General features: G+C 71.9%; 94 protein-coding genes and 2 pseudogenes (1 of these 96 running past the window's edge). 38 read left to right on the top strand and 58 right to left on the bottom strand.

What is annotated here, in order from left to right; all coding sequences use genetic code 11:
* Positions 1 to 79: 79 nt before the first annotated feature.
* The 15 genes from ACRAKF_RS33575 to ACRAKF_RS33505 form a co-directional block, all read right to left on the bottom strand.
* Positions 80 to 868, bottom strand: coding sequence for an ABC transporter ATP-binding protein (locus ACRAKF_RS33575; protein ID WP_447042297.1), 789 nt, complete (start codon positions 866 to 868; stop codon positions 80 to 82).
* Positions 869 to 969: 101 nt separating this feature from the next.
* The gene (locus tag ACRAKF_RS33570; protein WP_447041667.1) at positions 970 to 2,010 is read right to left on the bottom strand and encodes an ABC transporter substrate-binding protein; all 1,041 of its coding nucleotides are present in this window, start codon (positions 2,008 to 2,010) and stop codon (positions 970 to 972) included.
* 53 nt (positions 2,011 to 2,063) lie between these two features.
* Positions 2,064 to 2,924, bottom strand: a complete 861-nt coding sequence (locus ACRAKF_RS33565; protein ID WP_447042296.1) for an ABC transporter permease — start codon at positions 2,922 to 2,924, stop codon at positions 2,064 to 2,066.
* 185 nt (positions 2,925 to 3,109) lie between these two features.
* Entirely contained in the window at positions 3,110 to 4,009 is a 900-nt protein-coding gene (locus tag ACRAKF_RS33560; protein WP_447041666.1) for a LysR family transcriptional regulator, read from the bottom strand.
* Between the two features lie 82 nt (positions 4,010 to 4,091).
* The gene (locus tag ACRAKF_RS33555) at positions 4,092 to 5,288 is read right to left on the bottom strand and encodes a glycine C-acetyltransferase (protein ID WP_447041664.1); all 1,197 of its coding nucleotides are present in this window, start codon (positions 5,286 to 5,288) and stop codon (positions 4,092 to 4,094) included.
* 92 nt (positions 5,289 to 5,380) lie between these two features.
* Entirely contained in the window at positions 5,381 to 6,409 is a 1,029-nt protein-coding gene (tdh, locus tag ACRAKF_RS33550) for an L-threonine 3-dehydrogenase (protein WP_447042295.1), read from the bottom strand.
* A gap of 123 nt (positions 6,410 to 6,532) precedes the next feature.
* Complete coding sequence (locus ACRAKF_RS33545) at positions 6,533 to 7,717, bottom strand: Gfo/Idh/MocA family protein (RefSeq protein WP_447041662.1); 1,185 nt, start codon at positions 7,715 to 7,717, stop codon at positions 6,533 to 6,535.
* 161 nt (positions 7,718 to 7,878) lie between these two features.
* On the bottom strand, positions 7,879 to 8,418 hold the full coding sequence (locus tag ACRAKF_RS33540) for a GAF domain-containing protein (protein ID WP_447041661.1): 540 nt from the start codon (positions 8,416 to 8,418) through the stop codon (positions 7,879 to 7,881).
* Positions 8,415 to 9,008, bottom strand: a complete 594-nt coding sequence (locus ACRAKF_RS33535) for a GTP-binding protein (protein ID WP_447041659.1) — start codon at positions 9,006 to 9,008, stop codon at positions 8,415 to 8,417. Before ACRAKF_RS33535 ends, ACRAKF_RS33540 begins: the two co-directional genes overlap by 4 nt.
* Positions 8,986 to 9,357, bottom strand: a complete 372-nt coding sequence (locus ACRAKF_RS33530) for a DUF742 domain-containing protein (protein WP_447041658.1) — start codon at positions 9,355 to 9,357, stop codon at positions 8,986 to 8,988. The genes ACRAKF_RS33535 and ACRAKF_RS33530 overlap by 23 nt, the downstream gene beginning before the upstream one ends.
* A 2-nt stretch (positions 9,358 to 9,359) precedes the next feature.
* Complete coding sequence (locus tag ACRAKF_RS33525) at positions 9,360 to 9,797, bottom strand: roadblock/LC7 domain-containing protein (protein WP_447041656.1); 438 nt, start codon at positions 9,795 to 9,797, stop codon at positions 9,360 to 9,362.
* A gap of 101 nt (positions 9,798 to 9,898) precedes the next feature.
* Positions 9,899 to 11,701, bottom strand: a complete 1,803-nt coding sequence (locus ACRAKF_RS33520; protein WP_447041655.1) for an ATP-binding protein — start codon at positions 11,699 to 11,701, stop codon at positions 9,899 to 9,901.
* 355 nt (positions 11,702 to 12,056) lie between these two features.
* Complete coding sequence (locus tag ACRAKF_RS33515; protein ID WP_447041654.1) at positions 12,057 to 13,286, bottom strand: MBL fold metallo-hydrolase; 1,230 nt, start codon at positions 13,284 to 13,286, stop codon at positions 12,057 to 12,059.
* Between the two features lie 134 nt (positions 13,287 to 13,420).
* Positions 13,421 to 14,227, bottom strand: coding sequence for an SGNH/GDSL hydrolase family protein (locus ACRAKF_RS33510; RefSeq protein ID WP_447041652.1), 807 nt, complete (start codon positions 14,225 to 14,227; stop codon positions 13,421 to 13,423).
* Positions 14,228 to 14,354: 127 nt separating this feature from the next.
* The gene (locus ACRAKF_RS33505) at positions 14,355 to 16,439 is read right to left on the bottom strand and encodes an alpha-galactosidase (protein ID WP_447041650.1); all 2,085 of its coding nucleotides are present in this window, start codon (positions 16,437 to 16,439) and stop codon (positions 14,355 to 14,357) included.
* A 180-nt stretch (positions 16,440 to 16,619) separates the two neighbouring features.
* Between ACRAKF_RS33505 and ACRAKF_RS33500 the strand changes: the two genes are divergently transcribed.
* Entirely contained in the window at positions 16,620 to 17,417 is a 798-nt protein-coding gene (locus ACRAKF_RS33500; protein ID WP_447041649.1) for a tyrosine-protein phosphatase, read from the top strand.
* Between the two features lie 70 nt (positions 17,418 to 17,487).
* Here the strand turns inward: ACRAKF_RS33500 and ACRAKF_RS33495 are convergent, their stop codons facing one another.
* The 19 genes from ACRAKF_RS33495 to ACRAKF_RS33405 all read right to left on the bottom strand — a co-directional run bounded on the left by ACRAKF_RS33495 (position 17,488) and on the right by ACRAKF_RS33405 (position 38,741).
* Positions 17,488 to 17,604, bottom strand: coding sequence for a DUF6126 family protein (locus ACRAKF_RS33495; protein WP_447042294.1), 117 nt, complete (start codon positions 17,602 to 17,604; stop codon positions 17,488 to 17,490).
* A 50-nt stretch (positions 17,605 to 17,654) separates the two neighbouring features.
* Entirely contained in the window at positions 17,655 to 18,281 is a 627-nt protein-coding gene (locus ACRAKF_RS33490) for a helix-turn-helix domain-containing protein (protein WP_447041647.1), read from the bottom strand.
* Between the two features lie 119 nt (positions 18,282 to 18,400).
* Positions 18,401 to 19,786, bottom strand: a complete 1,386-nt coding sequence (locus ACRAKF_RS33485) for an aspartate aminotransferase family protein (protein ID WP_447041645.1) — start codon at positions 19,784 to 19,786, stop codon at positions 18,401 to 18,403.
* Positions 19,783 to 21,714, bottom strand: a complete 1,932-nt coding sequence (gene dxs, locus ACRAKF_RS33480) for a 1-deoxy-D-xylulose-5-phosphate synthase (RefSeq protein WP_447041643.1) — start codon at positions 21,712 to 21,714, stop codon at positions 19,783 to 19,785. Before dxs ends, ACRAKF_RS33485 begins: the two co-directional genes overlap by 4 nt.
* Positions 21,715 to 21,858: 144 nt before the next feature.
* Positions 21,859 to 23,025: a flavodoxin-dependent (E)-4-hydroxy-3-methylbut-2-enyl-diphosphate synthase gene (gene ispG, locus ACRAKF_RS33475; RefSeq protein ID WP_447041642.1), complete on the bottom strand. Its 1,167-nt coding sequence runs from the start codon at positions 23,023 to 23,025 to the stop codon at positions 21,859 to 21,861.
* 4 nt (positions 23,026 to 23,029) lie between these two features.
* Positions 23,030 to 24,052: an adenosyl-hopene transferase HpnH gene (gene hpnH / locus ACRAKF_RS33470; protein WP_447041641.1), complete on the bottom strand. Its 1,023-nt coding sequence runs from the start codon at positions 24,050 to 24,052 to the stop codon at positions 23,030 to 23,032.
* A 20-nt stretch (positions 24,053 to 24,072) separates the two neighbouring features.
* On the bottom strand, positions 24,073 to 24,711 hold the full coding sequence (locus ACRAKF_RS33465) for a phosphorylase family protein (RefSeq protein ID WP_447041640.1): 639 nt from the start codon (positions 24,709 to 24,711) through the stop codon (positions 24,073 to 24,075).
* Positions 24,711 to 26,723: a squalene--hopene cyclase gene (gene shc, locus ACRAKF_RS33460; RefSeq protein WP_447041638.1), complete on the bottom strand. Its 2,013-nt coding sequence runs from the start codon at positions 26,721 to 26,723 to the stop codon at positions 24,711 to 24,713. Before shc ends, ACRAKF_RS33465 begins: the two co-directional genes overlap by 1 nt.
* Positions 26,724 to 26,826: 103 nt before the next feature.
* The gene (locus ACRAKF_RS33455) at positions 26,827 to 27,957 is read right to left on the bottom strand and encodes a polyprenyl synthetase family protein (protein ID WP_447041636.1); all 1,131 of its coding nucleotides are present in this window, start codon (positions 27,955 to 27,957) and stop codon (positions 26,827 to 26,829) included.
* Positions 27,954 to 29,360, bottom strand: a complete 1,407-nt coding sequence (gene hpnE / locus ACRAKF_RS33450; protein WP_447042293.1) for a hydroxysqualene dehydroxylase HpnE — start codon at positions 29,358 to 29,360, stop codon at positions 27,954 to 27,956. Before hpnE ends, ACRAKF_RS33455 begins: the two co-directional genes overlap by 4 nt.
* A 124-nt stretch (positions 29,361 to 29,484) precedes the next feature.
* Positions 29,485 to 30,405: a presqualene diphosphate synthase HpnD gene (hpnD, locus tag ACRAKF_RS33445; RefSeq protein ID WP_447041635.1), complete on the bottom strand. Its 921-nt coding sequence runs from the start codon at positions 30,403 to 30,405 to the stop codon at positions 29,485 to 29,487.
* A gap of 26 nt (positions 30,406 to 30,431) precedes the next feature.
* Complete coding sequence (gene hpnC, locus ACRAKF_RS33440; protein ID WP_447041633.1) at positions 30,432 to 31,331, bottom strand: squalene synthase HpnC; 900 nt, start codon at positions 31,329 to 31,331, stop codon at positions 30,432 to 30,434.
* 344 nt (positions 31,332 to 31,675) lie between these two features.
* A complete protein-coding gene (locus tag ACRAKF_RS33435) occupies positions 31,676 to 32,464 on the bottom strand; it encodes an ABC transporter ATP-binding protein (RefSeq protein ID WP_447041632.1) in 789 nt (262 codons plus the stop codon).
* Positions 32,457 to 33,395: an ABC transporter permease gene (locus ACRAKF_RS33430; protein ID WP_447041630.1), complete on the bottom strand. Its 939-nt coding sequence runs from the start codon at positions 33,393 to 33,395 to the stop codon at positions 32,457 to 32,459. The genes ACRAKF_RS33435 and ACRAKF_RS33430 overlap by 8 nt, the downstream gene beginning before the upstream one ends.
* Before the next feature lie 95 nt (positions 33,396 to 33,490).
* Entirely contained in the window at positions 33,491 to 34,363 is an 873-nt protein-coding gene (locus ACRAKF_RS33425; protein ID WP_447042292.1) for a glycosyltransferase family 2 protein, read from the bottom strand.
* 35 nt (positions 34,364 to 34,398) lie between these two features.
* A complete protein-coding gene (locus tag ACRAKF_RS33420; protein WP_447041628.1) occupies positions 34,399 to 35,178 on the bottom strand; it encodes a CDP-alcohol phosphatidyltransferase family protein in 780 nt (259 codons plus the stop codon).
* A complete protein-coding gene (locus ACRAKF_RS33415) occupies positions 35,156 to 36,220 on the bottom strand; it encodes an iron-containing alcohol dehydrogenase family protein (RefSeq protein WP_447041627.1) in 1,065 nt (354 codons plus the stop codon). Before ACRAKF_RS33415 ends, ACRAKF_RS33420 begins: the two co-directional genes overlap by 23 nt.
* On the bottom strand, positions 36,208 to 36,945 hold the full coding sequence (locus ACRAKF_RS33410) for a phosphocholine cytidylyltransferase family protein (protein ID WP_447041625.1): 738 nt from the start codon (positions 36,943 to 36,945) through the stop codon (positions 36,208 to 36,210). The genes ACRAKF_RS33415 and ACRAKF_RS33410 overlap by 13 nt, the downstream gene beginning before the upstream one ends.
* Entirely contained in the window at positions 36,942 to 38,741 is a 1,800-nt protein-coding gene (locus tag ACRAKF_RS33405) for a DUF5941 domain-containing protein (protein ID WP_447042291.1), read from the bottom strand. The genes ACRAKF_RS33410 and ACRAKF_RS33405 overlap by 4 nt, the downstream gene beginning before the upstream one ends.
* A gap of 285 nt (positions 38,742 to 39,026) precedes the next feature.
* Between ACRAKF_RS33405 and galE the strand changes: the two genes are divergently transcribed.
* From galE to idi, 4 genes are all read left to right on the top strand, one after another.
* Positions 39,027 to 40,016: a UDP-glucose 4-epimerase GalE gene (gene galE, locus ACRAKF_RS33400; RefSeq protein WP_447041623.1), complete on the top strand. Its 990-nt coding sequence runs from the start codon at positions 39,027 to 39,029 to the stop codon at positions 40,014 to 40,016.
* A gap of 191 nt (positions 40,017 to 40,207) precedes the next feature.
* Positions 40,208 to 41,146, top strand: a complete 939-nt coding sequence (locus ACRAKF_RS33395; RefSeq protein ID WP_447041621.1) for a cation diffusion facilitator family transporter — start codon at positions 40,208 to 40,210, stop codon at positions 41,144 to 41,146.
* A 215-nt stretch (positions 41,147 to 41,361) separates the two neighbouring features.
* Positions 41,362 to 42,648: a GNAT family N-acetyltransferase gene (locus ACRAKF_RS33390; RefSeq protein ID WP_447041619.1), complete on the top strand. Its 1,287-nt coding sequence runs from the start codon at positions 41,362 to 41,364 to the stop codon at positions 42,646 to 42,648.
* Positions 42,649 to 42,792: 144 nt separating this feature from the next.
* On the top strand, positions 42,793 to 43,386 hold the full coding sequence (gene idi, locus ACRAKF_RS33385; protein WP_447041618.1) for an isopentenyl-diphosphate Delta-isomerase: 594 nt from the start codon (positions 42,793 to 42,795) through the stop codon (positions 43,384 to 43,386).
* Positions 43,387 to 43,389: 3 nt separating this feature from the next.
* On the opposite strand, the gene ACRAKF_RS33380 is transcribed toward idi, so the two are convergent.
* Complete coding sequence (locus ACRAKF_RS33380) at positions 43,390 to 43,962, bottom strand: ATP-binding protein (RefSeq protein ID WP_447042289.1); 573 nt, start codon at positions 43,960 to 43,962, stop codon at positions 43,390 to 43,392.
* A gap of 244 nt (positions 43,963 to 44,206) precedes the next feature.
* On the opposite strand from ACRAKF_RS33380, the gene ACRAKF_RS33375 reads away from it, so the two are divergent.
* Positions 44,207 to 44,965, top strand: a complete 759-nt coding sequence (locus tag ACRAKF_RS33375) for an enoyl-CoA hydratase/isomerase family protein (RefSeq protein WP_447041617.1) — start codon at positions 44,207 to 44,209, stop codon at positions 44,963 to 44,965.
* Between the two features lie 58 nt (positions 44,966 to 45,023).
* Here the strand turns inward: ACRAKF_RS33375 and ACRAKF_RS33370 are convergent, their stop codons facing one another.
* Entirely contained in the window at positions 45,024 to 45,656 is a 633-nt protein-coding gene (locus tag ACRAKF_RS33370) for a DJ-1/PfpI family protein (RefSeq protein ID WP_447041615.1), read from the bottom strand.
* Between the two features lie 7 nt (positions 45,657 to 45,663).
* Entirely contained in the window at positions 45,664 to 46,707 is a 1,044-nt protein-coding gene (locus ACRAKF_RS33365; RefSeq protein ID WP_447041614.1) for a GlxA family transcriptional regulator, read from the bottom strand.
* A 172-nt stretch (positions 46,708 to 46,879) separates the two neighbouring features.
* On the opposite strand from ACRAKF_RS33365, the gene ACRAKF_RS33360 reads away from it, so the two are divergent.
* The 3 genes and pseudogenes from ACRAKF_RS33360 (at position 46,880) to ACRAKF_RS33350 (ending at position 50,556) form a co-directional block, all read left to right on the top strand.
* Positions 46,880 to 47,782: an SCO6745 family protein gene (locus ACRAKF_RS33360; protein WP_447041612.1), complete on the top strand. Its 903-nt coding sequence runs from the start codon at positions 46,880 to 46,882 to the stop codon at positions 47,780 to 47,782.
* Positions 47,783 to 47,871: 89 nt separating this feature from the next.
* A pseudogene (locus ACRAKF_RS33355) lies at positions 47,872 to 47,985 on the top strand (LPFR motif small protein); the annotation flags it as partial.
* 132 nt (positions 47,986 to 48,117) lie between these two features.
* Positions 48,118 to 50,556 carry a Tex family protein gene (locus ACRAKF_RS33350; RefSeq protein ID WP_447041611.1) on the top strand — a complete coding sequence of 813 codons (2,439 nt, stop codon included), beginning with the start codon at positions 48,118 to 48,120 and terminating at the stop codon, positions 50,554 to 50,556.
* 31 nt (positions 50,557 to 50,587) lie between these two features.
* Here the strand turns inward: ACRAKF_RS33350 and ACRAKF_RS33345 are convergent, their stop codons facing one another.
* Positions 50,588 to 52,231: an ABC-F family ATP-binding cassette domain-containing protein gene (locus ACRAKF_RS33345; protein WP_447041610.1), complete on the bottom strand. Its 1,644-nt coding sequence runs from the start codon at positions 52,229 to 52,231 to the stop codon at positions 50,588 to 50,590.
* A 151-nt stretch (positions 52,232 to 52,382) separates the two neighbouring features.
* Between ACRAKF_RS33345 and ACRAKF_RS33340 the strand changes: the two genes are divergently transcribed.
* Positions 52,383 to 53,792, top strand: coding sequence for an MFS transporter (locus ACRAKF_RS33340; RefSeq protein WP_447041609.1), 1,410 nt, complete (start codon positions 52,383 to 52,385; stop codon positions 53,790 to 53,792).
* A gap of 19 nt (positions 53,793 to 53,811) precedes the next feature.
* Here ACRAKF_RS33340 and ACRAKF_RS33335 read toward each other — a convergent pair whose 3' ends face one another.
* From ACRAKF_RS33335 to ACRAKF_RS33320, 4 genes are all read right to left on the bottom strand, one after another.
* A complete protein-coding gene (locus ACRAKF_RS33335) occupies positions 53,812 to 54,855 on the bottom strand; it encodes an oxidoreductase (protein WP_447041607.1) in 1,044 nt (347 codons plus the stop codon).
* A 270-nt stretch (positions 54,856 to 55,125) separates the two neighbouring features.
* The gene (locus tag ACRAKF_RS33330; RefSeq protein WP_447042288.1) at positions 55,126 to 56,829 is read right to left on the bottom strand and encodes a BCCT family transporter; all 1,704 of its coding nucleotides are present in this window, start codon (positions 56,827 to 56,829) and stop codon (positions 55,126 to 55,128) included.
* A 133-nt stretch (positions 56,830 to 56,962) separates the two neighbouring features.
* Entirely contained in the window at positions 56,963 to 58,243 is a 1,281-nt protein-coding gene (locus ACRAKF_RS33325) for a M14 family metallopeptidase (RefSeq protein ID WP_447041605.1), read from the bottom strand.
* Entirely contained in the window at positions 58,240 to 60,210 is a 1,971-nt protein-coding gene (locus ACRAKF_RS33320; protein ID WP_447041604.1) for a Xaa-Pro dipeptidyl-peptidase, read from the bottom strand. The genes ACRAKF_RS33325 and ACRAKF_RS33320 overlap by 4 nt, the downstream gene beginning before the upstream one ends.
* A 236-nt stretch (positions 60,211 to 60,446) precedes the next feature.
* Between ACRAKF_RS33320 and ACRAKF_RS33315 the strand changes: the two genes are divergently transcribed.
* Complete coding sequence (locus ACRAKF_RS33315; RefSeq protein WP_447042287.1) at positions 60,447 to 61,976, top strand: M1 family metallopeptidase; 1,530 nt, start codon at positions 60,447 to 60,449, stop codon at positions 61,974 to 61,976.
* A 79-nt stretch (positions 61,977 to 62,055) separates the two neighbouring features.
* Here ACRAKF_RS33315 and ACRAKF_RS33310 read toward each other — a convergent pair whose 3' ends face one another.
* Together ACRAKF_RS33310 and ACRAKF_RS33305 are read right to left on the bottom strand one after the other, a co-directional pair.
* Positions 62,056 to 63,513 (bottom strand): amino acid permease, encoded by a 1,458-nt coding sequence (locus tag ACRAKF_RS33310; protein ID WP_447041602.1) that lies wholly within the window; start codon positions 63,511 to 63,513, stop codon positions 62,056 to 62,058.
* Between the two features lie 162 nt (positions 63,514 to 63,675).
* Entirely contained in the window at positions 63,676 to 65,481 is a 1,806-nt protein-coding gene (locus ACRAKF_RS33305; protein WP_447041601.1) for an AMP-dependent synthetase/ligase, read from the bottom strand.
* 157 nt (positions 65,482 to 65,638) lie between these two features.
* Here ACRAKF_RS33305 and ACRAKF_RS33300 point away from each other — a divergent pair, with 157 nt between their 5' ends.
* Positions 65,639 to 66,400: a MerR family transcriptional regulator gene (locus ACRAKF_RS33300; RefSeq protein ID WP_447041599.1), complete on the top strand. Its 762-nt coding sequence runs from the start codon at positions 65,639 to 65,641 to the stop codon at positions 66,398 to 66,400.
* Positions 66,401 to 66,427: 27 nt separating this feature from the next.
* Here the strand turns inward: ACRAKF_RS33300 and ACRAKF_RS33295 are convergent, their stop codons facing one another.
* The 4 genes from ACRAKF_RS33295 to ACRAKF_RS33280 form a co-directional block, all read right to left on the bottom strand.
* Positions 66,428 to 68,611: a 3-hydroxyacyl-CoA dehydrogenase NAD-binding domain-containing protein gene (locus tag ACRAKF_RS33295; protein ID WP_447041597.1), complete on the bottom strand. Its 2,184-nt coding sequence runs from the start codon at positions 68,609 to 68,611 to the stop codon at positions 66,428 to 66,430.
* Positions 68,612 to 68,840: 229 nt separating this feature from the next.
* On the bottom strand, positions 68,841 to 70,055 hold the full coding sequence (locus tag ACRAKF_RS33290) for an acetyl-CoA C-acetyltransferase (RefSeq protein ID WP_447041595.1): 1,215 nt from the start codon (positions 70,053 to 70,055) through the stop codon (positions 68,841 to 68,843).
* 40 nt (positions 70,056 to 70,095) lie between these two features.
* The gene (locus tag ACRAKF_RS33285) at positions 70,096 to 71,238 is read right to left on the bottom strand and encodes an acyl-CoA dehydrogenase family protein (protein ID WP_447041593.1); all 1,143 of its coding nucleotides are present in this window, start codon (positions 71,236 to 71,238) and stop codon (positions 70,096 to 70,098) included.
* Positions 71,235 to 72,395, bottom strand: a complete 1,161-nt coding sequence (locus tag ACRAKF_RS33280; protein WP_447041591.1) for a CaiB/BaiF CoA transferase family protein — start codon at positions 72,393 to 72,395, stop codon at positions 71,235 to 71,237. The genes ACRAKF_RS33285 and ACRAKF_RS33280 overlap by 4 nt, the downstream gene beginning before the upstream one ends.
* A 121-nt stretch (positions 72,396 to 72,516) precedes the next feature.
* Here ACRAKF_RS33280 and ACRAKF_RS33275 point away from each other — a divergent pair, with 121 nt between their 5' ends.
* The 3 genes from ACRAKF_RS33275 to ACRAKF_RS33265 all read left to right on the top strand — a co-directional run bounded on the left by ACRAKF_RS33275 (position 72,517) and on the right by ACRAKF_RS33265 (position 75,164).
* Positions 72,517 to 72,966: a DUF523 domain-containing protein gene (locus ACRAKF_RS33275; RefSeq protein WP_447041590.1), complete on the top strand. Its 450-nt coding sequence runs from the start codon at positions 72,517 to 72,519 to the stop codon at positions 72,964 to 72,966.
* An 84-nt stretch (positions 72,967 to 73,050) separates the two neighbouring features.
* Positions 73,051 to 74,250, top strand: a complete 1,200-nt coding sequence (locus tag ACRAKF_RS33270; RefSeq protein ID WP_447041588.1) for a saccharopine dehydrogenase family protein — start codon at positions 73,051 to 73,053, stop codon at positions 74,248 to 74,250.
* Positions 74,251 to 74,291: 41 nt separating this feature from the next.
* The gene (locus ACRAKF_RS33265) at positions 74,292 to 75,164 is read left to right on the top strand and encodes a GNAT family N-acetyltransferase (protein WP_447041587.1); all 873 of its coding nucleotides are present in this window, start codon (positions 74,292 to 74,294) and stop codon (positions 75,162 to 75,164) included.
* A 122-nt stretch (positions 75,165 to 75,286) separates the two neighbouring features.
* Here the strand turns inward: ACRAKF_RS33265 and ACRAKF_RS33260 are convergent, their stop codons facing one another.
* Complete coding sequence (locus ACRAKF_RS33260; RefSeq protein WP_447041585.1) at positions 75,287 to 76,732, bottom strand: glyceraldehyde-3-phosphate dehydrogenase; 1,446 nt, start codon at positions 76,730 to 76,732, stop codon at positions 75,287 to 75,289.
* A 58-nt stretch (positions 76,733 to 76,790) separates the two neighbouring features.
* A complete protein-coding gene (locus ACRAKF_RS33255) occupies positions 76,791 to 77,480 on the bottom strand; it encodes an endonuclease V (RefSeq protein ID WP_447041583.1) in 690 nt (229 codons plus the stop codon).
* Between the two features lie 148 nt (positions 77,481 to 77,628).
* Between ACRAKF_RS33255 and ACRAKF_RS33250 the strand changes: the two genes are divergently transcribed.
* Both ACRAKF_RS33250 and ACRAKF_RS33245 read left to right on the top strand, forming a co-directional pair.
* On the top strand, positions 77,629 to 78,144 hold the full coding sequence (locus ACRAKF_RS33250; RefSeq protein ID WP_447041582.1) for a hypothetical protein: 516 nt from the start codon (positions 77,629 to 77,631) through the stop codon (positions 78,142 to 78,144).
* A gap of 77 nt (positions 78,145 to 78,221) precedes the next feature.
* Complete coding sequence (locus ACRAKF_RS33245; RefSeq protein ID WP_447041581.1) at positions 78,222 to 79,658, top strand: flotillin family protein; 1,437 nt, start codon at positions 78,222 to 78,224, stop codon at positions 79,656 to 79,658.
* Between the two features lie 63 nt (positions 79,659 to 79,721).
* Here the strand turns inward: ACRAKF_RS33245 and ACRAKF_RS33240 are convergent, their stop codons facing one another.
* Positions 79,722 to 80,849 carry a WD40/YVTN/BNR-like repeat-containing protein gene (locus ACRAKF_RS33240; protein WP_447041578.1) on the bottom strand — a complete coding sequence of 376 codons (1,128 nt, stop codon included), beginning with the start codon at positions 80,847 to 80,849 and terminating at the stop codon, positions 79,722 to 79,724.
* Between the two features lie 214 nt (positions 80,850 to 81,063).
* On the opposite strand from ACRAKF_RS33240, the gene ACRAKF_RS33235 reads away from it, so the two are divergent.
* The 6 genes and pseudogenes from ACRAKF_RS33235 (at position 81,064) to ACRAKF_RS33210 (ending at position 89,680) form a co-directional block, all read left to right on the top strand.
* Entirely contained in the window at positions 81,064 to 81,480 is a 417-nt protein-coding gene (locus ACRAKF_RS33235; RefSeq protein ID WP_447041576.1) for an SsgA family sporulation/cell division regulator, read from the top strand.
* A gap of 295 nt (positions 81,481 to 81,775) precedes the next feature.
* Positions 81,776 to 83,419 (top strand): ABC-F family ATP-binding cassette domain-containing protein, encoded by a 1,644-nt coding sequence (locus ACRAKF_RS33230; RefSeq protein WP_447041575.1) that lies wholly within the window; start codon positions 81,776 to 81,778, stop codon positions 83,417 to 83,419.
* Positions 83,420 to 83,429: 10 nt separating this feature from the next.
* The gene (locus ACRAKF_RS33225; protein WP_447041573.1) at positions 83,430 to 85,766 is read left to right on the top strand and encodes an ATP-binding cassette domain-containing protein; all 2,337 of its coding nucleotides are present in this window, start codon (positions 83,430 to 83,432) and stop codon (positions 85,764 to 85,766) included.
* Between the two features lie 16 nt (positions 85,767 to 85,782).
* Positions 85,783 to 85,941 (top strand): annotated as a pseudogene (locus tag ACRAKF_RS33220) (N(G),N(G)-dimethylarginine dimethylaminohydrolase); the annotation flags it as partial.
* A gap of 157 nt (positions 85,942 to 86,098) precedes the next feature.
* Positions 86,099 to 87,070, top strand: a complete 972-nt coding sequence (locus ACRAKF_RS33215) for an acyl-ACP desaturase (RefSeq protein ID WP_447041571.1) — start codon at positions 86,099 to 86,101, stop codon at positions 87,068 to 87,070.
* 138 nt (positions 87,071 to 87,208) lie between these two features.
* Positions 87,209 to 89,680: a hypothetical protein gene (locus ACRAKF_RS33210; protein ID WP_447041570.1), complete on the top strand. Its 2,472-nt coding sequence runs from the start codon at positions 87,209 to 87,211 to the stop codon at positions 89,678 to 89,680.
* A gap of 36 nt (positions 89,681 to 89,716) precedes the next feature.
* Here ACRAKF_RS33210 and ACRAKF_RS33205 read toward each other — a convergent pair whose 3' ends face one another.
* The 3 genes from ACRAKF_RS33205 to ACRAKF_RS33195 all read right to left on the bottom strand — a co-directional run bounded on the left by ACRAKF_RS33205 (position 89,717) and on the right by ACRAKF_RS33195 (position 92,801).
* Positions 89,717 to 90,985 carry a hypothetical protein gene (locus ACRAKF_RS33205; protein ID WP_447041569.1) on the bottom strand — a complete coding sequence of 423 codons (1,269 nt, stop codon included), beginning with the start codon at positions 90,983 to 90,985 and terminating at the stop codon, positions 89,717 to 89,719.
* Positions 90,986 to 91,377: 392 nt separating this feature from the next.
* Positions 91,378 to 91,629: a WhiB family transcriptional regulator gene (locus tag ACRAKF_RS33200; RefSeq protein WP_062783517.1), complete on the bottom strand. Its 252-nt coding sequence runs from the start codon at positions 91,627 to 91,629 to the stop codon at positions 91,378 to 91,380.
* 386 nt (positions 91,630 to 92,015) lie between these two features.
* Positions 92,016 to 92,801 (bottom strand): VOC family protein, encoded by a 786-nt coding sequence (locus tag ACRAKF_RS33195; RefSeq protein ID WP_447041567.1) that lies wholly within the window; start codon positions 92,799 to 92,801, stop codon positions 92,016 to 92,018.
* A gap of 238 nt (positions 92,802 to 93,039) precedes the next feature.
* Here ACRAKF_RS33195 and ACRAKF_RS33190 point away from each other — a divergent pair, with 238 nt between their 5' ends.
* Complete coding sequence (locus ACRAKF_RS33190) at positions 93,040 to 94,275, top strand: glycoside hydrolase family 64 protein (RefSeq protein WP_447041566.1); 1,236 nt, start codon at positions 93,040 to 93,042, stop codon at positions 94,273 to 94,275.
* A gap of 31 nt (positions 94,276 to 94,306) precedes the next feature.
* Here the strand turns inward: ACRAKF_RS33190 and ACRAKF_RS33185 are convergent, their stop codons facing one another.
* Positions 94,307 to 95,347, bottom strand: coding sequence for a LacI family DNA-binding transcriptional regulator (locus tag ACRAKF_RS33185; RefSeq protein ID WP_447041565.1), 1,041 nt, complete (start codon positions 95,345 to 95,347; stop codon positions 94,307 to 94,309).
* Between the two features lie 141 nt (positions 95,348 to 95,488).
* Entirely contained in the window at positions 95,489 to 97,000 is a 1,512-nt protein-coding gene (locus tag ACRAKF_RS33180; RefSeq protein WP_447041564.1) for an FAD-binding oxidoreductase, read from the bottom strand.
* Positions 97,001 to 97,224: 224 nt separating this feature from the next.
* Here ACRAKF_RS33180 and ACRAKF_RS33175 point away from each other — a divergent pair, with 224 nt between their 5' ends.
* The 6 genes from ACRAKF_RS33175 to ACRAKF_RS33150 are packed head-to-tail and all read left to right on the top strand — an operon-like array spanning position 97,225 to position 104,844.
* A complete protein-coding gene (locus ACRAKF_RS33175; protein ID WP_447041563.1) occupies positions 97,225 to 98,166 on the top strand; it encodes a hypothetical protein in 942 nt (313 codons plus the stop codon).
* Positions 98,163 to 99,731, top strand: a complete 1,569-nt coding sequence (locus ACRAKF_RS33170) for a SagB/ThcOx family dehydrogenase (RefSeq protein WP_447041562.1) — start codon at positions 98,163 to 98,165, stop codon at positions 99,729 to 99,731. The genes ACRAKF_RS33175 and ACRAKF_RS33170 overlap by 4 nt, the downstream gene beginning before the upstream one ends.
* Complete coding sequence (locus ACRAKF_RS33165; RefSeq protein ID WP_447041560.1) at positions 99,728 to 101,896, top strand: TOMM precursor leader peptide-binding protein; 2,169 nt, start codon at positions 99,728 to 99,730, stop codon at positions 101,894 to 101,896. Before ACRAKF_RS33170 ends, ACRAKF_RS33165 begins: the two co-directional genes overlap by 4 nt.
* Positions 101,897 to 101,906: 10 nt before the next feature.
* On the top strand, positions 101,907 to 102,668 hold the full coding sequence (locus ACRAKF_RS33160; RefSeq protein WP_447041558.1) for a DUF5944 family protein: 762 nt from the start codon (positions 101,907 to 101,909) through the stop codon (positions 102,666 to 102,668).
* Positions 102,665 to 103,741, top strand: a complete 1,077-nt coding sequence (locus tag ACRAKF_RS33155) for a M16 family metallopeptidase (RefSeq protein WP_447041557.1) — start codon at positions 102,665 to 102,667, stop codon at positions 103,739 to 103,741. Before ACRAKF_RS33160 ends, ACRAKF_RS33155 begins: the two co-directional genes overlap by 4 nt.
* Positions 103,738 to 104,844 carry a M16 family metallopeptidase gene (locus ACRAKF_RS33150; RefSeq protein ID WP_447041555.1) on the top strand — a complete coding sequence of 369 codons (1,107 nt, stop codon included), beginning with the start codon at positions 103,738 to 103,740 and terminating at the stop codon, positions 104,842 to 104,844. Before ACRAKF_RS33155 ends, ACRAKF_RS33150 begins: the two co-directional genes overlap by 4 nt.
* Before the next feature lie 44 nt (positions 104,845 to 104,888).
* Here the strand turns inward: ACRAKF_RS33150 and ACRAKF_RS33145 are convergent, their stop codons facing one another.
* Positions 104,889 to 105,455, bottom strand: a complete 567-nt coding sequence (locus tag ACRAKF_RS33145; RefSeq protein WP_447041554.1) for a response regulator transcription factor — start codon at positions 105,453 to 105,455, stop codon at positions 104,889 to 104,891.
* A 294-nt stretch (positions 105,456 to 105,749) separates the two neighbouring features.
* Positions 105,750 to 106,202 (bottom strand): helix-turn-helix domain-containing protein, encoded by a 453-nt coding sequence (locus ACRAKF_RS33140; RefSeq protein WP_447041552.1) that lies wholly within the window; start codon positions 106,200 to 106,202, stop codon positions 105,750 to 105,752.
* A 25-nt stretch (positions 106,203 to 106,227) separates the two neighbouring features.
* Here ACRAKF_RS33140 and ACRAKF_RS33135 point away from each other — a divergent pair, with 25 nt between their 5' ends.
* The 8 genes from ACRAKF_RS33135 to ACRAKF_RS33100 form a co-directional block, all read left to right on the top strand.
* The gene (locus ACRAKF_RS33135; protein ID WP_447041551.1) at positions 106,228 to 107,448 is read left to right on the top strand and encodes an MFS transporter; all 1,221 of its coding nucleotides are present in this window, start codon (positions 106,228 to 106,230) and stop codon (positions 107,446 to 107,448) included.
* Between the two features lie 86 nt (positions 107,449 to 107,534).
* Positions 107,535 to 107,663 (top strand): hypothetical protein, encoded by a 129-nt coding sequence (locus ACRAKF_RS33130; RefSeq protein ID WP_447041549.1) that lies wholly within the window; start codon positions 107,535 to 107,537, stop codon positions 107,661 to 107,663.
* 100 nt (positions 107,664 to 107,763) lie between these two features.
* Positions 107,764 to 109,524, top strand: a complete 1,761-nt coding sequence (locus ACRAKF_RS33125; protein ID WP_447041548.1) for an N-acyl-D-amino-acid deacylase family protein — start codon at positions 107,764 to 107,766, stop codon at positions 109,522 to 109,524.
* On the top strand, positions 109,521 to 110,534 hold the full coding sequence (locus ACRAKF_RS33120) for an NAD-dependent epimerase/dehydratase family protein (RefSeq protein ID WP_447041546.1): 1,014 nt from the start codon (positions 109,521 to 109,523) through the stop codon (positions 110,532 to 110,534). Before ACRAKF_RS33125 ends, ACRAKF_RS33120 begins: the two co-directional genes overlap by 4 nt.
* Complete coding sequence (locus tag ACRAKF_RS33115) at positions 110,531 to 113,152, top strand: aminotransferase class III-fold pyridoxal phosphate-dependent enzyme (protein WP_447041545.1); 2,622 nt, start codon at positions 110,531 to 110,533, stop codon at positions 113,150 to 113,152. The genes ACRAKF_RS33120 and ACRAKF_RS33115 overlap by 4 nt, the downstream gene beginning before the upstream one ends.
* Positions 113,149 to 114,207, top strand: coding sequence for a 3-oxoacyl-ACP synthase III family protein (locus ACRAKF_RS33110; protein ID WP_447041544.1), 1,059 nt, complete (start codon positions 113,149 to 113,151; stop codon positions 114,205 to 114,207). Before ACRAKF_RS33115 ends, ACRAKF_RS33110 begins: the two co-directional genes overlap by 4 nt.
* A gap of 11 nt (positions 114,208 to 114,218) precedes the next feature.
* Positions 114,219 to 114,473, top strand: a complete 255-nt coding sequence (locus ACRAKF_RS33105) for an acyl carrier protein (protein ID WP_447041543.1) — start codon at positions 114,219 to 114,221, stop codon at positions 114,471 to 114,473.
* Positions 114,470 to 115,343: the 5' portion of an AMP-binding protein gene (locus tag ACRAKF_RS33100; RefSeq protein WP_447041542.1), read on the top strand. The gene runs 848 nt beyond the window's last position; only the first 874 of its 1,722 coding nucleotides appear in the window; it begins with the start codon at positions 114,470 to 114,472; its stop codon lies off the right edge, out of view. Before ACRAKF_RS33105 ends, ACRAKF_RS33100 begins: the two co-directional genes overlap by 4 nt.

Below are 115,343 nucleotides of genomic sequence, written 5' to 3'. Positions count from 1 at the left end.
GCTATCCCGTATCTGGGATGTCGACAAGGGTGATCCACCTCTCGGCGGACCTCCGGCCCCTCCGTCGCGCGGACCGCGTTCAGTCGTGTGCCGAGACCGCTCCAAGCAGCTCCCTGATCCGTCCCGTCGCCGCGCGGAACTCGGGCGACGCGAGGGTGGCCGCGTAGTCGCGCTCGGCGGGCAGGCCGACGTCGACGGTCTCGGTGATGGTGCCGGGGCGCGGGCTCATCACCACGACGCGGTCCGCGAGGTAGGCGGCCTCGGCGATCGAGTGCGTCACCAGGATCACCGTGGTGCCGGTCTCCCGCCAGATGCGGTTCAGCTCGACGTTCATCTGCTCGCGCGTGAGCGCGTCGAGGGCGCCGAACGGCTCGTCCATGAGCAGGACGGGCGGCTCGTGCAGCAACGCCCGGCAGAGCGCCACGCGCTGCTGCATGCCGCCGGACAGCTCGTGCGGATAGGCGTCCTCGAAGCCGTCGAGTCCGGTCATGCGGATCAGCTCGTCGGCACGCGCGCGTGCCCGCTCCCCCGGGATCTTCCGCATCTCCGCCTGGAGGAGGATGTTGCGCCGTGCCGAGCGCCAGTCGAGCAGGGCGGCACGCTGGAAGACGTATCCGATGTCGCGCCGGGGGCCGCGCACCCGTTCGCCGCCGAGGAGCACCTCGCCCGACGACGGCGCGAGCAGCCCCGCGACCAGCTTGAGGAGCGTGGACTTGCCGCAGCCCGAGGGGCCGACGATCGCCACGAACTCGCCCGCGGGGATGTCGAGCGAGACCTCGCTCAACGCGGTGACGTCCTGCTTCTTCGTGCGGAAGCGGACACCGGCCTCGTCCACCCGTACGGCGGGCACGGCCGCCGAGGTGAACATGGCCCCCTTCCGCAGCACCGCCCCCTCCCGCAGCACCGCCCCGCCCTTGAGCGCCCCGCCCTTGAGCGCCCTGCCCTTGAGCGCCGCGTCCTCAGGCATGCTCACCCCTTGCTCCCTTCACTCCCCGCGGCCTTGGCCGAATCCCAATACTCGGCCACGGGCCTGGGGTTCTTGACCATGCCCGCCTTCGAGAAGACCTCGATGGTCTGCTTCCAGTCCGCCTCCGTGTTGACGCCGGGCGCCTTTCCCTCGGTGGCTTCGGTGTGCAGCAGGGTGAGCGTCGTCCTGAACTGCTCGGCCAGCACGGCCTTGGGCGGCAGTTGCTCGGAGGCGCCCTCCATGGCGGCCACCGCGGGCCCCGGGTTCTTCTCCGCCGCCGCCCACGCCTCGCTCACCGCGGCGGCCATCCGTTTCGCCAGGTCGCCCCTGCCCTGGAGGATCTTGCCGCCCGCGATGAGGCCGTTGGAGTAGAAGTTCAGGCCGTGCTCGGAGAAGCGCAGGTACGACACGTCCTTCTTGGCCTTGTTCCGCATGGTCGGCCCCTGGTCGCTCGCGTAGCCGAGCAGGGCGTCCGTCCTGCCGGAGATCACCGCGGCGATCTTGCCCGCCGGGTCGGTGTTCTGGATCTCGACGTCGGAGGCGTCCATGCCGTTCTTCTGGAGGAAGATCGGGAAGGTCTTGGTGAGCGCGTCACCGGCCGTGCCCGCGATCGTCCTGCCCTTCAGGTCGTCCGGCGATTCGACGCCCTCGGACGTGAAGGACTGCACGGACGCCGGGGTGGTCTGGAGGAACACCCCGAGGCTCTTGACCTTCACCCCCTGCTCGACGCCGGCGAGCACGGCCGGGGTGTCGGCCCACCCGAAGTCGGTCTGCCCGGCGGCGGTGGCCTGCACGGTCTTCTGCGAGCCCTGGCCCGCCCTGATCTCCAGGTCGATGCCGTGCTTCTCGAAGACCTTCCGCTTCTCGCCGTAGTAGAACGGCGCGTGCTCGCCGTAGGGGTACCAGTTGAGCGTCAGCGTCACCTTGTCCAGCTTCTCGCCGGAGTCGCTGACGCTCGTCTTCTCGTCGCCGCCACAGGCCGTGGCGGCCGTCGCGACGAGCGCCAGGGGGACGAGGCCGGTGAGGAGTCTGCGCGCGTGCATGGGACGGCCCTTCTCGCGTACGGCGGGACATGGCTGGGCGGTGGTGGCGGGGTTCAGTACGTGGCGGCCGGGTCCCTGCGCCCCGCGTGCCAGGGAAGCAGCAGCTTCTCGGCGATCTCGACGAGCACGAAGAGCACCACGCCGATCAGGGACATCACGAGCAGCCCCGCGAAGAGCATGGGGGTGTCGAGGTTGCCGTTGGCCTGGAGGATGACGTAGCCGAGGCCTTCGTCGGCACCGACGAACTCCCCGACGACCGCGCCGGTGACGGCGAGCGTGACGGCCACCTTGAGGCCGGAGAAGAGATGCGGCAGCGACGCCGGGAAGCGGATCTTGAGGAAGGTCTGCCAGGGCCTCGCACCCATGGTCGCGGAGAGCTGGAGCATCTCGGGGTCCACGGCCTTGAGCCCGGTCACCATGGAGATCACGACGGGGAAGAAGGCGATCAGGACGGCGATGAGGATCTTCGGCGTCACCCCGAAGCCGAGCCAGACCACGAACAGCGGGGCGATGGCGATCTTCGGCACGACCTGGGCGAAGAGGAGGACGGGGTAGAGGGTCTTCTCGACCGTCGCCGAGGCGACCATGAGGACGGCGGCGACGATGCCGACGGCGACCGCGACGACGAACCCGATGAGAGTCTCGTACGTGGTGACCCAGCTGTGCTGCCAGAGGTAGCCGGGCTTGTCGAGGATGACGTCCAGGGTCGCGCCGGGCGAGGGCACGAGATAGGCCTCGACCATCTCGGTGGCGGCGATCAGCCACCAGACGCCGAAGCAGACGAGCAGGAGCGCCAGCGGGCGCCAGCTCTTCTCGGCGAGGTCGGCCGTGCGCTTCCCGAGGCTCGGGCGTTGCCGCAGAGCGACCCCGGCCGTCTGCACGGGAGTTGGCGTGGACAGTGCGCTCTTCACGATGAACTCCCCTGATGTTCCGTGCCATTCGAAGAGAGCGGTGCGGAGTGCCGGGAAATCGCCACGGTCAGAAAGCGCTTTCTGACAGCTTGTCGGTCACGCTAATGACTGGCCGAGCACAGGGTCAAGGGGCCGGACCTGAGTTTCGTGGGGCGCCAGAGGTCCAGGGCGGGTCCGGCGACAGGCTCTCAGTCCGCCGCCTCGCCCAGCGCCGCGAGGACCGGGCGGATCAGCGGATGCCCCTCCGCCCCGCACCGCACGGCCGCGAACACCCGGCGCGTCGGGGCGGCGCCGTCGACGGGGCGCACCACGGCCCCGGAGACGTCCATGCCGCGCAGCGCCGAACGCGGTACGAGGGCGACGCCCGCGCCGGCCGAGGCGAGGGCCACCACCGCACGGAAGTCGTCGGACCAGTGTTCGAGCAGGGGCTGGAAGCCCGCCTGCTCACAGGCGAGGACCACGACGTCGTGGCAGGGGTTCCCGGCGAACGGGCCGATCCAGGCGTCCTTGGCCAGCTCCGCGAGCGGCACGCGCTCCGCGTCGGCGAGCCGGTGGCCGAGCGGCAGCACCGCGTCGAAGGGCTCGGCGTAGAGGGGCACGCGGGTCAGCCGGGGGTCGTCGGCACCGGGCGCACCCCGGTACTCCACGGCCACCGCCACGTCGACCTGCCGGTCGAGGACCATCGGCAGGCTCGCGTCCCCCTCGGCGTCCTGCACCCGCAGTCTGATCCCGGGCGCGGACGTGGCGAGGCGGGCCAGGGCCGGGCCGACGACCAGGGCTATGCCGGTGGCGAAGGAGGCGACGGTCACCGTCCCCGCCTCGCCGGAGCTGTACGCGGCGAGTTCGGCCTCGGCGCGTTCGAGCTGGGCCAGGACCGCGTTGGTGTGCGTCAGCAGGATCTCGCCGGCGGACGTCAGGCGCACACCTCGGGCGGAGCGTTCGACCAGGCGGTGCCCCGTCTCCTGCTCCAGCGCCGTGAGCTGCTGGGACACCGCTGACGGCGTGAGGTACAGCGCGGCGGCAGCGGCCGTGACCGTGCGGTGGTCGGCCACCGCCCGGAGAATGTGCAGCCGCCGCGCTTCAATCATGCGAACAATTGTCCCTCACCCCGGGCGGTGCCCACCCCGGGCCGCGCCCCTCAGAGATGCAGGGCCTCAGGGCCTCGGCGCCTCAGACCAGCTCGGCGCGCGCCGCGACGAACGCGTCGACGGCCCGGTTCACGTCCTCCGTGGAGTGCGCGGCCGAGAGCTGCACGCGGATGCGGGCCGCGCCCTGCGGCACCACGGGGTACGAGAAGCCGATCACGTAGACGCCGCGCTCCAGGAGAAGCTCGGCCATGCGGCCCGCGACGGACGCGTCGCCGATCATGACGGGGGCGATGGCGTGGTCGCCGGGGAGGATGTCGAAGCCCTCCTCGGTCATCCGCGAGCGGAACAGCGCGGTGTTCGCGGCGAGCCGCTCACGCAGGTCGCCCGCCGACTCCAGGAGGTCCAGGACCTTCAGCGAGGCCGCGGCGATCACCGGGGCGAGCGTGTTGGAGAAGAGGTACGGGCGCGAGCGCTGGCGCAGCAGGGCGACGATCTCGGCGCGGGCCGCGACGTAGCCGCCGGAGGCGCCGCCGAGCGCCTTGCCCAACGTACCGGTGATGATGTCGACGCGGTCCATGACGCCGTGCAGCTCGGGGGTGCCGCGGCCGCCGGGGCCGACGAAGCCGACGGCGTGCGAGTCGTCGACCATGACCATGGCGTCGTAACGGTCGGCGAGGTCGCAGATCTCGCCCAGCGGGGCGACGTAGCCGTCCATGGAGAAGACGCCGTCGGTGACGATCAGCTTCCGGCGGGCGCCGCCGTCGGAGGCCTCCTTGAGCTGCTGCTCCAGGTCCGCGAGGTCGCGGTTGGCGTAGCGGAAGCGGCGGGCCTTGCACAGGCGGATGCCGTCGATGATCGACGCGTGGTTGAGCGCGTCGGAGATCACCGCGTCCTCCGGGCCGAGCAGCGTCTCGAAGACACCGCCGTTGGCGTCGAAGCAGGAGGAGTAGAGGATCGTGTCCTCCTGGCCGAGGAAGGCGGAGAGCCGCGCCTCCAGCTCCTTGTGCACCTCCTGCGTGCCGCAGATGAAGCGGACGGAGGCCATGCCGTAGCCCCAGCGGTCCAGGGCGTCGTGGGCGGCGGCGACGACCTCGGGGTGGTCGGCCAGGCCGAGGTAGTTGTTGGCGCAGAAGTTGAGGACCTCGCCGGGGCGGCCTCCGGAGGTGACGGCGACCGTGGCGGACTGCGGGGTGCCGATGACGCGCTCGGGCTTGTGCAGGCCCGCGGCGCGGATCTCGTCGAGGGTGGCCTGGAGGTCTTCGCGTATGGAGTCGAACATGCGTGAATCCTTAGGGATCAGGAATCGGACCGGGTCGAGCCGGGGTGAGCCAGGGTCGAGCCGGGGTGGGACCGTGGCGGGACCGTGGCGGGTCAGGAGGTCCAGTCGAGGATGACCTTGCCGCCGCGGCCGCTCGCCGCGTCGTCGAAGGCCGCCTCGAAGTCGCGGTGGCCGTAACGGCCCGTGATCACGGGGGCCAGGTCGAGGCCGCCTTCGAGCAGGACGGACATCGCGTACCAGGTCTCGAACATCTCGCGGCCGTAGATGCCCTTGATCGTGATCATCGAGGTGACGATCCTGGCCCAGTCGACGGCGAACTCCTCGGCCGGCAGACCGAGCATGGCTATCTTGCCGCCGTGGGTCATGTTGGCGACCATGTCGCGCATCGCGCGCGGGTTGCCGGACATCTCCAGGCCGACGTCGAAGCCCTCGCGCAGGCCCAGCGTGCGCTGGCCTTCGGCGATCGTCGAGTCCGCCACGTTCAGGGCGAGGCTGACGCCGACCTTGCGGGCCAGTTCGAGGCGCTCCTCGCTGACGTCGGTGACCACGACGTTGCGGGCACCGGCGTGCCGCGCCACGGCGGCCGCCATGAGGCCGATCGGGCCCGCCCCGGTGATCAGCACGTCCTCGCCGACCAGCGGGAAGGACAGCGCGGTGTGCACGGCGTTGCCGAACGGGTCGAAGATCGCGGCCACGTCGAGGTCCACTGGGCTCCGGTGCACCCACACGTTCGCCGCGGGCAGCGCGACGTACTCGGCGAAGGCGCCGTCACGCCCGACGCCGAGGCCGACCGTGGCGCGGCACAGGTGACGCCGCCCGGCCAGGCAGTTGCGGCACTTGCCGCAGACCAGGTGGCCCTCGCCGCTGACCCGGTCGCCCGCCGAGACGTCGGCGACGTCACGGCCCACCTCGACGACCTCGCCGACGAACTCGTGCCCGACCACCAGCGGCGCGCTGATCGTCTGCTGCGCCCAGCCGTCCCAGGCCCGGATGTGCAGATCGGTCCCGCAGATACCGGTGCGGAGCACCTTGATGAGGACGTCCCCGTGGCCGATGACCGGCTCCGGTACGTCCATCAGCCGGAGACCCGGTTCCGCTTTCTCCTTGACCAGCGCCTTCAACGCAACGGCTCCTGTCATACGTCGCTTCTTCCCCCGACGTCACAGGAATCTTCCCTACGGCGGCGCCCCGGTCCATCGAGACTTTCTTAAGCGCCGCCGCAGCTTTCCTTCAGACCTTGCCGGTCAGCGGACCTGCCCACCCTCGAAATAGGCGATCAGGGCGGGGTCCAGCCCCGGCACCTCGCGCGGCGTGCCGCCGTCCCGCAGCGACTGCGTCGCCCGCACACCGGCCGCGACCGCCATGCGCGCCGCGACGGGCGAGGTGTCGGTGAGCCCTCCCTCGCGGGCGAAGCGGACGAACTCGTCGATCAGCAGCGGGTCGGCGCCGCCGTGCCCGCCGTCGTCCTCGGCGTCGGGCACCGGGTACGTGGCGTCCGCCTCGCCCCGGTAGCCGGAGCGGCGGGAGTTCCACACCTTGACCTCCGCGCCGGGCCCGTCGCCGAAGTTCTCCAGGCGGCCCGCGTCGCCGATCACGGTGTAGTTGCGCCAGTAGTCGGGGGTGAAGTGGCACTGCTGGTAGGCGGCGAGGACGCCGTTGTCCAGGCGCATGTTGACCAGGGAGACGTCCTCGACGTCGATGACCGGGTTGAGGCCGCGCTGGGTGTGCGGCGGCCAGTGACCGTCCTCCGTGTACCAGTCGTCGGTCTTCGGCTCGCCCGGCGCGCGGCGGTGCGTGTTGTCCCCGTAGACCATCAGGTCACCCAGGGCCTGGACGTGCCGTGCGTAGCCGTTCGCGAGCCAGTGCAGTACGTCGATGTCGTGGGCGGCCTTCTGCAGCAGCAGACCGGTGGTGTACTGCCGCTCGGCGTGCCAGTCCTTGAAGTACCAGTCGCCGCCGTAGCCCACGAAGTGGCGCACCCACACCGTCTTGACCCGGCCGATCTCGCCGCGCTCGATGATGTCGCGCATCAGCCGGACCACGGGCATGTGGCGCATGTTGTGCCCGACGTACAGCCGCGTGCCCGTCTCGTACGCCGTCCGCAGGATCTCGTCGCACGCCTCGATGCCGATTTCCAGGGGCTTCTCGACGAAGACGGGCTTGCCCTCGCGCAGCGCCTCGCGGGCCAGTTCCGCGTGGGTGTGGTCGGGGGTGAGGACCACGATCGCGTCGACGTCCGGGTCCTCCACCACCTTGCGGTGGTCGCTCGATATCAGCGCGCCGGGGAAGGCGACCGCCGCCTCGGCGCGGGCGGTGGCGTCGTGCTCGGCCAGCGCGGTGACGCGCGAGCCGGCTCCCGGCCGGTGGGCGGTGCGGGCGAGCGAGCCGCGCAGTCCGTAGCCGAGAACGCCGAGACGGAGGTCGGTCATGGAACTTCCTTCGCTTGTGCCGGTGTCGCCGTGAGCTTGATCCTTGTGTATCCGGCGGTGACCGCCCATGTCGAGGTGCCGGAAGCCCTAGGGATGCACGGGCACGTGGGCGAGGCCGACCGGTCCGGTGCCGGTGTTCTGACCCGGCCGTCGGGCCGGGGTCAGATCCCGCCGTCCTCCCTCCGGTGGATCTGTCCGACCAGCTCCGCGGCCATCGTCTTGATGGTGTCGAGGCCCGCCCTGCCCCAGCGGCGCGGCTCGACGTCGACGACGCAGACGGTGCCGAGCGCCAGCCCCGTACGGTCGACGAGGGGCGCGCCGAGGTAGGAGCGGATGCCGATCTCGTCGACCACGGGGTTGCCCGCGAAGCGCGGGAAGTCGCGGACGTCCTCCAGGACGAGGGCCTTGCGGCGCACCACCACGTGCGGGCAGTAGCCGTGGTCGCGGGCCATGTAGCGGCCCAGCGAGCCGGCCGGCCGCCCGTCGGCGGTGTGCAGGCCCGCGAAGAACTGCCGCTCCTCGTCGATGAAGTTGACCATCGCGTACGGCGCCGCGGTCAGCTCGGCGAGCCGGCCCGCGAAGGCGTCGAGGGCGGGATCGGTCCGTTCCCCGATGTCCAGTTCCCGCAGTCTGCGCACGCGCGCGGGAGCCTCCTTGTCGACGGGGGTGAGCAGCAGGCGCCCGGTCGGGTCGTGCATCACGTATGGGCTCCGTAGCTCGGTGCCGGGGCGTGGGCGAGAAGGTGTTTGACGAGCGTGAGGAGCGTCTGGATGCCGGAGCTGGAGATCCGCGCGTCGCAGCGCACCACCGGCACCCGGGGGTCCAGATCGAGCGCGGAGCGCACCTCCTCGGGTTCGTAGCGGTGGGCGCCGTCGAATTCGTTGATGGCGACGATGAAGCCCATGCCGCGCTGTTCGAAGAAGTCCACGGCGGCGAAGCAGTCCTCCAGGCGGCGGGTGTCGGCGAGCACCACCGCGCCGAGCGCGCCTTCGGAGAGCTCGTCCCACATGAACCAGAACCGTTCCTGGCCCGGGGTGCCGAAGAGATACAGCACGTGTTCGGGGTCGAGCGTGATCCGTCCGAAGTCCATGGCGACGGTCGTCGTCGTCTTGTTCTCCACACCGGACAGGTCGTCGGTGCCTTCGCTGACCGTGGTGAGCAGCTCCTCGGTGCTCAGCGGGGCGATCTCGCTGACCGCGCCCACGAATGTGGTCTTGCCGACCCCGAATCCCCCTGCGACCAAGATCTTCAGCGCGGTGGGGAAGGGGTCAGAGCTGTCGTCGTAATCCATCGAGCACTGCCTCCAACAGGGAACGGTCAGTGGGGTTGTGGTAGAAGTCCGGGGCCTTCGTGGTGAGGGCCCCGCAGTCGAGGAGATCGCTGAGGATCACTTTGGTGACGACCGCGGGCAGCTTCAGCTGGGCCGCGATCTCGGCGACGGAGGTGGGTGCCTCGCACTGGCCGAGGGCCGCGGAATGCTCTGGTCCGAGGTAGCCGAGGGGGGTCGCCCCGGTGGCCATGACCTGGGAGAGCAGGTCGAGTTGGGTGGTCGGTCTTGTCCGTCCGTTGCTGACGGTGTAGGGGCGGACGAGGCGTCCCGCCGCGTCGTCGAGCCAGGGCCCGTCATGCGGGGCCGCCATGGTCAGTGCCTCATCGGCGCGGGTTCGCCGACCGGCTGCCGGGGCGCGGTGATCAGGTACGGGCGCACGCTCTTGACCAGCATCGCCATCTCGTAGCCGAGGACGGCCGCGTCGGCGTCTCTGCCCGCCAGCACGGCGAGGCAGGTGCCGGAGCCCGCGGTGGAGACGAACAGGAGCGTGGAGTCCAGTTCCACGACGACCTGCCGGACGTCGCCGCCGTCGCCGAAGCGGATGCCCGCGCTGCGCCCGAGCGAGTAGAGGCCCGAGGCGAGGGCGGCCATGTGGTCGGCGCTGTCGGTGTCGAGGCCGTGCACCGACTTCACGAGACCGTCGGAGGAGAGCAGGACGGCGCTGTGGGTGTGCGGCACACGCTGCACGAGGCCGCTCATCAGCCAGTCGAGATCGGATACATGGCCGCCGGTCGGCGCATCGCTCGCCATGGTGGATCGACTCCTTGGGGTACGGACGTACGGAGGTCTGCCGGGGGCAGAGGTGGGTGGAGGCAGAGGTGACAGGGCATCGGGCGTGAGGTGCTGGTCGGTCAGCCGCCTTGTCCGTTCCCGTCGGGCGGGAGGCCGGCCTCGTACTCCCGCCGGGTGGGGTCGCGCGCGTCCTGCGCCTGGGCGAGACCGATGCCGCGCTGGAACGCGGCCATGAGGCCCGGGTCGTGGCCGGCGACGTCGCTGTCGGGACGCGGCACCGGGGAGTCGCGCAGCTGGGGCGCGATGTGCTCCTGCGCACGCCGCTTGGGCAGTTGAGGCCTGCCGACCCGCCCGTGCACGGCGCCGTTCAGCGGTGTGGGGGGCATGCCCGCGTGCTGGGCCGCCGCCTGCCGGTCCTCGGGGCGGATGCCGGGCACGGCTTCGGCGGGCGTGGGCCGCTCCTGCCGGGCGCCGCGCACGGGCAGGGGCGCGGGCGCCTCGCCCCGCGGCTGGAACGGTACGGGCACCACGCCTTGGCGGGGCTGCCCGGCGGGGCCGGGGGCGGCAGAGTGCGCGGCCGGGGTGCCGTTCGGGGCCGGGGTGCCATGCGGGGCCGGGGTGCCATCGGGGGCTGCCCCCAGCGCCGCCGCCTCGGCGGCCTCGGTGGCCTCGGTGGCCTCGGTGGCCGGGCGTCGCTTGGCCGGGGTCGCGCCCTGTTCCTCGCCGAGGAGTTCCTGCGGCACGATCACCACGGCCTGGACGCCGCCGTAGATGTTGGTCTGGAGCCGGACGGCCACGCCGTGCCTGCGGGCCAGCGCGGAGACCACGAAGAGCCCGATGCGGCCGTCCTGCAACAGGCTCGCCACGTTCACCTGGTCTGGGTCGGCGAGCAGGCGGTTCATCTTGTTCTGCTCGGTGAGCGGCATGCCCAGCCCCCGGTCCTCGACCTCCACGGCGAGGCCCGCCGTCACGAGGCCGGCGCGCAGCAGGACCTGGGTGTGCGGGGCGGAGAACACCGTGGCGTTCTCGACGAGTTCGGCGAGCAGGTGGATGACGTCGGCGACGGCGTGCCCGCGCAGGGTGCCGTCGATGGGCGGCACCAGCTTGACGCGGGAGTACTGCTCGACCTCGGCGATGGCCGAGCGCAGCACCTCGGTCGTCGGGACGGGGTGGCTCCACTGGCGGCGCGATACGGCGCCGCCGAGCACGGCGAGGTTCTCGGCGTGCCTGCGGATGCGGGTGGCGAGGTGGTCGACGTGGAAGAGGCCCTTGAGCAGCTCGGGGTCCTCGACGTCGTGCTCCAACTCGTCGAGCAGCGAGATCTCGCGGTGCACGAGCGACTGAAGGCGCCGCGCGAGGTTCACGAAGACCTCGACCTTCTGTTCGCTGCCCGCGTGGCTCGAAAGCTGGGAGGCCTGCACCACGGCGGTGACCGCGACGTCCTGCGCGCGGCTCAGCTCGTCGGCGAGCAGGTCGAACTCGTCGCCGCCGGTACGGTTCCTCGGCGGCGTGCCGCGCGCGGGCGGCGGCTCGCCCCTGCGCAGCCTCTCGACGACTTCCCGCAGCTCGCTCTGGCTCTGCGCGGTGGCACGGCGCAGTGCGCCGACCCGGTTCCGTACGGCCTTCGCGGCACGGTCGGCGGCCACGGCGGCGACCGCGATGCCGCTGAGCCCGACGAGAGCCGCGGCGGCGAGTACGGCGACCAGGACGGGTCCGGGGGCGGTTCCCGCCGAGCGCAGCGTGAACAGCACGGCCGCGCAGGCGCTGAGGCCCACGGCCACGGCGGGCAGCACCGCGATCCGCAGGAGCTGAGGCCGTATGTGGGCCTCGGGGAGTGCGGCGGCGGTCCGGCTGCCGGGTTTGCCGTGCCGCCCACCCTCACGGCGGTCTGCGCGGGTGGCCGGTGCGCGTAGGTGCGACATCTGCGTCCTCGGTACGTTGCGACGGGGGTTCGGCGGGCGGCCCGACTCCTCTGGTGCGGCATGTTCGCGGCAGCGCCGTGCCGGCCGGCAGGTCCGCGAGGCCATCCCCGCCCCGTGATCCCTGCGTCGCCCGACGGCCACACACGGTAGTCGGCACGGCGGCCGGTGCGGTGGGCACTTGGCAAAGACAGCGGGGCAGCGTCCCGCTCTGGTATGACGCCTCGCACAGGGGTCCGAAGCCGAAGCCGGAGACAGAAACAGAGCAGAGACAGAAACAGAAAAGCGCTGCCCGCTCCCGGAGGAGCGGACAGCGCTGTACAAGCGGTCGGCGGGGCTACGGGCGCCCCGCCACGCATCAGGCGACCGGCGCGGCCTCCGCGTCCCCGGCGGCCGCGTCCCCGGCCTGCGCGTCCCCGCTGTCCACGGCTGCGGCCCGTGGCTCGCCCGCCGGGGGCACCTCGGTCCAGCCGCCGGGCGGTACGGCGGCGACGCCGCGCCACCAGGGCGCGTCCGGCACCGTCCGCGACCCGGGCTCGAAGGGCCGGCCGGGGCAGGGCAGCGCGATCTCGGCGCCCGCGCGGCGCGCCGCCGCGAGCGTTCCCTCGCCCGGCTCCGACCACGGGTGCGGCGCGAGGTTGAACGTCGCCCAGTGGATCGGGAGCAGCACGCCGTGCGGCTGCCCGCCCTGGAGGTCCAGGTGGGCCCGCAGGCCCTCCTCGGGCGTCATGTGGATGTCGGGCCAGAACTTCGAGTAGGCGCCGATCTGGATCATGGTGACGTCGAAGGGGCCGTGCTCGGCGCCGATGTCGCGGAAGCCGGAGAAGTACCCCGTGTCCCCGCTGTGGAACACGCGGTGCTCGGGCCCGGCGACCACCCAGGACGCCCAGAGGGTGTGCTGCTGGTTGCGCAGGCCGCGGCCGCAGAAGTGGCGCGCGGGCGTGGCCGTCAGGGTCAGCCCGGCCACCTCAGCGGACTCGTTCCAGTCCAGCTCGCGGAGCCGGTCCGCGGGCACGCCCCAGCGCTCCAGGTGGGCGCCGACGCCGAGCGGCACCGCGAAGACCGTGCCCGTGCCGACCAGGGCCTTGATCGTGGGCAGGTCCAGGTGGTCGTAGTGGTCGTGCGAGATGACCACCACGTCGACCGGGCCGAGCGCGTCGAGGGGTACCGGTGCGGGGTGCAGGCGCTTGGGCCCCGCGAAGGAGAACGGCGAGCACCGCTCGCCCCACACCGGGTCGAAGAGGACGCGCCTGCCGTCGATCTCGGCGAGCACGCTCGAATGCCCCATCCAGGTGATCCGCAGCCCGTCGGCGGGCGGCTCGGCGAGGTCGGCGAGCGTCGTGGAGTGCACGGGGATCGTGCCCGTGGGGCCGCGGCGGACCCGCTCCTCCTTGCGGAAGTAGATCTTCGCGAACTCCAGGGTGGAACCGGACGGCCTGGTCCGCGCCCCCATGGGGTTCTGGAAGGACCCCTCGGCCACGGAGAAGTTCGGCGACCGGCGGATCCGCGCCAGCCGCGCGCCCGCCGGATCCGCACCGAAGGCGAGGGTCCGCAGTGAGCGGAGCCCGGGAATCAGGGACCGGGACACGGGACCTCCTGAAGGGGGTGGATGGACCTTCCCATTATGTCCACGGGCCGCGCCGCCACGTCGTCCGAGCCCGTGCTCCCCGGTCTCCGTCGGCGTGACGCGAGCCCGTGGCTTCGCGCGACGCGATCCCGTGGCTACAGGGGCAGCAGGTCGGGGCGCTTGGCGGCCACGTGGTCGCCGGAGCTCTCGCCGCGGATACGCCGGCCGATCCACGGCACGAGGTACTCCCGCGCCCAGTGGACGTCGTCGCGCCGCAGATCCAGCGTGCCGCGCGGCGGCAGCGGCGGCCACACCTGGTCGGGGTCGGCGGGCACCTCCAGGCCGAGCACCTGACCGGCCCGCAGCGCCACGCGCGTGTGCCCCTCCGCCGAGAGGTGCAGCCGGTCGCCGTCCCAGGCGCGGCGGTCCTGGACGGTCTTGAGGGACCACAGGTCGAGCACGGGGCAGCCGTAGCGGTCGGCGATCGCCCGGACGTGCATGTTGTACGTGGCGATCTTGCCGCGCAGATGCTTGAGGACCGCGACGCCGCGGGTGTCGAAGCCGGTGGTCACCATGACCGTGCCGACGGCCGACGTGAGGTCGGCGACGGCCCGCTCGAAGCGCTCGGCGAGCTCGTCCGGGTCGGTGCCGGGGCGGATGATGTCGTTGCCGCCCGCGCAGAAGGTCACCAGGTCGGGTGAGAGCTCCTTGGCGCGGGGGACCTGGTCCTCGACGATCTGGTCGAGGAGCTTCCCGCGCACGGCGAGGTTGGCGTACCGGAAGGTGTGCTCGGGCACCCGGTCGTCGAGCAGGACCGCGAGGCGGTCGGCCCACCCGACGAACGTGCCGTCGGGGCCGGGGTCACCCACTCCTTCGGTGAAGCTGTCGCCGACGGCCGCGTAGGAGGTGAAGACGTTGTTGTGGACGGGCGGGTGGATGAAGGTTGTCGACTCTGCGCTCACGGAGTCACATACTTCACCTTGCTAAGTGACCTACGCCACCGTAGGGAGGGGTTGACGGGGCGTGAGATAAGCCACCGGTCAAGATTCACCCAAAGCCGGAATAAACACCCGCCGGTCACCCCGCCGGTCACAGCCGCCGCAACCGGAACACCGCCGCGTCCAGATCGCCCCTCAACCCGGTCCGCAGCCCCCGGTGCAGCAACACCGCTCCCCGGTGGGTCTCCCCCGTGTCCCAGCAGATGTACGACGCCCGCGGGTCGAGCCCGCGCAGCCGTACGGGCGCCTGTTCCTCCCCGTACGCCTGGGACGGCAGCCAGGCGAGAACCACGGAGTCGTCGCCGCGCACGTACTGCACGGCGCTGAGCCCACCCTCCGGCGGGCGCAGCCGGTAGAGGTCGCCGAGCTGCACGATGGGCCTGATCTCCTTGTAGAGATCGACCCAGTCACGGGCCTCGGCGAGTTCGCTCTCGCTCCACCGGGTGAGGTCGCCGCCGATGCCGAGCACCCCGGCCATCGCGCTCACGAACCGGAACCGCAGCGAGCTGACGCGGCCGTTGAGCTGGGTGTTGGGGCTGTCGGTGACCCAGGCGGCCATCACGCGCGCCGGGTGGAGCTGGCTGAAGCCGTGCTGGATGGCGAGCCGGTCGAGCGGGTCGGTGTTGTCGGAGGTCCACACCTGGTCGGTACGGGAGAGGATGCCGAGGTCGACACGGCCACCGCCGCCCGAGCAGGACTCGAAGGCCACGGCGGGGTGCACGGCGCGCAGTCGGTCGAGCAGGCCGTACAGGTGGTGGACATGGCCCCACGAAGGGTCGTCCGCGCCGGGCCGTCCCGCGTCGGTGAAACTGCGGTTGAAGTCCCACTTCACGTAGTCGACGGGGGCGCTTTCGAGCAGGTGGTGCAGTTGCCGGTACAGGTGTGCGCGCACGTCCTCGCGGGAGAGGTCGAGGACGAGCTGGTTGCGGAACTCCGTACGCGTACGGCCTGGTTGGTGCCGCACCCAGTCGGGGTGGGCGCGGTAGAGGTCGCTGTCGGGGTTGACCATCTCGGGCTCCACCCAGATCCCGAAGCGCATGCCGAGGCTGTGCACCTCGTCGGCGAGCGGCTTGAGCCCCGCGGGGAAGCGGTCGGGGTTCGGCGTCCAGTCGCCGAGGCCCGTCCGGTCGTCGACGCGGCCGCCGAACCACGCGTCGTCGACGACGAACAGCTCGACGCCGAGCCCCGCCGCCTTGTGCGCCAGGGTCCGCTGCTGCTCCTCGGAGATGTCGAACCCGGTGGCGGCCTCCCAGGAGTTGTAGAGGACGGGCCGCACCGTCTCCGCATTGGGGATGACGTGTTCGCGCTGGTAGGTGTGCCAGGCGCGGCTCGCGCCGCCGAAACCGCCGCCGCTCCACAGCCCGGCGAACACGGGTGTGACGATGGCGGTACCGGGTTCGAGGACAGTGACACCCGAGTCGTCGTGGCCCACTCCTCCGGTGATCTGCACGGCCCCGTCGGGCAGCCGGTGCACGGCGATGCGCCAGGAACCCGACCAGGCGAGCGCGCAGCTGAACACCTCGCCGTGTTCCTCGCCCGCCCCTTCGGCGTCGAGCGCGACCCAGGGCAGGTGCTGGTGCCCGGTGTGCCCGCGCCTGCTGCCGATGACCTGCTCGCCGTACGTGAGACCGGAGCGCGCCGGCCTCGACTCCGCGCCCCAGCGGCCGTGGAGCTGGGAGAGGTGCCAGGCGTCGCGGGTCGGCAGGGTCCAGGTCGCGGAGTCCATGCGCAGGAGGTCGAGGGCGGGCGCGTGGACGCCGCCCTCGTGCACGAGGACGACGAACCGTTCGACGACGTCGCCGCGCAGCCGGTAGGTGAGGCTGATCCCGAGCTGGTGCAGGGTGTCGCGGAAGTGCACCTGGAGTTCGTCCTCATCGACCGCGCTGGACGTGTACCGCCACTCCGTCCCGCGCACCGTGTCGTCGCGGACGGACAGCGCGGGCCGTACGAAGCGGGGGCCGCCCTCCACGGGGTACTCCTCGCGCCCGTCGAGCGTCGATTCGAAACCTCGCTCCCGGGGCGGCGGCTCGGCGGCCAGGGCCTCGGCGTCGGGGAGCGCGATACGCGGGCCCCAGTAGAGGTGGAGCAGCTCGTCGCGGTCCGTGAGCCGCAGTGCGTAGCTGCTGGTGGGCCCGGAGAGCAGCCAGGTGCGTCCGTCCTCGCCGACCTCGACCATCAGTCCCCCACCGAGCCCTGCCGCGGACCGCACAGACAGACACGCATGCCCACATCGTCGGGGGCGGGCCGCGCCTCGGGCAACCGCCGTGCGGGGGTGATCCCCCGGGGAACCCATGTCGTATCGTCGAAGACGCATTTGCCGGCGAGCGACGCCGGCCGCGGAGCCCGAGGAGAGCGTGTGACGCAGCAGGTCCCGTCGACAGAGCCCGAACTTGCCGGGGTGCGCAACTTCCGCGATGTGGGCGGGCTGCCGACCGTGGACGGCCGCCGGGTCCGCACGGGCCGGCTGTTCCGCAGCGGTCATCTGGCGCACGCCACCGAGGCCGACGCCGCCTTCCTGACCTCGCTGGGCCTGCACACGGTCTTCGACTTCCGCAACGCCGCCGACCAGCGCCTCGAAGGACCGGACGTCGCGCTGCCGGGCGTGCGGAACGTGAACCTGCCGCTGAGCGACCCGGCCGACGGCGCCGAGTTCTGGAAGATGGTCCGCGACGGCGACCTCGACCAGCTTCGGTCGATCCTGTCCGACGGCAAGGGCGCCGAGCGGATGTCGGCCTCGTACCGGACGATCATCAAGGACCGCACCGCCGAGCACAGCCAGGTGCTGCACGCGCTCGCCGAGGACAGTGTGCCCGCGCTGATGCACTGCGCGGCGGGCAAGGACCGCGCCGGCCTCTCCATAGCCGTGACGCTCCTGGCCGTCGGGGTGGACCGCGACGCCATCGAGGCGGACTACCTGGCGTCGAACGCGGCCCACCGGCGCTACCGGGTGCGGCGTTCGAGCGACTCCCCGAACGCGATGTCCCCCGAGGTCATGGAGCTGCTCAACCCCCTCTTCGACGCCCGCGCCGAGTACCTGGCCGCCGCGTTCGAGACGATCGAGCGGACCTGGGGCGGCACGGACGCCTACTTCGCCGAGGGCCTCAAGATCTCCCCCGCGACCCGCGAGCGGCTCCGCGAGCGCCTGCTCGACTAGGGCGCGGGCCCCACTGGTTCTGCTGGTTCTACCGGACTACTGGTTCCACCGGTCTACTGGTTTCACCGGTCTACTGGTTCTGCGCCCCGAGTTCGAACAGCATGTAGACGAAGGCCGCGAAGACGTGGCCGACGGCGACGTAGATGATCAGGCGGACCCAGAGGGCACGGGGGAACTTCTCCTCCATGTCCTTGACCCGCGGCTCGGGCCTCGGTGATCCCTGCGGTTCCATGTCACTCATGTCGGCTCTCCCGGAGTGGGGCCGCCGAGGCACACCGCGGTGGCGGGGCTCTGCAGCAGCGTGTGGACGAAGAGGAGATCGGCGCCGTCCTGGTCGGCGGCGGCGATGCGGTGCGGGGTCAGCGAGTCGAAGTGCGCGCCGTCCCCCGGCGCGAGGATGTGCGTGGCGTCGCCCAGGCGCAGCCGCAGCCGCCCCTTCAGGACATGCAGCCACTCCTCGCCGGGGTGGACGCGGACGATGTCGCCCTGCGCGCCGTGCGGCACGTGGACGCGCAGGGCCTGCATGGAGCGACTGCGGCCGCCCGCCTGCCAGTAGGTCCAGCCGCCGGCCCTGCTCGGTTCCATGTCCGCCGCGCGGATGACGGAGTCCTGGTCGGCGACGGTCTCGCCGAGCAGCTCGGAGACCGTCGTACCGTAGATACGTGCGAGCGCGAGCAGCATCGGCAGCGACGGCTGGCGCTGCCCGGTCTCCAGGCGGGACAGATGGGCGGGTGAGAGCCCGGCGGTGCGGGCCGCGGCCTCCAGGGTGAGCGAGGCACGGCGCCGCAGCTCACGCAGTTGCGGCGCGACGGCGGGCAGCGCCTCGGCCGCCTGCGGCGGCTCGACGGGCTCGGCAGTGCTCATGCCTTGATTGAGCCAGAGCCTTGCCTCTCGGGCAACTTTATTGCCTTAGAGGCAAAACTCAGACAGAACGCCGGCGGGGGCGGGCGGCGCGCAGACTCTCCGCCGCGCAGACGCGGTGCCTAGCGGTTCGCGACCGCCTGTTTCACGAGCGTCCTGCCGAAGTCCCACATCAGCCCGCCCCCGCTGTGCGCCTCGTCCATCACGGCGGTGAACGCCTCGACGAAGCGGTCCACCTCCTTCTCCCCCACGGTCAGCGGCGGGATCAGCTTGATGACCTCCAGATGGTCGCCGGAGACCTGCGTGAGGATGCGGTGCTTCTGGAGCAGCGGCACGACCACCATCTGCGCGAAGAGGCCCTTGCGCGCGGCCTGAAGCATCGTCCAGCGCCCGCGCAGCTTGAGCGACCGGGGGCGCCCGAACTCGATGCCGATCATGAGGCCCCGGCCCCGCACTTCGTGGAGCAGCTCATAGCGGTCGACGAGCGCGGCGAGGCGGGACCTCAGCAGCTCCCCCGTCACGCGGGCGTTCCGCACGATCCGCTCGTCCTCCATGACGGCGAGGACCGCGAGGCCGGCCGCCATGGCCTGCGCGTTGGAGCCGAAGCTCGCCGAGTGCACGAGCACCCGGTCCATGGACGAGTAGACCTTCTTGAAGATCCAGTCCTTGCCGAGCGTGGCGCCGACCGGCACATAGCCGCCCGACAGGGCCTTGGCGACACAGACCAGGTCCGGCTCGACGCCCTCCTCGTGCTGGTAGGCGTAGAACTCGCCGGTCCTGCCGAGGCCGGTCTGCACCTCGTCGGCGATGAGCAGCGCCTTGTGGCGGTGCAGCAGTTCCTGGGCGGCGCGCAGATAGCCGGGCGGTGCCTCCAGGACGCCCTTGCCCTGGACGGGCTCGACGATGAGCCCGGCCACGTCGCCCTTCTTCAGCTCGTTCGCCAGCGCGTCGAGGTCGCCCAGCGGGACGGCCGTGTCGGGCAGCAGCGGTGCGAAGCCGTCCCGGAAGCCGCTCTCGCCGTTGACGGAGAGCGAGCCGGTGGTCAGCCCGTGGAAGGCGTGGGAGCAGTAGAGCACCCTCGGTCTCCCCGTCGCGTACCGGGCGAACTTCAGGGCGGTCTCGACGGCCTCCGTGCCGCTGTTGCCGAAGAACACCCGGTCCAGGTGCGGGCTGTGGGTGAGGAGCCGCTCGGCGAGCAGTCCCGGCAGCGGCTGGCAGTCGAAGCGGGTGAGGTCGGCGAGCGAGGCGTCCAGGACGTCGTGCAGCGCCTTGCGGACGACGGGGTGGTGCCTGCCGAGGCCCATCACGCCGAAGCCGGCGAGCATGTCGAGGTAGTCGTTGCCTTCGGTGTCCCAGAAGTACGCGCCCTCGGCCCGCTCGTAGACCTTGTCGAAGCCGATGGTGTGCAGCATGCGCGGAAGCTGGTGGTTGAGGTGCTTCGCATGCAGTTCGTACCGTTCGGCGCCCCGCTCGGCGAGGAGCCTGCCGAGGTCGAACTCCTTGGTCATACGCCGCACTCCTTGCCGCTGTGCTCCTTGGCCGGGCCCTGTGCTTCGGCCCCTGCCTCGTCCTTGCGGACCAGCGTGGCGCTGATCCGGCCCGCGATCTCGACCGGCGTGAGGCCGACGTCCGCCAGGACCTCGGCCCGCTTGGCGTGCGCGAGGAACTGCTCGGGGATGCCGAACCGCCGTACCGGTACGTCGACTTCGGCATCGCCGAGCGCGAGCGCGACCGCCGCGCCGACGCCCGCGGAGCGGCTGTTGTCCTCCACGACGGCCACGACGCGGTGGCGCGCCGCGAGCCCGGGGAGTTCGGGGTCGACCGGTTTGACCCAGCGGGGGTCGACGACGGTGCAGCGAAGGCCGCGTTCCCTCAGCAGTTCGGCGGCCTGGAGGCAGACCGGCGCCATCACGCCGACGGCCACAAGCAGCACCTCGGCATCGGTGTCCTGGAGCAGTACGTCCAGGCCGCCGAGCCGGTCGACCGCGGGGATCGCGGGGCCCACTGACTCCTTGGGGAAGCGGATGAGGGTGGGCGCGTCGTCCACCGCGACGGCCTCCCTGAGCTGGGCGCGGAGCTGGTCGGCGTCGCGCGGCGCGGCGATCCGCAGGCCGGGCACGACCTGGAGGACCGACAGGTCCCACACGCCGTTGTGCGAGGCCCCGTCCACTCCGGTGACCCCGGCGCGGTCGAGCACGAACGTGACCCCGCACCGGTGCAGCGCGACGTCCATCAGCACTTGGTCGAAGGCGCGGTTGAGGAAGGTCGCGTAGACCGCGACGACCGGGTGGAGGCCGCCCGTGGCAAGACCGGCGGCGGACACCGTGGCGTGCTGCTCGGCGATGCCCACGTCCCAGACCCGGTCGGGGTAGGCCTCGGCGAACTTGGAGAGGCCGACGGGGCCCCGCATGGCGGCCGTGATGGCGACGACGTCCTCGCGCTCGGCGCCGATGCGGACGATCTCGTCACCGAACACCGAGGTCCAGGAGGGCCCGCCGGCGGGGGCGAGCGGCTCGCAGGTGAGCGGGTCCATGACGCCGACGGTGTGGAAGCGGTCGGCCTCGTCCGCGAGCGCGGGTTCATAGCCCCGGCCCTTCTCGGTGAGGCAGTGGACGATGACCGGGCCGTGGAAGCGCTTCGCGCGCCGCAGCGCCGACTCGACGGCGCCCATGTCGTGGCCGTCGATCGGCCCCACGTACTTCAGCCCCAGGTCCTCGAACATGCCCTGCGGCGCGAAGGCGTCCTTGAAGCCCTTCTTGGCTCCGTGCAGGGACTCGTAGAGCGTCTGCCCGACGAGAGGGGTGCGTTGGAGGATGTCCTTGCCCCAGGCCAGGACCTGCTCGTAGCTGTCGGTGGTGCGCAGCGTCGCGAGGTGGTCGGCGAGGCCGCCTATGGTGGGGGCGTAGGAGCGTTCGTTGTCGTTGACGACGATGATCAGCGGCCGGTTCTTCGCGGCCGCGATGTTGTTCAGCGCTTCCCAGGCCATGCCGCCGGTGAGCGCGCCGTCCCCGATGACGGCGACCACGTGGCCCCGCTCGCCCAGGACCTGGCGCGCCTTGGCGAGGCCGTCCGCCCAGCCGAGCGCGGTCGAGGCGTGGCTGTTCTCGACGATGTCGTGCTCGGACTCCTCGCGCGAGGGATAGCCCGAGAGGCCGCCCTTGCCGCGCAGCTTGGAGAAGTCCTGCCGGCCGGTCAGGAGTTTGTGCACGTAGCTCTGGTGGCCGGTGTCCCACACGATGCGGTCCACGGGTGACTCGAAGACCCGGTGCAGGGCGATCGAGAGCTCCACCACCCCGAGGTTGGGCCCGAGATGGCCGCCGGTCCTCGCGACGGCGTGCACCAGGAACTCACGGACCTCCTCCGACAGTGTGTCGAGCTCGGCCTCGGTCAGCGCCTTGAGATCGCGCGGCCCCCGGATGGTGTCGAGAATCGTCATGCTCGGGCCCCCTCTCTGCCAGTTCTCGGCTGCCAGTTCTCGGCTGCCAGTTCTCAGCTCTGTCCAGCTCTGCTGCTCAGCTCCGCCCCTCGGCGCTCTGCTCCTCAGCGACCCAGCGACCCAGCGGACACGCCGCCACGCCGCTCAGCGCACGGTGACGTCGGGCGCCCCCGACGGAATCCCGTCCTTCTCCATCTGCTCCGCGATCTTCATCGCCTCGTCGATCAGCGTCTCCACGATCTTCGACTCCGGCACGGTCTTGATGACCTCGCCCTTCACGAAGATCTGGCCCTTGCCGTTGCCCGAGGCCACACCCAGGTCCGCCTCACGGGCCTCGCCCGGGCCGTTCACCACGCAGCCCATCACCGCGACCCGCAGCGGGACCTCCATGCCCTCAAGGCCCGCCGTGACCTCCTCGGCCAGCTTGTAGACATCCACCTGGGCGCGTCCACATGAGGGGCAGGAGACGATCTCCAGGCGGCGCCGGCGCAGGTTCAGCGACTCCAGGATCTGGATGCCGACCTTGATCTCCTCCACCGGAGGAGCCGACAGCGACACGCGGATCGTGTCACCGATGCCCTCACTGAGCAGCGCGCCGAACGCCACCGCCGACTTGATCGTGCCCTGGAACGCCGGGCCCGCCTCCGTCACGCCCAGGTGCAGGGGGTAGTCGCACGCCGCCGCCAGTTGGCGGTAGGCGTTGACCATCACCACCGGGTCGTTGTGCTTGACCGAGATCTTGATGTCCCGGAAGCCGTGCTCCTCGAAGAGCGACGCCTCCCACAGCGCGGATTCCACCAGCGCCTCGGGGGTCGCCTTGCCGTACTTCTTCAGGAGGCGCGCGTCCAGGGAGCCGGCGTTGACGCCGATCCGGATCGGCGTGCCCGCGGCCGAGGCCGCCTTGGCGATCTCCTTGACCTTGTCGTCGAACTGCTTGATGTTGCCCGGGTTCACCCGCACCGCCGCACACCCGGCGTCGATCGCCGCGAACACGTACTTCGGCTGGAAGTGAATGTCCGCGATCACCGGGATCTGCGACTTCCGGGCGATCGTGGCCAGCGCGTCCGCGTCGTCCTGCGTCGGACACGCCACCCGTACGATCTGACAGCCCGAGGCGGTCAGCTCCGCGATCTGCTGCAACGTCGCACCGATGTCCGACGTCCGCGTCGTCGTCATCGACTGCACCGACACCGGGGCATCCCCGCCCACCGCCACCGGCCCCACCTCGATGCGCCGCGAGACGCGGCGCTGCGAGACGGGCCGGACCGGCAGCTCGGGAAGGCCCAGGGAAACGGGCTCTCCAGGAGTCATGACGTCACCCGCGGTTTCCGGCGATCGTCTCGCGGGCGGCGCGGAGGGACTCCTTGAGGGACCCCATCGTGGCGAGGACGGCGGTCGGTTCGTACCCGCAGTGCGCCATGCAGTTGGCGCAGCGCGGGTCCTTGCCGCGGCCGTACTTGTCCCAGTCGGTCTCCTCGATGAGTTCGCGGTACGTCGGGACGTAACCGTCGCTCATCAGATAGCAGGGGCGCTGCCAGCCGAAGAGGGAGTAGTTGGGGATCGCCCACGCGGTGCACGGGAAGTCCGCCTTGCCCTCCAGGAAGTCCAGGAAGAGCGGCGAGTGGTTCAGCCGCCAGCGCCTGCGGTTGCCGCCGGCGAAGGCCTTCTTGAACAGCTCGCGGGTCTGCTCGACGCCCAGGAAGTGCTCCTGGTCGGGGGCCTTCTCGTAGGCATAGGCGGGCGACAGCATCATCTCGTCGACCTGGAGGTCGTCGTTGAGGTAGTTGAGGACCTCGATGATGGTCTGCGGGGTGTCGGTGTTGAAGAACGTCGAGTTGGTGGTGACGCGGAACCCCCGTCGCTTGGCCTCCTTCATGGCCTCCACCGCCTCGTCGAACACCCCCTCCTTGGCGACCGACTCGTCGTGCCGCTCGCGCATGCCGTCGATGTGCACGGCGAACGCGAAGTACGGCGAGGGCGTGAACTTGTCCATCTTCTTGCGCATCAGCATGGCGTTGGTGCAGAGGAAGACGTACTTCTTCTTCGCCACCAACTGCCGCACGATCTCGTCGATCTGAGGGTGCATCAGGGGCTCGCCGCCGGCGATGGACACCATCGGCGCACCGGACTCAAGGACGGCGCCCACGGCCTGGGCCACCGGCATCCGCTGCTTGAGCACCCCGGCCGGGTGCTGGATCTTGCCGCATCCCTCACACGCGAGGTTGCACGCGAAAAGCGGCTCCAACTCGACGATCAGTGGAAACTTGTCACGCTTTCGAAGCTTCTGCTCGACAAGATACGTAGCGACCTTGATGGACTGGCGCAGCGGCATGGCCATCTGGCTCACCTCCGGGGGAGCTAAGAGATACGGTGCCATTCGAAGAAAGCGGGAAGTACGGCACGGAGAACGCGGAAAGCCGATATTCCACCGCGTACCGTGCCGATGCGGACGAGTTCGTGCTGTGGAGCATCCACGACCACCCGGACGGCGGCAACGGGCCGTCGCCCGGCACGCATCGCGCATCGCAGCGTCGCGGCGGACTCCATGTCCACCGCGATGCCCCCGGCGGCGAGCAGTTCACCGCGTTCGGGACCGCGGACGACATGGTCGGAGCCGATGAGCGGGCCGATGTGCACGGCCCGCCCGGGCAGGACTCGGCCCAGCTCCTCGACCAGCAGTTCGGTGCCCGTGCACGGCGTGCCGCCGTGCACGTCCCTGGTCTGGTCGGCGACGACGAGATCACCGGGGTGCATGCCGGGGGCGAGCCCCGCGCAGAAGCCGGTGGCCACCACCGCCGCGTCCCGCAGGGGCTCCGTGCCGAGCGCCCCGCCGACGGCGCGCTCGGCGTTGTCCGGGCCCATGCCGGTGCGCAGCACGGTCATGGTGTCCGGGGCACCGCCGCGGTCGCCGGTGCGCAGGGCGAACCGCTCGATGCCGAGCGCGCAGGCGATCAGCAGCGGTGCGGTGCCCGCCCCGCGGGCCGGGGCGTCCGCCATCAGCTCCCCTTGCCTGCGTGCGCGGAGCCGGCCGGGAAGGGTTCGCCGTTGACGTACCTGCCGAGGGCGGTCAGCGGGAACACCTGGCGGTAGAGGTGATAGTTGATGGAGAAGTCCCAGGGGAAGCCGGTGCCGGTGAAGTACGGCTCGTCCCAGGAGCCGTCCGGGCGCTGCGTCTCGGCGAGCCAGGCGATGCCGCGCTCCACGGACCTGGCCTCGCGCTCGCCCGCCGAGAGCAGCGTGAGCAGCGCCCACGCGGTCTGCGACGCGGTCGACGTGCCGTGCCCCACCCAGCCGCGCTCGCGGTAGGAGCGCAGGTCCTCGCCCCAGCCGCCGTCGTCGTTCTGCACCGACTCCACCCAGCGCACCGCGCGGCGGATCGCGGCGTGCGACGCGGGAAGCCCGGCCGTGATCAGCGCGGGCACGACCGAGCCCGTACCGTAGAGGTAGTTGACGCCCCAGCGGCCGAACCAGGCGCCGTTGTCCTCCTGTTCGGCCAGCAGCCACTCGATGCCCCGCCGGGTGCGCGGGTCGTGGGACCTGCCCTCGACGGCGAGCATCTCCACCACGTGCCCGGTGACGTCGGCGGACGGCGGGTCGATGACCTCGCCGAAGTCGCAGAACGGCAGCCGGTTGGGGAAGGCGCTGGTGTTGTCGGCGTCGAAGGCGGCCCAGGCGCCGTTCTTCGACTGCATGCCGAGGGTCCAGCGCGCCCCGCGCTGGATGGCGTTCTCCACCCGGTCCTGGTCGGGGTGGGCCACCCGGCGCAGCGCGAGCGCCACCTCGGCGGTGTCGTCGATGTCGGGGTAGTTGTCGTTGTGGAACTCGAACGCCCAGCCGCCGGGCGCCAGTCCGGGCCTGCGGACCGCCCAGTCGCCGGGGCGTACGATCTCCTCGCCCAGCATCCAGTCCGCCGCCCTGACGAGCTGCGGGTGGTCGGCGGGCAGCCCGGCGTCCGCGAGCGCGATCGTGGCGAGGCAGGTGTCCCACACGGGCGACTGGCAGGCCTCGATCATCCGGGCGCCGTCCTCGCGCCACACGGCGAACCGGTCGAGCGAGGCGAGCCCGGCCTTCAGGACCGGGTGCCCGAGGTCGTAGCCGAGCAGGTGCAGCGCGATGACCGAGTAGACGGCGGGCGGCTGGATGCCGCCCCAGCAGCCGTCGTTCTCCTGCCGCTCGATGATCCAGCGGGCGGCGCTGTTCATCGCCGCCTTGCGCAGCCGGCGCGGTGCGACCTTGCGGTAGACGTGCAGCGCCTTGTCGAGCCGTTCGAAGACGCCGTCCCAGGTCGTCGCGGGGGCCAGGGGCCTGGCGGGGCACGGGACGCTCGCGTCGACGTGCAGCTCGTCCAGGGCGAAGGGCGCGGGGCGCACCGGGCGCTTGGCGGAGACGACGGTGAGCGGCACGATGGTCTGCCGCGCCCAGCAGCCGAAGTCGTAGATGTTGAGCGGGAGCCACGGGGGGAAGTAGATGAGTTCCGGCGGGAGTTCGGGCAGGTCGTCCCAGCTCCACCAGCCGAAGAGGGCGAGCCAGATGCGGGTGAAGACCCTGCTCTGCGCGATGCCGCCCCGGTCCCTGATCCACTCGGCGGCCCTGGCCATGTGCGGATCGTCGGGCCGGTCGCCCGCCAGGCGCAGCGCGACGTACGCCTCGATGGTGGTGGAGAGCTCTCCGGGTCCGCCGTAGAAGGTGGCCCAGGTGCCGTCCTCGCGCTGCTCGCCGCGGATGAAGAGCGCGGCGGCGTGCGTCGTCCGCTCGTCCCTGATGCCGAGGAACTGCCGCAGGAGGAGGTCCTCGGCGTCCATGGTCACATTGGTCTGGAGGTCGCCCTTCCACCAGCCCTCGGTGTCCTGCCGGGAGAGCAGGAACTCCGTGGAGCGCTGTATGGCCCGGGTGGCGGCGTCCTTGGTACCCGCCGTCGGTGGCGTCGCGGCATGGGTATCGATGGGATGGCTGGCCGAGGCTGCGCGGGGCGGGGCCGCTCCGGTGCTTCCGTCGGTCGTCGCTGTCATGGCTTCCCCTTCGTGCAGTGCGGTGCTTCCTCTGCTGTGGGTCCGCCGTCGGCCGACGCGGTGCGCCGGCCGGCGACTGCGAGTCATATTCGGCCGATAGTGATCATCTCTTTCGTACGACGACGAAGTCGGCGAGTGCGACGAGCTGCTCCCGCACCCGGTCCGGCATGGATACGGTGTCCAGCGCCTCGATGGCGACGCTGTGCTGACGCCGGGCCTCCTCGGCGGTCCACCGGCGTCCGCCCGCCTCTTCGATCAGGGCGGCGCGCACGGCGAACTCCTCCTCGGAGAAGCTGTCGAAGTCGCTGCTCTTGGCGTCGGCGGCGAGCAGCTCCCCGAGCCGCTCGGAGGCGGGGCCGCCCGCGGCGAGCGCGGCCACCACCGGCAGGGACTTCTTGCGCTGGCGCAGGTCGCTCCAGGTCCGCTTGCCGGTGGCCTCCGGGTCGCCCCAGATGCCGAGCAGGTCGTCCACGGCCTGGAAGGCGAGGCCGAGGTGGTAGCCGTACTTCTCCAGGACGTCGGCGGTGCGGTCGTCCGCGCCGCCGAGCACGGCGCCGATGGAGACGGCGCAGGCGAGCAGGGCGCCCGTCTTGTTGCCCTCCATCTCCAGGCACTCCTCGACGGTGACCCGCTCGCGGTGCTCGTACGAGATGTCCTGCGCCTGGCCGTCGATGAGCGCGCGCGTGGCGGCGGTGAGGCGGCGTGTGGCGCGGCCCGCCTCGACGGTGCCGATCTCAAGGAGGATCTCGTTGGCGAGCGCGAAGAGGGCGTCGCCGACGAGGATGGCCTGCGCGGGGCCGTGCACCTTCCACACCGTGTCGCGGTGGCGGCGCTGCTCGTCGCCGTCCATCAGGTCGTCGTGCAGGAGCGAGAAGTTGTGCACGAGCTCCACGGCGACCGCGCCGGGCACGCCGACCTCGGGGGCCGCGCCCGCGGCCTCCGCGGAGAGCAGCGCGAGCGCGGGACGCACGGCCTTGCCGCCGTCGCCGTCGGACGGGTTGCCCGCGGCGTCGATCCAGCCGAAGTGGTAGGCGGCCACGGTGTTCATGGGGGGCGCGAGGCGGTCCACAGCGGCCCGCAGCACCGGGGTGGCCAGGGTCCTTCCGCGCTCGAGCAGTGAGGTCACGTCCACCGTGTCGGCAGCCGTTTCGGCCGAGGGCACAGTCGGCACAGTTTCTCCTCTGATTCCGGTGCTTGTTCCCTGGGGAGCTGACCCCAGGAGGTCGAGCTTCACGCCACCGCCCCCTCGAATGCGAAGAGATGGTCACGGGGGCGGTCGAGTGCGAAGAGGGCGGCCTCGGCCGCGCTGATGCCGCTGCGCACGGCGCCCTCCATGGTCGCGGGCCAGCCGGTGGCGGTCCACGCGCCCGCGAGGTACAGGCCGCGGGCCCTGGTGCGCGCGCCTGGCCTGAGCCGGCCGACGCCCGGGGTGGGCGCGAAGGTGGCGGTGCGCTCGCGGGTCACGAAGAAGTCCCGCACCTTCGCGCCGTGCGCGGCGGGCAGCAGCCGTTCGAGCTCGGGAAGGTAGCGCTCGCGCAGCGCGGCGACAGGCGCGTCGATCTCGTCCTGCGCGGCGGACTGCGAGAGCGCGAGGTACTGCCCCTCGGTGAGCCCGGAGGCCTCGGTGCGGTCGAAGACCCACTGGATGGGTGTGCCGAGGGCGGCGAAGAACGGCCGCTTCAGGACCTTCCTGTCGTACACGACGTGCACGTTGAGGATGGGCGCGTCGTCGATGTCGAGCAGCCGGTCGGGCTGGTCGAGCGCCCCGTCCGGGAGCAGGTCGTGGGCCTCGCGCTGCGGCACGGCGAGGACGACGGTGTCGGCGTCGATGGTCTCGCCCGGCATGTCGACGCGCCAACCGCCGTCGCCGGTACGGGAGATGGAGGTGACGCGCGCCTTCACCTCGGTGCGGACCCCCGCGGCGTCGAGCGCCCGGCGGGCCAGTGTGTCGTGCAGGTCGCCGAGCGGTACCCGCGACCAGCCGATGTCGGCGGCGCCGGGATCGGAGAGCAGCCCGGTCTTGAACACCATGGCGGCGAGCCCGAGGGAGGCGTCGCCGGCGACGGCGTTGAGCGTGGCGACGCCCACGAGGTCCCAGAGGGCTTCGATGGCGCGCGGCGACTGGCCGTGCCTGGCGAGCCAGCTCCCGAAGTCCTGCGTGTCGAGCAGCGGGTCGGCCGGGTCGAGGCCCTTGAGGGCGAGCGCGGCGCGCCCGACCTTGACGCGCTCGGCCGGCGAGAGGTGGGGATAGGTGGCGAGGCTCGCCGCCAGGTGCAGCGGGACGGGCAGTTCGGCGCGGCGCAGCCGTCCGAGCCGGTTGCGGTCGGCGTCGAGCACGGGCACGTCGAGACGTTCCTGCAGAGGCGCGAGGTGCGCGCCGCCGACGCGGTCGAGGAACCAGCGGTAGGCGGTGCAGCAGCGGAGGTAGACGTGCTGGCCGTTGTCGACGGTCAGGTCGCCGCGCCGGAAGGAGAAGGCGAGCCCACCGAGCCGCGGCCGTCCTTCGAGGAGCGTCACGCGCAGTCCGGCGTCGGCGAGGGAGAGCGCGGCGGTGACCCCCGCGAGCCCGCCGCCGATCACTACGGCCGCCCCGTCGGGGCGGCCTCCAAGGTTCTCGGGCGGCCCGTCGGGCCGCATGTCGTCGCTGTTCACGCACCCTCTCCTTCGGCCATCGCAGTCTGGGACGCCGTCGTGGAGCGGAGGGTTGCCCACCGCTTCGCGGAGGCCGCCACAGCCGCCCCCTCCACGCCCGGGACCCGTCTCACGCGCGCCTCCTGAGAGTCCGGCGTGACACGTGCCGCGCATCGAGGCCGGACAGGCCGCGTACGGCGACGTACGCCTTCTCGTGGCCCGGCAGCGAGACGCGGCCGCGCAGGACGGCCTCCGGTTCGCGCTCGATGCGGTCGAGCAGGCGGCGGTAGATGCCGGCCATGGCCGCGACGCAGGCGCCGCTGCGCCGGTCCAGCATGGGCAGCAGGCGGTACCCCTCGGCGAACAGGGCGCGTGCCCTGCGGACCTCGAAGTGCACGAGCCCGGCGAAGTCGGAGCCCGCGGGCGGCTCGGAGCCCGAGAACCCGGCGGAGCAGCCGAACTTGGCGAGGTCCTCGGCGGGCAGGTAGGTCCGCCCGTCCCCGGCGTCCTCGCGCACGTCGCGCAGGATGTTGGTGAGCTGGAGCGCGAGGCCGAGCGTGTCGGCGTACTCCGGTGCCCGCTCGGCGTGGAGCGCCCCCCGCTCCGTGCCGAACACACCGAGCGAGAGCCGCCCGATGGCACCGGCCACACAGCGGCAGTAGACCTGAAGGTCCTCCCAGGTCTCGTACGTCTCGCCGCGTACGTCCATCTGGACGCCGTCGATCAGTTCGCCGAGGCCGCTCATCGGGATGGGGAAGCGCGCGGCGGCGTGGGCGAGGGCGACCGCGACCGGGTCGGTGTCGTCCTCGTCGACCGCGCCCTCGTCGATGCGGGTCACCAGCTTGCGGGTCTCGTCGAGCCGGTCCGCCTTGACCTCCGGCGCGAGGTTGCCGTCGCCGATGTCGTCCACGCGCCGCGAGAGCGCGTAGAGCGCGGACATCGCGCGCCGCTTCGGCGCCGGGAGGAGCCTGATGCCGTAGGCGAAGTTGCGTGCCTGCTGTCCGGTGACGGTCTCGCAGTAGCTGTACGCGGCGAGCACCGGTGCGGACATCTGCGGGTCTGTTTCCACGGTCCGGCTCACCCCTCTCCTCGCAGAACCGCTCCGGCCTCGCGCAGCAGGCGGGACTTGGCGGGCTTGGGCGGTCCGGGCAGTACGTCGTACCCCGCGTCGACGATCGCCCGGACCGTCGCCCTCCCGCCGGCGACGAACCCGGCGAGCAGCAGCTTGAGCCTGCCGTGGACGCTACCCACCAGGGGGGTGCCTTCATTCAGGAGGCAGCGGGCGCGTTCCGTTTCGTACGCGACCAGTGCGCGCACCGACGCGCCTGCGGTGGCCGAGGCCAGATCCGTCTCGGTGACGTGGAAGCGCTTCATGTCCTCGATGGGCAGGTAGATGCGGTCGCGCCGGAGATCCTCGGCGACGTCCTGGATGTGCTCGACGATCTGCAGGGCGGTGCAGACCGCGTCCGAGCGGCGGATGCGCTCGGGGGTCTCTGTGCCGGTGATGGCGAGGACGAGGCGGCCGATGGGGTTGGCCGAGAGGGCGCAGTACGCCACCAGGTCGTCGTGGGTCTCGTAGCGCCCGATGTGCTGGTCCTGGCGGTTGGCCGCGATCAGGTCGAGGAAGGGGGCGAGCGTCAGGGTCCCGCGCTCGGCGGGCGCGACGAGCGAGCGCACCAGCGGGTGGCTGGGCCTGCCGCCGCCGAAGACCTCGCGCAGGTCGGCCTCGACCGCGTCGAGCATCCGCAGCGGATCCTCGGCACGGGCGGGGTCCACGCCGAGGCGTCCCGCGTGGCCGGCCCCGGGCTCCAGGTCGCCGTCGCCGATGTCGTCGATGAGCCGCACGACGCCGTAGACCGCCATGAGGTCGTCGCGCCAGGCCCGCGGCAGGAAGAACGGAGCCACCGGGAAGTTCTCGTCCGCGGCCTTGTCGAGGACGGCGGAAGCATCGCGGAGCCGGAGATCATCCGTAGCCATTGCCGTCACTCTCCCGTTCTACACTGCCGACCCAATACATCCTATTTCGGACACGCCGCCTGCCCTCACCGGAGGCGGACCGTGCTCCGAGGCCGGGGCGCCGCGCCATATCGCCCCACTTGCCGCGAATCAGCACCGGTACAGCTTACGTTGTACAACCCAACCCGCATCGTCGGGGTGTTCCGCACATCACAACAACACACCGATTGGCGTCAACCTTCCACGTATTTAAGTGAGTTGAGGGTGCGGTGGGGCTCCAGGGTCGCATGAGCACGACAGGCCCCGCCGGGCCGGGCCCGGCGGGGCCTGTCATCGGACGGGCGAATCCCGATGGCGCAAATGGGCTACTTGCCCGTGAACTTCTCGTACTCCTTGATGACCTCGTCGGTCGGGCCGTCCATGCGCAGCTCGCCGCGCTCCAGCCAGAGCACCCGGTCGCAGGTGTCGCGGATGGACTTGTTGTTGTGGCTGACGAGGAAGACCGTGCCGGCCTCCTTGCGCAGCTCGCGGATGCGGGCCTCGGAGCGCTTCTGGAACTTGCGGTCGCCGGTGGCGAGCGCCTCGTCGATCATCAGCACGTCGTGGTCCTTGGCCGCGGCGATGGAGAAGCGCAGGCGCGCCGCCATGCCGGAGGAGTACGTACGCATCGGCAGGGTGATGAAGTCACCCTTCTCGTTGATGCCGGAGAAGTCGACGATGTCCTCGTAGCGCTGCTTGACCTGCTCGCGGGACATGCCCATCGCCAGGCCGCCGAGGATGACGTTGCGCTCGCCGGTCAGGTCGTTCATCAGGGCCGCGTTCACGCCGAGCAGGGAGGGCTGGCCGTCGGTGTAGACCTTGCCCTGCTCGGCGGGGAGCAGCCCGGCGATGGCGCGCAGCAGCGTGGACTTGCCCGAGCCGTTGGAGCCGATCAGGCCGATGGCCTCGCCGCGGTAGGCGGTGAAGCTGACGCCGCGCACGGCGTGCACCTTGCGGACCCCGCGCTCCTCGCCGCGCCTGAGGATGCGGCTCAGCGCGGAGGTGGCGCTGCCCTTGCCCGTACGCGCGCCGTTGACGCGGTAGACGATGTGCAGGTCGTCGGCGATGACGGTGGGGATGTGCCCCTTGTCGGTGATCTTGTCGTCCTCAGCCACGGCCGTAACGCTCCTCAGCCTTCCAGAAGTACACGAAGCCGACCACGCCGATCACGACGGCCCAGCCGACGGCGAAGGCCCACACGTGCGGCGGCAGGTACGAGGAGTCGTACTTGTCGATCATGGCGAAGCGGATCAGGTCCATGTAGATGGAGGCCGGATTCCACTGGAGCACGTCACCGACCCAGCCGGGCACGCTCTCCTTGGTCGCGAGCATCGCGGGGATGCTGAACATGACGCCCGACGCGTACATCCAGGTCCGCATCACGAACGGCATGAGCTGGGCCAGGTCGGGCGTCTTGCTGCCCATCCGGGCGAAGATCAGTGCCAGGCCCATGTTGAAGACGAACTGAAGGATCAGCGCGGGCAGGACCAGGAGCCAGGACAGGGCGGGGAAGATCCCGAACGCGCACATGATCACGACGAGCACGATCATCGAGAAGAGCAGCTGCTGGAGCTGCTGGAGCGCGAAGGAGATCGGCAGCGAGGCCCGGGGGAAGTGCAGGGCCCTGACCAGGCCGAGGTTGCCGGAGATCGCCCGCACGCCCGCCATGACCGAGCTCTGGGTGAACGTGAAGACGAAGACGCCCGTCACCAGGAACGGCACATAGATGTCGTGCGGGATGCCCTCTCTGGCACCGAGCAGCAGGCCGAAGATGAAGAAGTAGACCGCCGCGTTCAAGAGCGGCGTGGCCACCTGCCAGAGCTGGCCGAGCTTGGCCTGACTGTACTGGGCGGTCAGCTTCGCCTGGGAGAAGGCGAGGATGAAGTGGCGCCGCCCCCAGAGCTGGCGGACGTACTCGAAAAGTCCGGGCCGTGCGCCGCTGACGGTCAGACCGTACTTGGCGGCGAGCTCGGCGCGGGAGAGCCCGTCATCGGGCGACGGGGGCGCGCTCACCGCGACTCCGCCGTCATGCGTTGTCTCACTCACGAGTGGAAACTTTCGTCTTCAGATGCGCAGCCGGTCGGGCGTAGGCGTGGGCCAGGGACCGGGGTATGGCCCAGATGGTGTCAGACCCGAGCTTGTCAGATGACGGGAGGTCGGCCCAGCCGGGTCAGCCGCCACACCGTACGCCACTTCATGGGCCTGCGAGGGCCGCAGGGCGTGGTCCAGCCCTCCTTGAAACCACCGAACCAGGCCTTCAGGGCGGGCCCCGACGGACGCCGGGCGAGGGTCAGGAGCATCCAGACGCCGAGGTAGACCGGGACGAGGAGCACCGGAAGGTTCCGGCGGGCCAGCCAGACGCGGTTGCGGGCCACCATGCGGTGGTAGACCGCGTGCCGCGAGGGGGCCGTCGTCGGGTGCAGGAGCACCATGTCGGAGCGGTAGTCGATCATCCAGCCCGCGTTCAGCGCGCGCCAGGCGAGGTCGGTCTCCTCGTGGGCGTAGAAGAACTCGCCCGGAAGCGGACCCACCTGTTCTATGACCTTGGCGCGCACGGCGTTGGCCCCGCCGAGGAACGTCGTCACGCGCGAGGAGCGCATCGGGTCCGAGGCCCGCAGCCGCGGCACGTGCCGCCGCTGGGTCTCGCCCGTGTCCGGGTCCGCGATGCGGAAGCTGATGATGCCGAGCTCCGGGTCGGCCGCGAAGGCCTCGCGGCACAACCGCGCCGTGTCGGTGTTGGCCAGGAGCCCGTCGTCGTCGAGGAAGAGCAGGATGTCGACGTCGGTGCCGCCGGGGCCGAAGGCCTCGATGCCGACGTTGCGGCCGCCGGGGATGCCGAGGTTCTCGGGCAGCTCGATCGTGCGTACGCCTTCGGGGACGTCCGGCACCGGGGCGCCGTTGCCGACCACGACCACCTCGACCGGGTCGCCGTCCTGCTTGGCGACCGAGTCGAGGAGGGCGCGCAGCTCCTGCGGCCGGTTGCCCATCGTGATGATGACGGCGCCGACCTTCAGCTTCTGTGCCGAGGAGCCCGGACTACTGGGGGTGCTCACTTCAACCTGCTCGATACGAGGATGGACACGAGGTGGAGCAGGGTCTGCACCAGCGCGATGCCGGCGAGGACCGCCACGCCCAGACGCGAGAAGAACAGGTCGCCCCTGGCCTGGTCCACGATCGCGATGACCAGGATCAGCAGGGACGCCTCGACCCCGAGGATGAGCCGGTGGAACTTCAGCGCGGCGGCGGCCTTGCGGGCCAGCGCCATGCCGGAGGAGCGCGGCTCGGCCGCGGACTCCTTGACCGGCTCCTTGCCCGTCTGGTGACGGGCCACGCCGACGAGGTCGGTCTCGGCCTTGATCAGGATCGCGCCGAGGGCGGCCAGGGTGCCGAGGAAGGCCCACAGCCAGTCGATGCGCCCGGAGCCCCAGATGTCGGCGGCGCGCAGGCCGAAGCCGACCAGGACCGCGGCGTCGCACAGGTAGGCGGCGACGCGGTCCAGGTAGACCCCGGACATCGAGTACTGCTTCTTCCAGCGGGCGATCTCGCCGTCCACGCAGTCGAGCAGCAGGTAGAGCTGGACCGCGACCACGCCGAGCACCGCGCCCGTGATGCCCGGTACCAGCAGGGCGGGGGCGGCGAGGGCGCCGGCGACGGTCATCACGTAGGTCAGCTGGTTGGGCGTGACCCGCGTGTTCACCAGGTGCCGGTCGATGCGCAGGGAGACCTCGCGCATGTAGAGCCGGCCGGCCCAGTGTTCGCCGCTCCGCCGGTCCTTCACCCCCGGGGGGTGGACGACCGGGCGGAGCTCAGCTACCGATGGTTTTTGCATAGTCGGCGTATGCGTCCCTGATCTGGTCGGTGGACAGGTCGAGGTGTTCGAGGATCGTGTAGCGGCCCGGGCGGGTCTGCGGAGCGAACTCCACGACCTTGACGAACTCGTCCACGGTGAAGCCGATCTCCTCCGGCAGCACGGGCAGGCCGTGGCGGCGCAGCACGGAGGCCATGTACGCCGACTCCTCGCGGGCACCGCGCAGGTGCATCGCGAAGGCCGCGCCGAGGCCGCACTGCTCGCCGTGGCTCGCGGCGCGCTTGGGGTGGAGGAGGTCGAAGGCGTGGTTGATCTCGTGGCAGGCGCCGGACGCCGGGCGGGAGTCGCCCGACACGGACATGGCGATGCCGGTGAGGACCAGACCCTCGGCGAGGACCTGGAGGAAGGCGTCGTCGCCGACGCCACCGGGGTGGCGGAGCACGGCCTCGCCGGCCTGGCGGGCCATGGCGGCGGCGAGGCCGTCGATGTCCTCGCCGCGCTCGCGGGCGGCGAGCTCCCAGTCCGCGATCGCGGAGATGTTGGACAGGGCGTCGCCGATGCCGGAGCGGACGAAACGGACGGGTGCCTCACGGATCACGTCGAGGTCGATGACGACCGCGATGGGGTTCGGCACGCCGTACGAGCCGCGGCCCGCGTCGTTGTCGAGCGTCGCGACCGGGGAGCAGAGGCCGTCGTGCGACAGGTTCGTCGCGACGGCGACCAGCGGCAGACCCACGCGCGCCGCGGCGAACTTGGCGCAGTCGATGATCTTGCCGCCGCCGAGGCCGACGACCGCGTCGTAGCGGCCCTTCTTCATGGCGTCGGCGAGCTTGATGGCGTCGTCCAGCGTGCCGCCGCCCACCTCGAACCACTCGGCGCCCGGCAGTGACGGCATGAGACGGTCCCGCAGGACCGCACCGGAGCCACCGCTGATGGCGATGGCGAGCTTGCCGGTCGACGAGCAGATCCGCTGGTCGGCGAGGACACCGGCCAGGTCGTTGAGCGCCCCCGGCCGGATGTCGACGACGACGGGCGAGGGGATGAGCCTCGTCAGTACTGGCACGCGATCTCCCGTCCCTTGGCGAGGTCGTCGTGGTTGTCGATCTCGACCCACGTGACGTCGCCGATCGGGGCCACGTCCACCTTGAAGCCGCGGTTGACGAGCTCCTGGTAGCCGTCCTCGTAGTAGAGGTCGGGGTCGCGCTCGAAGGTGGTCTTCAGGGCGTCGGCGAGCTCTTCGGCGGCGGAGCCCTCGATGAGGGTGACGCCGATGTACTCGCCGGTGGCCTCGGAGGGGTCCATCAGCTTCGTGATGCGCTGCACGCCCTTGGCGTCGTCGACGATGACCTTCATCTCCTCGTCGGCGAGCTGCTTCACCGTGTCGAGGGCGAGGATGATCTTCTGGCCGTTGCCGCGCGCGGCGAGCAGCGTCTTCTCGACGGAGACCGGGTGCACGGTGTCGCCGTTGGCGAGGATCACGTCGTGCTTGATGGCGTCACGCCCGCACCACAGGGAGTAGGCGTTGTTCCACTCCTCGGCCTTGTCGTTGTCGATCAGCGTGAGCTTGAGGTTGTACTTCGCCTCAAGGGCCGCCTTGCGCTCGTAGACGGCTTCCTTCTTGTAGCCGACGATGATCGCGACCTCGGTGAGACCGATCTCCGCGAAGTTGCCGAGCGTCAGGTCGAGGATCGTGGTCTCCCCGTCGACGGGCACCAGAGCCTTGGGCAGCGTGTCCGTGTAGGGACGGAGACGCCGTCCGGCGCCTGCGGCAAGGACGAGGCCGATCATGCGGGTTCTCCTTCATCGTGTACGGCGGGTGCGCCACGCTTGTGAGCGGTCACCCAGAAGCGGATGCTCTCGACGAGCACCACGAGTGCCACGGCCACGGCGAGTGCCGTGAGCGCGACGGTGAAATCTTCTGCGGGCAGCAGGGCCGCGGCCAGCACGACCACGAGGGTCCTGCCTTCCTGGCCGCCGATCGCCCGCACCAGCCGGCGCGGAGGTGCGCCCGTACCGCCCTTGATGCGGTACACCGTGTCGTAGTGATGGTAGGCGACAGCGGCCACCAGCCCGAAAGCCGCCGGCAGGCTGCCGTTCACGTCCGCTTTGGCCGCGAGCACCAGGATCGTGCCGTACTCGGCGGCCCGGAAGAACGGCGGCACCAGCCAGTCGAGGGGGCCCTTGAGGGGCCGCGCGAGCGCCAGGCCACAGAGCGCGACGTAGACCACGCCACCGACGATCACCCAGGAGCTGCCGTACGAGGTGAACGCGGCCACGGCGACGACCACCGCGCCGCCGAGGAGGGCGATGGCGGGCGCGGGCAGCGGCCAACGGCTCCGCAGGGCGGCGAAGGCCCAGGCGAGCGAGCCGCCGTCGGCGAGGTCGGCGAGCGCGGCCGCGGCGCGGTCGGTGCGGGTGGCCTTGCGGGTCACCGAGCGCAGGACGCGGCCCGCGGTGGTGTAGCAGGCGGCGAGCGCGCAGCCGACGAGCAGGACGACGAGGGTGATGCGCGGGGTGGTGACCGCGGTGAGCACGGCGATCATCGCCCAGCGCTCGCCGATGGGCAGCACGATCATCCGGCGCAGCCAGACCGTCCAGCCGACGCTGTCGAGTTTGTCGGAGAGGGCGGCGGTGGGGCTGGTGTTGGCGCTGGCGTCGTGGTTCGCCTCGTTGAAGGAGAAGTCCACGACGTGCCGGCAGGTCTGGAGCACCATCGCGCCGAGCGCGAGCGCCCACACGTCGTCCCCGCCGCGGGCCGCGCCGAGCGCGAGGCCCGCGTAGTACGCGTACTCCTTGGCCCGGTCGAAGGTCGCGTCGAGCCAGGCGCCGAGCGTGGAGTACTGGAGGGAGTAGCGGGCGAGCTGGCCGTCCGTGCAGTCCAGGACGAAGGAGAGGAGCAGCAGCACACCGGCCGCGACGAAGCCGCCGCGCGTGCCGGTCGCCGCGCAGCCCGCCGCGATCAGGGCGGTGAGCAGCGAGGCGGTGGTGACCTGGTTGGGGGTCAGGCCCCGGCGCGCGCACCACCGGGCGAGGTAGCGCGAGTACGGGGAGATGCAGTACGTGGTGAAGAAGCCGTCGCGGGCCTTGACCGCGCCGCGCAGGCGCACGGCCTCGTCGTCGACGGCGGCGACGGCCTGCCGGGCCTCGTTGCGGGCCTGCGGGTCGTCGGGCACGGTGGCGACGAGGGTGCCGAGGTCGGGGCGGTGCACATCGGTGGCGCCGGACTCCATGGCCGCGGCGATGGAGTCCGGGAGCGCGTCGAGGGTCGCCACGCCGCCGTGGGCCGCGGCGCTCGCCCGCAGGGCGCGGGTCAGCTCCTGGCGGGCCTCGGGCTTGGCCGTGACGGCGCCGGGCACCGCGGAGGCGGCGAAGCGGGGGTCGGTGAGGGCGAGGCGCAAGGCGTGGACGTGACCGACGAAGCGCGTGTCGACGACGGCGACGCGCAGGCCGGCCGGTACGGCGGCGAGCAGCGTCTCGGCGTCCGCAGCGTCGGAGGCGACCCGCACGTCGAAACCGAGGGACCGCAGATCACCTTCGAGCGGCGACCCGGGTACCGGCTGACCGGTGAGGATGGCGGTCGACAGACGAACTCACTCCTTGATTCCCGGCGCGGCTCGCGCCGGGCACGTGCGTAAGAGGGGCGCCCCTGGCCATGGGCCGGGCGGCACGTCGGCAGAGGCTATCGGATGCCGGGAAGCGGGCGTTCACCACCCGTTCACGCCCCGTAAGGGCGGTCTGCGAGGACCCCGGCCCTCGCGATCATCATGGTGGATGGGGGGCCGCCCTCACAAACCGCGCCCGCACCACGCCCGGCTTGTCCCGGAGCGGCCGTTTAGCACCCCCGGAGTGTTCGCTTAGGGTGGTCGCCCATGACATGGCTGATCACAGGCGGAGCGGGATACATCGGGGCACATGTGGCGCGGGTCATGGCCGGTGCCGGTGAGGACGTCGTCGTCCTGGACGACGTCTCCTCCGGGGTGCCGGGGCGGCTGCCCGCGGACATTCCCCTCATCAAGGGCTCCTCGCTCGACGGCGGTCTGGTGCGCCGGGTCCTCGCCGAGCACGCCGTCACCGGTGTGGTGCACCTCGCGGCCCGCAAGCAGGTCGGCGAGTCGGTGGAGCAGCCGCTGCGCTACTACCGGGAGAACCTGGGCGGCCTGACGACGCTCCTCGAAGCGGTGGCCGATGCCGGGGTCGAGCGGTTCGTCTTCTCCTCGTCGGCGGCGGTGTACGGCAACCCGCCGGACGTGGACCTCGTCGGCGAGGACACGCCGTGCGCTCCGGTCAGCCCCTACGGCGAGACGAAGCTCGCCGGGGAGTGGCTGGTGCGGGCGGCGGGCCGGGCGCACGGCATCGCGACGGTGTGCCTGCGCTACTTCAACGTGGCGGGCGCCGCGGCTCCGGAGCTCGCCGACACCGGCGTGTTCAACGTCATCCCGATGGTCTTCGACCGCCTCACGCGCGACGAGCCGCCGCGGATCTTCGGCGCCACCCATCCCACCCCGGACGGCACCTGCGTACGGGACTACATCCACGTGTCCGACCTCGCGGAGGCCCACCTGGCGGCGGCCCACCGGCTCACGCGGGGCGCCGAGGGCGACCTCACGGTGAACATCGGCCGCGGCGAGGGCGTTTCCGTACGCGAACTGATCGATCTCATCGGCGAGGTGAGCGGCGACGACAGGCCCGCCCTCGTGGAGCCCGCCCGCGTGGGCGACGCGCCGCGTGCCGTGGCCGACGCGCGGCTCGCCGCGAAGGAGCTGGACTGGAGGGCACGCCGCTCGGTGCGCGAGATGGTCGAGTCGGCGTGGGCGGGGTGGTGTCTGCATCACCCCGAGGCGCGCCGCGACCGCCCCTGAGCGCGTCGCGGGCTACGTCGCGAGGTCCTGACCTGCACACCTTCCCTTGACGGCAACCGTTGCCATTTTCGCAGGTCAGGGCAGGTGACAACGGTGTTCAGTGCCGCGTTGCCAATACCCCCCGCCCGTAGTTCACTGTGGTCGCGCGACCACCGAACGGCAGGCCGATGACGACTCGGGGAGGCGGCTCCATGGGGGCTGGGCACGATCACGGACACACACACGGGGCACCCACGACGGGAACGGCGGCCAACGCCTACAAGGGGCGCCTGCGGGTGGCGCTCGCCATCACCATCACCGTCATGCTGGCCCAGATCGTGGGCGGCGTCATGGCCGACTCCCTCGCCCTGATCGCGGACGCGACGCACATGGCGACGGACGCGGTCGGGCTCGGCATGGCCCTGCTGGCGATCCACTTCGCGAACCGCCCGGCCACCGAGAACCGCACCTTCGGCTACGCCCGCGCCGAGATACTCGCCGCGCTCGCCAACTGCCTGCTGCTCCTGACCGTCGGCGGCTACGTGCTGTACGAGGCGGTCGAGCGGTTCATCACCCCGGCCCAGACGCAGGGCTCCCTGACCGTCTGGTTCGGCGCCTTCGGCCTCGTCGCCAACATGATCTCGCTGACGCTCCTGATGCGCGGCCAGAAGGACAGCCTCAATGTGCGGGGCGCGTTCCTTGAGGTGGTGGCGGACACCCTCGGCTCCGTGACGGTCATCGTCTCGGCGGCCGTGATCATGCTCACCGGATGGCAGGCGGCGGACCCCGTCGCCTCGCTCGTCATCGGCGTCATGATCGTCCCGCGCACGGTGAAACTCCTGAAGGAGACCCTGAACGTCCTCCTCGAATCCGCGCCCAAGGATGTCGACATGACGCAGGTACGGGCCCACATACTCGCCCTGCCCGGCGTCGAGGAGGTCCACGACCTGCACGCCTGGACGATCACCTCGGGCATGCCCGTGCTCTCCGCGCACGTCGTGGTGGGCTCCGGCACGCTCGAATCGATCGGCCACGAGAAGATGCTCCACGAGCTTCAGGGCTGCCTGGGCGACCACTTCGACGTGGAGCACTGCACCTTCCAGCTGGAGCCCAGCGGCTACGCGCGGCACGAGGCCGGGCTCTGCCACTGAGAAACCGCGGGCGCCGTGATCGCGGACGGTGGTACGGTCGCGACGGCTCCTGACAGTGCGGAGCCCTGGTGACTTCGGAGGTGGTCGATGACTGCCGTGGCGTGCGCCGCTCCACGCGGCGCCATGTGTGTCCCCACTTGCCGGGCCCGCGTCTGACCTCTCGTACGCCTTCCGTACGCCGCGTCAGCGGGCCCCTCATCCAAGGGTTTCCCACGTTGACCGAGAACACGTCGACCGACAACACGTCGACCGACCACGCTTCCATCACCGACGCCTTCTTCGCCCTGCACCACGGCCTTCCGCGGCAGGGTCCCGGCTCCGACGACACCACCCGGCGGCTGCTCCGTCTCGCCGGCGCGCTGCCCGAGCGGCCGCGCGTGCTCGACCTGGGCTGCGGTCCCGGGCGGGCTTCCCTGCTGCTCGCCGCCGAGGCGGGCGCCGAGGTGACGGCCGTCGATCTGCACGAGCCGTTCCTGGACGAGCTCCGCGCGGCGGCGCTTCGGCGCGGGCTCACCGGCTCGATCACCGCCCTCCGGGCCGACATGGCCGCGCTTCCCTGCCCTGACGCGTCGTTCGACCTCGTCTGGGCCGAGAGTTCGGTGTACGGCATCGGCTTCGACACCGCCCTGCGCGCCTGGCGCCGGCTGCTCGCGCCCGGCGGCTCGCTCGTCCTCACCGAGTGCGAGTGGACCACCCCCGAGCCGTCCGCGGCGGCCCGTGCCTTCTGGGATCGGCACTACACGCTGCGTACGAGCGCCGACAACGCCCGGGCCGCGACCGCCGCCGGGTACGCGGTACTCGGCGTACACGCGCAGCCCGAGTCCGACTGGGCGGAGTACTACGGGCCGCTCGCCGCGCGCGCGGACGCGGCCGACCCCGGCGCGCCCGGGATGGCCGAGGCGCTCGCCGCGACTCGCGAGGAGATCGCGATGCGCCGCGAACACGGGACGGAGTTCGGCTACACCGGCTATGTCCTGCGGCCGGTCGACGCCTGGCCCACCAGGCCGGAGACCGCCGAGGACACCGCCGCCGTGCACGCCGTGCACGCCGCCGCCTTCCCGACGAGCGCCGAGGCCGACCTGGTCGACGCGCTCCGCGCGGACCCCGGCGCCTGGCTCCCCGGCCTGTCCTACGTCGCCGAGGCGCCGGACGGCTCGGTCGCGGCCCACGCCCTGATCACCCGCTGCCGGGTGGACGGGGCGCCCGCGCTCGCCCTCGCGCCCGTCGCCGTGCTGCCCGAGTACCAGCGGACGGGGGCCGGATCGGCCGTCGTACGCGCGGTGCTCGACGCGACGCGGGCGCGTGGGGAGCGGCTCGTCCTGGTCCTCGGGCATCCCGAGTACTACCCGAGGTTCGGTTTCCGGCCCGCTTCCGGCTACGGGATCCGGCCAGGCTTCGAGGTTCCCGACGAGGCCATGATGGCGCTCGTCCTCGACGGGTCGGGCGATTCCGCGCCACTGCCGCGGGGAATGATCGAGTATCCGGCCGCTTTCGGGGTCTGAGGCTCGCGCGGGCGCTCTCGTCAGAGGCGCCCGCCGCGTGTCCCGGCGTGCTTCCGCGCGCCGGGACATGCGGGCCCGCACGTGCCTGGAGTCCCCGGAACGTACGGCAGACTTGAGGCTCGAAGACCGAAGCGAAGGATGGGTATGCCGATCACACCTGCCACCGCGGCGAACAGTTCGTCGAACGGCACCGGAGAAGCGATCTTGCTGGAACTCGTGGACGAGGACGGCAGGACGATCGGCACCGCGGAGAAACTCGCCGCGCACCAGGCACCCGGGCAACTGCACCGGGCCTTCTCCGTCTTCCTCTTCGACGAGCAGGGCCGCCTCCTCCTCCAGCAGCGCGCCCTCGGCAAGTACCACTCCCCCGGCGTCTGGTCGAACACCTGCTGCGGGCACCCCTACCCGGGCGAGGCGCCGTTCGCCGCCGCCGCCCGCCGCACGTACGAGGAGCTGGGCGTCTCGCCCTCGCTGCTCGCCGAGGCGGGCACCGTGCGCTACAACCACCCGGACCCCGACTCCGGCCTCGTGGAGCAGGAGTTCAACCACCTCTTCGTGGGGATGGTCCAGGCGCAGCTGCGTCCGGACGCCTCCGAGGTCGGCGAGACCGCGTTCGTGACCGCCGAGGAGCTGCGGGACCGGCACGAGAAGGGCCCGTTCTCCGCGTGGTTCATGACCGTGCTCGACGCGGCGCGGCCCGCGATCAGGGAGCTGACCGGGACCTCCGCCGGCTGGTAAGCGTCAGAAGGGCTGCGCGGGGCCGAGGCCGGAGTGGCCCGGCCCCGACCAGCCGGGCCCCGACGGGCCTGCGCCGGACGGGCCTGCACCGGACGGGTCCAGGCCGTTGACGGGCTTGAGGGGCAGGGCCGCCCAGATGACCTTGCCCCCGTCGGCGGTGTGCTCGACGTCGCAGGCACCGCCCGCCTCCCGGGTGACCTCGCGCACCAGGAGCAGCCCGCGCCCGCCCGTCTGCCCGTGGTCGGCCACCAGGGCCGTCGGGCGGTAGGGGTGGTTGTCCTCGACGGAGACCCGCACCCACTCGGCGCCGACCGCGACCTCCACCGCGAGCATCGGCGACAGCAGGGCCGCGTGGCGCACCACATTGGTGACCAGCTCGGAGACGATGAGCAGCAGCCCCTGGAGTACGTCGTCGCAGACCGGCACGCCCTGGCGGTCCAGCAGGTCGCGCACCGCGCGCCGCGCCTGGGGCACGGAGGCGTCGACGGCGGGGGCCGTGAAGCGCCACACCCCCTCGTACGGCACCCGTGGGCCGCCGCCGGGAAGGGGGCCTGGGCCTCTCCCGTCGTTCTCCATCGTCCGGTCGCCGCCCTCGCGCTCGATAGTCACCACACATCGAGTGTTGGGAACGCGCTGGTCCGGGCCACCGTACTGACGAGAAGTCGGCGATTATCGACGCAATTCGATCGCTGCCGCAATGCCACGCCAATTTCATGACTGCTCTTGCCGTTCTCCTGCCGTCTTCACGGTTTCTTCAGGTTGTACGAGCCTGACGGTGCGCGGGCCTTGCCGGTGGACGGACACGGATAGCATCCGGCGCATGGAGCCGCAGCTGAGCCACACCGTCACGGACGGCGTCGCCACCGTCGTCATCGGCCATCCGGCCAAGCGCAACGCCATGACCGCCGGCATGTGGCGCCAGGTGCCGCCGCTGCTCGCGGGGCTCGCCGCCGACCCGGCCGTGCGCGCCCTGGTGCTCACCGGCGCGGGCGACACCTTCTGCGCCGGCGCGGACATCTCCTCGCTGCGGGAATCGGCGGGGACGGCCCAGGACCTCGCGGTGCGGGCCGAGGACGCGCTCGCGGCCTTCCCCAAACCGACGCTCGCGGCGGTCCGCGGCTACTGCGTGGGCGGCGGCTGCCAGCTCGCCGCCGCCTGCGACCTGCGCTTCGCCGACGAGGGCGCCTCCTTCGGCATCACGCCGGCGAAGCTGGGCATCGTCTACCCGGCGTCGTCCACCCGGCGCCTGGTCTCCCTGGTGGGCCCCGCCACCGCCAAGTACCTGCTGTTCTCGGGCGAGTTGATCGGCGCCGAGCGTGCCTCGCGCACCGGCCTGGTGGACGAGGTGCTGCCCGCGGGCGAACTGGACAAGCGGGTCGCGGAGTTCGCCGGCGTCCTGGCGGCGCGCTCCCAGCTGACACAGGCGGCGGCGAAGGAGTTCACCGCGGGGCGCACCGACTGCGACGCGTACTGGCGGGACCAGGCGCGCGGCAGCGGCGACACCGCCGAGGGGGTCGCCGCCTTCCTGGAGCGCAGACAGCCGCACTTCACCTGGACCTGGACCGCCCCCGCCGACTGACCGAAACGGTCACGCGGCAGTCGCTACCGGCCACTGGCCATTGGCTACTGACTACTGACTACTGGCCGAAGCGGGCCCTCTCGCGGAACTTCGCCACCAGGTGCGCGGGCGCCTTCTCCGGGGAGCCCGCGTCGTAGGGCGGCTGCGGGTCGTACTCCGTCATGAGCTGTACGGACTGCGCGTGCTCGTCGCCCGCGATCCGGCCGGCCAGGGCGAGGCCCATGTCGATGCCCGAGGAGACACCGGCCGCGGTGACGTACTTGCCGTCGAAGACGACCCGCTCCCCCGTCGACCGCGTGCCGAGCCTGTCCAGCTCGGCCAGGGCCAGCCAGTGCGAGGTGGCGCGGCGGCCCTTGAGCAGACCGGCGGCGGCGAGTGCGAGCGAGCCCGTGCACACCGAGGTCGTCCAGGTCGAGGTGGCGTCGACGGCGCGGAGCCAGCCGAGGAGCGACTCGTTCTCCATCTGGTCGCTCTGACCCGGGCCGCCGGGCACCACCACGATGTCCGGGCGCGGCACCTCAGCGAACGACTTGTCGGCGATCAGGGCGAGATTCCCGCTGTCGTCGCGGACCGGTCCCGTCTGCTCGGCGACGAAGACGGTCTCGGCGCCGGGCAGCGGGGAGAGCGTCTGGTAGGGGCCGATCGCGTCCAGGGCGGTGAAACGCTCGTACAGGGCAATGGCTATCTGCATGGTGTCCTCATCGGTTGGCGTGGGCGAGGGATGTGCCGGCCGGTGCGGCGGAGTCCGCCGCGGGTGGCGCGGGTGGCGCGGGTGGCGTGGGTGGCGTGGGGTGGAAGCGGCGGCGGTACTCCGCCGGGGCCGTGCCGAGCGCCTTGAGGAAGGCGCGGCGCATGGCCTCGGGGGTGCCGTAGCCGCAGGCGCGCGAGACCTCCTCCACCCCGTCGGAGGTGTCCTCCAGGAGCCGGCGCGCGTGCTCCACGCGGACGCGGTCGACGTACTTGCCGGGCGTCAGGCCCGTCTCGGCCTGGAAGGAGCGGGCGAAGTGGCGGGGCGAGAGGCGGGCGCGCGCCGCGAGCGCGTCCACCGAGAGGTCCTCGTCCGGGTGCTCGGTGATCCACTGCTGCACCTCGCGCAGCGGTTCGCGCCGCGCGGTCTGCGCGGAGAGCTGGACGCTGAACTGGGCCTGGTTACCCGGGCGGCGCAGGAACACCACGAGATGGCGGGCCACGGTCAGCGCCACCTCGCGTCCCAGGTCCTCCTCCACGAGCGCCAGGGAGAGGTCGATGCCCGCGGTGACCCCGGCGGACGTCGCGACATGGCCGTCGCGCACGTAGATCGGGTCCGGGTCGACCTCGATGCCCGGATGGTCCCTGGCGAGGTCGGCGCAGTACGCCCAGTGCGTCGTCGCCCTGCGCCCCTCCAGGAGGCCCGCCTGGGCGAGCCGGATGGCGCCGGTACAGACCGAGACCAGGCGCTCGGCGCGCGGGCCGTGCTCGCGCAGCCAGTCGATCAGCGCCGGGTCCTCCGGGCGGGTGCCGGTGCCGCCGGGCACGAGCAGCGTGTGCGGCACGGGAGCGTCGGGCAGCGCGTGGTCGGGGACGAGCGTGAGGCCGCTCGACGTGCGTACGGGGCCGCCGTCCAGGGAGGCGGTGCGCACGAGGTACGCGGGGTCGGCGCCGCCGCGGGCCAGGCCGGCGCCCGTGAAGACCTCCACGGGGCCGGTGACGTCGAGACTCTGGACGCCGCCGAAGAGGACGACCAGAACGGTTCGCTGCTCCATGCCTGGATTCTTTGCCCCCTGGCGCATGGCCGCAATGACGAGCAGCCCACCATTCCTGCCATGACGGCTTCGCGCGCGACAGGCCGGGCCCGGTCCGGCCCGGCCCGGTCCGGCCAGTGACCTGACCTGACCTGACCGGAGAGGCATACCAACCAGTAGGTACCGTGCCCCCATGACCTCTTCGACGACCTCGTCATCAGCCCCGGCGTCCCCCGCCGCGCCGCACCCGCGCGCCGGACGCCGCTGCCACAACGTGCTCAACCCGCTGCACTCCTCGCACTACTTCTCGCCGGACGTGTCGCGTGAGCTGGCGGAGCTCGGGATCAGCCATCCCAGCGCCGTCAACTTCGCCGTGCGCGCGGCGGCCCTGGGGGCCGTCGGGCCCGGCGTGGTGACCGCCGCCTTCTACAACTACAAGCACGAACTCGTGGCCGCGCACGTGCCGCGGATCTGGCGGACCGCCTCGCCCGAGGACGTGCTCGCGGCCCGGCTGCGCGGCGTCGACGCGACGCTGCGGCGCCTCCTCGGCGACGACGCCGTCGCCTCGCCGGAGATGGCCGAGGCCGCCGGGCTCGCGCTGCGCGCCGCCGAGGCCTGCACCCGTACCGCCCGGCCCCTGTACTCCGCCCACGCAGACCTGCCCGTGCCCGAGGAGCCGCACCTGGCGTACTGGCACGCCGCGACGCTGCTGCGCGAGCACCGCGGCGACGGGCACGTGACCGTCCTGCTCGGCGCCGAACTCGACGGCCTGGAGGCGCTGGTCACCCACACCGCCACCGGCAAGGGCACCAACCCGAAGTGGGTCTTCTCCACCCGCGGCTGGAACAAGGACGAGTGGAACGCGGCCGAGGAGCGCCTGCGCGCCCGCGGAGTGCTGGACGCGGAGGGCGAGTTGACCGAGGCCGGCGTGGCGTTGCGCCGGGAGGTCGAGGCGGAGACGGACCGCCTGGATCGCGCGCCCTACGAGCACTTGGGCACGGCGGGCGTCGAACGCCTGACGGAGCTCGGCACCGTGTTCGTAGGGGCGGCGCTGCGGGCGGGGGCGTTCCCCGCGGACTTGGTAGGCAAGGGCTGAGGCAGGTCCGGCATGTTCCGGGCGCGATGAGGTACCCGTACGTCTCCTGGCCGCACACCGGCGTGCCGGGAGACGAGAGGGGAATCCTGATGTTCCGTGCCATCGCGGACATTCTGCGTCAGATCGCCGGTGCCATCGCCACCGTCGTGACCCTGCCGTTCCGGGCGCTGGCCCGGCTGTTCGGCGGAGCCTCCCGTTCCACCGGCCGGAGCGGAGGACGGAGTGGAGGCCGGGGCGGGGCACGCGCGGGCCGGGCCCGCCGGGTCTGACCCCCCGCTGTCACCACCACCTGCCACAATTGCCGGGCAACCCCAGCGAGAAGGCGGTACCGGAACGTGGCAGCTTCGAAGACGTCCACTGCGTCCTCCATCGAAGGCAGGATCGCCGAGGAGCTCGGCGTACGGGAGCGGCAGGTGAAGGCCGCCGTCGACCTGCTCGACGGCGGCTCGACGGTGCCCTTCATCGCGCGCTACCGCAAGGAAGCGACCGAGATGCTCGACGACGCGCAACTGCGCACGCTCGAGGAGCGGCTGCGCTATCTGCGCGAGCTGGAGGACCGGCGCGCCGCGATCCTCGACTCGGTCCGCGAGCAGGGCAAGCTCACCGAGGAGCTGGAGGCGCGGATCCGCGAGGCGGACACCAAGGCGCGCCTCGAAGACATCTACCTGCCGTTCAAGCCGAAGCGGCGCACCAAGGCGCAGATCGCCCGCGAGGCCGGCCTCGAACCGCTGGCCGACGGCCTGCTCGCCGACCCGTCGGTGGAGCCGCGGGCGGCTGCCGCCGCGTTCGTCGACGCCGACAAGGGCGTCGCGGACCCGCAGGCCGCTCTCGACGGGGCGCGCGCGATCCTCGCCGAGCGGTTCTCCGAGGACGCCGACCTGATCGGCGAGCTGCGCGAGCGCATGTGGGTGCGCGGCAGACTCGCCGCGAAGGTCCGGGAGGGCAAGGAGGAGGCGGGCGCCAAGTTCGCGGACTACTTCGACTTCGCCCAGCCCTTCACCGAACTGCCCTCGCACCGCGTCCTCGCCATGCTGCGCGGCGAGAAGGAGGACGTCCTCGACCTCGTCCTGGAGCCCGAGGAGGCCACGGACGGCCCTTCGTCGTACGAGGGGATGGTCGCCCACCGCTTCGGCGTCGCCGACCGCGGCCGCCCCGGCGACAAGTGGCTCCAGGACACCGTGCGCTGGTCCTGGCGCACCCGCATCCTGGTCCACCTCGGCATCGACCTGCGGCTGCGCCTGCGCACGGCCGCCGAGGACGAGGCCGTGCGCGTCTTCGCGTCGAACCTGCGCGACCTGCTGCTCGCCGCACCGGCGGGCACGCGCGCGACGCTGGGCCTCGACCCCGGCTTCCGTACGGGCGTGAAGGTCGCCGTCGTCGACGCCACGGGCAAGGTCGTGGCGACGGACACCATCCACCCGCACGTGCCCGCCAACAAGTGGGACCAGTCCCTGGCCACGCTCGCCGCGCTGGCCGAGGAGCACGCGGTCGACCTGATCGCGATCGGCAACGGCACCGCCTCCCGCGAGACCGACAAGCTCGCCGCCGACCTCATCGCCCGGCACCCCGAGCTGAACCTCACCAAGGTGATGGTCTCCGAGGCGGGCGCCTCGGTGTACTCCGCGTCGGCCTTCGCCTCGCAGGAACTGCCCGACCTGGACGTGTCGATCCGCGGCGCGGTCTCCATCGCGCGGCGGCTCCAGGACCCGCTCGCCGAGCTCGTGAAGATCGACCCCAAGTCGATCGGCGTCGGCCAGTATCAGCACGACCTCTCCGAGATGAAGCTCTCGCGCTCGCTCGACGCGGTCGTCGAGGACTGTGTGAACGGCGTCGGTGTGGACGTGAACACCGCGTCCGCCCCGCTGCTCGCCCGGGTCTCCGGCATCGGCGCGGGCCTCGCGGAGAACATCGTCGCGCACCGCGACACCCACGGCCCCTTCAAGAGCCGCAAGGGCCTCAAGGACGTCGCCCGGCTCGGCCCCAAGGCGTACGAGCAGTGCGCGGGCTTCCTGCGCATCCGCGGCGGCGACGACCCGCTGGACGCCTCCAGCGTGCACCCCGAGGCGTATCCGGTGGTGCGCAAGATGGTGAAGGCGGCGGGCAGCGAGGTCTCCTCCCTTGTGGGCAACACGGGGGTGCTGCGCTCGCTGCGTCCCGACGAGTTCGTGGACGAGGTCTTCGGTCTGCCGACCGTCACGGACATCCTGAAGGAGCTGGAGAAGCCGGGCCGCGACCCGCGCCCCGCCTTCAAGACGGCCACCTTCAAGGACGGCGTCGAGAAGATCTCCGACCTGGCCTCCGGCATGGTGCTCGAAGGCGTCGTCACCAACGTGGCCGCGTTCGGCGCGTTCGTGGACGTGGGCGTGCACCAGGACGGTCTGGTGCATGTGTCCGCGATGTCCAAGACGTTCGTCAAGGACCCGCGGGACGTCGTGAAGCCCGGTGACATCGTCAAGGTGAAGGTCATGGACGTCGACATCCCGCGCAAGCGGATCTCGCTGACGCTCCGCCTCGACGACGAGGCGGCCCCCGCCGACTCCGGTGAGGCCGGACCCAAGCGGGGCGGGCGGCCGCCGCAGCAGCGACAGCAGGGCCAGGGGCAAGGCCAGGCGCAGGGGCAGGGGCAGGGGCAGGGTCAGGGCCAGCGCGGCGGTGGGCAGCGAGGCGGCGGTCAGCGCGGGCAGAAGCCGCAGCGCCAGGGCCCGCCGCCGGCCAACGACGCGATGGCCGAGGCACTGCGCCGGGCCGGCCTCGTCGATCCGAAGCAGCGCTGACGTCTCACGACGGCATGAGGCGGGCCGGAGGTCAGGGTGACAGCTCGGTCACCTTGCCCTCCGCCACCTCCAGGCGGCGCGTCACGCGTACGGCGTCCAGCATCCTGCGGTCGTGCGTGACCAGCAACAGGGTGCCCTCGTAGGAGTCGAGTGCCGACTCCAGCTGCTCGATCGCCGGCAGATCGAGGTGGTTCGTCGGCTCGTCGAGGACGAGGAGGTTGACGCCCCTGCCCTGGAGCAGGGCCAGGGCCGCGCGGGTGCGCTCGCCCGGTGAGAGCGTCGCCGCCGGGCGCAGGACGTGGGCCGCCTTCAGGCCGAACTTCGCGAGGAGCGTGCGGACCTCCGCCGGTTCGGTCTCGGGCACGGCCGCGCAGAACGCGTCGAGCAGGGACTCCTCGCCGTGGAACAGCGCGCGGGCCTGGTCGACCTCCCCGACCAGGACGCCCGAGCCGAGGCCCGCGTGGCCCGCGCTCAGCGGTACGCGTTCGAGCAGGGCGCCGAGCAGCGTCGACTTGCCCGAGCCGTTCGCACCGGTGATCGCCACGCGGTCCGCCCAGTCGATCTGGAGGGTGACGGGGCCCAGCGTGAACGTGCCGCGGTGCACCTCCGCGTCGCGCAGACCCGCGACGACCGAACCCGAGCGGGGGGCCGCCGCGATCTCCATGCGCAGCTCCCACTCCTTGCGGGGTTCGTCGACGACGTCGAGGCGCTCGATCATGCGCTGCGTCTGGCGGGCCTTGGCGGCCTGCTTCTCGCTGGCCTCGCTGCGGAGGTTGCGGCCGATCTTGTCGTTGTCGCCCGCCTTGCGGCGGGCGTTCTTGACGCCCTTGTCCATCCAGGAGCGCTGCATCTGGGCGCGGCCCTGGAGCGCCGTCCTCTTGTCCGCGTACTCCTCGTACTCGTCGCGGGCGTGCCTGCGGGCCACCTCCCGCTCCTCCAGATAGGCGTCGTAGCCGCCGCCGTAGAGGTTGATCTCCTGCTGGGCCAGGTCCAGTTCGAGGACCTTGGTGACGGTGCGGCTGAGGAACTCGCGGTCGTGACTGACCACGACCGTGCCCGCCCGCAGGCCCTTCACGAAGCTCTCCAGGCGGTCGAGGCCCGCCAGGTCGAGGTCGTTCGTCGGCTCGTCGAGGAGGAAGACGTCGTAGCGGGACAGGAGGAGGGAGGCGAGGCCCGCGCGGGCCGCCTGGCCTCCGGAGAGCGACGTCATCTCCTGGTCGAGGCCGACGGTCAGGCCGAGGGAGTCCGTGACCTCCTCGGCGCGCTCGTCCAGGTCCGCGCCGCCGAGGGCCAGCCAGCGCTCCAGGCTGTCCGCGTACGCGTCGTCCGCGCCCGGGGCTCCGTCGACCAGGGCCTGGGTGGACTCGTCCATCACGCGCTGGGCCTCCGCGACGCCGGTGCGGCGGGCCAGGAAGGCGCGGATCGTCTCGCCGGGGCGGCGGTCCGGCTCCTGGGGCAGGTGCCCCACGGACGCCGTGGGCGGCGACAGCCGCAGCTCGCCGCCCTCGGGGGTGTCGAGCCCCGCGAGCAGCCGCAGCAGGGTGCTTTTGCCTGCCCCGTTGGGGCCTACGAGGCCGATGACGTCGCCGGGGGCGACGACGAGGTCCAGTCCGGAGAAGAGGGTGCGGTCGCCGTGGCCGGCGGCGAGATCTTTGGCGACGAGGGTTGCGGTCATCAGGGGGGCATTCTACGGGGGCCCGCTTCCGCGAGGCGGGGCGCGTCGGCCTTGCGGGACCGGGCAGGGACCGGGCAGGGGCCGGGCGGGGCCTCCGCGTACGGATAAAAGCTGTGGCCCGGGCTGTTGGCTGCCCGGTACGTTCCCGGCCATGGTCATGGCAATCGCGGGTGGACGACGGTCCTCGGCCCTGCTGCTCGTCCTGTGCGGCACGATCTTCCTCGAGGGCAGCGACGTGGCCATGCTGGCCGTCGCCGTGCCCACCATCCGCGCCGACCTCGGCCTGACCACCGGCACCACGGCGTGGGTCATGAGCGGCTACGTGCTCGGTTACGCCGGCTTCACCCTGCTCGGCGGCCGTGCCGCCGATCTGCTGGGCAGGCGGCGGATGTTCCTCGCCTGGCTCGGCGCCTTCCTGGTCTTCTCCGCGCTGGGCGGCTTCGCGACCGAGGGCTGGATGCTGGTCGTGGCCCGCTTCGTCACCGGCGTGGCGGCGGCCTTCATGACCCCGGCCGCCATGTCGATCATCACGACCTCGTATCCGGAAGGGCCGCGGCGCGACAAGGCCCTGCTGATCTTCGCCGGTGTCGGCGCCGGCGGCTTCTCGCTGGGCCTCGTCATCGGCGGGCTGCTGACCGGCCTCGGCTGGCGCTGGGTGTTCTACGCCCCGGCGTTCCTGGCCGGCGCCATCCTGCTCGCGGCGCTGAGGCTGCTGCCCGCCGAGCCCCGCCCCGAGCCCGTACCGCACGGCTACGACCTGGCCGGCGCCGCTGCCGCCGCCGCCGCGATGCTGCTGCTCGCCTACGGCATCGTCCGGCTGGAGCACGGCGGCGAAGGGCTCGGGCCGACCCTCGGCGCGCTCGCCGCCGGGCTGACGCTGGTGGCGGCGTTCATCGTGATCGAACGGCGTGCCACAGCGCCGCTCGTCCGGCTCGCGATCTTCCGCAAGGCCGCGATGGTGCGGGCCAACCTCGGCGCACTGCTCTTTCTGGGCGCGTTCTTCGGCTTCCAGTTCATCGTCACGCTCTATCTCCAGGAGCTGCGCGGCTGGTCGTCCCTGCGGACCGCGCTCGCGCTGACCGCCATGGGCTGCGACGTCGTCCTCGCGCCCACCCTCACCCCGCGCCTGGTGAACCGGTACGGCACCGGCCGGGTGATCCTCGGCGGCTTCCTGCTGGCGATCGTGGCGTACGGGCTGTTCCTGCCGGTCGGGATGGACTGGTCGTACGCGGTGATGTTCCCGAGCCTGGTCATCGCGGGCACCGCCTTCGCCCTCGCCTACGGCCCGCTCACCATCGTGGCGACCGGCAGCGTGGGCGAGGAGGAGCAGGGCCTGGCCGGCGGGCTGCTGTACACGTTCACCCAGTTCGGCTCGGCGGTCGGGATCTCCGCGGTGACCGCGGTGTACGGGATCGCCTCCGCCGGCACCGATGGCTCACCGGGCGCGGTGCTGGACGCCTACCGCACCGCGCTCGTCGTCCCGGTGGCCATGGTGCTGCTGGGGGCGGCGGTCTCCGCCTTCGGCCTGCGCGGCGCGGGCCGACGGGCGGCCGGGCGGTAGAAGCGGCGGCGCACCGCGGCTACGGGCCGCCCCCGGCGCCCGTCTCGGTCACCAGGACGCTGGTGGAGGTCCGGGCGACCACGTACGAGTTGCCCTTCGTGCTGCGCGCCTCCAGCGGCACCCGGTGCTCGCCGGGCTCCAGCACCTCGTCGAAGACCTCATGGACGTGCGTCCGCGACAGCCGGTCCATGCGGTACGCGATCAGCCGTACCCGGCACGTCGACGTGACGGAGAGCCGCGCCGCGTCCCGCCCGGCGGCGAGCCCGGTGAGCCGCCGCTGCTCCGCGGGGCTCCGGTCGAGCGCGTCCTCGATCTGGGCCACCAGGAGCGGCACTATCGGGGCGAGCCCGTCGACGTAGGCGACGCGTACCCCCGCCCCCTCGAAAGCGGACCGCACGGACCGACGGGTCTCGGCGGACACCGTACGGCCGAAGGCGACCGCCCCGTACGTACGCAGCTCGTCCGGCGGCACATCCGCCGCGTCCGCGGCGATCTCCGCGCCGATGCCGATGGTCCGCAGGGCCGCGGCCAGCTTGGCGAGGAGCGCGACGCGGGCCCCGATGAGCAGGACCCGGCGGCGGGCCTGCCGCTCGTCCGCCGCGAGCAACTCCCCCAGCGCCCGGCGGTACTCGGGGCCGCTGAACCGGAACGGCCCTATGCCGTGGTAGCCGTTGAGCCGCAGATCGACCGGTTCTCCCGTCTGCCAGGCGAAGTCGCGCCAGACGAAGTCGTCGCCGCCGTCGGCGGCCTTCTCGATGACCGCCGTGACGGCACCGCACTCCAGGCCCTCGCATTCGGGACAGCCGTATATGACATAGCGGTTGTCGCGCAGCGGTGCCTCCGCCTCCAGGAGGAGGCTGCGGATGTGCGCGGTGAATATGGCGGGCGGGATGTCCGCGGCCAGCGGGGACACCGCGTCGAGGTCGGAGAGCCGGAACAGCAGGGGGCGGCCGTCGACGATGAAGTCGACGAAGTCACGGTGCACTTGGTAGTCACCGTTGGCGAGAACCCCACCGGCCCGCATGGCCGGCGCCAGACCGAAGGTCGCGTACTGGGCAGACATGCTGTGAGTATCCCCACCGATGGTGTGATGTGAGCACGGCATGGCCCATTCCTCGCACATTCCGCTCCTGCGGCGGGGCGCGTGGGGGCGGTGTGCCGGTGGTGAGTGCCGAGGTCCGGCCCGACCGGCGGCTGGTGCGGACGAAGTCCACGGTGCGGTCCGAGCGAGATGGCGTACGCATGGTCGAGGGCGTATTCGCGCGCACCCGACTGGACGGTGCGAAACCGGCAGGAGGCGGCACACCGCGGCGCACCGCCTCCTGAGCCGACGTCAGCGCGTACGCGCCGGATCGTTGTCCGGCTCCGGTCCGCCCGCGTCCTCGGTCGCGTCCTCGCCCCCGTCCTCGTCCGTGGAGGGGCCGATACGGATCTCGAAGTCACCGGCGTACTGCTCGTGGCCCGCGATCACGGCCTTCCCCACGGCTTCGGTGCCGTGTTCGCCGCGCACGATCAGCGGGTCGTGGCGCAGGTCCCGCATCAGGGACACGCACATGCCGATCATCACGAGGGTGAAGGGCGCCGCCACGAGGATCGTGAGGTTCTGCAACCCGGTGAGCGCGTCGCCCGAGCCGTCGCCGATGAGCAGCATGATCGCCGCCACGGCTCCGGTCACGATGCCCCAGAAGATCACGACGAACCGGCTGGGTTCGAGTGCGCCCTTCTGCGAGAGCGCGCCCATCACGATGGACGCGGCATCGGCACCCGAGACGAAGAAGATGCCGACGAGGACCATCACCAGAAGGCTGGTGACGGTGGCGATCGGGTACTCGTGGAGCAGCCCGAAGAGCTGCGCCTCCGCGGTCGTCTCACCCTTGAGGCCGCCTCGCTCGGAGACGCTCATGGCACTGCCGCCGAAGACGGCGAACCAGATGAGGCTGACCGTGCTCGGCACCAGGATGACGCCGCCGATGAACTGGCGGATCGTACGGCCGCGGCTGATGCGCGCGATGAACATGCCGACGAAGGGCGTCCAGGAGATCCACCAGGCCCAGTAGAAGACCGTCCAGCTGCTCAGCCAGTCGGCGACTCCCTCGCCGCTGGAGGCCTCGGTGCGGCCGATGAGCTGCGGCAGGTCGTCGAGGTACGCGCCGATGGACGTCGGCAGCATGTCGAGCATGATGACCGTCGGGCCCGCGATGAAGACGAACACGATGAGCAGCAGCGCAAGCACCATGTTGATGTTGGACAGCCACTGGACGCCCTTCTCCACCCCGGAGATGGCGGATGCCACGAAGGCCAGGGTCAGCACGGCGATGATCACGACGAGCAGGCCGGTGCCCGCCTCGTCCATCCAGTCGAGCACCTCGATGCCGCTGCCGATCTGGAGGGCGCCGAGGCCGAGGGAGGCCGCCGAGCCGAAGAGCGTGGCGAAGATGGCCAGGATGTCGATGACCCGGCCCCAGGCTCCGCGCGCGTGCTTCTTGCCGATGAGGGGCTCGAACACGGCGCTGATGGTCTGCCGCCGGTTGCGCCGGAAGGTGCTGTACGCGATGGCGAGGCCGACGACCGCGTAGATCGCCCACGGGTGGAGCGTCCAGTGGAAGAGGGTGGTGGCCAGTGACGTCTCCATCGCCGCGGCCGAGTCCGCCGGGTCGGTGCCCGGCGGTGGCGTGGTGAAGTGCGCCAGGGGCTCGCTCACCCCGTAGAACATCAGGCCGATGCCCATGCCCGCGCTGAACATCATGGCGACCCAGGACACGGTCCGGAACTCGGGCTTCTCTCCCTCCTTGCCGAGGGTGATCTTCCCGTACCGGCTGACGGCCAGCCAGAGCGCGAAGACCACGAACCCGGTGGCGGTCAGCATGAAGAACCAACCGCCGTTGTGCATCAGACCGTTCAGCATGTCCGTGGAGACATCCTTGAGCGTGTCCGTCGCCAGCGCGCCCCAGACCACGAACGCGAGGGTCAGCACGGCGGTGACGCCGAACACCACCCGGTCCGTCTGTGGGGACCGGCCGCCGTGGGCGGGCGTCATGATGTCCGGCGACCCTCCCCCGTCATCCGCCTTCTGTTGTTCATGCGTCACAAGTGGCACCTTTCAACGGGTCGATTGCGGTCGAGAGTTTGTTCTCGCTACCCCCTACCACATGTGACCCGTAACTCACTCCTCAACAGTTCATGTCGGGTCGAGCTGTGACCATGTGGTACGTCGCCCGCTCGTCGAGCAGGAGCGGCACGAGGGCCCGGGCCGGCTGGCGCAGCGGGACGTACGCGCCGGACTTCTGCCGCTTCGCCTTCACCCCGTGCAGGGCCAGTTCGTCCTTGATGTCGGCGTACTGGGCGGCGGTCAGCCGGTAGCCGCAGGGCGGGTCGGCGATGGTCTCGGACGGCTCCGCGGGGTCGTTGTCCGCGCCGCCGACGTAGACGGGGCCGTGGTCGCGGTAGCCCTCGACGCGTGCCGCGTCGGTGGTCCGCTCCAGGCGTGCGCGTCGCTCGTCCGTGTAGTCGAACAGGCCGCCGAGTGCGGAGATTTGGGAGGAGACGCGGCGGCGGTTGTTCAGGGCCTCGTCGTTCTTCTCGGCGTCGGTGAGCGGGTCGACGCGGCTCTCGATGAGCAGGCCCGCGGCGTGCTTGATGCCGGACATGTTGCGCAGGATGCGCTCCTGGCCGTCGCCCGCGGTCTGCTTGATGGGCTCGCCGGTGACGGGGTCGGTCCAGATGCCGTAGGTGCCCGTGGTGTGTCCGTCGCCCTCGGCGGCCGGGCGTACGTACGCCTTCGACAGGGTCTGCGCCTCCTTGTGCACCGCCTCGTCGGTGTTGAGGTTGCGCGGCCAGAGGTCGAAGAGGTCCTTGTCGTAGTACTTGGGGGTGGACCCGTACTCGTGCAGGTCGTAGATGACGTCGGGTCGGTGGTCGCGGATGACGGCGGCCGTCGCGCGGGCCTCCGCGGTCGCCAGGGAGAGGTGGTCGCGGTTGATGTCGACGCCGTCGGAGTTGCCGCGGGTGTCGGCGGCGCGGCCGTCCGGGTTGGCCGTCGGGACGACCAGGAGCGTGGTGCGCCGCAGGAACTCCCGGGTCCCGCGGTCCTTCGCGTACGCCAGGTCGCGGATGGTGGTCAGACAGGCCTCGCGGCCCGACGGCTCGTCGCCGTGCTGGCTACAGATCAGCAGCACGGTGTTCTTCGCCTTGCGTTCCCCGATGCTGACCAGTTGGAGAGGGCGGTCCTGCTTGGTGCTCCCGATGCGGGAGACGGATATGCGGTCGCTCGCCCTGTCGACCGCGGCCAGGAGCCGCTGCTCCTCGGGCTGGGTGGTCCAGCGGGCGCCGTCGCTCTCCTCGAAACCGGTACGCGGCGGGGTCGGGGTCGCCTGGGCCGGCACCGTCAGGAGCGGCGCGGTGAGGGCGACGGCGGCACAGGCGAGCGCCAGGGTGCGGATGCGCGGTGTCATGAAGTACTGCCTCCCGGTACGGGTGTGAGCGGACGCGGTGGGGCGACGCCGTCGAGACGGGCTTCGCGGGGAGTGCCGGAATCGGAGGGCCTGAACGCGCTCGCGCCGCCGACCAGCGGGACCTTCGCGTGGGTGCGGGCCAGGTCGATGGTGAGCGTCGGGGTGTCGGCGGGAGCTTCGATGAGGTTCTTGTCGGTGCCCGCGACGATCAGCGCGAGGCGGTGCCCCTTGGGCACGACGTGGTCGCTCGCGGCGAGGTCCAGGGTGATGGTGTGGGGCTTGCCCGGGGTGAGCGGGCGCCCGCGGTGTGCGTCCGCCCAGGTGCCGAGGTCGGCCCAGCCGCGGCTGACGATCGTGTGCTCGACGTCGGCGGTCCTGGCCCGCGTCTTGCGGAAGCAGGAGCTGTCGCCCGTGGTGCTCGGTCCCCAGCAGTCGCGTTCGTCGAGCGTGGTGATGCCCTCTCCCCTGGCGGCGTAGTCGCGAATGGTGGCGGGGCCGAGGTCGACGAGGATCGCGGAGAGATGGGCGGTGCGGGTCGTCGGCGTCGCGGTCACCGTCACCTGGGAGGAGCCGGACAGGCGCAGGTCGCGGGTGAGCGGCCCGGTGGCGAAGCCGGCCTTGGCGGGTGTCGGCATGTCGATCCGCTCGGCCCAGTCCGTCTCGCTCAGCTTCGGGTCGTCGGTGAACGTCTCCGTGCCCTTGGCGCGGCGTGTGCCCAGCGTGCCGACGCCCGGCGCGGCGCCCTTGGCGGGGCGGAGCTCGACCGTGCCGGTGGCGCGCGGGGGCCAGACGCGGTCGGTGGTCCAGTGGTCGGGGGCGCGCTCGATGTCGGCCATCGGCTCGCGGTCGACGCCGTTGTCGTGGCCGAGGAGTTCATGGTCGAACCAGCGGTGCAGGGTGCGGACCCAGTCGGCCCTGCGCAGGTCGAAGGGGTCGACGTGACCGGCCTGGCTGAGCCAGATCTTGCGGTCGACGCCGTTCTTCGCGAGGGCGTCCCACCACTGTCCGAAGTGCTTGGCGCGGACGTTCAGGTCCTGCATGCCGTGTACGACGAAGACGCTGGCCCTGACCTTGCCGGCGTCCGGGACGTGGTCGCGCTCGCTCCACAGGCGGGTCCAGTCGCCGCTGCGGGGCGCGCCGTCGATCAGGCGCTGCTGCACGGCGCCGCAGCGGGCGCGCGCCTCGGGGCTCTCGACGGCGTCGGAGAGCCCCTCGGGGCCGCTGTCGTAGAGCGGGGCGCCCTGCTGGAAGTAGTAGTCGTACCAGGAGGAGATCGCGCCGATCGGCACGATGGTCTTGAGTCCCTTGACGCCGGTGGCGGCCACGCCCTGCGCGACGGTGCCGTCGTAGCTCTTGCCGATCATGCCGGTCCTGCCGTTGGACCAGGAGGCCTTCGCGCGTTCCTGGCCCGTGCGGCTGGTGTAGCCGCGGCCGCGGCCGTTCAGCCAGTCGACGACGGCCTTCGCGGACCGGACGTCGGAGCGGCCGCCGACGTCGACGCAGCCGTCGGAGCGGTTCGTGCCCGCCAGGTCCACGGCGACGTAGCCGTAACCGCGCGGGACGAAGTAGTTGTCGTAGTAGAGCGGGAACTGGACGGGGTCGCCGTGCGCGTCGTAGGTCTTCTTCTGGCTCTCGTTGCCGCGCCCGCAGCAGGAGTAGTACGGGCTGGCGTCCATGATCACGGGTATCCGGCGGCCCGTGCGGTCGAGTTCGCGGGGCCTGACGATGTCGACGGCGACACGGTCGGACTTGCCGTCCGCGTCGCCGTCTAGCCCGGTGTCGACCCACACGGACTCGCGTATCGCGTCGTCGTACGCGTACACGGGCTTGCTCTCGGCGGGCGTACGGGGGCCGGATGCGGCGCCCTGTGCCGCGCCCGGGGACATGAGCATGGCCAGCAGGGCGGTCAGGGCCGCCGTCAGCAGCGTTCTCCAGGGGAGGCGGGCGCGTCGCGCACGTATCGGCATGGCGCGGAAGGTACACCGGTGAACTCCCGCGCGACAGAGGGCCGGACGTGCCGCGTCAGGCGCTTGGGACATTGAGGCACATGTCGGCCGAATGGCGATCGTGTGACAGCAGGGGCCATGGACATGACGCGTGCCGTAAGGGCTGAATAGGCTCGGCGACCAAGACATACAGGTCTTGTGCCTTTATGACGTGCGACGACGACTGCTACGACGACGACTACGACTTGGAGCTTGACGTGCACCGCAGACTCATCGTTCCGGGGGCGATCGCGGCCTCCCTGCTGCTGGCGATCCCGGCATCGGCCGCGGACTTCACCCCCGGAGCACCGGGCATCGGCGATCCCTACTACCCGGCGAGCGGCAACGGCGGATACGACGTATCGCACTACGACCTGAGGCTGAAGTACCAGCCCGTCACCGACCTCCTGGAGGGCACGGCGACGATCAGCGCCCGCACCACGCAGAACCTTTCGCGCTTCAACCTCGACTTCGGGCTGAAGGTCTCCGAGGTGCGGGTCAACGGCAAGAAGGCGAAGTTCACGAAGACCGGCGACCAGGAGCTGGAGATCACGCCGCCCGCGGGGCTGCCCAAGGGCACCGCGGTCACGGTCGTCGTGCGGTACGCGGGCAAGCCGTCCGAGCTGAAGATCAACGGGTACAGCGCCTGGCACCGGACGCCGGACGGCGGTGTCGCCGCGCAGGAGCCGGAGGCCGCCGTGTGGTGGTTCCCCTCCAACGACCACCCGCTGGACAAGGCCACGTACGACGTGTCGGTCTCCGTGCCCGACGGCACGCAGGCGATCTCCAACGGTGTGCTCCAGTCGCAGAGCTCCAAGCTGGGCTGGACCCGCTACAACTGGCGGTCCAACAAGCCGCAGGCGAGCTACCTCACCACGCTCGCGGTCGGCAAGTTCGACATCACGACCGACAAGACCGAGAGCGGTCTGCCGGTCCTCAACGCCTACAGCAAGGACCTCGGCGACAACGCGGGCGCCGCGCGGGCCAGCATCGAGCGGAGCACCGAGGTCGCCGAGTGGCTGGAGACGGTCTTCGGCGAGTACCCCTTCAACGCGCTCGGCGGCTACGTCCCGAACGTGAAGAGCAGCTACGCCCTGGAGACCCAGACGCGGCCCTTCTACAGCCCCGCCGCGTTCAAGAACGGCTCCAACACCTCGATCGTCGTCCACGAGCTGGCCCACCAGTGGTACGGGGACAGCGTCTCGGTGCACGGCTGGAAGGACATCTGGGTCAACGAGGGCTTCGCCCGCTACAGCCAGTGGCTGTGGTCGGAGAAGGAGGGCGAGGGCACCGCACAGGAGCTCGCGGACTACGTGTACGCGCAGCACCCCGCCGACGACCCGTTCTGGACGGTGAAGCCGGGTGACCCGGGTGCGGACGACCAGTTCCACCTCGCGGTCTACGACCGGGGCGCGCTGGCCCTTCAGGCGCTGCGGAACGAGATCGGCGACGAGGCGTTCTTCGCGATCCTGAAGGGCTGGCCGAAGGCGTACGCGTACGGCAACGCCAAGGTCGGCGACTTCGTGAAGTACGCCGAGAAGATCTCGGGCAAGCCGCTCGCCGAGCTCTTCGACACCTGGCTGTACCAGCCGTCGCGACCGGCGGCCCCCGCCGCGAAGCACGCCGGCCTGAGCCGGTCGGCCACCGCCACGGCCCCCGTCGCCAAGCCCAGGTCATGGAAGCAGATCGCCGCCACGAACGGCGTCCACGACCACGGCCACGACCACCAGCACGACCACAAGCACTGACACCCACGCACCGCGCCGCCCGGCCAAGGGGCCGGGCGGCGCGGTGGCTGTGGGGCCGTGGGGCCGTGGGGTCGTGGGCCTACTTCAGCAGGGTCTTGGCCTCGCCGGCGGCCTTGCGGCGGATCGCGTACCAGCCCGCGACCAGGGCCGCCGCGACGATCGGGATGAGGAACAGCGTCTTGCGGCCGACCTCCGGGTCCTTCCACATCAGGCAGAGCACCGCGAGCAGGAAGACGATCGTGACGATCTCCGTGACCGGGCTGCCCGGCAGGCGGAACTTCGGGCGCTCGAAGGCGCCCTCCTTGGAGCGGCGGACGAACGCCAGGTGGCAGATCATGATGATCACCCAGGTGCTGATGATCCCGAGGGACGCCACGTTCAGGACGATCTCGAAGGCCTTGCTCGGCACGATGCTGTTCAGGCCGACGCCGAGGACGCCCACGCCCGCGGTGAGCAGGATGCCGCCGTAGGGCACCTGGCTCTTGTTCATCCTGGCGGTGAACTTGGGGGCCGAGCCCGACATCGCCATGGAGCGCAGGATGCGGCCCGTGGAGTACAGGCCCGAGTTCAGCGAGGACATGGCCGCGGTCAGGACGACTAGGTTCATCACGTCACCGGCCGCCGGCACGCCGATCTTGGACAGGACCGTCACGAAGGGGCTCTCGCCCGCCGAGTACACCGCTCCGGGGAGCAGCAGCGCGAGGAGGGCGACCGAGCCCACGTAGAACACGCCCACACGCCACATGATCGAGTTCACGGCGCGCGGGACGATCTTCTGCGGATCGGCGGTCTCGCCCGCCGCGACGCCGACCAGTTCGAGGGAGGCGTAGGCGAAGACGACGCCCTGCATCACGATCACGACGGGCATCAAGCCGTTCGGCAGGAACCCGCCGTTGTCGGTGATGACGCTCAGACCCGGCGTCTCACCACCGACCTTGTGCTGGCTGACCAGCAGGAAGATGCCGATCAGCATGAACGCGATGAGCGCCGCGACCTTGACTATGGAGAACCAGAACTCCATCTCGCCGAAGTACTTCACCGAGATCAGGTTGATGGCCAGGACCACCGCGAGGGCCAACAGCGCGAGCACCCACTGCGGGATGTCGGTGAAGAAGCTCCAGTAGTGCGTGTAGAGCGCGATCGCGGTGATGTCGGCGATGCCGGTGGTCGACCAGTTGAGGAAGTACATCCAGCCGGCGACGTAGGCACCCTTCTCGCCGAGGAACTCACGCGCGTACGAAACGAACGAACCGGACGACGGACGGTAGATCACCATCTCGCCGAGGGCGCGCACGACGAAGAACGCGAAGATGCCGCACACGAGGTACGCGAGGGCGAGGGCGGGGCCCGCCGAGTGGAGGCGGCCGCCCGCCCCGAGGAAGAGTCCGGTGCCGATCGCGCCACCGATCGCGATCATGTTGACGTGACGGGCCTTGAGGTCCTTGCTGTAACCGGCGTCGCCCGCGTCCGCGGGGGCCTGTTCCACATCCGTGGGGGATGCGTCCAGGGCGGCCGAATCTACGGCTTCCTTGCTCACGTGGGGGATCTACTCTCTGGTGCCCGGAAGAAATCCCGGGGTCCGGAATGTGCTCCGGCCCACGACACCCCTTGACGCGCGCGGACCGACGGAACACCTTCCCCCAGAGATCGCCGACCACGCGGTGGCGCACGTCACATAGCGGAACTTCTCACATGCTGATCAAGGGCTGTACAGACCCTCGATGACCTGCTCGTACTTGGTGTGGATCACCCGGCGGCGCAGTTTCAGGGAAGGCGTCAGCTCCCCGGTGGCGGGGCTCCACTCCTCGGCGAGGAGGCGGTGGCGCTTGACCTGTTCGGTGCGGTTCAGGCGCGCGTTGGCGGCCTCGACGGCCCGCGCGACCTCCTCCCGTACGGCCGGGTGGGAGACCAGGTCGCCCTCGATGCCGCGCGCGGCGGCCCAGACGGGCGCCATCTCGGGGTCCAGGACCAGCAGGGCCACCAGGTAGGAGCGGCCGTCGCCGTGCACCAGGGCCTGGCCGATGAGCGGGTGCTCCTTGAGCGCGTTCTCGACGAGGGCGGGCGAGACGTTCTTGCCCGTCGACGTCACGATCATCTCCTTCTTGCGGTCGGTGAGCCAGACGTAGCCGTCCGTGTCGATGCGGCCGATGTCTCCGGTGGCGAACCAGCCGTCCCGGTCGCAGACGCCGTCGACACCGCCGTCGGGCCGCAGATAGCCGTCGAAGACCGTCGCCCCGCGGACGAGGAGCTCCCCGTCCTCGGCGGTGCGCACCTCCACGCCCTCGATGGGGCGGCCCACCGAACCGAGGCGGAAGGCCCCGGGGCCGTTCGTCGTGACGACCCCCGCGGTCTCGGTCAGCCCCCACGCGTCCATGATCACCAGGCCGAATCCGGCCCAGAAGCGGGACACCTCCGGCGGCATGGGCGCCGAGGCGCTCGCCGTCCACACCAGCCGGTCGAAGCCGGCGAGGGCGAGCAGCGGGTCGAGCACCCGCTCCTTGGCCTCGGCGTAGGCGGCCCGCAGCTCCGCGGACGGCTCCTCGCCGCGCTCGCGGCAGGCGACGTGCGCGCGGGCGGTGTCGCCGGCCGCCTCGACGGCGCGGCGCCGCTCCTCGGGCAGCGCGGCGAGGGCGGCCCGCACGGACGCGGCGAGCTTCTCCCACACGCGCGGGACCCCGAAGAACTGGAAGGGGTGCAGTTCGCGCGCGGTGGCCGCCACCTGGGACGGGTCCGCGCACAGGTAGACGTGCGCGGCCCGCAGGACCGGCAGGTAGATGCCGAGCAGCCGCTCGGCGATGTGCGCGAAGGGCAGGTAGCAGATGTGCCCGACGTGGTCGGGGAAGTCCACGACGCCGTCCAGGGCGATGCCGTTCAGGAGGATGTTGCGGTGGCTGAGCCGGACGCCCTTGGGGTCACCGGTGGTGCCCGAGGTGTAGACGACCGTGAGCGCGTCGTCCGGGCGGCTCTCGCGCCAGGCCTTCTCGAAGCCCTCGGGGTCGTACAGGCGGCTGCCGGTGGCGTGCAGCGAGCCGTACGTGCGGTGCTCCCCCGCCGCCGCGGCCTCCACGACCACCAGACGCCGCAGCGGGGCGGTGTCGTCGGCCAGGAGCGGCTCCCAGCGCGGCAGCTCTCCGGCGCCCTCGACGACCGCGAAGCGGGCCCCGCTGTGCCGCACGATGTGGGCCACCTGCTCGGGGGCCGCGGTTCCGTACACGGTCACGGGGACGGCACCGAGGTGCACCAGGGCGAGGTCGCTGAGCCAGTGCTCGGGGCGGTTGCCCAGCATCATCAGGACGTGCTCGCCGCGCTCGACGCCCAGCGCCGCGTACCCGGCGGCCAGGACGGCGACCTTGCGCCGCACCTCGCGCCAGGTGAGCGTCGACCACTCCGCACCCGTACGCCAGGAGAGCGCGGGCAGCTCCCCGTGGTCCTCGGCATTGCGGAGCAGCAGGGCGGGGAGGGTGATGCCGGCGGGGTCGCCCGGAAGTCGCAGGATCGTGGTCATGACCGCCTCCTGGTGCCGTCGATGGGCCCGGAGGGTTTCACAACACTGGTGTGCCAGCAATACTGTTGCACCGCATTGACGCACGATGCGGGGGCCGCATCGGCGCACGACGCGGGGAGACGTCCCCCGAGCCGAACCGGGGAGGGATGGCGCCGCCATGACGACCGACACCGAGGGCGTCGCGACCGAGGCCGACGAGCCGACCCTCACGGTCGACGAGCTCGCCGCGCGCGCGGGCGTCACGGTCCGCACGATCCGCTTCTACGGCACCAAGGGCCTGCTGCCGCCGCCGGTCATCGGCCCGCGCCGCGTCGGCCACTACGGCCAGGACCACCTGTCGCGGCTCGCGCTCATCGAGGAGCTCCAGCACCAGGGCATGACGCTCGCCGCGATCGAGCGGTACGTGGAGCAGCTTCCCGCCGACGTGAGCGCGCACGACCTGGCCATCCACCGCGCCCTGGTGGCGTCCTGGGCGCCCGACTCCGCCGAGGACGTCCCGCGCGGCGAGCTGGAGCGCAGGGCGGGGCGCGCGCTCGACGACGAGGACCTGGGGCGGCTCACGGCGATGGGTGTGGTCGCCGGGACCGGGACGCCGGGGACGTACCGCGTGGACGTGGGGCTGCTCCGGCTCGGGGTGCGGCTCCTGGACGTGCCGATCGCGCACGAGACGATCCTCGCCGCCCGCTCGGTGCTGATGGAGCACACACGGGCGGCGGCGCACGAGCTGTCCCGCCTCTTCCGCGACGAGGTGTGGGACTCCCGCCGCGAGGGCGGTCCTGACCCCGAGCACGACCCGGAGCACGTCGCCGCGATGCGGTCGCTGTCGGCCCATATGCAGCCGATGGTGGTGCAGGCGCTGGTGACCGCGTTCCAGCGCTCGCTCAAGGAGGAGCTGCGGGAGTGGCTCAAGGAGGCCTGAACCACTCCCGCACCTGGTTCGCGGGGATCAGGCGTCGCTGAACCGCTCGCCGTTCTCCGCCTTGTGGACCAGCAGCGCGGGCGGCGTGAACCGCTCTCCGTAGCGCTCGGCGAGCTCGCGTGCGCGGGCCACGAAGCCGGGCAGGCCGCCCTCGTAGCCGTTGATGTACTGGAGCACGCCGCCCGTCCAGCCGGGGAAGCCGATGCCGAGGATGGAACCGATGTTGGCGTCGGCGACCGACGTCAGCACGCCCTCCTCCAGGAGGCGCACGGTGTCGAGCGCCTCGGAGAAGAGCATCCGCTCCTGCATGTCCTCGAACGGGATCTGGTGCCCGGGCTGGGTGAAGTGCTCGCGCAGGCCGGGCCAGAGGCGGTCGCGCCTGCCGTCCACGTACTCGTAGAAGCCCGCTCCCCCGCTCCTGCCGGGGCGCTCGAACTCGTCCACCATGCGGTCGATCACGGCGTCCGAGGGGTGGGCCGCCCAGGTGCCGCCCACCTCCTCGACGGCCCGCCGCGTCTCGTCGCGGATCTTGCGGGGCAGCGTGAGGGTCAGCTCGTCCATGAGGGCGAGGACCTTCGCCGGATATCCGGCCTGGGCCGCGGCCTGCTCGACGGAGGCCGGTTCGATGCCCTCGCCGACCATCGCGACGCCTTCGTTGATGAAGTGGCCGATGACGCGGGAGGTGAAGAAGCCGCGCGAGTCGTTGACCACGATCGGCGTCTTGTTGATCTGGCGCACCAGGTCGAAGGCGCGGGCCAGCGTCTCGTCGCCGGTCCGCTCGCCCTTGATGATCTCCACCAGCGGCATCTTGTCGACGGGCGAGAAGAAGTGCAGGCCGATGAAGTCGACCGGCCTGGTGACGCCCTCCGCCAGCGTGGTGATGGGCAGGGTGGAGGTGTTGGAGCAGAGCAGGGCGTCCGGCTCGACGATGTCCTGGATCTCCTGGAACACCTTGTGCTTGAGCGCGGTGTCCTCGAAGACCGCCTCGATCACCGCGTCACACCCGGCGAGCGCCCGCGGGTCCGCGGTGGGCGTGATGCGGGCGAGCAGCGCGTCGGCCTTCTCCCGCGTCGTACGGCCCCGCTGGACGGCCTTGTCGCAGAGCTTCTCGGAGTAGCTCTTGCCCTTGGCCGCGGCCTCGGCGGAGACGTCCTTGAGGACGACCTCGATGCCCGCGCGGGCGCACGAGTACGCGATGCCCGCGCCCATCATGCCCGCGCCGAGCACGGCGACCTTGCGCACGGTCCTGGCCTCGACGCCCCGGGGGCGGTTGGCGCCGGAGTTGACGGCCTGGAGGTCGAAGAAGAACGCCTGGATCATGTTCTTCGCGACCTGGCCCGTGACCAGCTCGGTGAAGTACCTGGCCTCGATGGTCAGCGCCGTCTCGAAGTCGACCTGGGAGCCCTCGACGGCCGCCGCGAGGATGTTGCGCGGCGCCGGGTAGTTGGCGCCCGCGGTCTGCTTCTTGAGGTTGGCGGGGAACGCGGGCAGGTTCGCCGCGAACTTCGGGTGGGCGGGCGTGCCGCCGGGGATGCGGTAGCCCGGCTTGTCCCAGGGCTGCTGCGACTCCGGGTTGGCGTCGATGAAGGCGCGGGCCTTGTCGAACATCTCCTCGCGGGTGGCGGCCACTTCGTGGACCAGGCCGTTCTCCAGGGCGCGTGCGGGGTTGTACTGGGTGCCCTGGAGCAGCACCTTCAGGAGCGCGTCCGTGATGCCCATGAGGCGTACGGTGCGGGTGACGCCGCCACCCGCGGGCAGCAGGCCGAGGGTGACCTCGGGCAGGCCGATCTTGGAGCCGGGGGCGTCCAGGGCCACGCGGTGGTGGGAGGCGAGGGCGATCTCGTAGCCGCCGCCGAGGGCCGCGCCGTTGATGGCGGCGACGACGGGCTTGCCCAGGGTCTCGATGCGGCGCAGCGAGTTCTTGATGGCGATGCCCGTCTCGAACGCCTGCCGCGCGTTCTCCGGGCCGACCTTGATCATGTCCTTGAGGTCGCCGCCCGCGAAGAAGGTCTTCTTGGCGGAGGTGTAGATGAACCCGCGGATGGCGTCCTTGTCGGCCTGGACGGCGGCCTCCGCGCGGTCCGCGATCGCCGCGATGGAGGCCTTGAACGCCCGGTTCATGGTGTTCGCGGACTGGTCGGGGTCGTCGAGGACGAGCGTGACGACGCCGGTGTCGTCCTGTTCCCAGCGGATGGTGGTGCTTTCGGTCATGTCTGTGTCTCCGTGAAGTCTGTGGCGGGCGGAATCTGGGGAGGGCGGCTGGGGATCGTGGCCGGCTGACCGTCGGTGGGGGCTGGTCGCGCAGTTCCCCGCGCCCCTGAAGGACGCACTCCGTGGGCCTTCATGAGGCGCGGCGCAGCCGCTGCCTCAGGGGCGCGGGGAACTGCGCGAGCAACCACGACGCACCGGCGGTCGGCGACGCACCCGAACCCCTACGGCGCTACACCCGTTCCACCACCGTCGCGATCCCCATCCCGCCCCCCACGCACAACGTGGCCAGCCCGTACCGAAGATCCCGCCGCTCCAGCTCATCGACCAGCGTGCCGAGGATCATCGCCCCGGTCGCCCCGAGGGGGTGACCGAGCGCGATGGCCCCACCGTTCACGTTGACCTTGTCCAGCGAAAGCCCCATGTCCTTCGCGAAGCGCAGCACGACCGCCGCGAAGGCCTCGTTGATCTCGACGAGGTCGATGTCGTCGATGGTGAGTCCGGCCTTGGCGAGCGCCTTGCGGGTCGCGGGCGCGGGCCCGGTGAGCATGATCAGCGGCTCGGAGCCGGAGACGGCCGCGGAGACGATCCGCGCGCGCGGGGTGAGGCCGTAGCGCTCGCCGACCTCCTTGGTGCCGACGGCGACCAGCGAGGCTCCGTCGACGATGCCGGAGGAGTTGCCCGCGTGGTGGACGTGGTCGATCTGCTCGATCCAGTGGTACTTCTGCAACGCGACCGCGTCGAAGCCGCCCAGGTCGCCGATGTCCTTGAAGGAGGGCTTCAGCTTGGCGAGGGAGTCGGCGGTGGTGCCGGGGCGCAGGTGCTCGTCGTGGTCGAGGACCACGAGGCCGTTGCGGTCCTTGACCGGGACGACGGACTTCGCGAAACGGCCTTCCTTCCAGGCCGTGGCGGCGCGCTCCTGGGAGAGCGCGGCGTACTCGTCGACGTCACGCCGCGAGAAGCCCTCGACGGTGGCGATCAGGTCGGCGCCGATGCCCTGGGGCGCGAAGTTCGTCTCGAAGTTGGTCATGGGGTCGGCGAACCAGGCGCCGCCGTCGGAGGCCATCGGCACCCGCGACATCGACTCGACGCCGCCCGCGAGCACCAGGTCCTCCCAGCCCGAGCGGACCTTCATCGCGGCGAGGTTGACCGCTTCCAGGCCCGAGGCGCAGAAGCGGTTCTCCTGGACGCCGGCGACGGTGTCGGGAAGACCGGCGGCGATGGCGGCGATCCGCGCGATGTCGGAGCCCTGGTCGCCGACGGGGCCCACCACCCCGAGGACGATGTCGTCGATGGCGGCCGGGTCGAGGCCGGGGAAGCGGGCGCGGATCTCGTGGATCAGGCCGACGACGAGGTCGATCGGCTTGGTGCCGTGCAGGGCGCCACTGGCCTTGCCGCGTCCGCGCGGGGTGCGGATCGCGTCGTATACGTACGCTTCGGTGGTCACGCGTGAGCCTTTCGGGGGTGTCCGGAGGTGAGGGTGAGGGTCAGCCGAGGAGGGAGCGGCCGATGATCTCCTTCATGATCTCGGTCGTGCCGCCGTAGATGGTCTGGATGCGGCCGTCCGTGAAGGCCTTGGCCACGCGGTACTCCGCCATGTAGCCATAGCCTCCGTGCAGTTGCAGGCACCGGTCGGCGACACGCTTCTGGAGTTCGGTGGCCCACCACTTGGCCATGGAGGCGTGGACGGCGTCCAGCTCCCCGTCCGAGTGATCGACGATGCACCGGTCGAGGAACGTCCGGGTGACGGCGCACTCGGTGGCCATCTCCGCGATCTCGAAGCGGATGTGCTGGAGTTTGGCCAGCGGCCGCCCGAAGGCCTCGCGCTCCTTCACGTACTCCGTGGTGATCTCCAGGAGGTGCTCGGCGGCGGCGATGCCCGCGACGGCGATGCCCATGCGCTCCTGGGCGAGGTTCGTCATCAGGTGGACGAAGGCGCCGTTGAGCTCGCCGAGCAGGTTCTCCTTGGGCACGCGTACGTCGTCGAAGAACAGCTCGGCGGTGTCCTGGGACTTCTGGCCGATCTTGTCGAGGTTGCGGCCCCGCTCGAAGCCCTCCATGCCGCGCTCGACCACCAGCAGCGACAGGCCGTGCGCGCCGCCCTCGGGGGACGTCTTGGCGACGACGATGACGAGGTCGGCGAGGATGCCGTTGGAGATGAACGTCTTGGAGCCGTTGAGCACCCAGTGGTCGCCCCGGTCCTCGGCGCCCGTACGGATCGCCTGGAGGTCGGAGCCCGCGCCGGGCTCGGTCATCGCGATGGCCGTGATGATCTCGCCGGAGCAGAAGCCGGGCAGCCAGCGCCGCTTCTGCTCCTCGGTGGCGAGCGAGGTGAGGTAGGGGCCGATGATGTCGTTGTGCAGGCCGAGCGCGAGCCCGGAAGCCCCCGCCCGCGTGAACTCCTCGGCGAGGACCGCGGAGTAGCGGAAGTCGGTGTTCCCGCCGCCTCCGTACTCCTCGGGGACGGCGAGCCCGAGCAGCCCCTGCCGGCCGGCCGCGAGCCATGCCTCGCGGGAGACGATGCCGTCCTTCTCCCACTGCTCGTAGTGCGGGAGCACCTCCTTGGCGAGGAAGGTGCGGACGGTCTCGCGGAACGCGTCGTGCTCGGCGGAGAAGAGCTGCCGTTTCATCGGTACGTGGCCTCCTGGTCGTCCGGCGGGCAGGGCGCGAGCCCCGGCACGTCCCAGTCCCTGGCCACCTCCGCGGTGTCGGCGCCGGGCTGTGCCGGGCCGCCGCGGACCTCGGTGGGGGTGCGGGAGAAGCGGGGTGCCGGGGCGGGCTGGGTGATGCCGCCGTGGTCGGTGAAAGTGCCGCGGGCGGCGAGATGGGGGTGCGCGGGCGCCTCGCGCAGCGAGAGCACGGGGGCGACGCAGGCGTCGGAGTCCTCGAAGAGGGCCGTCCACTCGTCGCGCGTGCGCTCCTTGAAGCGGGCGGCGACGGCGTCGCGCAGCTCGCCCCAGCGGCCGAGGTCCTGGCGGGCGGAGGCGACCTCGCCGAGACCGAGGAGCGCGGCGAACTCGTCGTAGAAGCGCTGCTCCAGGGGGCCGACGGCCATGTGGCCGCCGTCGGAGGTCTCGTAGGTGCCGTAGAAGGGGCAGCCGCCGTCCAGGAGGTTGGCGCCGCGGCGGTCCTGCCAGCCGCCGGCCGCCAGCATGCCGTGGATCATCGCGGAGAGGTGGGCGGTGCCGTCGACGATCGCGGCGTCCACGACCTGGCCCTCGCCGTGCACGCGCGCGTGGTGGAGCGCGGCGAGGGCGCCCACGACGAGGTAGAGGGCGCCGCCGGCGTAGTCGCCGACGAGGTTGGCGGGGACGGCGGGCGGCTCCCCGGGGTTGCCGATCATGCCGAGGGTGCCGGTGATCGCGATGTACGCGATGTCGTGCCCGGCGCGCCCGGCGAGCGGCCCCTCCTGGCCCCAGCCGGTCATCCGGGCGTAGACGAGGGCGGGGTTCCGCGCGTGGCAGGCCTCGGGGCCGACACCGAGGCGCTCGGCGACGCCCGGCCGGTAGCCCTCGATGAGGACGTCGGCGCGTGCCACGAGATCGAGGACGCGGGCAGCGCCGTCCGCCGTCTTCAGGTCGAGGATCACCGAGCGCTTGTTGCGGTTGGTGACGTCATACTCCGGGTTGATGGCGAGGCCGCTGCCGCCCGGCCGGTCGACGCGCACGACGTCGGCCCCGAGATCGGCCAGGAGCATGGCCGCGAAGGGGCCCGGGCCGATGCCCGCGAGCTCCACCACGCGCACTCCGGCGAGCGGGCCGTGAACGCGCTTGCCTGGTCCTGCCATTGAGCCCCCAGCGCTATGACACAAGTGATGTAACACCAGCGATGCTAAGAACGTGTTCCACTGTGCACAAGCCCTTGGCGAGCAAGCGCTTAGCCAATTCGGTGGGCCCTAGCCTGGGAGCATGGAACCGATACTGGTCAGCGCATGCCTGCGGGGTGTTCCGTGCCGCTATGACGGCCGCGCCAAAGCCTCGCCCGAGCTCGACGCGGCATTGACGGGCCGCGAGGTCGTGTCGTTCTGCCCGGAGGCCGCGGGCGGCCTGCCGACGCCGCGCCGCCCCGCCGAACTGACCGGCGGCGACGGGCACGGCGTCCTGGACGGCACGGCGCGGGTGGTCGAGGACACCGGGCGCGACGTGACGGCCGAGTTCGTGGCCGGCGCGCACCGCGCGCTGGCGGCCGCGCGGCACGCCGGGTGCACTCAGGCACTGCTGATGCCGCGCAGCCCCTCGTGCGGGCGTGGGGCGGTGTACGACGGCTCGTTCGCCGGGGACCTGGTGGCGGGCGACGGCGTGACCGCGGCGCTCTTCGAACGGAACGGCATCACCGTACGGGTGGCACCGGGCGCGTGACCGACGCGGGAACCGGCGCGCCGGGCGGTGTGGGCTAGCCTCGGCCACTCGTATCCGGGCGACACGCGCAGACGGAGAGGTGCCATGAGCAGTCGGAGCAAGGATCGCGCGTACGGCCGCGCGTACGACATCGTGCTCTTCGGAGCGACCGGCTTCGTGGGGGTGCTCACCGCGGAGTATCTGGCCGCGCACGCGCCCGACGGGCTGCGGTGGGCCCTCGCGGGTCGCGACACGGAGAAGCTGGAGCGGCTGCGGGACCGCCTCGCGGCGGACCACCCGGCGTGCGCGGAGCTCCCCCTGGTGCGCGCCGACGTGGCCGACACCGCGTCGCTCGATGAGCTGGCCGGCAGCGCCCGCGTGGTGGCCTCGACCGTCGGCCCGTATCTGACGCACGGGCAGGAGCTGGTCGCCGCCTGCGCGGACGCGGGCACGGACTACGTCGACCTGACGGGTGAGCCGGAGTTCGTCGACCTCATGTACGTGCGGCACGACGCCCGCGCACGGGAGACCGGGGCCCGGCTCGTGCACGCCTGCGGATTCGACTCGATCCCGCACGATCTCGGGGTGTACTTCACGGTCCAGCGGTTGCCGGAGGACGTGCCGCTGCGGATCGACGGCTTCGTGCACTCCGACGCGCGGTTCTCCGGCGGCACGTTCGCCTCCGCGCTCAACCAGATGGGCCGCGGCCCGCAGATGATGGCCGCCGCGAAGGACCGGCGGCGCCACGAGCCGCGCCCGGCCGGCCGCAAGGCCTGCGCGCCGCCCGGCACACCCCGGTACGCGGCCGAGGTCGGCGCCTGGGCGCTGCCGCTGCCGACGATCGACCCGCAGGTGGTGCAGCGCTCGGCGCGCGCCCTGGAGCGGTACGGGCCCGACTTCCGCTACCGGCACTACGCGGCCGTCAGGACGCTGCCCATGGCGCTCGGCGCTCCGCTCGCGCTCGGGGGCCTCATGGCCGCCGCGCAGGTGCCTTCCGTACGCCGTTGGCTGTCCGGGCGGCTGAAGCCCGGCGACGGGCCGAGTGAGGCGCGGCGGGCCGAGGCGCGGTTCTGGGTGCGCTTCGTCGGCGAGGGCGGCGGCCGGCGGGTCTTCACCGAGGTGTCCGGCGGCGACCCGGGGTACGACGAGACGGCGAAGATGCTGGGCGAGTCGGCGCTCTGCCTCGCCCTGGACGACGTCCCGTCGGCGGGCGGCCAGCTCACACCGGCCGTGGCCATGGGCGACGCGCTGCTGACGCGGCTCATGGCCGCGGGGCTCGGCTTCCGCGTGGCCGCGGTGCGTTAAACCAGGTGCGGCCGGTCGCCGAGGTGAGGTGAGATGCGGGCATGACGATCGTTCTGAATGAGCCCGATGTCGATGGGCTGACCGGGGTCGTGGATGCCCTTCGCGTATGGCAGGACGACCGCACGCCGCTGCAACTCCATCCGGGTGACCTCGGCTGGGCCTGGGCGCTGGGCGCGGAGAGGCTGGCCGCGGCCGTCCGCACCTGGAGCGTGGACGGACGGATCGTTGCCGTCGGATACCTGGACGGCCCTGATGTGCTGCGCCTGACGACCGCGCCGGAGCTGCGGCAGGACGGTGATCTGGCGCGCCGGCTCCTCGCGGACCTCGATGATCCGGGGCGCGGGGTCCTGCCACCCGGGAAGGTCGGCCTCGAAATCCCCGTCGGCGCCCTGCTCCGCGAGGTCCTCCTGGCGGCGGGCTGGGTCCTGGACGAGCCGTGGACGCCGCTGTGCCACGACCTCGCCGGGCCGGTGAAGGACTCCGGCCTGCGGATCGAGGTAGCCGGTCCGGAGACGGCGGGGGTGCGGACCGCGGTGCATCGCTCGGCGTTCGGCAGCCCGGCGTTCACCGAGGAGATCTGGCACGTCCTCGCGGCCGGGCCGGTCTACGCCGATGCCCGCTGCCTGATCGGCTACGACGAGCAGGACAACGCGGTGGCCGCGGCGACGGTCTGGTCGGCCGGGCCCGGCAAGCCCGGCCTGCTGGAGCCGGTGGGCGTGCACGCCGACCACCGCGGTCGCGGCTACGGGACGGCGATCAGCGTCGCCGCCGCGGCGGCGCTGCGGGACATGGGTGCGTCAAGCGCACTGGTCAGCACCCCGACCTCGAACGCTGCCGCCGTCGCCGCCTACAGGGCCGCCGGATACGAGCCGTCGCCCGAACGGCTGGACGTCAGCCGAGCCGCCTGTCCGTGAACCGTGCGGCGCCGGTTCGCGCGTGCGGACGCCACGAAGGGCCGACTCGTCGAAGTCCCTCAAACGCGGCAGCGTGAAGGGGACTTCGCGAGTCGACCCGTCGGTGTACCGAATCGACGCCCCTAGGCCCCCGGCACCGGGTATGTCGGGTACTCGACCCCGGAGACGTACTGCACGACGCGGATGACCTGGCACGAGTAGCCGAACTCGTTGTCGTACCAGAGGTAGAGGATCGCGTTGTCGCCGTCGACCTTGGTCGCGCCGGCGTCGACGATCGACGCGTGGCGCGAGCCGATGAAGTCGTTCGACACCGCGTCCGGGGCGCTGGTGAAGTCGATCTGGCGCTTCAGCGGCGAGGTCAGCGACACGTTGCGGAGGTAGTCGAGGACCTCTTCGCGGTCGGCCTCCCGGCCGAGCGTCAGGCTGAGGATCGCGATCGAGACGTCCGGCACGGGGACGCGGATCGAGCTGCCGGTGATGGGCGCCTTGAGGTCGGGCAGCGCCTTGGCGACGGCGGACGCGGCACCGGTCTCGGTGATGACCATGTTGAGCGGCGCGGAGCGGCCCCTGCGGTCGGCCTTGTGGAAGTTGTCCAGCAGGTTCTGGTCGTTGGTGAACGAGTGGATCGTCTCCACGTGACCGCGCAGGACGCCGTACTCGTCCGCCATCGCCTTCAGCGGCGGGACGATCGCGTTGGTGGTGCAGGAGGCGCAGGACAGGATGCGCTCGTCCGGCTTGATCGTGTCGTGGTTGACGCCGTGCACGATGTTCGGGACGTCACCCTTGCCGGGCGCGGTCAGGACGACCTTGTCGATGCCGGGGCGCAGGTGCTCGGAGAGGCCCTCGCGGTCGCGCCACTTGCCGGTGTTGTCGATGAGGATGGCGTCCTTGACGCCGTACGCCGTGTAGTCGACCTCGGAGGGGTCGTTGGCGTAGATCACCTTGATCTCGTTGCCGTTGGCGATGATCGTGCTGTTCGCCTCGTCGACGGTGATCGTGCCCTGGAACTGGCCGTGGATGGAGTCGCGGCGCAGCAGCGAGGCCCGCTTGACGATGTCCTGCTCACCGCCCTGGCGCACGACGATGGCGCGCAGGCGCAGACCGTTGCCGGAGCCGGCCTTCTCGATGAGCAGGCGGGCGACGAGGCGGCCGATGCGGCCGAAGCCGTAGAGGACGACGTCGCGCCCCGCGCGGCACTCGATCTTGTTGTCGCCCGTGGCGCCGGCGACGGCCTCGGCGGTGAACTCGGCCACGGAGAGCCCGCGGTCGTCGTTCTTGTACGTCGCGGCGAGCATGCCGAGGTCGATCTGCGAGGGGCCCAGGTCGAGCGTGGTGAGGGCCCGGAGGAACGGCAGGGTCTCGGTGACCGAGAGTTCCTCGCCGGCGATCTGCCGGGCGAACCGGTGGGTCTTGAGGATGCTGACCACCGACTTGTTCACCAGGGAGCGGCTGTGCAGCAGGACCGTGACGTCCCGCTCGCGGTGCAGCTTCCCGATGAGCGGGATCATCGACTCCGCGATCTCCTCGCGGTTCTTCCAGTTGGTGAACGAGTCGTCATTGACAGTCACAGGAGTATCTTTCGAGCTAGGCGGCGCTCATATGCTAACCCGCTCATCTTTCCGCCTCTCAACCGGCCGCCGCCCGCAGGGCGGCGCGGCACAGCGCGTCCGCGCGGCGGGTGGATTCCGGCAGCCGGTAGCGGGGCGTGAGGTTCAGCGTGTGCGCGCAGGCCTGGTCCAGGGTCACCCGGTGGCCGGCGGAGACGAAGACCGGCTTCACGCCCTCGCGGGTGCGTAGCGCGCGCCCGACCTCCTCCTCCCCGTCGAGCAGGGGCGAGGCGCTCCCCCGCGGCGCGGCCGGGGCCTCGTACGTGAAGGTGAAGGGGTTCTTGGCGACGCCCATCGTCGGGAGGCCGGTCAGGACGCCGAGGTGGCTCGCGAGGCCGAAGCGGCGCGGATGCGCGACGCCGTAGCCGTCGCAGACGACGACGCCGGGGTCGGCGGCGAGCCGGGAGAGCGCGGCGAGCACGGTGGGGATCTCACGGAAGGCCAGCAGGCCCGGCACGTAGGGGAAGGCGACGGCGCCGACCGCGGTGGCCTCCTCGACGACGTCGAGTGTCGCCGCGTCGAGGACCACGACGGCCGCGGCCACCACGTCACGCTCGTCGTCGTAGGCCACGTCCACACCCGTCACGTAACCGGTGCCGGGCCGCGGCCCCGAGCCGTCGAGGACCACGCGGGGCCGCAGCTCGTCCTGCACGGCCAGCGCCGCCTCGTCGTCGGTCGGCCACGCCTCGGGAAGTCGGTAATCGATCACGAGGCGCGAGCCTAGCCGGGCCGCCCGCCGGGCCGACCGGCATCAAAGACGCGTAAAGATTGCCGGAATCCGGCAATGTCGGCGCCCGTCCGTGCATGACAGCCTCGGTACATACCAAGGCGGACGGCATGGACGGGGGAGTGATCCGATGACGGTTTTTCTGGGTCTCGGCATCGCGGGGATCGTCCTGCTCGTGCTCTCGCTCGTCCTCGACGGGGTCCTCGAAGGGCTCTTCGACGGTGCGGGCGTCCTGGACGGCCTCTTCGACGGCCTCCTCTCCCTGCCCGTGATCGCCGGGTTCGTGTCCATGCTCGGCTTCGGCGGGGCCATCGTCCTCGGCACGACCGGCCTCGGCGCCGGGCCCGCCACCGTGGCGGGCGCCTGCGCCGGTGCCGGGGCGGGCCGGCTGACCTGGCGGGCGACCCGCGCCCTGATGCGGGACCAGACCGCGGCCACGCCGCGCGGCGACGACCTCGTGGGCACCGCCGGGTCCGTGGTCACCGCGATCCCTGCCGAGGGCTACGGCGAGGTGCTGCTGCACCTCGCGGGCCAGCGCGTGAAGTTCGCCGCCCGCAGCTCCGCCGCCGTGGCGCGGGGCACCGAGGTCTGGGTCGAGTCGGCCCTGACGTCCACCTCGGTCGCGGTACGCCCCGTGGAGCGCTGACTCCGGGCGTCACCGCGGCCGCTCACCACCACATCTCACCGATCTGCCGTCCCAGGGTGGCAGGGGGGAACGCGCATATGAGTCCAGTCCTGACCGCCGTCATCGGAGTCGTCGTACTCCTCGTCCTGTTGGCGCTCGTCGTCATCACCCGCTACAAGGTCGCGGGGCCGAGCCAGGCCTTCATCGTCACCGGGCGGCGCGGCAAGAAGTCGACCGATCCCGACACCGGCCGGGTGATGACCGACAACAGCGGCCAGAAGGTCGTGGTCGGCGGCGGCGTCTTCGTCGTGCCGTTCGTGCAGCAGAAGTTCACCCTCGACCTGTCCTCGCGACACATCCCGATCGCGGTGCGCGGCGCCGTCACGCTGCGCGGCGTCAAGGCGAACCTCGAAGGCGTGGCCATCGTGAAGGTCGGCGGCACCGAGGACTCGATACGCGCCGCGGCGCAGCGCTTCCTCGTGCAGCAGAACGGCATCGTCGGCTTCACCCAGGAGGTGCTCTCCGGGGCGCTGCGCTCGATCGTGGGCCGGATGTCGGTGGAGGACATCATCCGTGACCGCGCCGCCTTCGCCGGGCAGGTCGCGGAGGAGGCCGAGGCCAGCCTCTCCGGGCAGGGCCTGGTCCTCGACGCCTTCCAGATCCAGGACATCACCACCGAGGGCTCCTACCTGGAGGACCTCGGGCGCCCCGAGGCCGCCCGCGCCAAGCAGGAGGCGGACATCGCCGAGGCGGTGGCGCGCCGCGCCGCCGAGCAGGCGCGTCTGAAGGCCGAGGAGGAGATCGCGATCGCCCAGCGGACGTTCTACCTCAAGCAGGCCGAGATCAAGGCCGAGACGGACGAGGCCGCGGCGCGTGCCGGCGCCGCGGGACCGCTCGCCGAGGCGGCCAGGCAGCAGGACGTCCTGGCCGAGCAGGAGAAGGTCGCCCAGTACCAGGCCGCGCTGACCGACCGCGAACTGGACACCAAGGTCCGCAAGCCCGCCGACGCGGCGCGCTACCAGGCCGAGCAGGAGGCCGAGGCGCGCAGGATCAGCCTGGTCAAACAGGCCGAGGCCGACGCCGAGCGGGCCCGTCTGACCGGTGAGGGCGAGAAGGCGCAGCGCGCGGCGCTCGCGGACGCCGTCCGGCTCGAGGGCGAGGCCGAGGCCGCCGCGATCGGCGCGAGGGGTTCCGCCGAGGCGGAGGCGATGCACAAGAAGGCCGACGCGTTCGCGCGGTACGGGGACGCGGCGGTCCTGCAGATGCTCGTCGAGGTCCTGCCGAGCGTGGTCGCCAAGGCGTCGGAGCCGCTGAGCGCGGTGGACAAGATGACGGTCATCTCCACGGACGGGGCGGGACAGCTCTCCCGTACGGTCGCCGACAACGTCGCCCAGGGCATGGAGCTCGTCAGCTCCACCACGGGCGTCGACCTGGCCGAGCTCCTGAAGGGGCTCACCGGGGGCACCCGCGCCCCGGAGCCCGCCCCGGAATCCGCCGGGACCGCGCAGAACGGCGCGATCAAGATCGCCGACTGACCACAGCCGCGCCGCCGGCCTCGACCGGGTCAGTTGGGCTCGGCCGGGCCGACCCGGCCGGGCTCAGCCCCGCTCCAGGCGGGCGATCCGGCCCTTCTCGCCGGCCGCCCAGCAGCCGCGGGCGCCCGCGCAGTCCACGGTGTCGTAGGACCCCGGGTCGACCGTGCGCCAGGTCCTGCCGCCGTCCGACGTGACGTCGGTGCCCGTCGGGCCGACCGCGAGGGCCGTGGCGCGGCTGTGCGGGAACCACGTGACGCCCGAGCGGTAGGCGGCCGGCGGCCGCCCGGCGTCGCGCCAGGTGCGGCCGCCGTCGCGGGTGACCGCCGAGGCCTTGGGCGACGCCTGGTCGGCGCGGTAGTCGCCGCCGACCGCGATGCCGTGCGTGCGGTCGCGGAAGGCGAGGCCGAAGACACCGCGGGCCGGGTCGCCCGCCGGGATCGGCGCGTCGGTGGCCTTCCAGGTCAGGCCCCGGTCGGCGGAGTGCAGGACGCGGGCGCGGGCCGCCCCTCCGGTGGCCAGCCAGACGTCCCGCGGGCCCGAGGAGACCAGGCACTGGCCGCTCGCCGCGAAGGCCGCCTCGCCCTGCTGCGCCGCGGGCATGCCGGCGTTCGGCAGGACCTTCCAGGAGCGGCCGCCGTCGGCGGTGGACAGGATGCGGTACCTGCCGTCGACCGGGTCGCTCACGGCCAGGCCGTGGCGGTGGTCGAAGAAGGTCATGCAGTCGTAGAACGCCCTGGCGTCGGTGTTGCGGAAGGACTCCGTCCAGGTCGCGCCGCCGTCGTCGGTGCGCAGCACGCGGGAGGCCTCGCCCTCGCCGATGGCGAGCACCACCGCGCGCCGGCCGTCGAAGGCCTCCACGTCCCTGAACTCCAGGTCTCCGGCGCCCGGTGGCGACACATCGCGCCACGTCCCGCCGCCGTCCGAGGTGCGCAGCACGGTGCCTCCGGTCCCGGCCACCCAGGCCGTGTCACGGCCGACGGCGGCGAGTCCGCGGAAGCGCGCGTCGGTGCCGCTCTCCTTGAGCTGCCAGCTCAGGCCCTTGGCGGAGGGCTGCTCCTGCCCAGCGGTACGCTCCTGCCCGCCGGTACGCGCCTGAGCGGGGGCCGCGAGAACGGCTCCCGCGAGCGCCGCCCCGCACAGTCCCGCCAGTACCGTGCGCCTCATCGACTTCGCGTTCCCCATGGCCCTCATGGCGGCTGAAGCTAGCCGACGCGCCGGGGCTCGTCCAGATGGCCAAAAGGTGTCCCCCGGCCGATGGCCGCCGGGAACCGCCGGCGCCGCCACGGTGTCGCGGTGACAGAGGTCACTCGGTCCCACCCACTCTCCGTGTGCACGGATTCCGTCATTCCGTCGTCTATCCAAGTGTCGACCCCAGTCGTCCAGCAGTTCAGTGAGGGAGCAGGCGTTGTCCACTGTCATCGAGCAAGCCGTAGAGGCCCGCCTGGTCGCCGCCGCGCCGCGGATGCTGACCATCCCCGCGAGCCTGCACTACGACCGGCAGGACCCCTTCGCCGTACGGATGACCTTCCCCGCTCCCGCGACGCTGGAGGGCGTGGAGGTCTACTGGACGTTCGCCCGCGACCTGCTCGTCCAGGGCGTGGAGAGCGCGGTGGGCGACGGCGACGTGCGGGTGCGCCCGTACGGCTTCGACCGCACGGTCGTGGAGTTCCACGCGCCCGAGGGCACCGCGATCGTCCACGTCCGCACCGGGGAGCTGCGCCGCTTCCTGCACCGCACGACGGCCCTCGTGCCGGTCGGCCAGGAGGACCGCCACGTCGACCTCGACCAGGACCTGGCCGAGCTGATGCGGGACGCCTGCTGAGGGCCCGGGCGTGCCGCGGGTGCGCGTTAAGACGTTGACACCCGCCACGCCCCCCTCGTACGTTGTCAAAGGTTCTGTTGCCGTCGATAGGAGAAGGACGTTGCTCGTCTGAGGTCATGAGACACCGCGTCACGCAGCCCTCCGCTGCCGTGTACGCCGTGTGCGACCTCGGCGCATGAGCCGTCCCGTCTCCCCCGGCACAGGCCTTTTCTCTTTCTCCGGCCTCACCTCTGCCGCGGTGTCTCGAACGCGTCTGCCCTGACCGCGCTCCACACCACGCAACCGCGAGGCCCGTATGTCTACCCACCCCACCTCCATCACCGTCACATCGCTGGACTTCACCTGGCCCGACGGGACCAGCGTCTTCGACGGCCTCCAGGTCGCCTTCGGTCCCGGCAGGACCGGGCTCATCGGCGTCAACGGCTCAGGGAAGTCGACCCTGCTGAAGCTGATCGCCAGAGAGCTCACCCCCACCGAGGGGACCGTCAAGGTCGCCGGTGAGGTCGGCTGGCTGCCGCAGAACGTCACCCTCGACACCGGGCTCCGCGTCGACGAGGTGCTCGGCATCGCCGCCACCCGCGCCGCGCTGCACGCCATCGAGGCGGGCGACGCGAGCGAGGAGCACTTCGCCGCAGTCGGCGACGACTGGGACGTCGAGGAGCGCGCCCTCGCCACCCTCGACCAGCTCGGACTCGGCCACATCGGCCTGGACCGCACCACGGGCGAGGTGTCGGGAGGCGAGTCGGTGCTGCTGCGCCTCGCCGCGCTGCTGCTGCGCAGGCCGGACGTGCTCCTGCTCGACGAGCCGACCAACAACCTCGACCTGTACGCCAGGCGGCGGCTGTACGCGGCCGTCGAGGCGTGGTCCGGGGTCCTCGTCGTGGTCAGCCACGACCGTGAACTCCTGGACCTGGTCGACCAGATCGCCGATCTGCGCGAGGGCGGTGTCACCTGGTACGGCGGGAACTTCTCGTCGTACGAGGACGCCCTCGCCGTGGAGCAGGAGGCGGCGGAGCGCATGGTGCGCGTCGCCGAGTCCGACCTGAAGAAGCAGAAGCGCGAACTGGTCGACGCCCAGGTCAAGTTGGCCCGCCGCAAGCGCTACGGCCAGAAGATGTGGGACCAGAAGCGCGAGCCGAAGATCGTGATGGGCGCGCGCAAACGGGCCGCCCAGGAGTCCGCGGGCAAGCACCGCATCATGCACGAGGAGAAGCTCGCCGAGGCCAAGGAGCGCCTCGACGACGCCGTGGAGGCGGTGCGGGACGACGACGAGATCCGCGTCGACCTGCCGCAGACCCTGGTGCACCCGGGGCGCACGGTCCTGACCCTGAGCGGCCTGGAGATGCGCTACGGCGCCCGCGCCGAGGGCGAGTTCGAGCTGCGGGGCCCCGAGCGGATCGCGCTGATCGGCCGCAACGGCACCGGCAAGACCACGCTCCTGCGGACCATCGCGGGAGAGCTCGACGCGGTCTCCGGCGAGGCACTGGCCCACGTACCGCTGCGCTTTCTGCCGCAGCGCCTCGACGTGCTCGACGACGAGCTCACCGTCGCCGAGAACGTGGCCGCGTTCGCGCCCGACGCGACGAACAACCGCGTCAGGGCGCGGCTCGCCCGCTTCCTCTTCAAGGGGGCCAAGGCGGACCAGCGGGCGGGCACCCTCTCGGGCGGTGAGCGCTTCCGCGCGGCGCTCGCCGCGTTGCTGCTCGCCGATCCGGCGCCGCAGCTCCTGATGCTCGACGAGCCGACGAACAATCTGGACATGGCGAGCGTCAAGCAGCTCTCGACGGCCCTGGAGTCGTACCAGGGGGCGCTGATCGTGGCCAGTCACGACCTGCCGTTCCTGGAGTCCATCGGCATCACGCGGTGGCTGCTCATGGACGGAGGACTGACCGAGATCACCCAGGAAAAGAAGACAGAAGCTGTCGGGTATTCCGGCTAGCTTCGGGTGCATGCGCCAGGACACACCGCACGACACGCACCAGTACACGCACACGCCCACGCACATCACCATCACCGGAGCCCGTGAGAACAACCTCAAGGAGGTGGACCTGCGCATCCCGAAGGGCCGTCTCACGGTGTTCACCGGGGTGTCGGGCTCGGGCAAGTCCTCGGTCGTCTTCGACACGATCGCGGTCGAGAGCCGTCGTCAGCTGAACGAGACCTTCACCTGGTTCGTCCGCAACCGGCTGCCGAAGTACGAGCGGCCGCACGCGGACTCCATCGAGGACCTCTCGCCCGCGATCGTCGTCGACCAGCGGCCGGTCGGCGGCCACTCGCGCTCGACGGTCGGCACGATGACGGACGTCTACTCCGTGATCAGGGTGCTGTTCTCCCGGTACGGCACACCGAGCGCGGGCCCGGCGACCGCGTACTCCTTCAACGACCCCTCGGGCATGTGCCCCGAGTGCGACGGTCTCGGCAGGACCGTGCGGCCCGACTACGGCCGCATCCTCGACCCGGCCAGGTCCCTGGCGGACGGCGCGATCCTCTTCCCGCCGTTCGCCGCCGGGACCTGGCAGGGGCAGACGTACACCAACACCACCGACCTGGACACGCACAAGCCCGTCGGTCAATTCACGGACGCCGAGCGGCGGTTCCTGCTGCGCGGCGGCGGCCGGGGCAGGGTGAAGGTCAGCGTCGACAACACCGGGGGCGCCCGCGACATCGACTACGAAGGGCTCGCCGACCGCTTCGAGCGCCTCTACCTCAACCGCGACCTGTCCACGCTCTCCCAGCGGACCCGCGACCTGGTGCAGGGCTTCCTGGTCGAGGGCCCGTGCCCCTCCTGTCACGGCGCCCGCCTCAACCCGGCCGCGCTCGCCTCCCGCGTCAACGGCCTGAGCATCGCCGACTGGACCCGGATGGAGGTCACGGACCTGATCGGCGAGCTGGGGCGCGTCGACGACCCGGTGGCCGGGCCCGTCGCGCGGGCCGCCGTGGCGGCCCTGGAGCGGATCGAGGCGATCGGCCTCGGCTATCTGAGCCTGGACCGCGAGACGTCCACGCTCTCCGGCGGCGAGGGGCAGCGCCTGAAGACGGTCCGCCACCTCGGCTCCAGCCTCACCGGCATGACGTACATCTTCGACGAGCCCAGCGTCGGCCTGCACCCGCGCGACGTGGGCCGTCTCAACGACCTGCTGCTGCGCCTGCGCGACAAGGGCAACACCGTCCTCGTGGTCGAGCACGACCCGGACGTCATCGCGGTCGCCGACCACGTCGTCGACATGGGCCCGGCCGCCGGCACCGACGGCGGCCGGGTCGTCTTCGAGGGCACACCGGACGAACTGCGCAGGGCGGACACCCTCACCGGACGCCAGTTGCGCCGCGGGAGCGGCGTCAAGGAGCACCCGCGCGAGCCGAGCGGCGGCCACTGGATCAAGGACGCGGACCTGTACAACCTCAAGAACGTCAGTGTGCGCGTGCCGACCGGGGTGCTCACGGCCGTCACCGGGGTCGCGGGCTCCGGCAAGAGCACGCTGGTGTCGAAGGTGTTCACCGAGGAGCACCCGGACGCCGTGGTGGTCGACCAGTCGTCCATCGGCGTCTCGACCCGCTCCACCCCGGCGACGTACCTCGGGATCATGGACACCGTCCGCAAGCTCTTCGCCCGGGAGACCGGCACGAGGGCGAGCCTGTTCAGCTTCAACTCGCACGGGGCGTGCGAGGGCTGCCAGGGGCGCGGGATCATCCACAGCGACCTGGCGTTCATGGACCCGGTGACCACGACGTGCGAGCGTTGCGAGGGGCGGCGCTTCAAGGACGAGGTGCTGCGGCTCACCGTCCGCGGCCGGTCCGTGGCGGACGTCCTGGCGATGACGGCCGACGACGCCCTGGACTTCTTCGCGCCCTTCGACGACCCGGCGGTCCGCCGCAGGCTGGGCGCCCTGCGGGACGTGGGCCTCGCCCACCTCACGCTCGGCCGGTCGCTGAGCACCCTGTCCGGCGGTGAGCGCCAGCGCATCAAGCTCGCCACGCAGCTCCACCGCACCGGCACCACGTACGTACTCGACGAGCCGACCACCGGGCTGCACATGGCGGACGTCGAGGGGCTGCTCGCGCTGCTCGACCGGCTCGTGGACGCGGGCAACACCGTGCTGGTCGTCGAGCACAACCTGGACGTCGTCCAGCACGCGGACTGGGTGATCGACCTCGGCCCCGAGGGTGGCAAGCACGGCGGGCGGGTGGTCTTCGAGGGGACGCCGGCGCAACTCGCGGCGGCGGAGGGTTCCTTCACCGCCGATCACCTGCGCCGGGCCCTGGGCCGGGGGCGGGCGCGCGCCGCATGACGTGCGGCGCCGAGCGGCGCTGCCGGACGGTACCGTCATCGGATACGAGCCGCTCGTCCACAGCGGTTCGCTGTTCCCGCGATTCGGCCCGGTTCCGGTCGATTTCAGCGAGTTCGGGAAACGGGAGGGCTGTGTGATGTGCCTCTCAGTTCGGCTCCGGGATCTGTACGCCTGAGCAGCGGTGGGGCCCTTGTTACACAAGGGGACTGGGGGGTACCGGTTTCCCGGTCCCTTTACGGAGGGCTTAACCTACGGCAACGTAACCTACGACACCGTAGGTAGTGCACCGCTCGCACTGCTCGTAAGTACTCCCGTCCCCCTATGGAGCCCACGTGACGATCACCTCTCCCCACCTCGGCAGCGCGGACAGCTGGACCGATGCCCGTCTGCTCTACGCGCTGGAGGAAGTGGTCGAGCAGGAACTGAACCGCCACCTGAAGGTGGCGAAGGACTGGATGCCCCACGAGTACGTCCCGTTCTCGGACGCACGCAACTTCCCCGGCTTCTTCGAGGACGGCGAAGCGTGGGAGAAGGGTCAGTCCCCGGTCACCGACATCGGCCGGATCGCCCTCGTGGTCAACCTGCTCACCGAGGACAACCTGCCCAGCTACCACCACGAGATCGCCTCCCTCTTCGGCCGCGACGGCGCCTGGGGCACCTGGGTGCACCGCTGGACCGCCGAGGAGGGCCGCCACGGCATCGTGATGCGCGACTACCTCCTCGCCTCACGCGCCGTCGACCCGGACCAGCTCGAACAGTTCCGCATGATGCACATGAGCGAGGGCTTCGAGTCGGACAACGGCCACTCGATGCTGCACTCGGTCGCCTACGTCGCCTTCCAGGAGCTGGCGACCCGCATCTCGCACCGCAACACCGGACACCAGTCGGGCGACCCCGTCTGCGACCGCATGCTGGCGCGCATCGCGACCGACGAGAACCTCCACATGGTCTTCTACCGCAACCTCCTGAAGGCCGCCTTCGAGCTGGCGCCCGACCTGACCATGCAGGCCGTGCGGGACGTCGTGGTCAACTTCCGCATGCCCGGCCACGGCATGCCCGGCTTCGAGCGTGCCGCCGCGCAGATGGCGATCGGCGAGGTCTACAACATGCGCATCCACCACGACGACGTGCTCCAGCCGGTGCTGCGCCACCTGAAGGTCCTGGAGATGGACGGCCTCGGCCCCGAGGGCCTCAAGGCCCAGGAGGAGCTCGGCTTCTTCATGGGCGGCCTCGACGCTGAGGCATCGAAGTTCGACGTGAAGCTGGCCGCGCGCAAGGCGCGGATGGCGGCGCGAGAGGCCTGACCTCCACTTCCGCGGTTCGCGGGACGGGCCGGGACGACGCCACAGGCGCCGTCCCGGCCCGTCCGCGTGCCAAGCCCGCGCCGCAGCGATTTACGGCAGCCCTCTGCGGTGCAACGGTGGACGCGGGGGTGACAACCCATGGCGCAGACCCATGAGTGGATGTTCTACGAGGTCATGTGGCGCAGCTGGGCGGGCAGAGGAGAGGTGCCCTATCCCGTGCCCTGGTGGGCGCAGCAGGCCTTCCGGCGCTGGAGCGACGAGTTCGACTCCGGCACCTACGAATCGAAGGAGGCCGCCCTGGCCTCCAATGCCCTGTACCGCTACTGGCACATGGTCGGGGTGAAGGATCATCACCAGGAGTCCCTGATCGGGCAGGCGGGCGAGATCGAGCCGGTCTACGACAAGTACTGCCTGTCCTTCTTCCTCTTCGATCCGGCGACGGGCGCCCTGAGCCTGCCGCAGCTCCCGGCCGGCGGGAAGGTCAACCAGCGCATGGAGGCGCCGCATCTACCGGTGGTCCTGACCGACTTCCGCACACCGGACGGCGTCGAGTTCGTGCAGCGCACCTTCGCGACGACGGTCGGCGCCCGGCAGCGGGACCTGGTCGTGACGCGGCTGACCGTGGGCACCGCCACCGGCCGGCCGCGCGAGGGCTGGCTGTGCGCGGCGGTCATGCCCGCCGGGCCGAGCGGCTTCCAGCGGCACGACCGCAACGGCCGGCAGATCACGGACCGGCGGCTGACGTTCCTGCGGCACCTGCCGCAGGAGAACCGGGTGGAGACGAACAGCGGCTGGGGCCCGGTGTTCGACAAGGCTCCCGACCAGTACGGGGTGTACGGCAACCCCGGCTTCTCGTACGACCCGGCGGCCTATCTGTCGCACAGCCCCTTCCACGACCTGGTCACGGGCGGCAAGCTGAACGGCGCGCTCCAGGCGCAGGACCAGATCGCGGGGCTGTGCAGCGCCGCGTTCGCGTGGCCGTTCCGCGTCGTCGACGACGAGGTGTTCGAGCTCGACGTGCGGCTGCCCGTCGACCTCTACAGCGGCGCCGCCGACCTGGCCGAGATCACCGCGCCCCCGGCCGGCGACCTGGAGGAGGCCAACCGCGGCTTCTGGACGACGAAACTGACGGGCCAGGGGTTGCAGCCCGGGCTGCCGCGCGGTGTGGCGCACCTGACGGACCTGTTCCGCGAGGCCCGCTCGCAGTTGCTCATCCTCTCGGACGGGGGTGAGATCCACCCGGGTCCGACGGTCTACGACTCGTTCTGGATCCGCGACTCGTCCGTGGAGGCCACGGCCTGTTCCCTGGTCGGGGACGCGGCGCTCGCCGAGCACCAGCTCGGCACGCACTACCCGCTGAAGTTCAACCGCGGCACGGGCCGTATCGGGCCCTGCGCCGAGTACGGCTTCTACGGCGGCCCGCACGAGCGCGACGACCGCGAGTGGGACAGCAACGGCCAGGCGCTGTGGGCGATCGGCCGGTTCGACCGCACGCGGGGCCGCGCCGCCTCGTTCGGCACCAGGCTCTACACGCCGTACGTGATCGACGGCGCCCGGTGGCTGCGCGACAACCGCGACGCGTACGGGCTGCTGCACAGCGGCTGGAGCGCCGAGCACCTGGGCGAGCGGGACAAGCCGCACTACTGGGACGACCTGTGGGCGCTGGCGGGCCTGTACGAGGCGGCGCGCCTCGCCGAGCGGATCGGCTCGCCGGACGTACCGGAGCTGTGGGCGGCCTTCGACGACGTGAAGCGGGCCACGGCGGCCTCGATCCGCTGGGTCCTTGAGGAGCAGCGGCGGCGCGGGGCCTGGGAGACGTACATCCCGACGGGCCCCGGTGACGTGGGGCGCCTCGACTCCACGATGATCGGCGCGGCGGCGTTCTTCCATCCGCTGCGGCTGCACATGGGCAGCAAGCTGGGGCCCGACATCGACCGGGCCGCGCGCTGGACGCTCGACACGATGTACGCGCACTTCGTCTCCGGCGGCTACCGCCACGAGGCCGCGTGGAACGCCTTCGGCCCCTACCTCACCACGCAGTTGGCGCACGCGTATCTGCTGGCGGGCGATCCGGGGCGGATGGACGAGCTGCTCGGCTGGATCGTCGGGTCGGCCTTCCCGCGGACGGAGGAGCGGGCGGTGGCCCTCGGCGCGTGGAACGAGCAGCACGCCTTCACCATCGCGTCGGACTTCCACGAGGTGCCGTCGCGGCACTGGTACATGGGCGACATCCCGCACGGCTGGGCCGCCGCCGAGTATCTGCTCCTGATCCGCGACATCCTGCTCTTCGAGGCGGACGAGGACCACGACCCGCATCTGTACGTCGCGCCGGGTGTCCGTCCGCACTGGGTGCCGGACGGTGACACGGTGGTCGTGGAGGCGGCGCCGACGCTGTTCGGCGAGCCCTTCGGCTACCGCCTCGCGCACGACGCGGGCCGGCGGACGGTGACGGTGGACGTGACCGAGGCGCCGGAGCGGGTGCGCTACGTCTACCCCTGCCGGTTCGGCCACGTCCGCGCGGCGACCGCGGACGGCCGCGGTCTCACCGTCTCCGGCGACGACGTCCATGTCCCCGCGGGTACGAGGAGGTTCACGGTCACGTACGCGTGAGCGCCGGGGCCGGTGAGTCCGTCGGCCGGGGGTGGGTCAACGGGGCCGCAGGCGTGGTTCGTACGGCGCGTCCTGCACCCACCGCGTGCCGTCACGGCTGATCGGGAAGGAGTCGAGGTCGACCTTCTCCAGCTCGATGCGCACCTTCTCCTTGCCCAGGACGCCGTCCAGCGTGAGCTTGTCCCCCGTGGGCCGGGCGAAGGTGAGCCGGCCGGACCACGCCGGGTCGTCGACGCGGGCCAGCATGATCGCGCGCCGGGAAGGGGCGAAGGTGGCCGCGTAGTCGACGATGGAGCCGTCCATGCGCTGGCTGGACACGGCGCCCGGCTGGTACGGGTGCATGGTGTCGACGATGAACCGGTTCCAGCGTTCGACGTCGGTCGTCAAGGGAGGGCGGTCCTGTCCGTCCGACGTGAACTTCACGACGTTCCAGATGCCGTACAGCGGCGGTTTCGGCCCCGATGTCCCGACGACGTCCCATCGCTTCCAGTCCTCGTGCGCCTGGGAGGCCGCCAGCCACACCCCGAACAGCAACTGGCCCGCCAGCGCCAGCCTCATGGCTTTGGACGTGCGGAACAACCGCGGCCGGGCGAGTGGCCCGACGCCTTGGTCGGAGACGAAGAAGGTGGCCAGCCGCATCGCGTGCGGGGCCACCAGGATCAGGCTCAACAGGAGCAGATGGAAGGTGAAGAGCTTCACGGGCACCTGGTAGGCGAAGTTCAGGACGAGCACCTGTGTCATCTCGATCGCGGCCAGGAGCGCGCCCAGGAGGGCGGTCCGGGGAACGACGAGCAGGAGCCCGGCGGTCACCTCGGCGCACCCGAGCAGGATCTCGTAGGGCTGCGAGCTTCCGACCTGCGTCCAGAGCACGTTCTGCATTCCGAAGTCCCCGAAGGGCTCCACCAGCCTGGTCAGCGGCAGCGACATCTGGAGAGGAAAGACCTTGGCGAACCCGAAGGTGAACAACTGCGCCGCCAGACACATCCGGACCACTACGGAGAACCACTTGTACAGCGTCTCGTGGTGCGGCCGTTGCCGGTCGAGCGCCGTCCACACCACCGTGACGAGCAGGGCGGCGAGGAACCAGCACAGGGCGAGTACCCAGAAGAACGCCTGGTCGCCGCTCAACACCGGCTCGATGAGCGGTGCTTCGACGTGGAGGAGGTGCTCGGCCACCCAGGTGACGGCCGGGCGCACGGTGTGGTACTGCCGGGTCTGGGCGTCCACCGGGAGATCGCTCGCGAAGACCCCCACCAGCGCGTACATGATCCGCGACTCGGACAGGAAGAACAGAGCGACGTACACCAGGAAGAAACGGAACGCGACGCGTGTGGGGAGGCTCCACCTGGGCGGCGGTATTTCCCCCTCCTCGTCGGACGTTTCCGGGTTTCTCGTCGGCCGGGGAGCTCTGAGTGATCGGGTCATGACAACCTCCTGCCTCGGCGGTTGAAAGTTGACCGGTCGGTCGGTCGACGTTGTTCATTCCCCGGTGCCGACTGCGGGAACCTGCCCGATGTGCCGACGGAAAGCGGCCCGCGCGAGGCCGTCATGCTCTCCGGCCGCGACGACCCGCGCCGCGCGCACAGTTCTGAGGGCGCCCGCCCGTCCCCCGTGGCGGGCGCCCTCCTCAGGGCGGGGGCACCTTCCTGACAGGCACCCTCGTGCTGGCTGTGGGCGGCCGGCTGTGACCCGGCCGGTCAGGCGCGGGGAGCGGCGCGTCTGAGGGCGTACCGCTCCTTCTCGGAGAGCCCGCCCCAGACGCCGAACCGCTCGTCGTTGGCGAGGGCGTAGTCCAGGCAGGCCGAGCGCATGGTGCACATCCGGCAGATGTACTTCGCCTCGCGCACCGAGCTGCCGGGCTCGGGGAAGAAGAAGTCAGCTCCGGTCTGGGCACACAGCGCCTGCTCCTGCCAGGCGAGCTGGGGCTGGGCCGTCATGTCGATCTGCATGACACCGATGCTGCCCGAGTGCGCGAAACAACCGATCAACGAACGATCAACGCCGCGGTCCAGGCCGTCAACCCGGCATCTACCTGCCCTGCCCGCCGCCGCGGGAAACCGCCGGACAGCCGATCACCGGGGAGCGATCCGTCACCGCCCGCGCCCGGGGGCCGTCGAACACGGCGAACACCGTGAGACCCGGCCCGGCCCTCTCACGCCGGGCCTCACCGCCCCCTCACCAGACCACCGCTGCCACCGCTGCCACCGGCACGAATACCGGCAGCCACGAAGTACCGGCAGCGGGGCCGGACCCGCCCGGCTGCCGGGCCGTCGCCCGCGAGGCGCGCACGCCCCGCGGGCAGCGGTCCGGCACCCGCTCCACCCCGGCCGGAGGCCTACGCGGGTGACGGCTGGAGTACCGCGAAGCGGGCGCCCGCCGGGTCCGCCAGCTTCGCGAAGCGACCCACCCCCTCCATGGACATCGGCTCCATCCGCACCGCTCCGCCGAGCCGCCGCGCCGTGGCCGCCGCCGCGTCGCAGTCGTCCACCTGGAAGTACGGCAGCCAGTAGGCCCCCGCTGCCGCTTCGGTGGGGTCGCTGTCGAGCGGGACCACGCCGCCGAACATGTCGTCCTCGACGCCGCCGCCGGGGAACACCATCGTGTAGCTACCGCCGGGGAAGGACTGCTCGACGGTCCGCCAGCCGAACACCGAGCCATAGAACCCCGTGGCCGCGGCCACGTCCGGGGTGTACAGCTCGGTCCAGACCAGGCCGCCCGGTTCGTTCAGGACATCGACGCCCTTCATCTCGCCCGGCTGCCACACGGCGAACTGGACGCCCGCCGAGTCGGTGAACATCCCCATGCGCCCGAGGTCGCGGACGTCCATGGGGTCGAAGGTCGCGCCGCCCCCGGCCTGCTCGACCGCCTTCACCGTGGCGTCGACGTCCTGGACGCGGAAGTACAGCGTCCAGGCGGGCGGACTCATGTCCGCGGACACGGTCATCGCGCCTGCCACGGCCCTGTCACCCAGACGGAACTGGCCGTAGCCACCCACGTCCGCGTCGCCGCGCAGAAGCTCCCAGCCGAAGAGCTCGCGGTAGAAATCACTGACGTCGTCGAGGTCCGGGGCGCACATGTCGGCCCAGATCGGAGCGCCCGCAACGAAACGGGTATTGAGCATGATCGACTCCTTTGTCGCATCTCACCGTTCTTTCTCCGAGTCTGGCACCCACCACTGACAATCCGCCCGACGGGCGCCGAACCATCCGACACTGGCCAAAGAGGCGCCCCGGGAAGCCGTCATTACCTGAAGGAACAACATTTCTGAGAGCGCTCTCAGTCACATCTCTTGACGCCACAAGGAGCCGCCACGACAGTGGTGCACCACCCCCACTCCCCCCACCGCGCAGGAGTCCCCCGTGATATCGCGTCGCATGTTCCTGACGGCCACCGCGGGCGCCGCGGGCGCCCTCACCTACCCCGTCTGGGGAAGCGCTCTCAGCCCCCGCGCCCGCGCCGGCGGCAAGGCCGCGCCCGCCACCTGCGAGCTCGCCCTGCGGAACAAGTCGCTGCCGGGCAAGGTCAACGCCTACGTCACCGGACACGAACTCGGCACCGACCGCTGGGTACTGCTCAAGCCCGACGGCGGCGTCTACCGGCCCGACTCGCCCTCGGCGCCCCAGACCCCGCTGCCCGTCGACTGCGCCATCCCGCTCGGTTCCGCGGGCTCGGCGCCGAAGGTCCTGACGCTGCCTCAGATGTACGGCGCCCGCGTCTACTTCGTCCGCGACGACAAGCTGGACTTCTTCCTCAACCCCGGCCCCTCACTGGTCGAGCCCGCCTTCGCGACCAAGGAGGACCCCAACTACGGCCGGACCTGGTCGTTCTGCGAGTTCACCTTCAACACCCAGCAGCTCTACGCCAACATCAGCTACGTCGACCTCGTCACCGCCCTGCCCATCGGCCTGTCCCTGGAGGGCGACGGCACGCACACCGTGGCCCCCCTGCCCGACGGCGCCGTCGACAGAATCGCCTCGGACCTCGCGGCGCAGGCGGCGAAGGACGGCCGGCCGTGGGACGACCTCGTCATCCGGGGCGACAACGGCGTCCTGCGCGTGATCTCCCCCCAGAACCTCATGGCGCCCTACTTCGACCGGCCCGACCAGATGCCGTTCCGCGACGTGTGGAACAGCTACATCGACCAGGTGTGGGACAAGTACCGCTCCACCGACCTCAAGATCGACCTCCAGGGCGGCCGGGGCGTCTTCACCGGGCGCGTCAGCGGTGACGTACTGACGTTCAACGGCGGTCACTCCTTCACCAAGCCGACGTCGAAGGACATCTTCACCTGCAACCACGGGCCCTTCGCCAACAATCCCGGCGACCCCGACGACAAGAAGGGCCTCCTCGCGCGGCTGGCCGCCGGATTCAACCGCAGCATCATGCTCACCCACCCCGAGCAGCCCAATGGCACGACCTCCGGCGACTACTACCGTGACGCGGTGACCAACCACTGGTCACGCGTGGTGCACGCCAACTCCCCGATCGGGTACGCCTTCCCGTACGACGACGTACGCCCCGACGGCCAGCCCGACGTCTCCGGGGCCGCCCACGACGGCAACCCGCGGCGGTTCACGGTCAGCGTCGGCTCATGACGCCGTAGCCACGCCCGGGCCGTGGCGGCGCTCACGCCGATGACCTGTGCACCAGGGACGTCGGCAGCACCACGCTCGAAGGGGCCGCGGCGAGACCCTCGCCGCGGCCCCGCAGCAGCATGCGGGCCATCAGGCGGCCCATCTCCTCGATGTCCTGGCGGACCGTCGTCAGCGGCGGCTCCGCCTGCTCGGCGACGAGCAGCATGTCGTCGAAGCCGACCACCGCCACGTCCTCCGGCACCGACCTGCCCCGCTCCCGCAGGACCCGCAGGGCGCCGGACGCCGACAGGTCGTTGGCCGCGAAGACGGCGTCGACGTCCGGCTCGGCGTCCAGGAGTCGCCGCATCGCCCGCTCGCCGCCCGCGAAGGTGAAGTCGCCCTCGGCGATCAGCCGCGGATCGGCGTCGGCCAGGACGTCCCTGAAGCCGTCGAGCCGGTCGACCGCGGAGGTCTGGTCGAGCGCCCCGGTGATGTGCGCGACGCGACGGCGCCCCAGGCCGACCAGATGGCGCACCGCCTCGCGCGCGCCCCCGCGGTTGTCGCAGTCGACGTACGGCGCGCTCCGCTCCCCCGCGCCCGCGTCCTGCCAGCCGGGGCGGCCGCCGAACACGGTGGGCAGGCCCGCGCGCCGGATGATGCCGGGCAGCGGGTCGTCCAGGTGCAGCGAGAAGACGAGGGCGCCGTCGACGTGGCCGCCGGAGAGGTAGCGGCCGACCCGCTCGTGGTCGTCCCTGCCCTCGGTGAGCAGCAGGACGAGCTGCACGTCGTGTGCCGTCAGTTCCTTGCTGATGCCGCGCAGTTGGAGGGCGAAGAACGGGTCGGCGAAGACCCGGGTCTCCGGTTCGGCGATCACCACGGCGACCGCGTCGTGGCGGCGGGTGACGAGGCTGCGGGCCGCGTGGTTGGGGACGTAGCCGAGTTCGTCGACCGCGTGCCTGACCTTGTCGGCGAGCTCCGCGCGCACCCCGGGGCCGCCGTTGACGACGCGGGAGACCGTGGCGCGCGAGACCCCGGCTCGGGCGGCCACGGCCTCCAGGGTGGGGCGCTGTGCCGCGCTCGGCTCCTCGGTCACCTTCTACGCTCCGTTCCCGGCCGCGGACGCTCGGGGGATCACGCCGGGCGGCGGTCCGCGGCCACCGCCCGGGCCATCCTCGCGCATCGGCGTCGACGGCCGTCGGAACGGGGGCCGGACCCGGCGTCCGGCTCGGCCGCTTCAGACCGTCCGGGGTCGCCCGCCGGTGCCCCCGCGGCCGATGCCCTGGGGGAAGCGGAACGCCCCGTGCGGGTCGTAGGCGGCCTTGACCTCGGTCAGGCGGGGGTAGTTCTCGGCGTAGTAGGCCTCGCGCCAGCCGGGCAGGGCCGGGTCGATGAAGTTCTGGTAGGTCTCGCCGTCCGCATAGGGGTTGACGGCGGCGAAGCCCGCGTCGACCCACCGGCGGGCCGCCCGCTCGGCCCCGGCGGTGACGGGCGAGTCGTTCACGACACTCAGGTAGTTGATGTCGTACAGGGCGTCGCGGTGGACGTAGGCCGTGTCGGTGCGGGCCGGGTCGCTCGCGGCGCCGCCCAGGGCAAGGACCTCCAGCTTGTGGGTCTGGCCCGCCAGCCGGGCGAGGTCGAAGACGGCCAGGGCGCGCTCCCACGCCGCACGGGGCACGGGACGGCCGAAGAGCCGGCCGCGGACCAGGCCGTGGGCCGGGCGGGGGAGCAGGCCGGCGGGGGTGCGGCGGCACTGGGCGGCGGTGAGGGTGGCGCAGCCGTACGTCGCCCGCATGAAGGCGCGGTGCCGCGTCGCGGTGAGTGAGCGGGCCGACGGTGGGCCGCTGTAGGTGAGCAGGCGGTCGACCTCGGCGGCGAGCCGCGCCTCGGTGCCGGTGGACATCAGGACCAGCCCCGCGAAAGGCGTGTTGCCGGGCGCGGCGTCACCGAGGACCGCCACCGCCGCGGCACCCACGGTCCGTGGGGCGCCGACCAGCCAATGGGCGAAGCCGTCCAGCATGTCCACGGCGTGCTCCCAGTCCCACGACAGGCTCGCCACCCGGACGACGTCGACGGCCGCGGGCGTCATGGTGAAGGAGGTGACGACCCCGAAGTTGCCGCCCCCGCCGCCTCGCAGCGCCCAGAACAGGTCGGGGTGCTCCCGTGCGGAGGCCGTGAGGGTCCGGCCGTCCGCGAGGACCACCCGCGCCGAGACGACCCGGTCGCAGGCCGTTCCGAGGGTGCGGGTGAGGTAGCCGATGCCGCCGCCCTGGACGAAGCCGCCCGCCGCGACCGTCGCCCGCGCCCCACCCGGCAGCGCGAGGCCGTGGGGCGCGAGCGCGTCGAGGATGCCGGACATCCGCGCACCCGTGCCGACCCGCGCGACCGCCCCGTCGACGACCACCGCGCCGATCCCGGAGACGTCGACGACCAGGCCCCGGCTGGTGGAGTATCCGCCGTAACTGTGGCCGCCGCTGCGCACCGCGAACGGCAGGTCGTGGTCCTGGGTGAAGGCGAGGCAGAGCGCGACGTCGCCCGCGTTCACGCAGTAGGCGACGGCCTTCGGGGCGACGGCGTCGAACTGGGCGAGGTCGAGCTGTCGGGCCGTCGCGTAGGCGCGGTCGGAACGGGTCACGAGCCGGCCCCGCAGCCGCCGCTCCAGCCGCTCCCACGGCACGGGGGGTGTCCTCGGCAGCAGTACGGCGGCACCCGCGCCGAGCATGATCTCTCTGCGGCTGATCGATTCCATCGTGTCGTCCCCCGGTCCCGCGATGATTGAGACGGGACTGATTGAACAGAGGAATATGTGGTTCACCTACCCAGGTATTCCGTAGTAAGGAACTGGGGAAATCAGGGTCGGCCGCGCATGCCGACGAGTTCTACGCTGACCGGGTGCCTCATCCTCCTCTCTCCGATTCCTCTGAATTCCCTGAATCCGCATTCCCTGAATCCGACCCCATGGAGGCGGTGGCGGTGGCCGCCGCCGATGTCGGCCTTCGGATGCGCGGGCCGGGAAGCTGCGAGATCGACGTCGGCCCGCGCTCCTACGCGGTGCGGGCGGACCCGGACGCCGTACGGCAGTTGGCCACCGTGCTCACGCGGGTCGTCCCCGGGATGCGGCGCAGCGCACCGGTCCGGCGGCAGTTGTCGCCGGATGACGCGCGGCGGCTCGAACCGTTCGTCCAACGGTTCCGTGACATGGGAATCCTCCTTTTCCCCGGGAAGGAAGTCAGCGTCACCGACGAGCCCGGCCGCCGCCTGTATTCCTATGTCTGCCGGCGAACCCGGGAACCGGACCGGGTGTTCGCGGATCTCCGCGCGAAACACATCGCGATGTCGGGACCGGAAGAAGTCGTCTCCGCCTGGTCGCCCCTCCTCGTGGAACAAGGACTGAGCCTCGCGGAACAGGAGATGACCCCCGCGGGTCGGGAACCGGCGCTGCGGATCATGGCCGCCCACGACGGGGCGAGCCTGGCCGCGGCCAACCGGCGGCTGTGCGCCGAGGGCACCGACTGGCTGCCGGTGCTGTTCGGCGCCCAGCGCGTGCGGATCGGCCCCTGGGTGCGCGTCGGCGAGTCGGGCTGCCTGCGCTGCCATGTGCCTGACCTGCCTGGCTTGCCTGAACTGACTGACCTGCCTGACCGCCCTGACCTGCCTTCAGCCACCGGACGATCGGCGTTCCACCCCGCCGGATGGGCCACCTTCCAGCCGGGCTGCCTGCACTGGACGGGCGGCCTCATCGCCCACCTCGCGCTGCGCAGCCTGCTGCCGATGGGCGCGGAACACGCCTGGGGCCGGGTCACCACGCTCGACGCCTCCACCGGAGAGCAGTCCTCGGTCACCACGTGGCGCGACCCCTGCTGTCCCGACTGCGCCACCCAGGCCTCCGCCGCCCGCGAGTGGGTGGCCCTGTGACCGCGGACGCCCTGATCGAGGCCCTCGGCTTCGCCGTACGTCCGTATCCGTTGCCCGCCCGCCTGCGCGGCACGGCGTACGCCCTGGTCCCCGCCGAGCACCGCATCCCGCGGCTGGAGCCCTCGGGCGCGGCGGTCCCGCTGCTCGCCCTCACGGCCGGGCAGGATCCGGAGGCGGCCCGGCGGCGCCTCGCGGCCCGGGCGGCGGAACTGCGGCTCGGCGGGGAGACGTACGGCATCGGCGCCGCGGCCACCCGGGAGGCCGCCGTGCGCGACGCTCTCCACGACGCCCTGGAACGGCGTACCCCTCCCGCCGTGGCACGCCGGCTCACGGCGTGGTCCGGGACCGTGCGCTCCCCCCTGCACCCCGCCTGGGACGTCCGCCTCGACTGCCATCTGTACGGTCAGGACGACGCGGCCCCCTGGGTGGGCGCGGTCCTGCGGCGGGACGACCAGGAGATCCGCGCCTTCGGCTGTGACACGACGGTCGGGGGCGCCCTCGGCCGCGCGCTGGACGGGGTGCTGGCCCTGGCCGCCGAGGACCGGTGGAGCGCGCCGGGCATGGACCCGGAGTTCGTCGGGGAGGTCGAGGGCGTCCCGGAGGGCGAGTGGGACGGACGGGCCGGCGCGGAGATACGGACGGCCTACGAGGGGGTGGGCGGCACGGTCGTCCAGTGCCGCCTGCCCGACGTCGCTCCGCGCCGGGAACCCGTCGGCCGCATCGCACCCGCCGCCCGTATCGCCCCCGCCGCCCGCGTCGCACCCGTCGACCTCTCGCTCGGCTGCGACGGCGAACGCGCCAGGATCTCCCGCACGTTCCACGAGAACTCCAAGATCCGCTCCGCGTTCCGCACGCTCCCCCCGGTCGACGTCGACCGCCTGGCCCCGGACACCCGGCGCGCGCTGGCCCGCCCCTACCGCGACTACGGCCGCACCCGGACCGAGCAGCCGTGGCCGGTCCCCGGTGCCCGCCCGCTGCTGCCCCTGGACGCGGCGGTAGGGCGCCGTCGCTCGGCGGCGCCCATGGGCCGCGATCCGGTCCGACTGGCCGACCTGGCCCGCGTCCTTGAACTCTCCGTCGGCGTCACCGGAACGGCACGCACCCCCGACGGGGTCGAGCTGCCGTTACGGGCCACACCGTCGGCAGGGGGGCTGTGCTCGTACGACGTATTCGTCCTGGCCCGGCAGGTCGAGGGGCTCGCGCCGGGCGTGCACTACGTCCACCCGGGCCGCCGGGTCCTCCAACTGGTCGACGTGCACTGCTCGTTCGAGGAGGCGGCCGCGCACACCGGCTATGCCGGACGGGTCACGGAGGCGGCGGCCGTCGTGCTGTTCGTCGCCGCGTTCCGCCGCGGCCGGTGGAAGTACGGGGAGCGCGGCTACCGCATGGCGCTCATCGAGTGCGGCCATGTCGCGCAGAGCGTGGTGACGGCCGCGGCGGCGCTCGGCCTGGTGGCCCATCCGCTGTCGGGGTTCGTCGACGACTACTTCGATCGGCTGGTCGGCGTGAACGGCACCGATGACGCCGTCGTCCATCTGACTCTCCTGGGGGAGGCCCGTACGTGATCAGGGAAGACAGTGTCATCCGGCTCAACCCGGATGTGCGGCTGCACGTCCAGGACGACCACAGCGGCTTCGTGGAGGCGGCGGGCGGCGTGCGCCGGCTGCGCGGCACCGGCTTGCGGCTGCTCGCCGACCAGGTGCTGCCCCGGCTCGCCGAACCGGCCCAAGCCGCCGACATCGCCGTGGCCCTGGCGCCCGAGGTGCCGCGCGCCCGCGTCCTCGAACTGCTCGAAGGGCTGCGGGAGCAGCGGGTCATCGAGTACGCGGAGCGAGCCCCGGTCCGCTCCCCCGGGTCCGTCACGGTCCTCGGGCCGCCCGAACTCACCCGCCCCCTCCTCGCCGTACTCGGCCGGACCCGGGCGCGGGTGCGTGACCTCGACGACTCGGCGCCGCCGCTCCCCGATGACGCGGATCTGCTCATCGCCGCCACCGCCTCCCTCTTCGACCCGCGCGCCGGAGAGGTCAACGAGCGGTGCGTGCGCGAGGGCGTGGCCTGTCTGTTCTACGGGCTCCTGCCGGACGGCGCCGCGTTCGCGGGCCCGCTGTGGTCGCCGGAGCGCGGCGGCGCCTGTTACGCCTGCCTGCGCACCCGGATCTTCTCCAACTCGGTGCACGGGCCCCTGTGGAGCGCCTACACCGCCTCCCTCGCCGTTTCGGGGGCGCCCGCCCTCGACCGGCGGGTGCCGCCCTGGACCGCGGCCCGGCTCGCCGGTGCGGTGGCGCGGCGGGCGGTGGCACGGCTGGAGCGGCCCGACGACGATCCGCCGGGCGAGCTGCTGTGGCTGGACGAGGACGGCGCGGAGACCACCCGTTTCCTGCTGCCGGTGCCGACGTGCCCGGTCTGCGGGGACCTCGGGACCGCCGGCGCCGAGGCCGACGCGCCGCTCACGGCGGCCGTCGACGACAAGGTCGGTGCCGTGCACACGGTCTCGGTGCGCCGGGCCGAGAGCGGGCCGCCGATCTACCTGGCCGGCAGCACCTCCCCCGACCTGTCCCTGCTGCGCGCGAACATGGGCGTGGTCCGCAACGGCGGCGCCGGGTTCGCGAAGAAGGAGGCGCTGAACGCGACGATCGGGGAGTCCCTGGAGCGTTGCGCGGCGGGGCTGTACCGCTCGTCGCGGCTGCGGACGGCGTCGTACGCGCGACTGGGCGATGAGGCGGTCGCGCCGGGCGCGTTCGGGCTGTTCAGCGCCGAGCAGTACGCCTCCCCCGGCTTCCCGTTCGCCCCGTTCACCGAGGACACCCCGGTGCGCTGGGTGCGCGCGACGCGCTGGGCGGACGGGGCGCCGTGCTGGGTGCCCGCCTCGCAGGTCTACCTGTACTACCGGCGCGCGAAGGAGGAGACGCCGATCGCGCCGTCGATCTCCACGGGCCTCGCGGCCGGGCCCACGTACGCGGACGCCGTCCTCGGGGGTCTGAGCGAGATCGTCGAACGGGACGCCCTCTCGATCTCCTGGCTGCACCGGTTGCCGCCGCGCCCGGTCCCCGAGGAGGTCGTCGCCGCCTCACCGCGGGTCGGCTACCACCTGTCCCACGCGGCCTCCTGGCGGGTCTCCTTCTACGACCTGTCCCTGGACCTGACACCGCCGGTCGTCGTGGCCGTCATGGACCACCGCGGCCCCGGCGGCCCCGTCCTCTCCTTCGGCGCCGCCTGCCGCCTCTCTCCGGTCCGTGCCGTCGAGAAGGCCTTCCTGGAGGCCGCCCAGGGGCTGACGTACGTACGGCGCCTGGTCAAGACGTACGAGGGCTTCGAGGCGGCCTCCGACTTCGACCTGGTCGACGAGTTCAACAAACACGCCATCCTCTACACCCGTCACCCCGAACTGCGGCCCCGCGCGGGCTATCTCGTCCACCCGAGCGTGCCCACGCCCTGCGACCGCCCGGCCCGCCCGGCCCCTGCCGCCGATCCGGCGGCGGCCGCGGACGACGTCGAGCTGATCGTCAAGGAACTCGCCGCGATCGGCCTGCACACCTACGTGGTCGACCTGACGGCCCCCGACACCCGGCGGCTCGGCGTACACGTCGTCCGGGTGCTGGTGCCGGGGCTGCAACACCTCTCCGGCTCCCATCGCCTCCGGATGCTCGGCAACCCCCGGCTCCACACGGTCGTGACGAAGCTGGGCCTCGACTCGGCGCCGGACAACCCGTATCCGCACCCGCTCCCCTAGGAGACCTGCCATGGCAGCCCGTTTCGTCGCCGTCCCGTCGCTGGCGATGGTCCGCAAGGAGGACTTCGACTCCACCTCCCTGATCCCCGAGGCGTACGGCCGTCACCTCACGAGCCGCTGCCTGCCGCCGGAAGACTCGCCCGTGCACTGCTCGGTGTCCGCCGAGCCGGTCGGCACCGGTGTCCGGCTGCGCTTCTCCTCCAAGGTCGACGGCCTGGACGAACCCGCCATGCTCGTCCACAAGTTCTTCTTCGTCGACGACGAGGAGACCCGGGAGCGCTTCCACGTGGTCACCCCCGAGAGCCCCGAGGTCACGACGGATCTCCTGGTCCTCTTCGACGGCCGGGACCGCGACTACTGCCACGCCTCGGTGTACGACGCCGAGAACCGGCTGCTCGCGGTGCACGCCATCGTCTTCGACCGGACGGGCCGCACCGTCCCCTACCCCTTCACCCAGCGGTACGTCTCCCCGCTCGGCCTCGGCCGGGCCGACCTGGAGGAGACCGTGGACGGCACGGGACGCCGCGTCCTGCGCTTCACCGTCGGTCTGACCGGCCTCACCGAGCCGGCCACGGTCGTCCTCGCCCGGCAGGGCATCGGCTGGATCGAGCGGGTGGAACTGACGTGCTCGCCGGAGCGGCCGGAGGTCCACCTCGATCTGCCGCTCGACGACAACCCCCTGCTGGCCTGCGGGGACTGGGTGCTCATCGCGGTGGACGAACAGGACCGCTTCCTGGCGCAGACGCTGGTGACGTTGCAGACCGCGGCGTGACGGGCGCGCGGGTGGCGCCGTCCGGCCCACGTCTGGTCACCGTGCCCCGTTCCGGCTCCCCGCTCGCGGCGGTCCTGCTGCGGTTGCCGGTGGGCAGTGCCGACGAGGCACCCGGTGAGGAAGGACTGGCCCATGTGCTCGAACACCTCGTGGTGCGCTGCTCGTTGGCGGGCGGCATGGTCGGCGACGGCGCGCCGATGTCGGCGCGGACCGGCAGGGAGGCCACGGTGTACGACACGGTGGTACGGCGGGCGGACACGGTCACGGCGGTGACGGCTCTGGGCCGGGTCTTCGACGCCCTTGACGTGCCGGCCGAGGAGTTGCGGGCGGAGGTCACCGCGATCCGGGAGGAGCGCGCGGAGCGTTCCGCCGATCCCTCCTGGCGGCTCCGGGAGGCGCTGCTCGGGGAGCTGTGGTCGGCGACACCGTGCGCCCATCCGGTGCTCGGCAGCCCGGGGGCGCTCGACGCGCTCACACCGCGGCGGCTCCACGCCGCTCACCGCACGTGGTACGACCCGCGGGACGCGACCCTCGTGGTCGTGACGGACCGCCCTGCCGAGCTGGCGGGCGAGGTCACCGCGACGGTCTCGGGGTGGGGCCCGGGGCGCCGGGGCGCCGCTTCCCGCCTGCCCGTGCGGCCGGCGTCCCGGGGCGCCGCGGTGACCCACGGGCCCGTGTCCGGGGTCGCCGTGGCGTGTCCGGGGGGTGTTTCGGCCGCTTCGGTCCTCGCCTGTGACGCCGTCAAGGCGGCAACCGGTCTCGTCGTGCAGAGCGCGTCCGTACGGGGGTGGTCGTGCGTGTGGGCCCTGATGAGGGCATCGGGGGCACAGCCGGCGCGCGCGGCGCTGCTGAGTGCCCTGTCGGCCACCCGCGGACGTCTCACCGCGCCGGATGGGGCGGACTGGCTGCGGGCCGCGGTGCTCATCCCGCGGCTGCGGGCGGAAGACGATGTCGCGGCGGTCGCGCGGCGGTGTGCCGAGCCGCTCGGGGGCGAGCTGACCACCTGTCCGGTCGAGGAGGTCGCCGCCGTCCTCGCGCGGTGGCGCCGCCGGTTCGCCGAGGAGCGCGGATGACCGGCCGCGTCGCGGCGGCGGCGCCACCGTTCCTCTTCGCCCTCCCCGACGGCCCGGTCGGCTCCGTCGCCGCGGCGAGCCTGGCCGTCCCGCTCGCCGGGGCCTCCCGCCCCACCCTGCTCGCCGCTCCCCTGGTCGCCGCGGGATGGGCGCGGGCGGTGGCCGGGGTCGCGCGGGCGCAGGGGCTGGTCTGCCGGGTGGAACCGGTGGTGACGGCCGACGTCGCCGGGGTCACCGCCGAAGTCCTGGGCGGCGACCGGGAGTTGCTGCGCGCCCTGCCCGAGTGGCTGCGGCGGGCCGGGCCGGCCGTGGACCCCGGAGTGCTTGAGCGGCTGCGCGCCGAGTGCCTGGCGCGGTCGGCCCTCGGTGAACGGCGGTCCGACCTGGTCCGGCGTGCGGTGTTCGGCGGCCGGCACCGGTACGGCGTCGTCCATGAGGAGCGTGTCCGCCGCATGCGGGAGGCCGATGCCCGCGAGGTCGCGATGGCTGCGGCCGAACTGCTCACGGAGCGCCCCGCGCCCCCACTCGTCACCGCCGCGCTCTCCCCCGGGTCCCGGACCGTCCCCGCCGGGGGCCCGCGCTCCCACTACCTCCTCGCCACCCCGGGCGTCCCCCTGCGCTCCACCCGGAAAGGTGCCCTGCACCTCGCCTGGGCGCTCCTCGGCGGCAGGGAGGGAGTCCTCGACCGGCTGCTGCGCAAGGAACGCGGACTGACGTACTCCCTGGCGGCGTTCAGCAGGGAACTCGCCGAGGGCGGATACGGCATGTGCTTCGCCGGATGCCGGCCGGAGGCGCTGGACGAGGTCGCCGGGTGCGTGCGCGCGGCGCTGGAGGGGCTCGGCCGGGACGTCGTACCGCCCGGTGCGCTGCGGTCGGCGAAGGAACGGCTGATCATCCAGCGGTACCGGGCGCTTCAGGCGGAGCGGGCCGTGGCCGAGGGGCTCACCGCCTACCGGGCGGCAGGTCTTGGTCCCGCCGCATTCGACGGCTATCCGGCGGCGTTGGCCGCGGTGACCGGTGAGGAGGTGAGCGCGGTGGCGCGGGAGCTGCTCGCGCCGAAGGCGTTGCTGGAGGTCCGGATGGTGGGTGCGGCCGGGCGATGACGGGGGAGGCACCGCCCGACCGCGGTCCATGGGTCCCGCCGGGGTCAGGCGAGTCCGAACGCGGAGGCGCGTTCGACCGCCTCCAGTCTGCTGCGGGCGCCGAACTTCGAGAGCAGGTGGCGTACGTGGTATTCGACGGTGTTCTCGGTGACGTGCAGGGCGTGGGCGATGTCCTGGTTGCGCAGGCCTCGCCGCAGCAGGTCCAGGACTTCGTGTTCGCGCCGGGTGAGGTGCGGGGTGGGGCCGGTGGAACGCTCCTGGAGCAGCTGGAAGAAGCTGCGGTCGGTGACGTTGACCCCGAGTCCGTGCGCGGTGCGTATGGCCTCGGCCGTGCGCCGGAGGCCGGCGGTGTCCTCCAGGTAGACCCGGCAGCCGCGGCGCTGCCAGCGCTCGCAGCGGCGCCAGTCGCGGCGGGGGCCGAGGATCGCCAGCTTCAGGTCCTCCCTGGTCGCTTTCGCCCGGGAGAAGGCGCGGTGGATCTCGCTGTCGTCGATCCGTTCACCGACGAGCATCCATTCGGCTCGGACGGAATGGACGGTGGCGGCCAGCAGATCGGCGTCCGCGCACTGATGAATCTCGATTTCGTCGTGCAGGATGGTTCCCGAGGGCAAGCGCGCCACCGCCTTCCACCACCCCACGAGTACCACCGCGCATTCGTCTCTGTCCGTCGTCACGTAATTCGGCGAAGACCATTCGAAGGCCATAATTCCTTCCGATGCAGAAACCCGGGAACCGAGGCGGAAGATAAAGGCGATCACAGACGGCATATGCAATGGACATATAAACATGCGAAGCGGGGCAACTGTCAAGGTTGCCGTGGACAACCGATGGCTGAATTCACCTTTCCCGCACCCGGGTTTCCGTGGGAATTCCTCAAGGAAATCCGTGGGGCGCGGGGACCACTTTCATGGGTTCCTGCCACGGGGTGCGGTTTCCCGCACCGGCAGCGCCTGTCTGATCATCACCAGCTCGTCACGGATGCCCTCCAGCGCGTCGGCGATACGGCCGAGAGCGTCCGGCGCGGAGGGCGCGGAAGGCGCGGAGGACGGTGAGACGGGGGGCGCGGAGGGTCTGAAGGGCGCCTCTCCCGAGGCGTCGGGCACCTCGACCCCGTCGGGCACCACGTATCCCGCGAGGCCCATCAGTTCCCAGTAGTCCAGGCCGAGCACCTGGGCCAGCCGGTGGAGTACGCGCGGTGAAGGGGTGCCGACGAAGCCGCTCTCCAGCTTGAAGAGGTAGCCGGAGGAAATCTCGGCGTCCGCCGCCGCCGACTGCGTCGACCGGCCCTGCGCCTCGCGGGCCGCCCTCATGCGGTCCCCCATGAGTCTGGTGGGCCGCGGGGTCTGTTGCTTGGTCACATTCACTATGGTAGTCAGATTCACTATGGAGCACAAGCATCCGACCGCAACCCGCAGCACGGCGGCACTCACCGTCGCGTCCCTGGCACTGGCCACGGACGCGCTCGTGTACGGCATGGCCGTGCCCTTGCTGCCGAAACTCACCTCCGAGAACGGCGCCCGGCCCCTCGACGTCGGCATCCTGTTCGCCGTCTACGCGGCCGCGCTCGTGGCCGTCACACCTTTCGTCGGGCTCTGGGTGGACCGCCGGGGCAACCGCCAACCCCTGCTGGCAGGGGTGATCGGCCTGGTCGTGGCCACCCTGCTGTTCGCCTTCGCCCACGACACGACCCCGCTGCTGGTGGCGAGGGCGCTTCAGGGCGCCGCCGCCGGCGTGGTGTGGACGGCGAGCCTGGCCCTGATCGCGGCCACCCACGCACCGCGGGAGCGCGGCAAGGCCATGGGAGTGGCCCTGTCGTCGTTCGCGGTCGGCACCCTGGTCGGGCCGCCCCTGGGCGGGCTCCTGAGCAGCTGGTTCGACCCCCGAGCGCCCTTCCTGCTCGCCGGTGTCCTGGCCATCGGCGACGGCGTGGCCCGCTGGTATCTGGTTCCGCGTGAGGGCGCCGTCACCGAGGCGCGCGGCACGCTCTCGGAGATCCGCGGCCGCGGCGGCCTGGTCCTGGTGGCGCTGCTCACGGCCGCGGGCGCCGCCCTCCTTGCCTTCCTCGAACCCATCCTGCCGCTGCACCTGTTCACTACGGAGAATGCCGGTGTCGGCACGGTCGGCCTCGTCTTCGGCGCTGCGGGGGTCGCCGCCGCGCTCGCCCCGCCGGTCGCGGGCAGCCTGCTGCGCAAGATCGCGCCGGGCCCGGTCGCCGCGGGCGGCTGCGCGGTGGCCGCCGTGGCACTGGTCGCCGTCGGCTCCGTGGACGGCGTGATCCCGATCGCCGCCGCGCTCGCCGTGGTGACCATCGGCGCCTCGTTCGTCCTCACGCCCACCATCACCGTCATGTCCGAGATCGCCGAGGCCAAGCAGCCGCCGGCCTACGGCTCGGTGTACGCCCTCTACACGCTCGCCTACACCGCGGGCCTCACGATCGCCCCGCTCGGCGCCGGCTGGGGCATGCAGGGTCTCGGCTTCGCCGGGGCCGCCCGGGTCGCGGCGGGCATGGCCGTGCTGCTCGCCGTCGTGCTGCTGATCCAGGACCGGCGTCGCCCGAAATCCGCAATTTCCCAGAACTGTTCGGACGGATTCCCCGTGGTTTGAACCACGGAATTCCGTGATGGCATCCGCTCTGCCGACTCTCGTAGGGTCATTCAGGTCAGTGCAACAATCAACGAGGGGAGAGAAAGATGTTCGACATCGAGGTCACGGTCGTCGACGAGCAGGTCTCCAGTCTCGAAGAGATCGGCATGGACGAGGGATGTAGCAGCAGCTCGTCGAGCAGCTCGCTGGACATCTCCGACGTCGACTTCGAGTAACCGGAAAGTCGTACGCCGTCAGCGGTCCGTGGCACCCGCCGCGGGCCGCGCCCTTTGCGACCGGAGAACAGCACGCGCCAGAGAAGCGAACGGGAGGGTCATGCCCAAGCCATTCGACGTGGTCGTACACGGCGGACGCTGGTTCGACGGCACCGGGGCGGCGTCCGCCGTTCGGAATCTGGGCATCCGCGACGGCGTGGTGACCGCGGTCTCGGCCCGCCCGCTGCACACCGGGGAAGGCGGACGGACGATCGACGCCCGGGGGCGCTGGGTCCTGCCCGGCTTCCTCGACGTCCACACCCACTACGACGCCGAGGTCCTGCTCGACCCGGGGCTGCGCGAGTCGGTACGCCACGGCGTCACCACGGTGGTGATGGGCAACTGCTCCCTGTCCACCGTGTACGCGACTCCGCTGGACTGCGCCGACCTGTTCGCGCGCGTCGAGGCCGTGCCGTACGACCGCATCCTCGACGCGCTGACCGCGTACCGCACCTGGGACTCGGCCGAGAGCTATGTCGACGCGCTGGAGAAGCGGCCGCTCGGCCCGAACGTGGCGGCCTTCCTCGGCCACTCCGACCTGCGCGCGCACGTGATGGGGCTGGGCCGCGCGGTCGACCCGAAGGAGCGGCCCACCGAGCGGGAGCTGCGCCGCATGGAGGAGCTGCTCGCCGCGGCCCGCGCGGCGGGCCTGGTCGGGCTCTCCACCATGACGAGCCCCTTCTCGCGGCTCGCCGGGGACCGCTACCGCTCGGCCCGGCTGCCCTCCACCTACGCCTCGTGGGGCGAGTACCGGCGGCTGCACCGCACGCTGCGCCGCACCGGCGGCATCCTGCAGAGCGCCCCGAACCCCGCGATGCCGCTGAACACGCTGCTGTTCCTCGCCTCCGGCGCCGGCCGGGCCCGGCCGGCGCTCCGCACGACCCTGTTGACCGCGATCGACCCGAAGGCCGCCCCCGGCCTCGCCACCGCCCTGACCCGCGCCACCGCCGCCGCCGGCCGACTGCTCGGCACGGATCTGCGCTGGCAGCACCTGCCGGTGCCGTTCGAGCTGTACTCCGACGGGATCGACCTGGTGGTGTTCGAGGAGTTCGGCGCGACCGCCGCCGCGCTGCACCTGCGCACCGAGGCCGAGCGGCGCGCCCTGCTCATGGACGACGGCTTCCGCAGGCGGTTCGGGCGCGAGTACCGGCGGTCCCTGCCGCCGCGCGCCTGGCACCGCGGCCTGTACGACGCCGAGATCGTCTCCTGCCCCGAACCGGGCCTGGCGGGCCGCGGTTTCGGCGCGGTCGCCGACGAGCGCGGGCAGTACGTGGTGGACGTCTTCCTCGACCTGGTCGCCGCACACGGCACGCGGCTGCGCTGGAGGACCACGATCGCCAACCACCGCCCGGCCGTCCTCGACCGGCTCGCGACAAGCCCCGTCGTACAGTTCGGCTTCGCCGACTCCGGCGCCCACCTGCGGAACATGGCGTTCTACAACGCGCCGCTGCGGCTGTTGAAGCGAGTGCGGGACGCCGAGTCGGCGGGCCGCCCGATCCTGTCCCCCGAGGCGGCCGTGCACCGGCTGACCGGGGAACTCGCCGCCTGGTTCGGCCTGTCGGCGGGCACCCTGCGCGAAGGCGACCGGGCCGACCTGGTCGTCCTCGACCCGGAGGGCCTCGACGACGAGCTCGCCGCGTACCACGAGGCGCCGGTGGCGGCGTACGGCGGACTGTCCCGCATGGTCAACCGCAACGACGCCGCCGTCGACGCCGTCTGTGTCGCCGGTGACGTGGTGTTCGAGAAGGGGACGTTCGCGGACGGCTTCGGCGCCACCCGGGGCACCGGGCGGTTCCTGCGGCACGGCGGGGACGCCCGATGAAGGTCCTGGTGACCGGCGGGGGCGGCTTCCTGGGCGGGGCGGTGTGCGCACGGCTCGCCGAGCGCGGCGACAGCGTGCGCTCCTTCCAGCGGCACCCGAAGCCCGCGCTGGAGAAGCTCGGCGTCGAACAGCACCTGGGCGACCTGCGCGACGCGGACGCCACCGCGCGGGCCGTCGCCGACCGGGACGCCGTGATCCACTGTGCCGCGCTGGCCGGGGTGTGGGGCCCGGCCAGGGACTACTTCGCCATCAACGTCACCGGCACCGCGAACGTCCTCGCCGCCTGCCGCTCCCACGGCGTCGGACGCCTGGTCCACTGCTCCAGCCCCGCGGTGGTGCACACCGGCGGCGACCTGGAGGGCGCCGACGAGTCGCTCCCGTACGCGACCCGGTTCCTCTCCCCCTACCCGCGCAGCAAGGCGCTGGCCGAGCGGCTCGTGCTGAGCGCCGACTCCGCGCGGCTCGCCACGGTCGCGCTGCGCCCGCACATCGTGTGGGGGCCCGGCGACCCGCACTTCCTGCCCCGGCTGGCCGAGCAGGCGCGGCGCGGCCGGCTGCGGCGGATCGGCAAGGCCACGAAGAAGATCGACACGGTGTACATCGACAATGCCGCCGAGGCGCATCTGCTCGCCCTCGACCGGCTCGCGCCCGGCGCGCCCCCGGCCGGACGGGCCTACTTCGTCACCCAGGACGACCCGCGCCCGGTCGGCGAGACCATCGACCAACTGCTGTGGGCCGCCGGGGCCGGGCCGGTGACCCGCGAACTGCCCGAGTGGGCGGCCCGCCCGCTGGCCGCCGCCCTGGAGTACGGGGCGCGGGCCCTCGGGACGGGTGAGCCGCCGTTGACCCGCTTCCTGGCCAACCAGCTCACCACGGCCCACTGGTTCGACATCACGGCCGCCAGGCGCGACCTCGGCTATGTGCCCCGGGTCGGCACCGACGAGGGGCTGCGGCGGCTGCGCGCCGAGCAGTCGACCGCACAGTGGGCGAAGCCGGAGGAGGATCGGTGAAGGCTGTCCTGGAGAGCTTCCGCGTGGCCTGGTGGACGGCGGTGCTCGTCGTGGGGTTCGGGCTCGGGCGGCGGGACAGGGTGCGGGCCGCGCGACTGCTGCGCCGGTATCTGCTGCGCATGGGGCCGCTGTACATCAAGGCCGGTCAGGTGCTCGGCACCCAGTCGGGGTTGCTGCCGCGCCAGGTGACCGACCAGTTCCGGGAGTTCTTCGCACAGCTCCCGCCGATGCGGGACACGGCGCTGGAGAAGGTGCTGCGCCGGGCGCTCGGCCGGGCGCCGGAGGAGGTGTTCGACTCCTTCGAGCGCACACCGGTCGCCGCCGGTTCGGTGGCGCAGGTGCACCGGGCCGTGCTCGACGGGCGGGCCGTCGCGGTGAAGGTCGTCAAGGCGGGCGTGCGCGGGCGCCTTGAGGCCGGTTCGGCGGTGATCGGCCGGCTGGCCTCCGTCGCGCACCTGCTGCCCCGGCTGCGCGGGTACGACCTGCCGGGGCACTTCGGCGAGCTGCGCCCCCTCCTCGTCGGCCAGTGCGACCTGGTCGGGGAGGCCGCCAGGCAGCGGGAGATCGGCGAGAACTTCCGCAACCACCCGTTCGTGCGGGTGCCGTGGGTGCACGAGCTGAGTTACGGCCCCGACCTGCTGGTCATGGAGTACGTCGAGGGCGTGCCCGGCGACCGGGTCGACGACGTGGCGCTGGGGCGTCCGGAGCTGGCGGCGCGCCTCCAGGACGCCTTCTACTGCATGGTCTACTTCCACGGCGTCTTCCACGTGGACCCGCACCCCGGCAACATCATCTTCGGCAGGGACGGCCGGGTCACCCTCATCGACTTCGGTCTCGTGGGACGGCTGTCCGAGGACGGCAAATGGGACCTGGCGTCCTTCTACTACGCGTGCATGCGCGGTGAGTGGGACCTCGCCGCGCGCCGCTTCACCCGGGCGTTCGCGGTGGACCCGGAGGCGGTACTCGGGCACGACTCGTACGAGAAGCAGCTCGGCGTGGTGCTGCGGCGGCACTTCGAGGAGGAGGCGTCGCGCTGGTCGACGCTGGCGTTCCTCGACGACGCGATCCGGCTCCTCGGCCGGCACGGCACCCGGATCACGACGACGTTCTCGGTGCTCGCGCTGTCGCTGCTGACCGGCGAGGGGTTCATCTCGGCGGTCGATCCGAAGATCGACCTGTGGGCGACGACCCGCCGCTTCACCGGCCGGTTCTCGCCGTACCTCAACGAAGAGCTGCACGCGGTCTTCCGCGCCGAGATCGCCGGGCGCTCCCCGCGCACGACGGCCCTGCGGGAGGAGGCGGCGCGGCATCTGGTCGCGCCCACGCACTTCGACCGCTTCGTGCTGCCGAGCCCGTTCCCCCTGGCGGTCGCCGAGGCGCGCGGTTCGCGGCTGCGGGACCTGGACGGCAACGAGTACATCGACCTGTCGGGCGGATACGGCCCGCACATCCTCGGCTACGCACACCCGGCGGTGGTCACCGCGATCCAGGAGGCCGCCGCCCGGGGCGCGGTCAACGCGATCGGCAACCCGGACGAGGTGCGGGTCGCCGCGCTGATCGCCGGGGCGTTCGGCCCCGACCACAAGACCGTGCTCAGCAATTCGGGCACCGAGGCCGTGCAGATCGCCCTGCGGATCGCCCGCGCGTACACCGGCCGGCAGCAGGTCGCCAAGTTCGAGGGGCACTACCACGGGTTCTCCGACCAGGGCCTGGTCAGCTCCTGGTTCCGCTACCGCGGCGACCCGCAGGCCCCCGAGCCGGTCGGCAACTGCGCCGGCATGCAGCAGTCGGTGGTCGACGGCACGCTCGTCCTCCAGTACGGCGAGTCGGCGTCCCTGCGCCGGATCGAGGCGTACGGCGACCGGCTCGCGTGCGTGATCGTCGAGCCGATGCCGGCCGCCCTGGGCGACTTCGACGCGGACTTCCTGCGGGAGCTGTCCCGGGTGTGCGCGGCCCACGGTGTCCTGGTCGTCCACGACGAGGTGGTGAGCGGCTTCCGGGTGCACTACGGCGGGGCGCAGCACCTCGCGGGGGTGCGGCCCGACCTCACCTGCCTCGGCAAGATAATCGGCGGCGGACTGCCCGCCGGGGCCGTGGTGGGCCGGGCCGGGCTGATCGACACCGTGCGTACCAGCGGGGACCCGTTCAAGGACGTCGACAGCCGGGCGTTCGCGGGCGGCACGATGAGCGGCAACTCGGTGACCGCCGCCGCGGGCGCGGCGACCTTGCGCGAGCTGCGCGACCACCCGGAGATCTACACCCGGCTGCGCGAGCGGACCGCGTGGCTGGTCGCCGACCTCGCCGCGCAGGCCGCCGACTGCGGGGTGCCGTGCGCCGTGCGGGGCCGGGACTCGGTCTTCTCGGTCGCCTTCGACCACGCCGCACCGCACCGGGTCCGCGACCGTCTGGCGGGCCTGGACGTCACGGCCACGCTGGCGCTCGCCTACCACATGCGCCGGTACGGGGTCTTCCTGCCGGAGCTGCACACGATGCTGCTGAGCGCCGCGCACTCCGACGGCGACCTGGAGCAGATCTCGGTGGCGTTCGGCAAGAGCGTGCGCGACATGCTGTCGACCGGCTTTTTCGACGCTCATCAGAATTCTGGGGGAATCGAGTGAAATTTCTGGCCATCGAGCACAGTTTCCCGACCCGCGAGGTCACCAACGAGGAGGTGCAGGCGCGGGTGCGGAAGGCGAGCGCCCCGCACTTGACCCCATCCGAACTGTCCACCGTCGAGGGGCTCGTCGAGGCGTGCTTCGCCTCCAGCGGCACCACCGTGCGCCGCCACCGGGCGCCGGGCGAGACGCCGAGCGGCCTCGCCTCGGACGCCGGGCGCCGGGCGCTCGCCTCGGCGGGCATGGACCCCTCGGACATCGATCTGCTGCTGTACGCGGGGATCGGCCGGGGCGTGCTGGAGCCGGCGTCGGCGACCACGTTCCAGGACCTGCTGGACCTCCGGCGCGCCAGCGCCTTCGACGTGCTGGAGGCGTGTGCGAGCTGGGTGCGCGCGTTGCAGGTCGCGGACGCCTTCCTGCGCACCGGCCGCTACCGCACCGTCATGATCCTGAACGCCGAGTTCGGGGCGGCCGACGTCTACCGCTACGAGCTGCGCTCCCTCACGGAGTTCGCGCACTGGCATCCGACGGTGACCCTGGGCGAGGCGGCCACCGCCACCATCGTCACCGCGGGGCCACCGGGCGAGGACGACGGCTTCGACGCGGACTTCCGCACCCACGGTGAGGCACGCGACCTGTGCTTCGTGCCGCTGCCCGGCTTCGACGCCTACTTCGGCAAGAAGCCCCGGGCGGCCGGCGAGCCACGGCCGCTGCAGTTCGTGTCGTTCGGGCTGAGCCTGATGGAGTTCGGCACCCGCAAGCTGATCGAGCACTACCGGGAAGAGCCCCGGTTCGAGGAGTTCAAGGCGGACCTGGTCTTCGGTCACTCCGCGAGCGACGGGGCGAGCAGGCACGTCGCGGCGGAGTGCGGCATCGACGCCGCGAAGTACCGCTTCCACCATGCCCGGCACGCCAACACGGCGTCGGCCGCGGTACCGGTCAGCATGTCGGAGGCGGTGCGCGACGGCGACCTCGCGGAGGGTGACCGGGTACTGCTGGTGGTCGCCTCCGCCGGGATCACCACGGCGCTGGCCAAGTTCGTCTTCCACGGACGGTGAAGGGACGCGGCATGAACAAGAACCTGATCTTCGAGAGGCTCATCGAGACCGTCTCCGCCGTGGACGAGGGCGTCGACCCCTCGGTGCTCCGGCTCGACGAGACGCCTTTCCTGGCGTACGGGCTGAACTCGCTGAGCCAACTGCGCGTCGGCGTCAAGCTCGCCGAACTGTACGGAGTGCCCTTCGAGGACAGCGACTCGCTGCTCGCCACGTCCCCGCTGAGCTTGGTGACACTGGTCGAGCGGCGGCTGGCGGGTGCGGCATGAACTTCCTGGACGCCGTACGCGACGCCGTACGGGAGGCCGATCCCGGCAACGGCGTGCACTTCTTGATCCCCGGCCAGCAGGACGTGTTCCTGTCGTACGACAGGCTCCTGCGCACCAGTGCCCTGCTCGGCGGCAAGCTGCCGGAGGGCCGGGTGGTGGTGATCGCCGCCGACGGCCAACTGCCGACACTGCAAGCCTTCTTCGCCGCGCTGTGGGCGGGCGGACGGCCGCTGGTCCTGCCGTCGCCGCGTGCGCTCGGCGGCGAGGAGGCGTTCCGGCGGCACGTGAGGCGGATGCTCGCGGTGTTCCCGCCGGGCGAGGCGGTCCTCGCCCTGGAGGAGGGCCTGACCGAGGCGCCGTTCCCGGGGCCGGTGGTGATGCTGCCGCGCGAGGCCGAGGGGTACGACGCCCTCGACGAGCTCCCCGCGACGCCGGGGCCCGGCGGTGACGCGGTCGCCTTCCTCCAGGCGACCAGCGCCTCCACCGGGGACTCCAAGCTTTTGGCCGTCTCGCACGCCAACATCTGCGCCAACCTCCGCGCCCTGTACGTCTCGATGCACGCCCGCCGCGACGACCGGGTGGTGTCCTGGCTGCCGCTCTTCCACGACATGGGCCTGGTCGGCATGGGGCTGCTGAGCTTCTTCCACGCCTGGCCGCTGTACCTGATGAAGCCCACCGACTTCATCATGCGCCCGCATCTGTGGATACGGGCGCTCAGCCGCTACCGGGCCACGATCACCGCCGCGCCCAACTTCGGTTACGACCACGCCTACCGTGCCGTCGACACGGAGGAGCTGGCGGGCTGTGATCTGTCGGCGCTGCGGTGCGCGGTGATCGGCGCGGAGCCGATCCGGCTGGCGACCATGGCGG

Source organism: Streptomyces sp. DSM 118878 (assembly GCF_052936595.1).
Note: the sequence above shows the minus strand (reverse complement) of the source record. Positions and strands in the feature narration are given on the sequence as shown.

Bases quoted from the DNA above. Each gene is read 5' to 3' on its own strand.
- ACRAKF_RS33230 (WP_447041575.1), top strand. From the start codon at position 81,776: ATGTCTACCCACCCCACCTCCATCACCGTCACATCGCTGGACTTCACC.
- ACRAKF_RS33370 (WP_447041615.1), bottom strand. From the start codon at position 45,656: ATGCAGATAGCCATTGCCCTGTACGAGCGTTTCACCGCCCTGGACGCG.
- ACRAKF_RS33420 (WP_447041628.1), bottom strand. From the start codon at position 35,178: ATGCAAAAACCATCGGTAGCTGAGCTCCGCCCGGTCGTCCACCCCCCG.
- ACRAKF_RS33395 (WP_447041621.1), top strand. From the start codon at position 40,208: ATGGGGGCTGGGCACGATCACGGACACACACACGGGGCACCCACGACG.
- ACRAKF_RS33325 (WP_447041605.1), bottom strand. From the start codon at position 58,243: ATGACACCGCGCATCCGCACCCTGGCGCTCGCCTGTGCCGCCGTCGCC.
- ACRAKF_RS33380 (WP_447042289.1), bottom strand. From the start codon at position 43,962: ATGGAGAACGACGGGAGAGGCCCAGGCCCCCTTCCCGGCGGCGGCCCA.
- ACRAKF_RS33250 (WP_447041582.1), top strand. From the start codon at position 77,629: ATGACGGTTTTTCTGGGTCTCGGCATCGCGGGGATCGTCCTGCTCGTG.
- ACRAKF_RS33535 (WP_447041659.1), bottom strand. From the start codon at position 9,008: ATGGATTACGACGACAGCTCTGACCCCTTCCCCACCGCGCTGAAGATC.
- ACRAKF_RS33530 (WP_447041658.1), bottom strand. From the start codon at position 9,357: ATGGCGGCCCCGCATGACGGGCCCTGGCTCGACGACGCGGCGGGACGC.
- ACRAKF_RS33465 (WP_447041640.1), bottom strand. From the start codon at position 24,711: ATGGCGGACGCCCCGGCCCGCGGGGCGGGCACCGCACCGCTGCTGATC.
- ACRAKF_RS33295 (WP_447041597.1), bottom strand. From the start codon at position 68,611: ATGACCGAAAGCACCACCATCCGCTGGGAACAGGACGACACCGGCGTC.
- ACRAKF_RS33105 (WP_447041543.1), top strand. From the start codon at position 114,219: ATGAACAAGAACCTGATCTTCGAGAGGCTCATCGAGACCGTCTCCGCC.
- ACRAKF_RS33120 (WP_447041546.1), top strand. From the start codon at position 109,521: ATGAAGGTCCTGGTGACCGGCGGGGGCGGCTTCCTGGGCGGGGCGGTG.
- ACRAKF_RS33200 (WP_062783517.1), bottom strand. From the start codon at position 91,629: ATGCAGATCGACATGACGGCCCAGCCCCAGCTCGCCTGGCAGGAGCAG.
- ACRAKF_RS33305 (WP_447041601.1), bottom strand. From the start codon at position 65,481: ATGACCACGATCCTGCGACTTCCGGGCGACCCCGCCGGCATCACCCTC.
- shc (WP_447041638.1), bottom strand. From the start codon at position 26,723: ATGACAGCGACGACCGACGGAAGCACCGGAGCGGCCCCGCCCCGCGCA.
- ACRAKF_RS33280 (WP_447041591.1), bottom strand. From the start codon at position 72,395: ATGGCAGGACCAGGCAAGCGCGTTCACGGCCCGCTCGCCGGAGTGCGC.
- hpnD (WP_447041635.1), bottom strand. From the start codon at position 30,405: ATGTCCGCACCGGTGCTCGCCGCGTACAGCTACTGCGAGACCGTCACC.
- ACRAKF_RS33245 (WP_447041581.1), top strand. From the start codon at position 78,222: ATGAGTCCAGTCCTGACCGCCGTCATCGGAGTCGTCGTACTCCTCGTC.
- ACRAKF_RS33335 (WP_447041607.1), bottom strand. From the start codon at position 54,855: ATGTCTGCCCAGTACGCGACCTTCGGTCTGGCGCCGGCCATGCGGGCC.
- ACRAKF_RS33130 (WP_447041549.1), top strand. From the start codon at position 107,535: ATGTTCGACATCGAGGTCACGGTCGTCGACGAGCAGGTCTCCAGTCTC.
- ACRAKF_RS33365 (WP_447041614.1), bottom strand. From the start codon at position 46,707: ATGGAGCAGCGAACCGTTCTGGTCGTCCTCTTCGGCGGCGTCCAGAGT.
- ACRAKF_RS33345 (WP_447041610.1), bottom strand. From the start codon at position 52,231: ATGACCGCAACCCTCGTCGCCAAAGATCTCGCCGCCGGCCACGGCGAC.
- hpnE (WP_447042293.1), bottom strand. From the start codon at position 29,360: ATGCGGCCCGACGGGCCGCCCGAGAACCTTGGAGGCCGCCCCGACGGG.
- ACRAKF_RS33320 (WP_447041604.1), bottom strand. From the start codon at position 60,210: ATGCCGATACGTGCGCGACGCGCCCGCCTCCCCTGGAGAACGCTGCTG.
- hpnH (WP_447041641.1), bottom strand. From the start codon at position 24,052: ATGGCCATGCCGCTGCGCCAGTCCATCAAGGTCGCTACGTATCTTGTC.
- ACRAKF_RS33225 (WP_447041573.1), top strand. From the start codon at position 83,430: ATGCGCCAGGACACACCGCACGACACGCACCAGTACACGCACACGCCC.
- ACRAKF_RS33270 (WP_447041588.1), top strand. From the start codon at position 73,051: ATGAGCAGTCGGAGCAAGGATCGCGCGTACGGCCGCGCGTACGACATC.
- ACRAKF_RS33570 (WP_447041667.1), bottom strand. From the start codon at position 2,010: ATGCACGCGCGCAGACTCCTCACCGGCCTCGTCCCCCTGGCGCTCGTC.
- ispG (WP_447041642.1), bottom strand. From the start codon at position 23,025: ATGACTCCTGGAGAGCCCGTTTCCCTGGGCCTTCCCGAGCTGCCGGTC.
- ACRAKF_RS33135 (WP_447041551.1), top strand. From the start codon at position 106,228: ATGGAGCACAAGCATCCGACCGCAACCCGCAGCACGGCGGCACTCACC.
- hpnC (WP_447041633.1), bottom strand. From the start codon at position 31,331: ATGGCTACGGATGATCTCCGGCTCCGCGATGCTTCCGCCGTCCTCGAC.
- ACRAKF_RS33575 (WP_447042297.1), bottom strand. From the start codon at position 868: ATGTTCACCTCGGCGGCCGTGCCCGCCGTACGGGTGGACGAGGCCGGT.
- ACRAKF_RS33560 (WP_447041666.1), bottom strand. From the start codon at position 4,009: ATGATTGAAGCGCGGCGGCTGCACATTCTCCGGGCGGTGGCCGACCAC.
- ACRAKF_RS33285 (WP_447041593.1), bottom strand. From the start codon at position 71,238: ATGAAACGGCAGCTCTTCTCCGCCGAGCACGACGCGTTCCGCGAGACC.
- ACRAKF_RS33300 (WP_447041599.1), top strand. From the start codon at position 65,639: ATGACGACCGACACCGAGGGCGTCGCGACCGAGGCCGACGAGCCGACC.
- ACRAKF_RS33375 (WP_447041617.1), top strand. From the start codon at position 44,207: ATGGAGCCGCAGCTGAGCCACACCGTCACGGACGGCGTCGCCACCGTC.
- ACRAKF_RS33265 (WP_447041587.1), top strand. From the start codon at position 74,292: ATGACGATCGTTCTGAATGAGCCCGATGTCGATGGGCTGACCGGGGTC.
- dxs (WP_447041643.1), bottom strand. From the start codon at position 21,714: ATGACGATTCTCGACACCATCCGGGGGCCGCGCGATCTCAAGGCGCTG.
- ACRAKF_RS33485 (WP_447041645.1), bottom strand. From the start codon at position 19,786: ATGACCAAGGAGTTCGACCTCGGCAGGCTCCTCGCCGAGCGGGGCGCC.
- idi (WP_447041618.1), top strand. From the start codon at position 42,793: ATGCCGATCACACCTGCCACCGCGGCGAACAGTTCGTCGAACGGCACC.
- ACRAKF_RS33505 (WP_447041650.1), bottom strand. From the start codon at position 16,439: ATGGTCGAGGTCGGCGAGGACGGACGCACCTGGCTGCTCTCCGGGCCC.
- ACRAKF_RS33330 (WP_447042288.1), bottom strand. From the start codon at position 56,829: ATGACGCCCGCCCACGGCGGCCGGTCCCCACAGACGGACCGGGTGGTG.
- ACRAKF_RS33340 (WP_447041609.1), top strand. From the start codon at position 52,383: ATGGTCATGGCAATCGCGGGTGGACGACGGTCCTCGGCCCTGCTGCTC.
- ACRAKF_RS33150 (WP_447041555.1), top strand. From the start codon at position 103,738: ATGACCGGCCGCGTCGCGGCGGCGGCGCCACCGTTCCTCTTCGCCCTC.
- ACRAKF_RS33495 (WP_447042294.1), bottom strand. From the start codon at position 17,604: ATGGAGGAGAAGTTCCCCCGTGCCCTCTGGGTCCGCCTGATCATCTAC.
- ACRAKF_RS33525 (WP_447041656.1), bottom strand. From the start codon at position 9,797: ATGGCGAGCGATGCGCCGACCGGCGGCCATGTATCCGATCTCGACTGG.
- ACRAKF_RS33555 (WP_447041664.1), bottom strand. From the start codon at position 5,288: ATGTTCGACTCCATACGCGAAGACCTCCAGGCCACCCTCGACGAGATC.
- ACRAKF_RS33360 (WP_447041612.1), top strand. From the start codon at position 46,880: ATGACCTCTTCGACGACCTCGTCATCAGCCCCGGCGTCCCCCGCCGCG.
- ACRAKF_RS33520 (WP_447041655.1), bottom strand. From the start codon at position 11,701: ATGTCGCACCTACGCGCACCGGCCACCCGCGCAGACCGCCGTGAGGGT.
- ACRAKF_RS33210 (WP_447041570.1), top strand. From the start codon at position 87,209: ATGGCGCAGACCCATGAGTGGATGTTCTACGAGGTCATGTGGCGCAGC.
- ACRAKF_RS33160 (WP_447041558.1), top strand. From the start codon at position 101,907: ATGGCAGCCCGTTTCGTCGCCGTCCCGTCGCTGGCGATGGTCCGCAAG.
- galE (WP_447041623.1), top strand. From the start codon at position 39,027: ATGACATGGCTGATCACAGGCGGAGCGGGATACATCGGGGCACATGTG.
- ACRAKF_RS33545 (WP_447041662.1), bottom strand. From the start codon at position 7,717: ATGACCGACCTCCGTCTCGGCGTTCTCGGCTACGGACTGCGCGGCTCG.
- ACRAKF_RS33275 (WP_447041590.1), top strand. From the start codon at position 72,517: ATGGAACCGATACTGGTCAGCGCATGCCTGCGGGGTGTTCCGTGCCGC.
- ACRAKF_RS33180 (WP_447041564.1), bottom strand. From the start codon at position 97,000: ATGGAATCGATCAGCCGCAGAGAGATCATGCTCGGCGCGGGTGCCGCC.
- ACRAKF_RS33490 (WP_447041647.1), bottom strand. From the start codon at position 18,281: ATGAGCACTGCCGAGCCCGTCGAGCCGCCGCAGGCGGCCGAGGCGCTG.
- ACRAKF_RS33125 (WP_447041548.1), top strand. From the start codon at position 107,764: ATGCCCAAGCCATTCGACGTGGTCGTACACGGCGGACGCTGGTTCGAC.
- ACRAKF_RS33240 (WP_447041578.1), bottom strand. From the start codon at position 80,849: ATGAGGGCCATGGGGAACGCGAAGTCGATGAGGCGCACGGTACTGGCG.
- ACRAKF_RS33195 (WP_447041567.1), bottom strand. From the start codon at position 92,801: ATGCTCAATACCCGTTTCGTTGCGGGCGCTCCGATCTGGGCCGACATG.
- ACRAKF_RS33410 (WP_447041625.1), bottom strand. From the start codon at position 36,945: ATGATCGGCCTCGTCCTTGCCGCAGGCGCCGGACGGCGTCTCCGTCCC.